Genomic DNA, 115,343 nt, shown 5'->3' with positions numbered 1-115,343 from the left:
TTTAAACTTCCTTGTGATTTTGGAAATACATATCCCAAAATTATAGCTACTAATGATAACGACAACGCTGTAATTAGTTGAGCTAACTCCCCAAATCCCCAAAAACAAAGTAGTAACAATGGCATTGCCAACATTATCACTAGCAATAGTTGACTCAACCATTCATTTCTAATTTTTATTCTCAATAAATCATATTGTTTTCTGAAATCAGCAGTAATATCTCCATAGCTTAATAATAAAACGCCTGAAAAGGCCATAACAGTTGTCAAAATGAATAACATTGTTCTTAAACCACTTTGGAAAAAAATAACCAACATAACAACTGTAGTAAAACTAATAAAATACCAATTCGCTTTATAACGAAATATAACTTTATTTAAGAATGGAATGTATATATATTTTGAATGTTGAGACATTTGATTTTCAAGAATACTAATTAGTCTTAATAGGCCTATACTAATAAGCATTAAACATACCACTATTAGAAAAAAAGTGATAGGAATCATATAGGAGATACTCCACAATTGGTTTGCTAGAAATAATTCTAAACCATAACGAAAATCAAAAAAATAAAAAGTAGCAAAAATCATTAATAAACTATCACCTATCACTTTGAGACTATTAATTTGTTTCACTCTTCGTTTCAAAAAGAATGTAAACAAACAATGTATAAACTCAATCACCCCAATTACCACTAGATAAAAAAGATGCTGAACAATAAAAAAAATGACATATTCAATAGGAACAGTCGTCACAAGTTTAATAGCTGGCGTAGAAATGATCATAACTAATTCATAAAGCAATATCATAATTACAAATTTGAATAGCATAAAAGATAAGCTGATGTCTTTCTTTCTAAAAGGCAATGTTTTCACAAAAAATAAGGAGTTTTTATCTAATGCAACAGTATTATCAACTAAAATATATGCTATTATACCTAAAACAAATGTATTACTAAAATAACTATAAAAAGTTATTTTTCGACCTTGTTCTATCAAAATATGACTAATTTTTTCTGAATCTGGTACAATTCTAGCTAGTTCACTCATATTAAAAAAAAAGTATGCAAAATAGATAAAAAATACACACACACCTATTACGATGCGAGTACTCTTTTTTGACAAAATAGAGTGCTTGAGCAAACCTCGTAAAGCATTATCAATAAATAACTCGATTAATAGGATGATATCCTTTGATGTATTTAATTTTTTCATGAATTTTCTCCGTACTTATCACTTCTTTTTCTAAATTCTCTGACGCCCCTAAAAATGGAGTTAAATTGCCATTGGACATCAATAAAATATTCTCTGAAAACCTTTCAATAATTAATTTATTATGAGAAATAATCACTATCCCTACTTCTCTAGATAAATTTTCAAACAGCTCTAACGTAAGCAATGTTGTCTCAAAGTCAAGTCCATTAAATATTTCATCACCTAATATATAATCAGTGTTAGCTAGTGCTGCTGCAACTATTTGTATTTTTTTCTTCATACCAAATGAGTACGATTCTATTAAATTAGTTCCAGCAAATTTTAAATCAAATAGTTCTAAAAAATCATCTATCCGTTCTATATCACTACAGCGATATCTTGATAAAACAAAGTTTAAGTACTCTTTACCCGTCATATAATTAGGTAGATAAAATTCCGATGGTATATAGAATATACATTCTTTAAACTTTTCAGAATCATTAGAATAGCTCTCAATAAATACCTTTCCAGACGTTGCATCTTTCAATCCTACAATACAATCTAATAAAGTAGTTTTCCCACTTCCATTTATACCTACAATCACACTAACTCGGTTTTTAGGCAATGAGATAGTTATATTATCTAAAACTTTCCTATCAAATTTTTTTGTTAAATTTTCAATTCTTATCATAAGTTTCTTAACAAGAAGCCTCCATAAAATAGAGGCTCCTTCCTCCTTAAATATCAACGTTTACAATTGAAGGTAACGTGTACCAAGTCGGGAACACCAATTTTAATACTCCCAGCAAATGTTCCACCTACCCAACTACAGTAAACTGCATAACCAATACAGCCAATCACTGAAAGTAATATTACAACTGCCCAAACCCATTTTACAGTTATTTCTTGTGAATATTTTGATTGCAATGCAAGCAAATAATTCTCCATATAAAGTGGCATATCCATTCACTCCTTTCTTTAAATATAAGTTTTAGTTATAAACAATACCAAACACACCTTCAAAAACTAACTAAAACTTAATCTAATTGTAACTTATCGTTCTTTATACGTAAAGGGAGTATTATATATATAATAAAAAAAATAACATTTCATAACAAACATGTAGATATACACACTAAATAAAATAAAAAAAACAGAACCTCCCATCAAAAACCATACTGCATAAAAAACAATTCATCTATAACAAAAAAAATAACGCATACATATAAATTGTAATTGCTTGAAGTAACAAAAATTTTCACATAAAATAAGATGGCCTAAGAAACTATCCTATCCAAAAAAACAGATTCTAGAAGAGCTTTATGTCTTCTAGAATCTGTTTTTTTATTTCCGTGAGTCTGCTGTGACACCCACCGTTGCCCATGGATTATCTTTCGTATCAACTGCCCAAGTAAAGTCAACTACACGGTCGTTGACAGGCAAGACTTCATTTCTGTAAAGCGTTGGGATTACAAACGCTTCATCAATGGCATACTCTTGCCAATCGTAGAAGGCTTTTTTACGTTTTTCTTCATCAAATGATGCTTTTGAATCAATCGCGTCAAGTAATTTAGTATTTTCTTCTGACTCAAAACGTGTGTAGTTAAAGGCTGAGTTTGGACCATATAAGCCGGTTGGTGAAGGATCTGAACCTGTGCCCCACGCGCCTTGATAGATATCTACTTCTGGGTCATCATTTTTCAATTTATCATAGAATGCTTGGAAATCAATTAAGCGTCCTGTTGTATACGTTACGTTTAAGCCAATTTCTTTCCATTGTTGGACATAGTAATCAGCAAGTGGTTGTGCAGTTTCGCCGCCTGACATTGAAGCAAACTTGATTTCTAGTGGTTTGCCTTCTTTGTCTTCGCGAATGCCATCGCCGTCTACGTCTTTATAGCCAGCATCATCTAATAATTTTTTCGCTTTGTCTAAATCAAGCGTATAGCCTTTCGCTTCGCTATCATGCAAGCTCTTGAAGACTGGTGGAATTAACGTTGTTGCCCCTGTTCGTAAGCCGTTGTAGAATTTTTGGCCGACTGCATCATTGTCAATTGCATAGCCCATGGCTTGACGTAAGCTTTTATCTGCCATTTTAGCTTTTGGATTGTATTTCACTGTATTGGTTTCTTTGTCAAACGTACCCATTTTAAAGCCAATATACGTGTAGGCTTGTTCGGGACGTCCTAAGATTTGATACCCTTCAGTATCTTTGTAGGTTGGATACGTATCTGTTGGCATTGATAATGCAATATCGTATTGTTTCGCTTTCATCGCTTCTACAATGCTCGCAGAAGGAACAGATTTGAACACTAATTTATCTAATTTAGGTTTGCCACCGTAGTAATGCTCATTTGGTAGGTATTCAACAGATTCACCTGTCACAATATTACTCATGTAGTATGGTCCAATAGTCACAGGATTTTTACGAACTGCATCGCTTGATTCCATGTCTTTAACAGCAATTCCTTCAAAGGCATGTTTTGGTAAAACTGAACCCCAAACACCGCCACCTAATTGTTGCATTCCTGGGTGAACTTCTTTATAAGTGATTTTAACTTCTTTATCATTGACTTTTTCTATGCCAGAAATGGTTGGCGATTTACCAGCATGGTAGTCTTCCATGCCAACAATATTCGTAAAGTTATCATCATAACGAATCCCTGTATAGTCTTTATGACCAATGACTTCATAAGAGAAAATCACGTCATCGGCTGTCACATCTTTACCGTCAGACCATTTCAAATTGTCACGTAATTTAATGGTCGCTGTATTGGCATCTTCATCTAATTTCAGATCCGCAGGACCCCCATCGACAATCTTAAAGTCTGCATCATTGTTAAATAATGGCTGTACCGTTGGAAGCATGTATTGTGCATCATAGTTGTCTTGATAAAATTCTTGCTGGAAAAGTCCTTGGAATTGTGTATCCATAACTACAGCGACATCTAATGTCCCGCCATCAATTGCTTTTTTATCATTTTTAACAGCGATTGGCATTTTTGAAATGTCTTCTGTTTCCGTTGCTTTATTGCCCCCGCCTTTATTGCCGCCACCACATGCAGCTAACCCGAATACTAACACAGAAGCTAACGTGATTGCACCTAAAATCCGTTTCTTGTTCATCTCTTTTCCTCCCTCATTTTTTGGCTAATTAGCCTAATCGTTGTCGTGCATCTGCTGAGCGCTTAAATGCTTGTCCAACATAGTTTATACTTAACATCAAGACTAAAATTAGAATTGATGCAGGTAACCAAACCCATTGTTTATTGACTAATACATCCCCACTGCTGGCGTAGCCAATTAAGGTTCCTAAACTTGGGACACTTTGTGGTAACCCGAAGCCTAAGAAAGTTAACGTTGTTTCGATCCCGATATTGGCCGCGAAATTAATCGTTAAGTTCGTAATAATTAATGAACTTAAATTCGGCATAATTTCTCGAAACATAATTTTAAAATCGCTTGTTCCCATTGTCTTAGAGGCACTAACGTAATCTCGGCGCCCTTCAGATAACGTTTTACTGCGGAACAACCGCGCTTTTCCAACCCAATAAAACGCACACATAATCCAAATAAAGGACCAGATACTATATTTAGGAATCACGGAAACGAACACAATAATAATTAACATAATTGGCAAAATCATAATAAAATCCACGATACGCATCAAAATATTATCAATCATACCTCCATAATAACCGGAAATAATCCCTAAACCGACCCCGATAATAGACGTAATAATCGTAATGGCAAAACCGATTAAAATCGAGTTCCTAGCCCCGATAATCAATTGTCCTAAAACATCACGACCCCCTTCATCGGCACCTAAAATGAACTTGGTGCCATTCATTGTAACGGTACCTGGTTCCGCATATTTATCTAAAATACTTACATGCATAACGGCACTTTGGTCTAACACTAACGAACCGATAAAAACGGCTAATAAGATAATGACCAAAAGGATTAAAGAAAACATCGCCATTTTTTCTTTGACGAATTCTCGTGCAATCATCCGAAAGCCCATTGGCGGAATACTTTCTTGTAAGACTTCTTCTCTTTTTTCTTCTGTCAATTCCATTTTTATCACCCTTTCTTCGTGTTTTTTCTACTGAATTCGAATTCTTGGATCAACAATACTCATTACAATATCAGAAATTAAGGTTCCGATAAGGGTTGCCAATCCCAAAATCAACACGAGAGCGGTAATAACGGAATAGTCACGTTGAATGATACTATCAATAAATAATTTTCCAATTCCTGGGAAAGCAAAAATCTTTTCAATAACGACTGATCCGGCAATCAAAGCAGTAATTTCATAACCTAATTGAGAGGCAATTGGTAATGCTGCATTTCTAAAAATGTGTCGATTAAAAATTTTATTCGTTGGCACTCCTTTTGAACGAGCAGTACGAACAAAGTCCATGTTTTTAACATCAATCACTTCACTGCGCAAATATTGAATAGTGACCGCTGTCCCTAGCAACGCTTGAGTGACTCCTGGTAAAATTAAATGCTTCAGTTTATCTAAATAATACGGCCACGTTCCCTCAGCCAAACCAACAGTCACGGTTCCACTCGTTGGGAACCAGTCTAAGCGATACCCAAAAATAAAGAGCATAATCAAGGCAAAGATGAATAATGGCACGGCAAAACTGAAGAAGTTGTAGATAACCACCATTTTGTCAAACCATGAATTTTGGTAACGGCCAGCAATTAAACCGAAAGGAATGGCGATTAAATACGTGATTATAACTGACACAGCGGCCAATGCAATCGTATTCCCCACCCGACCAGCAATGAGCGTGGACACAGGTAATTTAAAGATAAAACTATGCCCAAAATCCCCATGTAAGGCATTGCCAATCCAACGGAAATATTGTTCGTACCAAGGATCATTTAACCCGGCAGCTTCACGCATGGCTTCAATCACTTTCGGGTCTTGGTTCGGATTAATCAATCCTGTAAACGGATCACCTGGCATCATTTTAGCCAACAGGAAAATCAAGACACTTAAAATAATCACTTGCGGAATCATCAATAACAAACGGCGTAAAATTGTTTTCCACATTATTCAGCACCTCCATTTTTTAACGCTACTTGGTGGGTCGGACTAATCGCATGTAAGTTATAAACCCGCCCATTTTCATCATAATAGTCTTTATGATTTTCCCGATACTCTTGCTCAACTCTTCTTCGTTCTTCTTTGTGAGCTTCTCGGTTCGCTACGTCAATTTTAGGAATTGCTGAAAGTAAGCGTTTGGTATAAATGTGTTGTGGATTAGTGTAAATATCTTGGCGTGTACCGATTTCTACAAAACGGCCTTTGTACATAATGGCAATGTTGTCACACATATGTTTAACTACGCCCAAATCATGGGAAATAAATAAGTAACTTAACCCATATTCCTGTTGAATGTTTTTCATAAAATTCAATACCTGTGCTTGCACAGATAAGTCCAGTGCTGAAACAGGTTCATCTGCAATAATTAATTTGGGGCTGGTAGCCACCGCTCGGGCGACGCCTAAACGTTGGCGTTGTCCACCAGAAAATTCATGAGGATATTTGTACAACGCATCTTCTGGCATCCCCACAATGTCCAACAAACTTTTGACTTTTTTCTTTTCTTCTTGGTCACTTAACCGTTCAAAATTTCGAATTGGTTCGGCGATAATATCTAGTACTCGTTTTTTAGGGTTTAAACTTGACATCGAATCTTGGAAAATCATTTGGACATCTTTGTTGTATCCAATCGCTTTTCGACTTCGCGGCTTGGTTACATCTTGTCCTTGATAAATAATTTCACCATTTGTAATTTTTTCTAAACCAATAATTGCTTTTCCTGTCGTTGATTTTCCAGAACCCGATTCACCAACTAACCCATACGTTTTACCTTGTTCAATCATGAAGTCCACACCATCAACCGCCAAAACATGATCAGTGATTCGATTGAAGAAGCCGCTGCGAATTGGATAATGAACTTTTAAATCTTTAATTTGAATAATTTCTGTCATTACGCTTCCCCTTCCCCGTCTCTAAAATGAAAATGTTTATAACATGTACAACGAACATAATGATTCGGTGCAACTTCATGTAATGTTGGATTTTCTTCATGTTCCGATGCATCAATCCAAGGAATTCGTGGGGCAAACCGACAACCTTTTCTAGGTAATTTGGTTAACGAAGGAACAATCCCTTCAATCACATGAAGTTCTTCTTCATCTGAATTCTCTTGGGGAATGGACTGAAGTAAGGAACGTGTATATGGATGTTTCGGATGACTAAACAATTCTTCAGCAGTGGCTACTTCTACAAACTGACCCGCATACATAACCGCTACACGATCAGCCATTTCCGCAACTACACCTAAGTCATGGGTAATTAAAATAATGCCGCTCCCTGTTTCTTCTTGTAAATCTTTTAACAAATCGAGAATTTGTGCCTGAATGGTAACGTCTAAGGCCGTTGTTGGTTCATCTGCAATTAAAATCGGTGGTTTACACGCGATTGCAATGGCAATAATCACCCGTTGGCGCATGCCGCCAGACAATTCATGAGGATACTGTTTCCCGACACGCTCTGGGTTGGGAATCCCCACTTGATCTAACAGTTCAATGGCCCGTGCTTGTTTTTGTTGTGCAGTCATTTTGGTATGATACGTGAGACTTTCTTTAATTTGGTCTTCAATTCGCATGAGCGGATTCAGTGCAGACAACGGATCTTGGAAAATCATCCCAATATCGTTTCCTCTGACTTTGTTGTACAATGTTTCATTAAACGTAGTTAAGTTTAAATTGTTGTATAAAATTTCCCCAGTAATTTTGGTATGATTGGGATCATGTAAGCCCATAATCGTTGTTGCTAAGGTACTTTTTCCACAACCAGATTCTCCGACGATTGCCAGAATCTCATTTTTCTTCAATTCAAATGAAACATCATCGACGGCATTATAATAATCATCTTTGATTCTAAATGCTGTTTCTAATCCTGAAACCTCTAGTAATTGTTCATTTCCTTGCATCCATACGCACCCCTTACGTCCTTTCAAAAACATTATATAAATTAACTAATATTTAATGATAGCACTTTCTAATTTTTATCAATGTTAATTTACAGCTCATTGTTTTTTCATAATTTTATAGAATTATTCCATAAAAAGCAAGATAAAATAACTTTTTTCGCAGTTATTTTTTTACATGTATGATTTTTTTTACAAAAATATGTGTAAAAATAGCCTTATTGCTTAATAAAATAACCATTATGTACGCAGTAAATATCCACCCGCATAGCGGGTGGCTTTTTAATAGCCCTAGAAGGGCTCGCTACCTGCTGCTCCCTTTAAGGGAGCTTTTTTTAGAGACCGCCAACCGCTACCATTCTATTCTTATCTAGTTGTTACTTCCTAAATGGATCTTTATACTCTCTTTTGTTTATACTATCCCTTACTCGATCTTCTGCTTCTTGTTCTCGTATATACTTAGCTATCGTTTTTTGGTTCAATCCTACAGTGCTCACATAATAGCCTTTTGACCAAAAGGATCGATTTCCATAATTGTATTTTAAATTCGCATGACGTTCATGAATGATTACTGCACTTCTTCCTTTTAAGAAACCCATAAAACCTGATACACTCAACTTCGGCGGAATTCTTACCAACATATGGATATGGTCGGGCATTGCATGCGCTTCAATGATTTCGACTTCTTTCATTTCACACAATTTCCTTAGTATTTTCCCTATATCTCGCCTCAATTTACCATAGATTACTTTTCTTCTATATTTTGGTGTAAACACAAGATGATACTTACAATTCCAACGAGTATGTGCTAAACTTTTATCGTCGTTCGACATTCAAAAACTCCTTTCGATTTGATAACGGTTGGTAGCCTTTATCTATTATATCGAAAGGAGTTTTTATCGCTAAAGCTCTGGCCTCCACGCGCAGTACGCGTGGTTTTTTTGTCGAAATCTCTTTAGAGATTTCAACTGACTAAAGTCATTAAAAAAAGTCGATTAACAGGAATGTTAATCGACTTTGTCTTATTATTTTTTATGAATTACTCACAATATAATCTACAGCGGCACCAACTGTTTCAATTTTTTCTGCATCTTCATCTGAAATCTCTGTTCCAAATTCATCTTCAAGTTCTAAAACAAACTCCATTACGCTAATTGAGTCAGCGTTCAAATCATCTTTAATGTTTAATTGATCTGTTACTTGATCCGCTTCAATATCAAAGTGGTTTGAGATAATCTTCGCTACTTTTTGAAGTACTTCTTCACGAGTCAACTGTATTCACCTCCACTGCTTTTGAAAAAAGGTTCTTTCTTTTACTAAAACGCTAAGATACATTGTACTCACAATTTGGGTATTTGTCCATCTTTTTTTCATTTGAGTAACAAACTGATGTCAAGACAATTGCAAATTACTCTACTTTGCCTTCATAATATTCCACTAATTGTGGGACAACTTGGGTTTCTAACATTGTATGAATTTGACGAATGGTGTAGCGGACGGCATCAGGACCCGTGGCCCCATGCGTTTTAATGACTGGCGCTTTTAAGCCAAATAAAACCGCCCCCCCATGTTTTGAGTAGTCCATTTCGTCTTTCATGCCACGCAACGCATTCTTTAATAATAAGGCGCCCATTTTTCCTTTGACACCTTCAGAAAGAATCGCTGTTTTCAGCAAGCTCATCATGTTCATAGCTGTGCCTTCGATGGATTTTAAAACGGCATTCCCTGTGAAGCCATCTGTCACCACCACGTCAGCTACGCCATTTAATAATTCTCGTGCTTCAACGTTTCCGACAAAATTAATCGTTTCATCTGCTGCTAACAATTCGAAGGCTTTTTTCGTTAATTCACTGCCCTTTGTTTCCTCAGTTCCGTTATTTAATAGACCAACACGAGGATTCTGAACGTTCCGAACTTTTTCAGCATAGAATGAACCTAAAACGGCATACTGAACCAAATGTTCTGGTTTATTGTCTGCATTGGCTCCTAAATCTAACATGTCAAACCCTTTGTCTGGTTCTCCCATGACAGGTAAAGTTGACATCAAACCGGGACGTTCCACATTTTTGATGCGGCCGACAATGAACAGACCCGCTGCTAATAGCGCTCCGGTGTTGCCTGCAGAAAAAATCGCATCGGCTTCCCCATTTTTAACTGCTTGCGCTGCTAAAACCATGGAAGCAGTTTTCTTACGACGGATTGCTTTAACTGGCTCATCGTCACTAGCAATTTTTTCATCGGTATGAATAATCGTAATGTTTTTTTCATCGGTGATGTATTTTTTTATTTCGGCTTCTTTTCCATATAATTGAAATTCAATGTCTGGGAAGTCTTGTTTGGCTAGCATAACCCCTTCAACAATTGCTTGTGGGGCGTTATCTCCACCCATTGCATCTACAGCAATTTTCATGAGTGATTCCCTCCTACTTTTTTGTTTCCTAACAAGTATAACATATTTTTTTCAAAGAAATACGCATTGGCTTTTACTTTCTGGCTTCAAAAATTACCTCTTCTAATCGAAAAATTGGGCTGCCTCATCTTGGGGTTTCACTCGATTGGCTAAGCCTTGATAAGCAGGATATTGCCACCATTCTTTCACTTGCCATAGGGCACTTGCTTCTTGGCGCGCAACTTCTAAAATGTTAAAGTCCGTCACGATATCTCCTACCGCAAATTGAGGCACTCCTGATTGCCGTGCACCGAACACTTCCCCAGGTCCGCGAAGTTCCAAATCACGCTCACTCAAGACAAAACCATTGGTGGTTTCTGTCATGATTTTCATACGCTCAACGCCCATTTCATTTTTCGGATTGGCCACTAAAATACAATAAGATGCACTGGAGCCACGCCCCACACGGCCCCGTAACTGATGTAACTGTGCTAACCCAAACCGGTCCGCATCCATAATTAACATCACTGTGGCATTTGGTACATTCACGCCAACTTCAATAACGGTGGTAGAAACCAATAATTGCAGCTGATTGTCTTTGAACTCCTGCATAATGTCATCTTTTTCTTGGTTTTTCATTTTACCATGTAGTAATCCCACTTGATATCTTGGGGAATAAAAGCTTTGCATATGTTCAAAAATTTCTGTTGCGTTTTTCACATCTAAGGCTTCTGATTCTTCAATCAATGGACAAATAATATAGGCTTGATGTCCTCGAGCCAGTTCTTTTTCCATCCATTCTAAAACAGTATCTAACTGCGGCGGCCGAATCCAACGTGTTTCGATTGGAATCCGTCCAGCTGGCATTTCATCAATGATTGATACATCCATTTCGCCATAGGCTGTAATGGCCAGCGTTCGAGGAATCGGAGTGGCCGTCATAAATAGAACATCTGGTTTTAAGCCTTTTTCTCTTAATATTTTTCTCTGATTCACACCAAAACGATGTTGCTCATCGGTGATTACCAAACCTAATTGATGGAAACTGACATCTTGTTGTATCAAAGCATGGGTCCCTACCACAATGTCAATCTCGCCATTGGCCAGTTCTTCGAGAATTAGACGACGTTCTTTCGTTTTGGTGGAACCTGTTAATAAGGCCGTTCGCACTTCTAATGGATCAAACAACTGCTGTAAGCTTTCCATGTGTTGCTGCGCTAAAATTTCAGTCGGAACCATTAACGCCCCTTGAAAGCCAGCGGTCATGGTGGCGTATAGCGCAATCGCAGCCACTACCGTTTTCCCACTCCCCACGTCACCTTGAAGCAATCGTTGCATATGCTTCGGACTTCGCAAGTCTCGACAAATTTCATTGGTCACTTTTTTTTGGGCGCCTGTCAATTCAAAAGGCAGTCCTTGGGTGAACGTTTTTAAGCGATCCACGTCATATTGAATAGCTAAACCATTTTTTTCCGCTTTTTCTTGTTTCTTCAATCCTTGCATTTTAAGTTGGAAAAGGAAAAACTCTTCAAAGACTACTCGCCGTTTAGCTTGATGGCTTTCTTCTGGATTACTGGGAAAATGCATCGCCCACATTGCTTCTTTTCTAGGCATCAAGCGGTACTTTTCTAATAAATCATTCGGTAAAATCTCTTCAACCAGTGAACCATACTCTTCAAAAGCAGTGCGGATTAACTGAACCAACGTGCTTTGGCGGACTTTTTTATTCACATGATAAATGGGGGCGAAATCTTCATTGTCTCCTTTAGAAGCTAAGATTTTCATGCCATTTAATGATTTTCTCTTGGCGTCCCACTTGCCATAAACAGCAATCTCTTCGGAAAGAACTACTTTGTCTTTTAAAAAAGGTTGATTGAAGAAGGAAACATTAATGACCGCATGTTCTTGCATCATTCGAAACGTTAACCGGCTCTTCTTATAACCGTACCGACTAACGACTGCTTCCGAAACCACTAGCCCTTTTAGCGTAACTTTTTCCTGATCCTGAATCTCGCTTAAATCCTTTTCTTGGATATCATCGTAGCGGAAGGGATAATACGTCAATAAGTCTTCAATTGTAGCAATCCCCAGTTCTTGTAAATTTTCAGCACGTTTTGGGCCAACACCGGGCAATACGCTGACTAAATCTGTGATGTCCATAAAATCCCCTCCTCATTAATATACGCAAAAAAATGGATCATTCATTAAATAGGCTGGTTCATTAGCCCTAACTAATGAACCAGCCTATTCGTTTTTATTTTTTCATCACGAAAACCTATTCTGCTGAGAATAAGTATGGATACACAGGTTGTCCACCTTCATGAAGTTCTGTTTCTAGTTCATCGTTTTCAGAAACTAAAATAGCGATTAGCTTTTCAGCTTCTTCAACAGAACCATCTTCGCCGACAATAATTGTCACGATTTCAGTGTCTTCATCAATCATGCGGTTCAACGTGTCTAATGATGCATTAAAACGATCTGCTTCAGAAACGACGATTTTACCATCAATCATTCCTAAGAAGTCATCTTTTTTAATTTCAACGTCATCAATGGTTGTGTCACGAACAGCTGTGGTTACTTGACCACTCACAACGCTGTCTAACATTTCCGTCATACTTGCTTTGTTTTCTTCTAATGATTGTTGATCATTGAAAGCTAACATTGCTGTCATTCCTTGAGAAATGGTTTTAGATGGAACAACCGCTACTGGTACATCGGCAACTTCTGCTGCTTGATCAGCCGCCATAAAGATGTTTTTGTTGTTTGGTAAAATAATGACTTGCTCTGCATTCACTTCTTTGACTGCTTTTAAAATATCTTCCGTACTTGGGTTCATTGTTTGGCCACCACTAATAATGTAGCTTGCACCTAAACTTCGGAATAATTCTTGAACGCCTTCACCGGCTGCAATAGCAATCACAGCAAACGGTACGCGAACTTTTTCAGTCAACGCTTCTTGCTGAGCATCGCGTTCAACTAACGTTTCATGTTGTAAACGCATATTGTCTACTTTTATTTTTACTAACGAACCAAATTTTTGGCCGTAGTTCATCACTTCACCTGGATGCTCAGTGTGCACGTGAACTTTGATAATTTCGTCATCGTTAACGACTAATAGAGAATCGCCTAGTTCATTTAAGTAGTTTCTGAATGTTTCATAATCAAAAGCGCTGTCCACGGTTGGGCCTTCGCCGATACGAACCATAATTTCTGTACAATAGCCAAATTTAATGTCTTCTGTCGCAACGTGGCCACTAACACCACGGTGATGTTCAGCATTAACCATTTCGTCCATTTCGGCAGGACTTGGTTCATACGTTTCAGTTGGTAAAAATTCACCACTAAGCGCTTCTAAAAATCCTTCATAGATAAATAGTAGTCCTTGACCCCCGCTATCTACAACGCCGACTTCTTTTAGGACAGGTAATAAATCAGGTGTTTTCGCTAAGGCACGTTTAGCACCTGCTACAACAGCTGTCATAACTTCGATACAGTCATCTGTTTCTTTCGCTTTACGTTCACCAGAACGCGCCGCTTCACGAGAAACAGTTAAGATTGTTCCTTCAACGGGTTTCATCACTGCTTTATACGCTGTTTCTACACCATGTGTAAATGCAGCGGCCAAGTCTTTGGCATTTAATGTTGTAACCTCAGGAATTTGTTTTGAGAAGCCGCGGAATAATTGAGATAAAATAACCCCAGAGTTTCCACGAGCACCCATTAATAACCCTTTGGATAACGCACCTGCCAATTCTCCTACTTTTTCAGAGCGAGAATCGGCCACAGCCTTTGCACCACTGGTCATTGATAAGTTCATATTTGTTCCTGTATCACCATCGGGTACAGGGAAAACGTTTAATGAGTTGACATATTCTGCATTTGTGTGCAGACGAGTCGCACCTGCCTGGACCATTTCCTGGAACTGACCTGCGCTGATTTCTGTTACATTCACCTAAAAAATCCTCCTTCAGATTTACCGCTAACGGCAACACACGACTTCCTTGTGCAATTGCATCGTTGACAGTACACTACCTCTAATCCGGTAATACACGAACTCCTTGAACAAAAACGTTAACTGAATTCGCAGTGACACCTAATAATGTTTCAAGATTATATTTTACTTTTTCTTGGACGTTACGAGAAACTTCAGAAATTTTTGTACCATAACTAACAATCGTGTAGACATCCACTGCGATTCCGTTGTCTTCTTGACGAACAACGACACCACGTGAGTAATTCTCACGACGTAAAATATCGTTTAAGTTATCTTTAATTTGATTTTTGCTTGCCATTCCGACAATTCCGTAAATATCTGTCGCAGCTCCGCCAACTACTGTAGCGATCACATCATTGGTAATCTCAATGGTACCTGCGGGTGTTTGAATTTTTACAGCCATTGATGAAAGCCTCCTTATAAGAGCACATTCGCCCTATTTTCTTCCATAACATTTTATCATATCCAGCCTTTAATTAAAAGGAAGTTCGTCAGATATTTTCATTCTTCCACTTCTAAGTGAACATTCTAGCAAGATTTCAATTTACTCTTTTTGATTGCTAAAGTCAAATCATAGAAAAAAATCTTCTTGCAAATCAGTGCCTAATATGATAAATTAAGTTAGTATGAGCTGAATATTATCGCTCCAAGATCAAGGCAAAGGAGGAAACTTAAAATGGCAAAAGTATGTTACTTCACTGGTCGTAAGACTTCAAGTGGTAATAACCGTTCACATGCGATGAACTCAACAAAACGCACTGTGAAACCTAACTTACAAAAAGTTCGCGTATTAATCGATGGTAAACCTAAAAAAGTTTGGGTGTCAACTCGTGCTTTGAAATCTGGTAAAATCGAACGTGTTTAATAAACTTAAATAAGCAAAGCTGGACGTTCGTTGTTCGGCTTTTTTTATTGCAAAAAAAAAAGAAGTTGGACCTTCATCACTTTGATGAAGGCCCAACCTCTTTTTACTTATCTTTACTTTGAATAACCGCAATCATCCCTGCATCGAAGGAAAAAGCAGCGGCTTCTTCGATAAATTCATTACTTGCATACGATGTTGGGTAAGGAACATCTTGATTGGTTAATAAATATTTACTGCGTCGTAGCGTCAAGTTTTCTACAGGCGTCAAACAGCAGTAGGCCAGATATTCTTTATCTGGCTCTTTTGGTACGATATACGAACCAGGGGCGTAATACTGGATGCTATTTTGACGATCGCATAGACGGATTTGACGAAGTACGCCTTGAAATCGTGGTTCAAAGGGTAACCAAAGATTGGCTAACAGGTGGTCAATTCTGCCCCCTGTCGCACCGATAATCGTCATCTCTGCTTGTGGAAATCGTTGTAAAGCTTCTTGAAGCGCTAATTGTGTATCTGTATCATCTTTTTCAGCAGGTGCTTGAATGAGTGTTTCGGTAGTTTCTTGGACAAAATGGTATTCTTCTCGTGATAATGAATCAAAATCGCCCACCGCTAATTGTAACGGTAAATCGGCCTCTAATAAATGGAGACAGCCGCGATCAATACCTACGAAATAATCATACGTAGCTGGTTCAATGGTTGGCCAATCACTTGGATTGCCGCCAGCTACCAGTAAGACACGACTCATTTGTCTAGCACTGCTCTCAGTGCATCGATTCGTTCTTGAGGATTTTCAGCATTATAAATGTAGGAGCCTGCAACGAACACTTCCGCACCGGCTTCTTTGCAGCGTGCGGCAGTTTCAGGAACAATCCCGCCATCGACTTCAATTTCATAGGTGTATCCTTTTGTTTCTTTCCATTCTTTTAATTGAGCAATTTTTTCTAGTGAGTTTTCAATAAATGATTGTCCGCCAAAGCCTGGATTGACAGTCATTACCAAGACTTGGTCTGCTAAATCTAATACATTTTCGATCATCGAAAGTGGTGTCCCAGGATTGATGGTTACGCCAGCTTTCACACCCGCATTTTTAATCATTTGTAAGGCACGATGAATATGGGGTGTTGCTTCTTGATGGACGGTAATAATATCCGCACCGGCTTCCGCAAAAGCATTGATATAATTTTCAGGTTGTACAATCATCAAATGAACATCCAATGGTAGTTTTGTCACTGGACGAATCGCTGAAACGATATTCGGTCCTAAGGTAATGTTGGGCACAAATTGACCGTCCATGACATCAACATGAATATAATCTGCTCCTAATTCTTCTACTAAACGGATATCTCTTTCTAAATTGGCAAAATCGGCACTTAAAATGGATGGTGCTAGTTTCATTTGGCTCGCTCCCTTTATATTTGCTATGATTTTTTCTTATAAACAGGTCGTCGATTCTCGATTTCCATTAAAAACTGTAAATAATTTTCGTAACGACTCGTCGCAATGGTTCCCGCTTCCACTTGACGTTTCACTTCACAACCAGGTTCTTTGTGGTGCATACATTCACGAAACTTACAGTGAGAGGCCGCGGCAACAAATTCAGGAAATTGCTTTGGTAATTCCACTGCTTCCATCTCCAAGAAATCGATGGCACTAAATCCTGGTGTATCAGCGACCAAACCGTCGTATAACGGAATCAATTCCACGTGACGGGTCGTATGTTTGCCCCGTCCTAAAGATTGGGAAATTTCCGCAGTTGCTAGTTGTAATTCTGGTGAAATTTGATTCAACAATGTTGATTTTCCAGCGCCTGATTGTCCCATAAAAACAGTCAACCGTTCTGGGAAAAAGCGTTCTAATTCTTTGGTGGCTTCTACGTCTTCCGAAGCGATTACCGCATAACCTAACGCTTCATAAATCTGTTTAATTTCAGTGACTTGTTGACGTTGCGGCTCATCTAATAGATCAACTTTCGTTAAATAAATAACTGGTTCTATATCCTTATACTCTAAGCTGACTAAGAAACGATCCAACAAATTAAACGAAAAATTTGGCGAAACCATACTCATGACAACCACACCTAGATCCACATTTGCAACAGGCGGGCGCACTAATTCATTTCGTCTTGGTAAAATTTCCAACACATAACCATCTGTTAAATTATCGCTTTCAAAAAGTACTTCATCTCCCACGAGTGGCGTAATTTTTCGATTACGAAAATTCCCTCGCGCTCTTGTTTGATATGTTTCTCCATCTGCGTATACATAATAAAAACCGCTTAACGCTTTTCTGATTTGACCTTTCAGATAAACCACTCCTAACTACTTTCGAATATACAGGATAGTGGCAGAGAAATCAAGGGAGCCTCTCGATTCTATTAATTAAAAAGAGCCTAGGACATAAGTCGAAATGACTTACCTTCCTAGACCTAAATCTTAAGATAAATGGCGAGACAGGAGCAGCTTCTTCTTATTGCTGAGAAACACTATTTGAAAAGCAAATAGATGTTAAACAGTACCTACTTGGTTCTTGAAGCTAAACCCTCCTGTCCCAACCTCTTGTCTTAATTACTCGTACTACTTTCACTAGTGGTGCTTTTTGAATCATTTGCTTTTGAATAATAAACTGTAACAGAGTCGCCTTTTTTGACTTTGCTGCCAGCGGATGGGCTAGTTCGTTCAACGACTTGGCCATCGCCAGAGCCAGATAATCCTTGTTCATTGATTTTAAGGCCAGCGTTATTGATGCTGTCTTCTGCAGCTTTTGGCGAATAACCTGAAATATCGGGAACAGTTACTGAGTCGCTGCCTTTGCTGACATGTAAAGTAATCGTGTCATTTTTCGGATCAACAGCGGTACCAGAAGCTGGTTCTTGACTAATCACGGTATCTTTTTCAACTTTGTCGCTTTCTTCGTCCACTCGTTTAATTTGAGATTCTGGGATACCTAAAGCAATTAAGCGACTTACCGCATTATCGTAAGAAATTCCGCTATAATCAGAAAGTGTCACTTTGTCGCTACCTTTACTTACATATAACGTCACTTGGCCATTTTTAGGTGTCACGGTGCCACCTGGTGCGGGGTCTTGCGTAATGACTAAACCTGGTTCTACCGTATCGCTTGCTTGGTCGACACGCGTAATTTGAGATTCAGAAATGCCTAACTGTGCCAGTGCATTTACTGCATTTGTGTAAGAATAACCGGCGTAACTAGGCAAAGTAACCGCTTCTGGTCCTTCACTGACCGTTAAAGTGACTTTGTCTTTTTTCGGATCAACTTTTTTACCTGCAGCTGGTTTTTGTTTAATAATGTTATCTGTAGACACAGAATCACTGTATTCTTTTTTCGTTGTAATTTGGTCTTCTGAAAACCCTAGTTTTTTCAAGGCTTCGACAGCAGATTCATACGATTCGTTTGTATAATCGGCCATCTCAATTTTTTCTGTTCCAGAGCTGATGTACAAAGTAACAGATCGGCCTTTTTTCACAGATGATTTTGCTTCGGGGTCTGTTTTGACCACCTTGCCTTCTTCAATCTTATCGTCGGGAATTTTTTTGGTTTCACTATCGACTTTCAGCCCAGCACTTTGTAGCGCTTGTGAAGCGGCCGCTTTCGTTTCATTTGTAACATCAGGAACTTCAACGTCTTTACCACCCGACATTGCAAAGGCTAAGCCACCTATTGCTAAAGCAATTAATGCCGCAATTGCTAAGCCAATCCACAATTTTTTACGGTTTTTCTTCGGTGGTTGTTCAGCTAAAATGTCATCTGCGATATCTTCTGGGACTTCGACAGGCGTTGTCTCTTCCGGTTCAGCGATGTCTTCGGGAATCGGAGTTAATACTTTCGTTTCTCCTAATAAAGCCGTTGGTTCCCACGCAGGTTCGTTTAAACGACTGGCTGACAAGGACGTGTATAAGTCTTCTGCCATCTCATTCGCTGTTTTGTAGCGATCGCTTGGGTCTTTTGCGGTTGCGTGACGAACCACATTTTCCAATGATTGAGGAATTCCTGGATCAAACATTTTGACAGAGGGAATTTCTTCTTGAAAATGTTTTAAGGCAATCGTTACGGCTGATTCACCATCAAAAGGTACATTCCCTGTTAGCATTTCATAGAGAATAATTCCCACAGCGTAAATATCTGATTGGTTGGTCGCCATGCTTCCGCGCGCTTGTTCTGGCGATAAGTAATGCACCGAACCTAACATTGTGTTCGTTTGCGTAATTGACGTTTCTGACAAGGCAATCGCAATCCCAAAGTCAGTAATTTTGACTGTGCCGTGTTCGTCAATCAGAATGTTTTGCGGTTTTAAATCCCGGTGAATAATTCTATGTTCATGTGCCATTGCAACAGCAGATAAAATTTGTTGCGTAATGTCCACAACTGTGGAATAAGGAATTGGGAAATGCGTTTGGATGTACCGTTTTAAGTCCATTCCTTTCACATATTCCATGACTAAATATTGTAGTCCATCTTCTTCGCCTACATCGTACACACTGACGATATTCGGGTGAACCAGCTCAGTTGCGGCTAGTGCTTCACGCTGAAAACGTCGGATGGCGGCTTGATCGTTTTGGAAGTCAAAGCGCAAGACTTTTACTGCAACGTCTCGGTCTAAAATTAAATCGTGTGCTAAATAGACGTTGGCCATACCGCCGCTTCCGATGCTGCCAATAATGTGATATCGACCATTCAGCTTCTTGCCGATTTCTATCATTGGTTTTCCTCCTTCTGTTCGTCAAAGTGTATCACTAACACGGTAATGTTATCTAAACCACCTGCTTCATTTGCTTGGGCAACGAGTTGGCTTAATTTGGATTCTAAGGGATCTGACGTCTCTAAAATTTCTAAAATTTTTGTCTCAGAAACCATATTGGTTAAGCCGTCCGAACATAACAGTAAATAGTCATTAGGCAGCCATTCATGATTGGTTACATCGACTTCGACAGTACCAGGCATTCCCAAAGAACGTGTTAGGACATTTTTTCGTGGATGATTTGCAGCCATCTCACGAGTAATCTCCCCTGATTTTACTAGTTCATTCACTAAAGAATGATCTTCTGTTAATTGTAACATGTGTTGGTCACGAACTAAATAAGCACGACTGTCCCCCACATTTGCTAAGACAAATGAATCCGGTAAAAGGATGGCACCAACCACGGTTGTCCCCATTCCTAAATACTCTGGTTTCGATTGTCCGCGTTCATAAATTTTTTCATTTTCCTTTTGAATTGCTTGAATTAACCACTGTGCAGATTTTTCAGCTGAGTCGACAGACGCATTGGACCAACTCTCACCTAAATTATTGACTGCCATTTGGCTAGCGACATCACCTGCTTGGTGACCACCCATGCCATCTGCTAAAACAGCAAAGGTTATGTGTTGTTGGTTCTCAAAAACGTTGGCATAATCTTGGTTCGTATTTCTTTTGCGACCGACATCTGATTGAACGTTGATTTCCAAATTATTTCACCTCATTTGAACTAACTTTCCGCATACAGCAAATAAAGAAGCCATCTGTCATGTATTGATGGGGATACAGAACCAGTTCTTGCTCTTTTACTACTGCTTGGACGTTTTCATTTGCAACAATTTCAATTTTTTCAAATTCAGGGTGTTTGGCTAAAAAGGCTGCCACCACTTCCTGATTTTCTTCTGGCGTAATAGTACAAGTGCTATAGACCATTATACCCCATTGTTTTAGTGTTGGGGCAACACTTTCTAAGATTTCTAACTGAATTTTAGGTAAATTTTGAAAATCATTGGCCGTTTTATGGTATTTAATGTCTGGTTTACGGCGCATTAGCCCTAAGCCTGAACATGGCGCATCAACTAAAATCCGATCAAAGGTTTCTGCGGGAAATTCTTCGGCCACTTGTCGCGCATCAAGCTTTTCTGCTTGGACGACATCCGCCACGTGGAGGCGTTGCGCATTTTCATTAATTAGCTTAATTTTGTGCGCATGAATATCTAAAGAAGTCACACGACCACCTGCTTCAGCCTCTAAAAAAGTTGCGATATGAGTCGTTTTGCCACCAGGAGCCGCACAAGCATCCAAGACACGATGATGCGGTTCAATTTGCATCGCTGGAGCCACGAGCATAGAGCTTTCATCTTGAATGGTTAAACAACCGTTAATAAACAGTTCACTACCAGCTAAGTAGCCTTTTTCAGCGACAACACCATAAGGGGAAAGTTGACTTTCCTTCGCGGCAATCCCTGTTTCTTGTAATTCTTCCAGCGCTTCTTCTCGTGAAATAAACCGTGTGTTTACTCGACCACTCGCATGGCTTTTTTCAAATAATGACAAACCTAACTGCCGTGTTTCTTCTTCGCCTAATTGGGCAAGTAATTTTTCTGTTAACCAACGTGGCATGCTAATTTCCGTTGCTAAACGATCAACTGGATCGCTAATTGCGGCCAAACTAGGTGCTCCATTTCGTTGGAACGCCCGCAGCACGCCATTCACGAATTTACCAATCCCAGGATTGCCACGACGTTTGCCAATTTCAACCGCTTCATTAATGACTGCATGATCGGGCACTTTATCTAAATAAAGTAATTGATATAACGATAAAATCAATAAATTTTTCACCCAATTATCGACTTTTTGCGGTTTCTTAACAAATGGTGTTAAGTAGTATTCCAACAATAATTTGCGACTAATTGTGCCGTAGACAAGTTCTGTAAACAAGCGGCCATCTTTCTCGCTTAGTTCTGATTTTGTCATCATTTCATTAAGTAAAAGATTGGAGTACGCCCCACCTTTATCCACACGTTCGATGGTTTCTAAAGCAACGTATCGAACAGAACGTTTTAATTTCTTGGGGATTTTTTCAGCCATTTTTGTTAGTCCACCTTATCTTTTTCTGCGACATTTTGACCAACGCCATTTAAAAATTCTTGAATCGTTAATTGACCTTTACCTGCTGGTTGCAGGCGATCAATTTGAAGAACTGTCCCTTCGCCACAAGCAATCCATAGCGCTTTTTTACTACGTTGGATAATCGTTCCTGGGGCGCTGGTTGTTGTTTCAGTCAGTGGTGTCACTGCCCAAATTTTCCAGTTGGTCCCTTGATAGGTTGTGAACGCTGTTGGCCAAGGACGCATACCACGCACTTGGTTATCAATTGCCTCAGCAGTTTTTTGCCAGTCAATTCGTTCTTGTTCTCGGGTAATATTGGGTGAAAAAGTAGCCTCTTCTTCCACTTGTGGAATAGGCGTAATTTCGCCAGCAATTAGCTTAGGTAACGTTTCTAATAAAAGTTCTTTTCCTAGAATGCTTAATTTTTCAAACATGGTGCCTACATCATCTTGTTTCGTAATCGGAATTGCACGTTGCGATAAAATCGCGCCAGCATCCATTTTTTTCACCATTTCCATAATCGTGACGCCTGTTTCTTTTTCTCCTTCAATAATCGAGTAATGTACAGGTGCGCCGCCACGATATTTTGGTAAAAGTGAGGCATGGACATTAATCGCACCTAGTTTGGGCGCTTTTAAGATTTTCTCTGGTAAAAATTGACCAAAGGCTGCTGTCACAATTAAATCTGGTGCTAAGTCAATCACTTTTTCCATTTCAGGAGAACCTGAAATTTTCTCTGGTTGTAAGACTAATAAGTTATGTTTTAAAGCTGCTTCTTTGACAGGCGTTGGGGTAATCACTTTTTTTCGGCCAACTGGTCGATCTGGTTGCGTGACAACCGCTTGAACGTCATAGCCTGCCTCGATTAAACTTTCTAAAATCGGAACAGAAAAGGCTGGTGTGCCCATAAATACAATTTTAGTCATCAAAATGTTCCTCCATATACGCTTCTAAATCTTCTGGTGCAATTTTCTCAATCATTTTGTCGATAAATAACTCGCCATTCAAATGATCAATTTCGTGTTGAAAAGCTCGAGCTAAATAGCCGTAAGCCGTAACTTCCATTTCTTCACCTTCACGGTCAAAATAACGGACAGTCACTTCATCTGCTCGTTCAACGGTTCCATATGTTTCTGGAATACTTAAACAGCCTTCCACATCAATACTGGTTCCCTTTTTTTCAATAATCACTGGATTAATTAGTTCAAAACGACCAGATTCTTCATCAATTTCAATTACTGCCATTTGCAAATTTTTGCCAATTTGCGGGGCTGCTAAGCCAATCCCATCATGGGCCAGCATTGTTTCATACATATCCTCTAGTAACTGCACAATTTCATCGGTAATAATCGTCACAGGTTGAGCCTTCATTTTTAAGTGTTCGTTCGGGTGAATCACAACTGGATAGCGCATAAGTGCTCCTTTCAAAGCTGTATTTTTTAAATAAAATTCATGGGTTCTGCATCAATGGAAAGCTTTAAACCACGAGCCGTTGCTCGTTGTGTATCGGTTAAAATTTCTTTCAATAATGGTTGAAGCATTGGTTCTTGTTTATACTTGATAATCACTTGATAAAAGTATCGATTATTGACACGCATAATTGCGTTAGGCGTTGGTCCCAACAAAATAGCTTGCGGCGATAAGCCTTGTTTTAATTTCGTCGCAATTTGAAACATTTGTTTCGCTGCTTCATTTTCTTCAGGATGGCTAGCCGTAATTTGGACCGTAAAATAGTACGGCGGATAATCCCCACGATGACGGATATACATTTCTTTTGTATAAAAATCTTCATAATCTTGGGCTTTTGCCAATTGTATCGCATAATGCTCGGGGTTAAAAGATTGAATGATGACTTCCCCCGGTTTTTCAGCGCGACCAGCGCGACCGCTGACCTGTGTCAATAACTGGAAGGTCCGTTCACTGGAACGAAAATCGGGTAAATTCAAGGCGGTATCAGCATTTAAGACACCGACTAACGTCACATTTGGAAAGTCCAGTCCTTTGGCAATCATTTGTGTGCCTAATAAGATATCCGCTTGTCCTTCACCAAATGTTCGCAAAATCTTTTCATGTGCACCTTTGCGACGGGTCGTATCAACATCCATTCGGAGAATACGACTGTCTGGTAACAACGTTTGTAATTCTTCTTCTACTTTTTGTGTGCCTGTTCCGTAGTAGCGAATTTTATCTTGGCCACAGTTAGGACAGCGATAAGGAATCCGTTCTTCATGTCCACAATAATGACATTTCATTGTTTTACTATCCATATGCAAAGTTAAGGAAATATCACAATTCGGACACGGCAACACATAGCCACAATCGCGACACATCACAAATGACGAATAGCCACGGCGATTAAGTAGGAGAACACTTTGTTCGTTTTTCTCTAAGCGTTCTTGGAGTTTTTCTTGCAACGACATGGAAAAAGAAGAGACATTGCCATTTTCTACTTCTTGCCGCATATCCACTACATCAATCGTAGGCAAGGTTGCCGCTTGATTGGCACGCTGTGTTAATCGTAACCGCTGATAAACATTTTTTTGTGCGCGAGCGCGTGATTCCAAGGACGGCGTGGCACTACCTAAAACAACAGGGCAATGATGGTACTCCGAACGCCAAATCGCTAAATCTCTCGCGTGGTAGCGGGGGGTTTCTTCTTGTTTATAACTTGCCTCGTGTTCTTCATCAACAATGATCACGCCGATGTTTTCGATTGGCGCAAAAATGGCTGAACGCGCGCCAACCACCACTTCCGCTTCTCCTCGTTCAATCTTCCGCCACTCATCGTATTTTTCACCTTGCGACAAGCCACTGTGCATTACAGCAACATGTTCGCCAAAGCGACTTTTAAAGCGTTGCACCATTTGCGGAGTTAAAGAAATTTCAGGGACAAGCATAATGGCTGTTTTGCCTTGGTTAAGAACTTCTGCAATGACCTGTAGATAAACTTCTGTTTTCCCGCTTCCTGTAATACCTTCCAATAAGTAGGTTTGGCTTTGCTGTTCTTGGACCGATTGTAAGATTGTTTCCACAGCCACCTGTTGTTCTGCATTCAAAGATAACGCAGTCGTTTTTTCAAACGTCTGATTAGCAAACGGATCACGATACGCTTCTTTTTCAATGAACGTTAACCAACCATTTTTGGCCGCTTCATTTAAAAGCGCGGTACTGAAACCTAATTCTTTCATTTCCTTCACAGCGGTGACTTTTTCAGTGCCCAAGCGTTGTAAATAGTAAAGAAGTTGCTCTTTCTTCTTAGCTCCCTTGCGTAACCCCAAACGAATTTCCTCTAGTTGTTCAAATTCCTTAGCGGCTTGAATGAAGCGGACCATTTTGACTTTATTTCTCGTCGTAACTTCGTAGCGAATATCGACTTTTTGCTGTTTACGCAACGCCATTAGTTGAGGCAAAAGCCCACGTTCTTGCGCTTGGTCCCACGAAATTTCCTCTAAACCATAAAATAACTGATCTTGTAATTCTTCAGAAAGCTCATCCGTTAAATAAATATATTTTTGGTAATCGGCACGCATTACGCTAGGCAACATGGTTTGCAAACAAGTGATTTTAAAAGCAAACGTTTTTTCCTTCATATAATCAGCTAAAGCCAACATTTCTGTATTTAAGACAGGTTTTAAATCCAACACCGCCACTAGTTCTTTCAACTGAACATTGGTTTCGTCAAGAACCGTTGCAGCCATTGGTTCAATGGCTAAAACAAACCCTTGAACATGCCGATTACCGTTACCAAAAGGCACTTCTACACGCATGCCGACAGCCAATTGCTCATTTAAATTTTCAGGAACTAAATAAGTGAATGGTTGATCGGTTTGCATCGTTGGTACATCCACAATAACTTTGGCTACTTTTTGCATGGTGCATCCTCCTTTTTATGTAAATTCTCTTTGCCTATTGTACTAAAGATTGACTGATTTGTCTTGTGTGTCTCGTTGGCACCTTTCAGAATAAACGAAGAGAAAGCCTCTGAAATAGACAGACGGCTTTCTCCATTCGTTGACAATCATTCAATTAATTTTTTTCGTCACGTAAACGGTTTTCTAATTCTTTTTGTTCTTGTTCACGTTGGCGTTTGCGTTCTTCACGTTCAATGCGTAGACGTTCGCGTTTTTCTTCAGGATTTGGATCACTGATCACTGTTCCTGCTTCGATTTCTTCTAACGCACGACCCACACTTTTTACAGAATCAAAGGATTCAACGGTTGGTTGAACGCCTTCATCTAATTCATGCGCACGTTTGCTTGCTAAAATAACCAAAGAATATTTTGAAGGGACTTCTTTTAACAATGAGTCAATTGACGGTTTTAACATCATAAGGCTACATCTCCTCTAACATTTTAATATATTTTCCAATTACACGGTCAACACGGAAGTGCTCACTCGCGATAATGTCTTTAATTCGTTGCACGGCTAAAGGAACTTCATCATTCACTACCGCATAATCATACAGCGCCATCATTTCGATTTCTTCTCTGGCCACAGCCATTCGTTCTTCAATCACAGACATTTCGTCTGTTCCGCGGCCAATAATTCTTGATTTTAATTCCGCTAAATCGGGAGGTGTCAAAAAGATAAATACGCCATCAGGCACTTTGTCTTTGACTTGTTTAGCCCCTTGGACTTCGATTTCTAAAAAGACGTCTTTGCCTTCATCTAGCGTCTGGTTAACATACGTTAATGGTGTCCCATAATAGTTACCAACATATTCCGCATATTCCAACATTTCTCCAGCTTCAATCATCGCTTCAAATTCTTCTCTTGAACGGAAATAGTAATCTACTCCATCCACTTCGCCTTCTCGCTGTTTCCGAGTGGTCATTGAGATTGAATATTGAAAATCATTTTCTTCACTGTCGAAAATAGCCTTTCTTACAGTCCCTTTCCCCACTCCTGAAGGACCTGACAATACGATTAATAACCCGCGCTCTGACATAACGACTTCCTTTCAAAACATAATTTCACAGTATTAGTTCTATTTTGCACTTTTTTTCTGCAATTTTCAAGACTTTCTTGGAGATTCACTGAAAAAATAACATTTCTTCTTTAATTTGGCTTTCATAACTTGTTCTTTTTTTAAACAAATTACCTAGAATTCCTATACAGGCAGCCATTTTTTAAGTAAAATGAAGTGATGACTCCTTTAGGATGAAAAAACGTGAATAAGAAAGGACTGAGAAACATCGCACGAATTAAACCATTTACATTGTTTCTGCTAGGCTTAGTTGTCAGTTGTGGGGCCTTTTTTGCCCAACCTACTGTGACTCACGCAGAAGAAGATATTACCGCAATTGCTAAAAAAATGGGGACGACCCTGAAAGCGGATGGCATTCCCAAAGCAGCCATCGTTGTTGATGCTGATTCTGGAGAAATTCTCTGGTCGCAGCAACCAGATTTAGCGTGGAATCCTGCCAGTATTGCCAAAGTGATGACCATGTACTTGGCCTTTGAAGCAATGGAGCAAGGAAAATTTACAATGGATACGACTGTGACTGCTACGCAAAAAGATGTCGATATTTCTAAAATATATGCCATTAGTAATAACAAAATTACGTTAGGTGTTGCTTATCCAGTCCGTGAACTGTTAAAAATGATTGCTGTCCCCTCTTCTAATGTGGCGACTCTCATGTTGGCAAACTTAATTTCAGGGAACCAGCCTACTGACTTTGTTCATTTAATGAATCAAAAAGCGGCTGAATTAGGGATGACAAATACTACCTATTACAACTGCAGTGGAGCGCAAGCAAGTGCCTTTAACGGCCTGTATCAAATGCAAGGAATTGACCCAAATGGCGATAACGTCTCTACAGCTAGAGATTTAGCTTCACTAACCTATCATTTTCTGAAAAATTATCCAGAAATTTTAGAAATCACCAATAAACCAGTGGTGAAAACAATGGTCGGCACGCCTTACGAGGAAACGTTTGAAGCGTACAATTATTCTTTACCAGGCGCTAAGTATGGTTATCAAGGCGTGGATGGTTTAAAAACAGGCTCTAGTCCAACAGGCGGCTTTAACTATATTGCGACTGTCAAACAAGGAGATTTTCGTTTAATTGAAGTCATTTTAGGCGTTGGTAATTGGCAAAACCAAGATGGTGAATACGAACGGCATGTGGCTGGGAATGCTTTGCTGGACTATGCCTATACGACATACGAACGCAAAAAACTTTTAGACAAAGGACCACAAACCATTGATCACAAAAAAGTCACTTTGGCTAACGATTTATACGGTGTCATTCCCAAAGGCAGTCAGCCTACTTTTAAATTAGTAGCAGGGCAGGTGCAAGTCGACACGCCTTTGACATTGTTAAATAGTACTGTTCAAGCGCCGAAAGTGGCTTACCAAGAAGTTAAGCCAAAACAAACAACAGCTGAAGCTGCGGAAGAATCAAACGAACATTCTGGGGATACCACCGTTGCAGAACCAAATCATTTTATTCCCAAATCGATTGCCACAAGTGTTTTAGTCCTTTTCGGGCTAATCTTCTCAGTAATTACCCGTCAGCTTCAAAAACGTTTAGAACGTCAGAAAAAACACGGCAAAGAAAGCAGTAAAACTGCATCCATGCGGACAATCTTTTTAAGTGCCGCAGTTCTTTCTTTCCTATGCGCCGTTGGCTTGTTTCTTTTATTCTAATTAAAAAAAATACCACCAAGCGTGAAATGCTTGGTGGTATTTTTTATAAGCCCATATTAGAAAGTGTATTGACCACGTTCATCAATTCATCGCGACGACGAACTTGTTTGTCGACAGGGCCGTCAACTTCTTTCACGTCAATGCGAACAACAAAGTGACGATTCAAAGTAACAAACGTGTCTTCGTTAATTTGGATATTTAATTCTGTTTCAGAATAGCTTGCACAAGCATCTTGCCAGACGTCAAATGGTTCTCTGTCTGAAGCGACTTCTGTTTTTACCACAGAACGACCACTTAATTCTTGAAAGGTTACATCATAAAATTTAGTCATTGCTTTCACCTCTGTCATTTATTCGTTACTTCTATATTATAGCGTTTTCTGGAAAAACACGAAACCATTTTCTCTATTCGACATTTTGAATTTGTTCACGAATCTTTTCTAAGGTTGTTTTCATTTGAACGACACTATTTTTTATTTCAATTGGACTTGATTTCGAACCAATCGTATTGACTTCACGGTTCATTTCTTGAATTAAGAAATCTAGTTCTCGGCCCACTGGTTCTGTTTCGTCAAGCAACTGATGCAACTTATCAATATGGATATCCAAACGATCCAATTCTTCATGAATATCGCCTTTTTCCAATAAAATGGCCATTTCTGTTAATAAGCGTGTTTCATCCACTTGGCTACCTAACCATTCGTTTAATTTCGCTTCAAAACGTTGACGGTATTCTTGTTCAAAAACGCCCACAAACGCTTGCAGCTCTTGAATTGATTGGGTCAACACTGCTACGTAGTCAAGCAGGACTTGTTTAATTTGCGTTCCTTCTTGCACACGGCTTTGGTCAAGACTAGCGATGGCTGCTTCAAATGCTTGAACAAGAAATGGTTCAAATGTCTGATCAACGATTTCTGCTTCCACTATTTCGACAAAATCATTTTGCTTTAATAAATGGTTGACCGTGTCCCCTGCATCAAACGTTGCTTCCGGATAGTTTTCCTTTAAATGTTGATCTACCGAAGTTAATAATTGATCAATTAAGTCCCACTGCACGCGCACTTCTTTTTGATTGTTGCCGATTTTTTGGAGATTTACATAGACTTCCACACGTCCACGTTTTAACGTGCGTTTGATTACTTGCCGAATCACCAGTTCATAGGCATTCAGTTCCTTTGGCATACGCAATTGAATATCTAAAAACCGCTGGTTGACACTTTTGACTTCGATATCCAATTGATAATTTTCATTTTGAATGGTCTTTTTTCCAAATCCAGTCATACTTTTCATTGACAGGGTGCTCCTTTTACATGGATTTAATTGTTTTGCTTAATTCAGCAAATTCTTCGTTAGTTAAGGTGATGCCTTTACCCATTTTTTCGTGATCAGGGGCCCACTCACGCAAATCAAATTTTGGTGGACGACCATTCCAACTAATTAAATTCAATTCTTTACGCCAGCCACGAGCATTCTCAGATAACACAGCGACTTCTTCTAAAATTTCATATGAAAATTCTTCTTTCATAACATTCACTCCTTGTTAGTATTCTCCTTAGGTTATTGTACCATCTTTTCCTCGACACTTAAAATACACATCTCTTTTCTATCACCCTGTCTATATAAACATACGCAACTTTTTCAAAAAATCAGTAAAAAAAGCGACAACTGCTCGTTTCAATCGTGTCAGTCACCGCTTCTCTGTTTATTCTTTTTCTGTATAAAGATCCACCACTTCAAAACTTTGGCAAACTAACAACATGTCGGGATAAAATTGTAGCTGATAGGGGGCCAGTTCTTCTTTAAAGAACCGCGCATGCTCTTCATACCAATAATCCAACGTCAAATCTCCTTCACCTTCCGCTTGCGCAAAAGATTCTGAGACCTTGTTCATGGGCATAATTTCAACTTTGGTTGTTCGAATAATAGCCAGCGGTTGAGACTGACCATCTAAAATTATGTCGTATTGACCAGCTTTAGGGAGTTGTTCTTCTTCCATCTTATAAATATCTAAAGAAGAACATGTCGCTGTCTTACGACCAGAAACAACCAATTGACCCAAACGATTACCCATCTCAGAAGAGCCATCACCAAACATCCACACATCGGGCATCAACATATCTAATTCATGTTTATCTAAAAAGTTTTGCCAGAACACTTCTACATTTTTTAACATCCTTTGCTCTCCTTTTTATTTTTACTTCACGCAACCTTCTTTCACTAATTATACATAACTGATTGCTTTTCTCCTATACTATTTTTACAAAATGAAAACTAAAATAATGTCAGTAGTATTTGGACAGAAAAAAAAAGAGGACTAAGTAACAAAACTTAGCCCATCTTTTTATTTTGCTTGTCGTTCTTTGATTTTCGTGAGTAAAGATTGAACATGCTGGCGTGCCGAAGCTTCATCTTCTTGAAGCATCTTTTCTGATAAAATAAAGGAGCCGCCCACTGCTAATACTTCTTTGGCTTCCACATACTCTATAAAGTTTGTTTCATCAATCCCACCAGTTGGTAAAAATTGAACATCATAAAACGGGCCACTTAAACTTTTGATGGCTTTTAACCCGCCGTAAATATCGGCTGGGAAAAATTTAACCACTCGTAAGCCATACGCCAGCGCTCGCTGAATCTCCCCAGGCGTAGCTGTTCCTGGAAAAATAGGCACCTCATTTGCCAGACAAAAATCAATGACTTCTGGAACAATCGCTGGGGAAACAATGAACTGTGCACCGTTCGCTACTGCCTCTTGTGCTTCTTTCAAGGTTCGAACAGTTCCTGCGCCCACTATTAAATTCCCTGAAGCAGCAAGTTGTTTGATGGCAGGCAAGGCCAGCTGACTCCGAAAAGTGACTTCAATAAACGGTAATTCGTTTTCTACTAAGACTGATTCTACTTGTGGCAAATAGCGTAAATCTGTTGCAGTGTATAGTGGTAAAAGTTTACATGTCGCTAATTGTTGATACAGTTGATTTTTTTCAACTTTTGTTTCCATTCTGTCACTTCCTATTTTGTTTGGCTTTGGTTGCTTCGTACAGTCCTTGAATATAGGTCAACCCCATTGCTCGATCGTATAAACCATAACCAGGCATCGCTTTTTCATCCCAAATTGCCCGCCCATGGTCAGGGCGAATAACGCCTTCATACCCTACATCTACCAGTGCTTGCATTAATTCCGCCATATCTAACGAACCAGCGACACTCGGATGCGCCGTTTCTTCAAAACGATGCTCGCCTAAATACTTCACATTGCGGAAATGAACAAAATTAATTCTGTGACCTATTTCACGAATCATAGTAGGTAAATCATTCGTCGGGTCCGCACCGAGGGAACCTGTACAAAATGTAATCCCATTTGCTGGTGAGTCCACCAAGGAAAGGATCCGTTTTAAATCCGCTAAATTTTTAGTGATTCTTGGCAAACCAAAAATTTCCCAAGGTGGATCATCGGGGTGAATCCCCATTTTGATATTTTCTTCTTCGCAGACAGGAATCACACGTTCTAAAAAGTAGCGCAAATTTTCGACCAAATCTTCTTCCGTTACGCCGGCATACATGGCTTTCAATTCTTGAAATTGTTGCAAACGCTCCTCTTCCCAACCTGGTAACCGGAATCCTTTTGACTGACTGTGAATCAATTGATACATGTCTTCTGGCTGCATGTTCTCTACCACAGCTTGATCAAATAACAACGATAAGCTGCCATCTTCATTCTCATACGCCAAGTCCGTTTTAGCCCAACCAAAAATAGGCTTGAAACTGTAGCACACTAAGGAAATTCCGCATTTCCCCAAGTTACGCAACGTCTGGCGATAATTATCAATATAGTGGTCTCGTTGATCCGTCCCCGCTTTAATGGCATCATGAATAGCAACACTTTCAATTCCTAAAAGTGCTAATCCTTCTTGTTCCACCGATTGTTTAAGTGCCTGAATTTCGGCTACTGTCCAAACATCACCTGGTAGTTTATTTAACAAGGTACCGACAACACCAGTAATTCCTGGAATCTGTCGAATATGTTTTAACGGAATGGCATCGCCTGCCGCTCCGTACCATCTAAATCCCCATTTCATTGCTTTCACCCTTTACTACATTCTTAAAAATCATCGTCCTCATCCTCTTCATCCTCAAAGGAAGTCATAGAAATATCCCATGCTTGCACACTTTCTTTGCCTTGCGCAACAATCGCTTGCGCCGCTTCAGCAATCGGTGTGCCCAATAATTGATGGTTTATCGCTTCTAAGACCATTGGTAGGTTGGTACCACTCACCACAAAGATTTTCTTTTGTAGTGCTGGTTCTAGTTCGTTAATCACCAAAACTGCCTGATTGTAAGGACTCGCACTTAATAAGTCAACCATGACCACCACGCCATCCCCTTGTTGGACGTTCTCAATCGCTGTTTTAATTTGCCCGCCTAGTGCTTGGACATCGTCTCCACTATTTAGATTAACGGTTTCGATATTTTCGGTTGCGCCCATAATCACGGTAGCTGCGTCTTTCGCACCGTCACTTAGTGCACCATGTGTAGCAATCACAATCCCTAACATAAAAGTTCCTCCTTCAGTTCAGTGGCTTGAGTCATTACTTCAAACAGTCATGCAATGACTCAAGCGACTGGCCTTTTTTATAAATTAAATTTGCCTAAAACCTCTTTTAAACTAGTTTTTGGTGCAGAAGGCGTTGCTTGGAAATAAATATCTTCTACGCCATACACCTCATGTAGCTCTTTTAATTTTTCGGCATCTTCTTTGTTTAAATAAACAGATTTGGTTACTAATAAATCTTTTTCTGGATTTTTCTGTGCAATACCGCCGATGTTTAACTCCTTCATAGGGACTCCGTGTTTTACTAAGTCATAAATTACAGAGACGGTTTTAGCGATTAAAATACAGTTGTACTCTTTGAATTGGTATTCATCCCAATAAAATTTGGCTTTTTCCGGCGTAATGACAATGGTTTTTTGTCCTGTCCGACTGCCTGCACTTTTGTATAAATCACGCATAAATTTATCCTTTGCCACCACTTCATCGACAACGAAAATGGAATTAACGCCACTTTTTTGGGACAAGGTCACCATCACTTGTCCATGAATTAATCGTTCATCTACTCTTGCTAAATTTACTACGCCCATCTGATTCACGTCCTTTTCTTTTTATAAAATACCGACTGTTGCTAAGACAATTAAAATACCTGTTAACCACAATAATGCTTGCGTAACTTTCAAACCTTTTTTCGTATAGAACCAATACACGCCCATTACGACAGCTAGCGGTAAGAGTCCTGGGACAATCTGATCAAGAATATCTTGGACCACAAACTCACGGCCAGAAAGTTTAAATTGAAGGGTTGAAGAAACTTTGACATAATTACCAGCTAAAATTCCCATCATGAACAACCCTAAAACAGATAACATTTCAATGGCTTTTTGAATCCCAGCACTTTGCATTAAGCCTGTGGCATTCCGCCCCATTTTAAAGGATTGTCTCGCAAAAAACACGCCTAACAGTACTTGATAAAGGGCAAACGCGACAAAGGGGAAAATCGCACCTAATGCGCTACCTTGTTGCGCCCACGGCACCGCAATCGCAATAAAAATATATTGAACCGTGCCTGAGTCAATCGCATCACCAATCCCAGCTAACGCGCCCATCAATCCAGCTTTGGTGTTATACATTAAATCATCTTGCATCATGATTTCGCGGCCTTCATGTTCTTCTTTGGCCCGCTCTTGTTCCATGGAAGCCATCAACCCAGTAATGACCCCGCCGCCCCAACTTAATTGCGTATTGAAAAACAGCAGTTGACGCATATAAGCGGCTTTTAATTGTTCATCGTCTTTATATAATTTCTTTAAAAGTGGCATCATTGCGTACAATAACGAAGGCGCCAAGTAACGTTCAAAGGAATGGGGAATTTCATTGGCAAAATGCCAACGGAGATAGGCTTTTGTAACATCTTTATTGGTAATTTCTTCTGGTGCTAAATTCGTTGTTTTCGGCACGACTTTTTCTGTTGTTTCCGTCATTTCAGTTCCTCCTTTTTCTTTTAAAACCCGTCATCGTAATCGTCATCATCATCAAAATCAGTGGTGGCACTGGCGGAACCAGCACTTTCTGCTACAGGTTTGCCTTTTTGGACTTGCACAAAAATTAACGCAATAATTACGCCAAAGATGGCATACGTTACCATGGTAATTTCCAATGACTTAAAGACGATACTCATGAAGTATGCAAGGAAAAAGAAAACCAAGAAATCTTTTCGACCAATGACATAGACCGTTGTCGCAATCCCAATTGCGGCTAAACCACCACCGACTACTTCTAACACGTGAATCACAACGGTTCCTTCTAATGCTTTAATAATATCGGCAATGACTGGTGCCCCTAAATAAAGAGCAAAAAAGACTAATGGAACGAATAAAATAAATGAGGCAATCGTTGGATACCAGATAATTGAGCGGGCAATTTTTTTAGAATTTAGTTCAGCCACCGCACGATCGGTATACTTCCCTAAAAACGTGTTAATAAAGAAACGGAATTGATATAAATAACTCCCTAAAAGACCGACAGGAACCGCTACGGCGATAGCCGCTTCCGGCTTCAAATTCCCTAGCAACGCAACTGGCACAGCAATCGCTGCCGCAATTGATGGTTCTGCTGGCATAGAGCCACCTGGTGAAAAAACACCCATGTAAATCATTTGTAATGCTGCGGTGACAATCATCGCTTTCGGGACATCGCCCATCACTAAACCTGCTACTAACCCTGTCATTAAGGGCGAGAAACGCAACGTTAACGTTGCTCCTCCTCCAAGCCATCTGGACATAATTGCTGCCACCCAAAGCGCCATTATCAAACTTTGTAAAACACTTAACGTTTCCATAGTTCCTCCTTCTTATCCTTGGTTTTGGATATACTTTTCTAGCTCTTCAATCCCTTGACGTAAACGTTCTTCCGAAATCTCAATAGGAATTAAATGAACCTTTTCTTTTGAATCAATAAATTGAACCATTGCATCGAGTACTGCTTCTTCTTCTGGGTAAAGGCCCATTTGTCGTAACGACATGGGCAAGTTTAGCTCTTGATAAAAAGGGATTAATGCGTCTATGATGGCCCACCTTTTTTCCAATGCTAATTGATAGAAGATGCCGTAAGCTACTTTTTCGCCATGTAAATAGTCATGACTTTTTGGTAAAAATTTACTCATAGCATCATGCATGGCGTGTGCTGCTGCATTGCGGGCGTATTTGTCGCCGAAGCCGCCGACTAATCCAGAAACAGCGAAAACAATTTCTGAAAGATGGACAAATTCAGGCGTGAGTTTGCCCTCGTCCATCGCTGCTAAGGCTGATTTTGAGTCCCGCATAATCGCTTCTTGCGAAAGCTTGGCGGTCGCTCCCGCTAATTGTAAAAAGGGTTCCCCTTGCAAATGGGCTTGGCGTAAAATGGTCTCTGATTCATACCATTTCGCTAACGTATCAGCTAAACCAGCGACAAAATAATCACGGGGCGCATCAAGAAGCAACTTAGGATCAGTGATTAAAAACGCAGCTTGGCGAAAGAAATGTTCCGTTTTGCCTTCGGCCGCGCCATTTTCTTGATACATCACAGCTAATGGTGTCCACGGCGCACAGTTACTAGCCAAAGTAGGGACCAAGCCAAAATTCAGATTGTTTAAATGGGCGCTGTAGCCCACTAAATCGGCTAGCTTACCGCCGCCGACTCCCAGAAGAAAGTCAATCTGGTGTTCCTTTATTTGCTGTGAAATTTGTTCGGCGCCAAAATAACTACATTCTCCTGTGTAAGTGTGATAGAAGAATTGATACTCTGAATCTGCCAAGAATGGTAAAAATGGCTGAGCTTTTTCAAAGGATACGGTGCCATGCACCACCAAAATTCGTTGGGCGTGATATTCCTTGAAAAGTGACGGCACCGAAGCTAAGGCGCCTTCATGGTAACGATAAAATTGCGGTCCAACTTTCACTTTTAAATCAGTTAACATGCTCCTCCTCCTTCTTAACTAACGTAACGACTGACTTCTTGCACTGCCCGTTGAGGTAAAATACCTTGCACCACGTCTTCCACATCTTGCACGCATTTTTCTCCCATCGCTTGCAGGCATTCCCTGGTATAAGCGGAGGTGTGCGGCGTCATTACTACATTTTCAAACGCAAGATAAGGATGATTTTTCCGACCTGGTTCCTCTTCTAAAACATCTGTCCCAAGCCCAGCAATTTTGCCCGATTCTAAGCCGGCAATCATGGCTTCTTCATCAATCAAGGCACCTCGTGCGCTATTGGAAAGATAGACGCCGTCTTTCATCTTGGCAATTTCCGCCGAGCCAATCATGTGATAACTTTCTTCAGTTAAATTGGCACATAAACAAATGATGTCAGCTGAAGCTAGCAACGTATCTAAGTCTACTTTTTTGGCTCCATAACTTTGCAGATAAGTAGCGGATTTATAGGGATCATACGCTAACACGTCACAGCGAAATCCGTTTCGTAACGTCTCAACGACACAACTTCCTGTGTTCCCAACACCAATGACACCCACAGTTTTGTTAAATAATGTCCGACCGACAAAATTCGCTCGTTTTTCCCATTGATCTGCTTTAACGCTGGCATCTGCAGCCACGGTTTGCCGTAAAACAGCTAGTAAATTTGTGACATTGTTTTCCGCCACGGCATCTCGTTCTACTAAAGCTGGGATGATGGAAACAATTGTGTCATGCTGTTTTGCAGCGTCTAAATCGATGTTGTTATACCCAATGCCATGGCGAGAAATCAGCAATAATTCATCTTTATGTTCAAAAAATTCTTTGGTGAAAAATGGCGTCACGCTAGCAATAATAATCGTATATCCTTGTAAACGTTCCGCTAACTCTTTGCCACCAATTTCACTGTCGACTGTAAAATGCTTCACGGTGCCTATTTTTTCTAAGCGCGTCAAGTGTTCAGGAAAAATTTGACCAAAACTACTGGAATTCACTATGGCAATTTTTTGTTTTTTTAACATGACTAAACTCCTTTACTGACTTTTTACGACTTCATGCCCGCCAAATCCTTGTCGCAAAGAAGCGACCACTTTGTTTGAAAAATGATTTGCTAGCATACTTTCATTTCGAGTAAATAAGGACAACGCCGTAGTTGGGACGGGCATCTCCAAACGCAATGCTTCTTCAATCATCCATTTGGCTTCGCCATTTGCTGCAACTTTCCCTTCTAGATTGGCTAACGTAGGATTTTCCGCAAAAACCTCTTTCGCTAAGCCCATCAAGCGAGCTTCAATAATCGAGCCGTGATTCCACACATCGGCTACTTTCTCCAACGCAAAATCATATTCGGCAGCTTCTAATAAATTGAATCCTTCGCCCATGGCTTGCATCATGACGTACTCAATCCCGTTATGCACCATTTTCAAATAGTGACCAGCTCCTGATTTCCCAGCATAAAGATACCCTTGTTCACAAGCTAAATCTTCAAAAAATGGGGTTAACACTTTGACAGCTTCAGGCGCACCGCCAACCATTAAACACGCTCCTTCCCGCGCTCCTTTGATGCCACCAGAAGTACCACAATCAATAAAATAAATTCCTTTTTCCTTGGCAAGTTGAGCATTCGCGACACTATCATGAAAATTTGAATTGCCACTATCCACAATGATATCCTCTGGTGCTAATTGCTCTACCAATTCTGCCACTAATTGATTGGTAATCTGACCAGCGGGGGTACTTAAAAAAATCACCTTCCTTTTATTAAGCGCTTTCAATAATTCTGACAACGAATCTACAACGGAAAGACCCTGTTCTCTAGCAGTCGCTCTTGCTTCCTTTGTTACATCAAAGCCAATAATGGGCCAGCCTTGTTCGTGAACATTTAATGCCATGTTCAAACCCATTTTCCCAAGTCCAATAAAGCCAATGTCCATTTTTCTTTCACCTGCCTCTTTTGATACTTCAATCATAAAGGATAAAAAAAATAATGTAAACGATTACACTAATTAAAAAATATTTTTTATTTTTTTAGCAAAAATCTTGCCTACTCAAAAGGTAAAACGTTTTTATTTTTAAGGAGCTTTCATACAAAAAACACAAGTAAATCTCTTGGTATCACGTTCTTTTTACTGGCTACTTTCTTTAGTTGAGAGAAGTCTTTTCAAGACCCCTTCATTTTTCAGAAAAAAGATTATTTATTTTTTTTTTGGCTTTTTTAAAGAATTTCTTTTTTGTGGAGAAAAAGAGAAATTGTATTTGTCCTCTTTTTCCACTATAATCAGTCTATACCAACAATGAAAAGGCATTCATTTTATTTTAAAAAAATAAGATTGGAGGAACGTGTTAATGAAAAACCACTATTTGGATCAACGGATTCGGATCAAAAAACCGAATTTGAGCCTCACAGAAAAGAAAATTTCCGATTACTTTGTTCATTCTGAATCATTATTGACACAAATGACGTTAGAAAGTCTTGCCAACGAAATTGGCGTCTCCCAATCTTCCGTGTATCAATTTGTAAAAAAGATTGGCTATTCTGGGTTCCAAGAATTTAAAATTGATATCGCCAGGAATTCTAATTATCAGCCGACTTTTCAAAACGTCAATAGCGTGAATGGCGCCGATGATATTTCACCAGATGATGATAGTATTACCATTGCTAAAAAAGTCTTACAAGCCAATATTTATTCCCTCAGTAACGCCACACAGTTCTTAACAAAAGAGCTGTTAGATAACGTGTTGGCTTTGATGTACTCTGCCAAAACGCTTCACTTTTTTGGGCAAGGCGGCTCCTCGATTGTGGCTTTTGATAGTTTCCATAAATTCATTCGGACCAACTATCGGTGCAACTACATTTTTGATTACCACATGCAGTTAAGCTTTGTCACAAAATTAACCAGTGAAGATTGCGTGTTTATTTTTTCCCATTCAGGCAAAACCAAAGAATCAATCAACCTAGCACGACAAGTTAAAAAAACCAACGCAAAAATGATTACGTTAACCGGTAACAGCGGTTCAGAGTTGGCAGGCTTGTCCGATGAAGCAATTATTGTCGTCACCGAAGAAGGCTTGTTTCGTGCGGAATCCTTGGCTTCACGGATTAGTTACTTAACGGTAATGGATATTTTATATACAAATACGATGTATCACAATTTTGATCAAAATGCCGATTCCTTGAAAAAAATCCGTGATAACATTAGCACGACTAAGACCGATCCGCATTATTTGTCGTAAAGATCTGAATGGTGCTTATTTTTGTAATATCGGTCCTCGCGAATTGGCTTTATACCGTGACTCTACATTTTATGAAGCAAGTGAACTACCATGGAGGTATTTAAAGAGGTCGGGACAGAAGTGTTTAACTCCGAGAAATAAGAAGGAATTTCCGAAAATTGTTCTTTAATTTTTGGAGAATTTCGGCTTATTTCCGAAGGAGTTGCTTCTGTTCCCGCCGTTTATTAGTTTTTGAGCGTAGAGCAAAAATCCAAAGTGATTTTTGTCCCACGCTTTTTATCTTGTGGGTAAAAATAAGTTATAAAAAAGAACTTGGGGGTTATGTCCAAGTTCTTTCTAAATCTTAAGACAATTAGTTAAATGCATGTGTTGTCTTAGCTTCATTTTAAGTTTGCTTATTTCGTTCATTCCGTTACTTTAAATTGTTCGGATACATATTTAGCGTAAGTTTTATGTTTACTTACTAGCTCATCATGTTTTCCTGAACCAGTTACTTTCCCTTTTTCAACAAAGTAAATGCTATCCGCATCAACAATTGTCGACAATCTATGGGCAATAACCAATGTCGTTCGGCCCTTCATTAAATTAGACAATGCCTCTTGGACCTTCATCTCAGATTCTGAATCTAGGCTAGCAGTAGCTTCATCTAACATTAAAATCTTGGGATTCCGCAAGAATGCACGAGCAATTGCAATACGCTGTCTTTGTCCTCCAGAAATTTTAACGCCACGTTCACCGACTTCCGTATTCAATTTATCCGGCATTTCTTCTACAAATTTTCGCGCATATGCTAGTTCCAAGACATCCCATAGTTGTTCATCTGAGAAGTTTTCTGCTAAGCCATACGTTAGATTATCTCTGATTGTCCCTGCCATAATCGCAGAATCCTGTGATACAAAGCCGATTTGACGACGATAATCTGATAATTTGATATCTTTTATGTCAATATCTCCAAATTTAATTTGTCCTTCTGTAGGTTCATAAAACCTTTCAATTAAACTAAAAATCGTCGATTTCCCGCCACCTGATGGGCCAGCAAAAGCAATTACTTGGTTTGGCTGAGCAGTAAAAGAAATGTCTGTTAAGATAGGTTCCTCTGGTGCATCTTCATAAGAAAATTTTACATTTTTAACTGATAAAGTCTTTTCCGATAAATCAATATCTTGTCCACTTTCAAAGTCTTCAGGTTCTCTAGATAACAATTCTTGCACTCGTCGCGTTGATCCTGCTGCTTTAGCTACTTCAGAAAATAACGTCGCAATGATTGGCATGGCGCCAATAAGATTAAATAGATACATTAAGAAACTCATCAATGTTCCGATTGTCATCACACCAATGGCAATTCGATGCATCCCATATGCTAATAGCCCAAATACCATACTCATAAAGACCATCATCATAATTGGTTGCATAGATGCATCAAATATTGCTTCTTTTTTCCCTACATTAAATAACCGATCCACTTCATTTGCAGCACGAACCTGCGCCTGAGATTCAGCATTAGAAGTTTTGACTAAACGAATTTCACTCAACGTTTCAGTAGCAAGTCCGTTAAATTGACTCATAGCATCTTGGCGAATGTGACTAACTTTTGAACCAAATGCCATTACTGGAATCATACAAAGGATTACAACAGGAACAGCAATTACCATAGCAAGCGACATATGCCAATCCATTTTAATCATCATATATACCGTACCAATAACTGTAATCACACTGGCAACTGTTTGAGGAAAAGTAACGGCCAACAATTGCTTAACTTGATTAGTATCATTTACGACCCGGCTGGATATTTCACCCGCTTTAACAGAGTCAAAATAAGAAACTTTTAGAATAGTTAATTTATTCCATAAGCGTTTACGCATATTTTGGATGACATTTTCACCAAAAATACCTAAAATTGTCCCTCCTAATGCAGAAACGAGTGCTGAAAATATAAATAATCCAACAACTTTACCTAATAAACTATAATCTACTCCCTTTTGAAAATTATTGACTAAACTTGAAGCAAGTTTTGGAACGTACACTTGGATACTAGAAGAAATCACAAGAAATATCATCCCAATGCCAAGCAGTAAATAGTTAGGCTCTGTCATCTTGATTAAGCCTAAAAATTCTTTAAACGAAAATTTTGTTTTATCTGCTCGGATAGAATCATGACTATTTTTGCCACCTCCACCTACTGCCATTATCTTCTCCGACCTCTCTTCCATCCTTCAAAGCCACCGTATTCACCATTGAATTCACCAAATCTACCAAAGCCATCATGTCCCATCATCTGTTCTCTAGCTCTACCATATCTAGCTGATATTTTTCTGAAATGTTCCCAATTTTTATCGTCGCCAAAAATTGTTTCAATTTTATCTAAAAATTCTTCACTAGAAATATTCTTTTCTATACGTTCTAAATAATTATTTAAAGACTCTAGTTCCTCCTCTGAAAAGCCCTTAAACATTTCTTCATTAAATCCATTGGAAATATTTCCTTGAGTACTTAAACTTTCTCGTCCCTTATCGGTCAATACAACGAATGTGACCCGAGCATCTGATTCATTTTTGACTCGTTTAACTGCTTTAACAGACTCTAATTTTTTTATGATTTGTGTCACACTAGAAGGTTTTATATCTAAATATTCAGCGATTCTTCCAGCTGTTACATTTTCTTCAGAAGCAAGCAATTTTAACGTTTCAAAAGTGTTATCTGGTTTCTCCTCTATGCTAGAAGCAAAGATTAAGTAAGGTTGTTGAGCAATTTTTAATAGTTTATTTAAAATATCTGTTTTTTTCATAATTTCCTCCAAAAAATTTATTTAGTTTATATATAAGCTAACGAACTAAATAGTAATCTATTTAGTTTACTTTGTCAACAACAAACTAATTATTTATATGTAGATATAACCAAAATGAAAAATAGCATACAGAAATTGCCGATTTGTTTTATCGATTCATCTGTTCCTCTACTTAAAAATCTATTTGCCGATTCAATCATGAATACTAAAAAAACGCTTGGCACAAGCCAAGCGTTTTGATTCTCTCTTTACATCGAACCTTTAAAAACATCTTTATTCTTAGCAAAATAATCAACACCAGAGTAAATGGTGAAAATCAAGCAGGCATATAGCATGATTTGATCTAGTGGTAGATGGAGTGCTGAAAATGGAATGTTGTTAATGAATAGTAAAATAATTGCAACCATTTGGGTAGCTGTTTTTACTTTTCCTGGCCAAGCTGCTGCCATTACTTCGCCATGTTCGACTAATAACAACCGTAAACCAGTTACTGCCAATTCACGACAAACAATAATTGCTACAATCCAAGCGGGTACTTTGCCTTGACCAACTAAGACGATAAAAGCGGTCATCACTAGCATTTTGTCCGCTAATGGGTCCGCAAATTTTCCGAAGTTCGTCACCAAGCCTTGTGCACGGGCAATTTTGCCATCCAACCAGTCTGTAAAACTAGCAACTGCAAAAATAATCGCGCCCACTAATTGGGTAACGGCTAACGTTGTGTCGCCAAAACTAATCGTTCCCCAGTCCATCGGCACCGACACAATAATAATAAAAATCGGAATCATAAATATTCTTAAAACTGTTAATTTATTTGGTAAATTCACTTCAATTGCCCCTTCCTTCTCCTGTTCTATTTTACGTTATCTTGCTGGCAGTGTCACGAAAAAAAGAAAAGAATCTGGAATAATTGCCGTTTGACAGTTTATCCAGATTCTTCTTACACCATTTCTAACGATACGTAATCCCTAATGTAACATCCTTACGAATTAAAACTGGCGTTTTTTCCAGTGTTAAATCGGCGCCATCGACTTGAATGGCGACGTTATTTGAGGCGCCTAAAATCAGTGTCGCATTGGCGGCATTCGCAGGTAAAGCTGTTGTTTGGGTCTCTCCTGCTTGCAGGGTGTGTTGGTACGTATAGTTGCCATCGACCATCACGCCAATCCAGCAAGAGCCTTCAGTCCCTTTAAAGGTAATGTTGATTGGGCTATTCGCATCTTTAACCGTTGCAGTTACTTGATTGTTGGCATCGCTCACCACAGCCACAGCTGTTTTCTTCTCTGGTTCGCTTGAAGAAGACGGCGGTGTACTACTTTGTGTGCTACTTTCTGGGGCTTGACTTGATTCTTTGGGTTTTTCCACACTGGCACTAGTTGCCGGTGTTTGAATAATCGGTTCGGCTTTTTGATCTTGCCACATAATGTACAGCACTACGACCGCAATGGCTAAACCAATTAACGAAAAGGCAATGGCTGGTAAGTTCCGCAGTAACCAACTGGATTGCTTTTCTTCGTCATGCAATTGCTTACGTGATCCTTCAAGCTCTTCATACACTGGCTTGGGTTCTTCGACAATTTCAGGCTCTTTGCCATCATAGATATCTACCAATTGATTGCCATCTAAGCCGACCGCACTTGCATATTGGCGGATAAACGCCCGCACATAAAAGGTGCCTGGTAAGGACTCAAAATCGTTTTGTTCAATAATTTCTAAATATCTTTTTTGAATTTTTGTCATTTGTTGCAGTTCATCAATTGAGATGTTCTTCTGCAATCTTGCTTCTTTTAGTGTTTCTCCAATATTTACGCTGGCCACTCGTCCATCTTCTCCAGTCTATTTTGTTAATTTATCGATTGTCTCATCAGTCTTTTTCAATTGCCAAGGAAAACATTCCCGTCCTTTAAGAATACCACAAAAGAAGCCAACTGAGGATAACAAAATTGAAAGATTTCAAAGATTTTTCTTTTTCTTAAACAGTTGGTTTATTGCTCGGTTTCTCCTTTAGGATACATGTAGAAACGGCTCAATCCTTCTTTACGAATAAAGGTCTCTGCTACTTGGCGGACGTCGGCTAATTGAATGCTTTCAATGACTTCAATCTTATCAAACAGCGTGGTTTCCCCAAACAATGATTGTGAAAATTGGTTGGCGATATACTCTAAAGAGTTTAAGGATTGGAAATATTTACCAATCATTTTTTTCTTCAATAAGGACAAATTTTCTTCCGTTAATTCTGGACTTGTTGTGGCAGATAATAAAATAGCTTCAATTCGTTCTGCTAAGACTTCTGGTTGCTCACTATCGCCGCCAATATCCGCAAAATGGAAACTGCGATCTAAATTAAAGTCATAACTAAAACTATCATCTAACAAGCCTTCATCATAAAGAGCCAAATAGTTTTGAGAGGTATTACCAAACAATAATTGTAACAACAAGTTCACGGTGACTTGATATTTCATTAAGTCACGACCCGTTGTTGGCACTTCATCTAAGCCTTTCAAGCCAACAAGCACTTTTGCCCGTGTGACTGCCATTTCAATGGCGCTCTCTTTGACAATGTCAGCAGCTGTTTCTTCAGGAAAATGCCGACGAATAGGTTGGGCGGCAGGAAACTCTTTCGCCGCTTGGTTTTCACGAATGAAGGCCATTAACGCTTCGGGGTCCATTTTCCCTACCACGAATAAGGTCATATTACTTGGATGATAAAACGTATTGTAGCATGTATACAAATCTTCTGCGGTAATCTCCGCAATACTTGCCACTGTACCGGCAATATCAATGTGCAATGGATGTTTCGGATAAAGGTTGCCTAAAATCCCAAAGAACAAGCGCCAGTTAGGATCATCTAAATACATTTGAATTTCTTGTCCGATGATGCCTTTTTCTTTTTCGACCGTTTCCTTCGTGAAATACGGCGATTGCACAAAATCAAGCAACGTTTCTAGATTTTGTGTCACTTGATCCGTCGTTGAAAACAAATAACTCGTTTTCGTAAAACTGGTAAAGGCATTCGCTGAAGCCCCTTGTTGCCCAAATTTTTGGAAAACATCGCCATCTTCTTTTTCAAACATTTTATGTTCTAAAAAGTGGGCGATTCCGTCAGGTACTTCAATCATTTCCTCTTGACCAATTGGCACGAACGTATTGTCAATGGAACCATAATCGGTCGTAAACAAGCCATACGTTTTTTGGAAATCATTTTTCGGTAATAGGTAAACCTTTAAACCATTTTCCAGTGTTTCTGTATACAATGTTTCTTTAATTTGTGCATAGTCTTTTTTAATCATTTTCCGTTTCTCCTTCCAAAAAGAAGATCGCTTGAAGTTCCAAACGTTTGGCTACTTCTTGGATTTCTGGAATAGTCACGGCATTGATCCGCGCAATCCATTCCTCCGCCGTCAGCATCGTCTGCGGCATTAATTCGTTCAAGTATTCTTTTTCCAGCCACGCGCCTGCATTATCTAACGCTAAGATATACTGATTTTTTAACATTGCTTTCGTTTGTTCAATTTCTAATTCGCTAATCTTACCTAAGCGAATATTTTCCAATTCTGTCGAAATCAAACGCAAGACCTGATTCCGATTTTTGCCATCGATCCCTGTTTGAACCGTCATGAAGCCACGGAAAGTGTCGATACTACTAGAAGCATAATACGCTAAATGCTCTTTCTCACGGACATTCATAAATAATTTAGAATGCGGGAAACCGCCAAAAATTCCATTAAACACTTGCAACGCAAAATAATAGCTATCGCCATAATAAATATCCGTGTTGTAAGCCAAGTTTAATTTCGATTGGGCTAGCACCTCACGCTCGGTCCGCTCTTCAATCACGTTGCGAATCGGTTGATTGTAGAAAATCGCGGCTTTGCCTTCTTCACGAGGTGTAAACGGTAATTGCTTGAATAATGGCACTAACTCCGCCTCATTGACATCGCCTAAAACAAAAATATCCACTTGATCTTCCGCCAGCATTTTTTGATAATATGCTGCTAATGACGCCGCTGTTTCCTCAGCTAACGCCGCAACGGTCCCGAAACTAGGGATTTTTTGATCCTCCGATTGATTAAAATAGACACTTTGAAGCGCCAAAGAAGCATAGGTTTGCTTGTCCTCCACAATACTTTCCAAGTACGCTTTCAAGTTCTCTTTCTCCCGTTGGAAGGTTTCCGCCTCAAATTGGCCCGCTTGAATATTGGGGGCAAAAATAATTTCCTTCAAAAAGTCCACCGCTTCGGCGAGAACCTGACTATCCTGTAAATAATGATCATTGACAATGTTCATAGAAATATTAAACCAATGTTGATTGCCTTTTTTGGAAACGCCAATCCCAAAGCTGGCGCCGTAAAGCTCCGCCAAACGCTCACTTAACTTGACTTGATTCGGGTAATTCAAGCTGTTGGTTTCCATCAAACTGGACAACAGCGTTCTTTTTGTAATAGTTTCATGATTTAATCGTGTGTTAAAGCGGACTAAAAGACGCACCGTTTTATATTTTTCTGTAGGAATGACGTGTAAATTCACGCCTTTAACTAATTGAACAGACATTGCCGCATCGCTCCTTCATTTGCTTCATCTTACCTAAAGAATGCTGTGAAATATATGTATCGCGTAAATTCTAAAGCATTTTTTAATGTTTTTTCCAATAGCTCCATTATAACACAGCTTCAGGTGCTTTCTGAATGATAAGAGTTTTTCAGTTCAAATTTTCAAGAAGATTCGGTATACTGTTTTTAAAGTGAGGAGGGAAAAAAGAATGATTAAAGAATTTAAAGAGTTTATCATGCGCGGGAGTGTCTTAGACCTAGCCGTCGGTGTTGTCATTGGTAGTGCGTTTACAGCGATTGTGACACAAGTGGTGGAAGGCTTGATTACCCCGTTAATTAGTCTGATTTTTGTCTTGACGACTGGGAAAAAGAGTGCCGACGATGCATTGGGTGCCCTTGTCTATAAAGTCGAAGGCGTTGAATTCAATATTGGTAGCGTGATTAGTGCACTTATTACATTTTTAATTACGGCCTTCGTCCTCTTCTTGATTGTCAAAGCGGCCAACAAAATGAAAAACCGCGGCAAAAAAGAAGAAGCGGCAGAAGAAGAAGTGGTACCAACGAGCGAAGATTACTTAAAAGAAATTCGCGACTTATTAGCGGCGCAAACACCGCCTGCTGAAACTGTCAAAACAGACAGCACTTTCACAGAGAAATAAGCAAAAAGTCATCCTAAGGGGATGACTTTTTTGTTTGGACTTACACAGATGGTCCTGCGACGAGGTTCCATGTGATACTGCCTGTGTAGGCCCCTGCTTTAATATTGTTGGCTGGTGTTGTGATGTTTAAAGCTGTATTAAACAGTGAAAATTGCCATAATCCTTGGCCTTGACCAGCTGCTGCGTTAGCCATTAATTGGGCTTCCCCGCCTAAATCAAGGGTCCAATTTTGCGGAGCAGCCAGTTGTGGTCTGACTTCTGGCGTAGAGACTGCTGTCGTCAGAGCTACATAACTATTGCTGGTTGCCTCGTATTCCAAATCAAGTTGAGTAATCAGCGCCACTTTAATGTTGCCTTGTAAGCTTTCAGTGCCTAATTTTAGGCCATTAGATTGGGCCGTTAAATGCCAGCCTTCTTTGCCGCCGCGTACGTCACCGACACCAATCATTTCTGTATGGCCGTTGGTGGCTTCGGGGTCTCTTTGGTTAAGAATTGGTTTCGTTAAATCATCAGAAATTGATAATTTCCCAAAATTAAATTCGCGAGGAATAAATAGTAAATCAAAGTTACTGTTTGAGCCATTCGGGTCTGGATCAACGGTATTGGCATCGCCGTTGCCGTCTGGCAACGTGCCGCCTTCAAATGTTGCTGTGACTGGTGTATTCCCAGTGGTCACCGCTTGTGCTGAAAGAGGTGCTAAACTTGCGCCAACCACTGCGCTACCAACTAATAAACTTGCTATCATTTTCTTTTTCATTTGTGTACGTCTCCTTTACGATTGAATGATTATTAGAGGGCAGACCAGCAGCAGTTATCCGCTGATGGTCCGTCCTCTGTTTTTTTGTTGTTTGTGCTTAGATAGATGGTCCTGCGACAAGGTTCCATGTGATAGTTCCTGTGTAGTTCCCTGCTTTGATATCATATGCTGAGGTAGTGATATTTAAATAATTATCACGCATTGCAAAATGCCATAATCCTTGTCCTTTTCCAGAAGTAGCATTAGCAACTAGCGTGGCATCTCCTCCTAAACTAAGTGTCCAATCACTAGCAGCAGCAAGACTTGGTCTAATTTCAGGTGCTGAAATTGGGGTTACCATATATTCATACTGATTAGTTGTTTCATTAAACTCCAAATCATACAGAACTGTAATACCTGAGGTAATATTCCCATCTAAGCGTTCGTTACCTAACGTAAGTCCACTGGATTGAGCAGTTACATGCCAACCCTCTTTAGTCCCACGTATATCACCTACACCTAAGGCTTCTCTACGTCCACTCACACCTTCATCAACTTTATTCGGAATTGGTTGTGTCAAATCATCTGAAATTGACAATTTTCCAAAATCATACTCCCTTGGAATGTACAATAAATCAAAATCGCTATTCGTAGCGTTCGGGTCAGGCCTTTCTGTATTCGGACTAGGACCATCACCATCTGGCAGTTTTCCTCCACCAAACTCCACCTGAACTGGCGTATTCCCTGTCGTAGTCGCCTGTGCCGAAAGTGGTGCTAAACTTGCGCCAACGACTGCGCTACCAACTAATAAACTTGCCATCATTTTCTTTTTCATCATAATATGTACGTCTCCTTTAACTGTTCTGAATTTCCAGAGCGCGCGGTGCCTTTTTTCTGCGCTTCCGAAGCTATGTTCTTATTATACAAAATTCCTCCTTGTTTGTGATTTCAAATATTTAACAGCGCTTCGTAAAATCTGACGGTTCCTTTAAAACCAAGTATTTATCGTGGTTTCAAGTCCCAATTTCAGCACTTTTTGATATTTATAAATGTTATTTAATGACTTTTTCGTCAAATTCGTTTAAAAAACAAGGAGAAAACGTCAAAAAGTAAGAGTTAGACCTCTACTTTTTGACGTTTTCTCCTAAAATCTTATACATTTACCGGCGGTTCTTGCGAAAAAACCGTCAATTTTCATTTAATGACAGCCGTTTTTGTATTTGTTCGTCACGAAGACTTACAATTTACGGCGACGGGCGAATTCCACAAACTTAAATTTGTTTAAGCGGTGACGAGATTCCGTATAGCCAAAACAGCGGGTATCTTCCAAGTTCATAATACTACGGACCACGACGACATGATTGCCTTCGACTTCACCAATCAGCTGCTTGTCCATCTCTGTGAGCGGTTCCACGGTAATCTCTTTCTGGGCATAACTAATCGCCAAGCCAAGGTCGTTTTCCAGATAATCGAAAATCGAATCTTCGGCACGGTGCTTCGGCAGTTCTGGGACAATCTCTTTAATCAAGTAATCAATATCTAAAATATCGACTTCCCCTTCAATCTCCCGTTGCCGAACTAAGCGCCACACAGGGGCCCCTTCCGTCCAGCCAGTCAACTGAGCCAAGTTGCGCTCCACAGGAATTTCTTCTAAGGAAACCACATGAGTATGACTTTCAATATGCTGCGTTTGTTGTAACTCCTTGTAACTGGTCACCCCTGAAATAGGAAAATTAAACTTTTTAAAGTTGAGCACAATCGAGCCTTTGCCTTGTTTTTTCTGAATGTAGCCAGCGTTAATCAGTAAATTCAAGGCTTTCCGAATTGTTTCACGGGAAACATTGTAAGTTTCCACTAATTGATTTTCACTAGGTAATAAATCGCCTGGCTGATAGTCGCCTTGGACAATTTGTTGTTCTAATTCTAAAAATATGTCATGAAACTTGTTCATGCCGATCCTCCTCTACCAACAATTTCTTTTCTAAAAGCATAGCATATTCCCTCCGAAAAACCTAGAGCTGGTCAGAAAAATCCCCCGCACTTTCTGCCTTGCTTACGCCACTGACTCCCCCAGCCAAACCACTGCTTGACCGCCTTTTTTTCGGACCCAGCGCAGTCTGTTGCTGCCCCCTTCTGGAAAAGTTTTCCCAAGAATCTAGGGAAAATCCTTGTAATTCTGATTCGTTCATACTATACTGTAGTCAAACGAAACATGTCTATACAAGTTCACAAGGAGGCGCCAAACATGACCATTTTAGAATTAACATTCGCAACGAACCAACTAACGACGACTTTTTTTAACCATAAATTGGAACCGCTTCACCAAAAAACGTTCCCTTTTGAAGCCTTGACTATCGAAGAAACGGTTCCTGAACTGTGCCAATTGATTTTGGCAGAGGCTGCGCCGATTCTGGGGGGGATTGTGGCTGATTTCCCAGCGGATTTCTTTTCGCCAGAGGAAACGTTGGCGCTAGTTCCGCAAGCGGTGATTCAAGCGTTCGCGGAACAGTTGAACACGCCACTTTTAACGGCAGTCGAACAAGCGGCGGCACCGAATCTGCTGGCAGCATTTGAAGAAAAACGGCAGTATTTGGCTTGGCATTTGGACTATTATGGCTACGTGCCTGGGAAAAATGAATATGCGGTGGAGTCCCTGTTAACTGTCGGCAATGGCTTTTTAGGCTTGCGCGGCACAACACCTGAGATGACGATTTCTGATGATCATTATCCAGCAACCTATATTGCGGGGCTTTATAATACAGCGGCTTCGGAAGTTGCGGGTCAAGTAGTGGAAAATGAAGATTTCGTCAATGCTCCTGACAACCAACACATCGCTTTAAAAATTGGCGATGCCACTGACTGGTTAACGATTTCCCCAGACACGCTACAACAATTACATCGTCAATTGAACTTGAAAACGGGGTTGTTTGTCGCAGAAATGATTTTGAAAGATGCGGACAATCAGCAAATTAAATTAACGACGAAAAAAATCGCCAATATGGCACAGCCGAATGACTATCATCTGCAATATACGTTTGAGCCGTTAAACTTTTCGGCCCCGATTACTTTGAAAACCGTCACGGATGGCAGTGTCTACAACTATAACGTGGCGCGGTATCGCAACTTAACAGCGAAACATTTTCAGGTGACAGCATTAAGCGCGCAGGAAAACAAAACCGTGATTGAGGTTTGTACCAATCAATCCAACTTAAGCGTCCGAGAAACGGCCTTGATAACCGGTGATTTTTTTGAAAAAGAGGCCATTATGATTCAAGAAGAAGCGGAAAAAATCGCCCAAGTGGTGACCGTGATGGCGCACCAAGGAACGCGCTATACGCTAGAAAAGCAAGTCTTTGTGCAAGCCAGCCACGCCGAACAAAGTTGGCAGGTGCCGTTTACGCCGAAGGACTCTTTTGCGGCCGCCGCTCAGGAAAGCGCCCGCGCTTGGCAAAACCTTTGGCAACAAGCCAACATTACCGTGACAGGCGATTTGATGTCTCAAAAACTTTTACGGATTCACAGTTATCACTTGCTGGCTTCGGCTTCGCCTTTTAGTAACCAAGCCCAAGCATTAGACGTCTCGATTACCGCCCGAGGCTTGCATGGTGAAGCGTATCGTGGACATATTTTCTGGGATGAAATTTTTATTTTACCTTTTTATATTCAACATTATCCTGACACAGCGAAACAATTGTTGCTGTATCGCTACCACCGATTAGAGAAGGCGAAGGAAAATGCGGCGGCCAGCCAGTATCGTGGCGCAATGTATCCGTGGCAATCAGGGCGTGATGGGCGTGAAACCACGCAAAAACTTCACTTAAATCCGTTGAATGGACATTGGGGCGAGGATCATAGTATTCTGCAACGGCATGTTTCCTTAGCGATTGCTTACAATGCTTGGTTGTATTGGCATAGTACACAGGATCATGAATTTATGAAACAATATGGCGGCGAAATGTTGTTAGAAATCGCTCAATTTTGGAACAGCGCTGCGACGTTAGATGACGCAACAGGACGGTTCTTTATTGATAAAGTGATGGGACCTGATGAGTTTCACGAGGGCTATCCAGACCAAGCGGAAAGCGGCTTGAAAAACAACGCCTATACGAATTTGATGGTGGTTTGGCTATTCGAAGAATTAACCAACATTTTGGCACTTTTCTCTGAGGAAGAACAGGCACAACTTTTTGCCAAAACTCAGACCTCTTCGGCTGATCTAGCCCGCATGCAGCAAATTCAAAATTCACTGGAAATTGAAGTTAATTCTGACGGTATTATTGCGCAATATGAAGGGTATTTCGGCTTAAAAGAGATTGGCTGGGCGGCGATGAAAGAGAAATACGGCAATATTTACCGCATGGATCGAATTTTAAAAGCCGAAGGGGAATCCCCCGATGATTACAAAGTGGCGAAACAAGCCGACACGTTAATGTTGTTCTACAACTTAGACAAAACTCGGGTGGATCAAATTTTAGAAGATTTAGGGTATCAATTGCCTGCGGATTATTTGGAAAAAAATCTTTTGTATTATCTAAAACGGACGTCTCATGGTTCGACTTTGTCACGAATTGTTCATGCCCAATTGGCAGAAATGGCGCAATTCCATGAGCTATCTTGGCAACTTTATCAAGAAGCGTTGTATTCCGATTATCGTGACATTCAAGGTGGCACGACCGCTGAAGGGATTCATACAGGGGTCATGGCTGCGACGATCCACGTTACTTTAGCGACGTATGCAGGCGTTGACACGCGCCAGAACGAGTTATCAATTTGTCCAAACTTACCTGAACATTGGCAATCGCTGGCGTTCCAGTTTATTCATCAAGGCGTGACGTATCAATTTTCATTAACACAAACCAGTGTCACGATTACAGCAGATAAAGACACACAATTATTGGTTCAGGGCGCGTTAATTCGGTTAACCGCCGAACGACCAAAAGAAGTACATTATCAATAAAGGAGCGAACCACAATGACGATTGGATTTATTTTTGATTTGGATGGTGTCATTACTGACACCGCCAAATTTCATTATCAAGCTTGGAAAGCGTTGGCCGATTCGCTAGGTATCCCCATTGACGAAACCTTCAACGAAACATTAAAAGGCATTAGTCGGATGGATTCCTTGGACCGCATTTTAGCCCATGGCCACCGTGAAAATGCGTTTACTCCAGCAGAAAAAGAAGCCTTAGCTCAGCAAAAAAATGATCACTACGTTCAATTATTAGAACATTTAACAACAGAAGATGTTTTACCTGGTGTCGTGCCATTGCTACAGCAAGCCCAAGCACGTCACATTCCCTGTGCCGTGGCTTCGGCTTCAAAAAACGCGCCCCTGATTTTGGAAAAATTAGGCGTGCGCGCGTACTTCGCCACAATTGTCGATCCCGACTCGTTAAGCAAAGGCAAACCCGATCCTGAAATCTTTTTAGCCGCCGCTGACAGTATTGGCGTGCTACCGCAAAACGCCATTGGCTTTGAAGATGCACAATCAGGCATTGACGGCTTGAAAGCCGCGGGCATCTATGCCGTCGGCTTGTCGGCCAACCAACCCTTAATCGGAGCCGACATGCAAGTTTCTGAAATGACTGAACTAAGCGTTGATGCACTGCTCAATCGCTAAAGAATGACAAGAACCTTTAGCAGCAGGCACCTCTTTTCATCTACATTGTATCTATGCTAGAATGTAGATGAAAAGAGAGATATGCGTCAACATACCTCTCTAGTGTAGAGCCGTTTGAGACGGTGACCGATTTTTTATTGTCATTTTTAACAGCTTTTAGGATTTCACGGATTAACGCTAAATTTATTCGTGCTTTTCGGGAAAATGTGCTATAATGAAAATGAAAAGAGAGATATGCGTCAACATACCTCTCTGATGTAGAGCCGTTTAAGACGGTGACCGATTTTGTTACAAAAAATAACCGTACTCGATCAAAGTAAACGGTTATTTTTTATTGTCATTTTTAAGCAATTTCACAATCAGCGCAATCAAAGCAATGGTAAACATACCAAACCCTAGGATCGTCTGAATTGTTTCATATGCTGACAACAGGCCTCTCCTTTCTGTAAATTTTGGAAGTACGCTCATACGCACCACCTCACTTTCAGATTAGATAGCCACCGTGTTAACTTCTCTACACTTAGATTATACCATGCAAAACTAAAAAATAATTAGTTTCAAATATATTTTTTTAGGGAAATGTGCTATAATGAAAACGAAAAGAGAGATATGCTTCAACATACCTCTCTGATGTAGAGCCGTTTAAGACGGTGACCGATTGTATTATTTAAAAATAACCGTACTGGTCAAAGTAGACGGTTATTTTTTATTGTCATTTTTAAGCAATTTCACAATCAGTGCAATCAAAGCAATGGTAAACATACCAAACCCTAGGATCGTCTGAATTGTTTCATATGCTGACAAAAGGCCTCTCCTTTCTGTAAATTTTGGAAGTACGCTCATACGCACCACCTCACCGAAAGGGGAAAGTCTCTGCTCCTACGCTTCTCACTTTGTTGCGATGCTCGTCGCAAAGCGCATGTTCCTTTGCGCTTGCCTCCGCCTTAACTTCTCTACACTTATCGTATATCTTGAACACCTAATAAACATTCAGGTTACAATATATTTTTAGATAAAATGATTTAGAGAAAAAACCGCCCACATCAGAAAAATGATGTGGGCGGTTTTTTGTAATTATTTATTTTTTGTTTCAAATAACGGACTAACTGGTTTGTTTTCGTGGATACGTTTAATCGCATCTCCGATTAATTCACCAACGCTGACTTCGTCAATTTTAGCAATTTTACGATCATCAGATAGGTAAATAGAGTCTGTTACAACTAAGCGTTCAATTGCTGAATCTTCAATACGTTGTAAGGCTGGTCCTGATAAAACGGGATGTGTACAAGAAGCGTAAACGTCTTTTGCTCCGGCTTCTTTCAATGCGTTTGCAGCAAGAGAAATTGTCCCCGCTGTGTCAATCATGTCATCAATTAAGACACATGTTTTGCCTTCCACATGACCAATGATATTCATTACTTCTGCTACGTTCGCTTTTGGACGACGTTTGTCAATGATCGCAATTGGTGCTTTTAAGAATTCTGCCAATTTACGCGCACGCGTTACACCACCATGGTCAGGGGAAACAACAACGACGTCATCGCCTTGAATGCCGTGTTCGATGAAGTAATCGGCAATTAATGGTGCACCCATCAAATGATCCACTGGAATATCAAAGAATCCTTGAATTTGGACCGCATGTAAGTCCAATGTCAACATTCTTGTTGCACCAGCTTTTTCAATCATGTTTGCAACAAGTTTAGCAGTGATTGGTTCCCGGGCACGTGCTTTACGGTCTTGACGTGCATACCCATAATAAGGCATAACCACGTTAATTGTTTTAGCACTCGCACGTTTTAACGCATCAATCATGATTAATAGTTCCATTAAGTTATCGTTAACAGGGCTACTTGTTGATTGAATGACGTAAACATGTGCACCACGAATACTTTCTTCAATATTCACTTGAATTTCGCCATCACTAAATTGTGTTACAGAGCACTTTCCTAGCTCCACACCCACAGCATCCGCAATTTTTTCTGCTAAGGGACGATTAGAGTTCAAAGAAAAGATTTTCAATCTTGGATCAAAATAATGTTTCGACATTAGAACCTCCACTTTCTATTTCAGCCAATTCGTTAAAACTGAACAATACTTTCCTTCTAAAATAATAGTAGTCCTAGCCAAATAAATCAAGAGATTTTCTGTATTTCATACAAGATATTCATCAAAAGTCGCTTTCTTCTAACTATTTTATCGTATTTGTCTAAAAAATGAGGATTATTTGAATAAAGAAAGGTACTCACCATAGCCTTCTTTTTCTAAATCTGCCACTGGCACAAATCTCAAAGCTGCCGCATTAATGCAATAACGTAAGCCACCTTCTTGGAGTGGGCCATCAGTGAAAACATGCCCTAAATGTGAATCTGCTTCTTGACTGCGAACTTCTACTCGGTGCATGCCGTGACTAAAATCAGCTTTTTCTTTGACGCCACGTTTTTCAATTGGTTTGGTAAAGGATGGCCAGCCGCAACCAGCATCGTATTTGTCTAGGGAGCTAAACAACGGTTCGCCACTAACAATGTCTACATAGATTCCGTCTTGGTAAAAGTCATCATATTCTCCTGAAAAAGGGCGTTCTGTTGCGTTTTCTTGTGTGACGGCATATTGAAGATCCGTCAAGGTTTGTTTTAATTCTTCTTCTGTTGGTTTTGTCATTCTGTCCACTCCTTTTCTTCTGTTCAATTTATTGGGTTCAATGATACCACGTTTGCCAAACAGGCACCTAATAGTTTGCATAGTAAAAGACAGTCCTTTCTCTTTTTGACGAATGAAAAGGACTGTCTTTTATTAGTTGAATTCTTTTAGTAGTCGGGCTACTTTGGCAATTGGTAAACCCATAATGGCGTAATAATCGCCAGCGATTGCTTCAATTAGTAATGCTCCTTGTCCTTGGATACCATAAGCGCCTGCTTTGTCGGCATACTCTGCGGTATCTAAGTAAGCATGGATTTCCGTGTCTGTCAGTGGATAAAACGTCACGGTTGAATGAACTGTCGCGGAGCGCTCTTTTTCCCCTTGTTTCAACGTCACACTTGTATACACGTCATGTGTTTTGCCACTTAGGAGGCGCAACATGCGATAACCGTCTTCCCGAGAAGTGGGTTTGCCGAGGATCTCTCCCGCCAATGCCACAATTGTATCGCAGCCAATGACTAGTGCTTCGGGGGATTGCTCTGCTATAGCCGCTGCTTTTTGGGCAGCCATTTGCGCCACATATTCTGCTGGTAAGCCGTCTTTGCCAACAGTTTCATCGATATCGGCTGGTGCAATCGTAAAAGTTGGGACCACACGCTTTAATAACTCCTGACGGCGAGGAGATTGGGATGCTAAAATAATTTGCATAAAATGATGACGCCTCGTTTCTTTTTAATGGGGGTCTTGAATGCGTTTAAACATTCGTTCCATATCTGAATTCGTAAAATGAATCAGCACCGGACGTCCATGCGGACAATTAAACGGATTTTCGCACAAGGCTAAATCTTTTAATAGCACGCGTGCTTGTTGCTCATTGAGGTAATGATTGGCTTTGATGGATCGCTTACAGCTCATCATAATGGCAGTTGCTTCACGGAATTTTTTCACGCTGACCGAGCCAGTTGTTAGCAACATGTCAATCATCTCGCGAACAATGCTTTCCTCTTCGCCTGCAGGATACCAAGTTGGGTGCGCCCGCACAATGAAACTATTTTGTCCAAAGTCTTCCAAATGGATGCCGACTTCCGCAAGGGTTTCTTTCTGCTCTTTAATTTTCAAGGCATCGCTATTTGGATAATCAATAACGATTGGTACCAATAGTTCTTGTAAATCATCACTGACTTCGCCAATTTTTTCACGGAAGTACTCGTATTTAATTCGTTCTTGGGCAGCGTGTTGGTCGATAATAAACAGGCCATCTTTGCTTTGTGCGAATAAATAAGTTCCGTGCATTTGACCGAAGTATTCTAGCTCAGGAAAACGTTCTGTCGGTCGTTCTTCTTCCAACTTGTTCAGGGCTTGTTTCAGTTCTCTTTGACTCGCAGCGCTATTGGCATCGAATTCTGGGTGAAGTTTCATTTCTTCTTGGAAAACCTCGTCAGCAGCCTCTGATGAAGGCAGAGAAGGTTCTGAATCAGGCACTTCAGTTATTTTCGTTTCTTCGGCTATTACCTGTTGCTCATTACTAGCTGTTTCCCAATGATTTGCGGAATCAGCAGCTGCCGAAGAGGTTTCGTAAGCTGACGTTTCTTCCGCTACACTCGTTGATTCTGGCACTGGCGGCGCAAATGGGTCGTCCATTGGGTCCACTGCTCTTTCTGTCTGGATGACAGCTTCAGGGGCGCTTGAGGCTGGTGTTTCGTCTATCGCATGTTCCGCATAGAAGCGACCTGTTGCGGGATTATAGCTTAAGCTGCCCGGTCGTTGTTTTACCGCAGGTTGTTCAGTCGATAAAGGAATTTCCATTTGTTCGGCTTTAGGTTCTGGCGGTAGTTTCTTTTTAAAACGCAAATTGTCTGCCGCATTGGGAATTAACTGTTCTTGGCTCAACACTTCTTGAATCGCCTGTTCAATTAATGCCATTAAATCTTTTTCTTTACTTAAACGAACTTCTTGCTTAGTGGGATGGACATTGACATCGACTAACAGCGGATCCATTTCAATTTCTAACACAGCAATTGGAAAACGCCCCACCATTAGTTTCGAACCATAGCCGGCTACAATTGCTTTATTTAACGCGAAATTTTTAATATAACGACCATTGATAATCGTTGATAAATAGTTGCGGCTGGCCCGTGTGACTTCTGGCAATGAGACATACCCTGTCAAAGTAAAATCAAGGTCTTTTCCTTCAATTTTCAACATTTTCTTTGCGGTGCTAATGCCATAAATCCCCGCAATCGTTTGTTTTAAATCGCCATTGCCTGTTGTACTCATCATTTTGTGGCCGTCATGAACTAAGCGAAAAGCGACTTTAGGGTGACTTAACGCCAGACGATTGACAATGTCACCGATATTGGCCAATTCCGTTTGGATCGTTTTGACGTATTTCAAACGAGCGGGCGTATTATAAAATAAATTGGAAACGGTCATTTTTGTGCCTTTACGGAGGGCTGCTGGTCGGTTTTCTTCGACCTTGCCCCCTTTTAGAATCACATAGCTGCCTTCTTCTTCCTCAGCTGTGGCAGTTTCGACAATCATTTCAGAAACTGAGGCAATACTTGGTAAGGCTTCGCCTCGGAACCCCAAGCTGCGAATTCGGAACAAATCATCTCTTGTATGAATTTTGCTTGTGGCATGGCGTTTGAAGGCATTCAGTACATCTTCTTTGGCAATTCCTTCACCATTATCAATAATTTGAATGGTTTTCAAGCCAGCTTCTTCAATAAAAATATCAATTTGGGTGCTTCCTGCATCCAGTGCATTTTCCACCAATTCTTTGACGACAGAAGCGGGACGTTCAACAACTTCACCAGCAGCAATCTGGTTGGCTAGTTGTTCGGATAGTTCTTGAATTTTCCCCATTTCACGACCTCCTAACCGGTTCGGTTCCTAATTAGATACGTTTTTGCAATTGATGAAGCATGTTTAACGCATCTAGTGGTGTCATTTCTAATAGATTCATTTTCTTCAATGTGTCAATGACACTTAATTCTTCTGTTGAAACTTCTTTAAATAATGAAAGTTGCTCGGTTTCTTCATGTACTTCTGAAACTTCTTCATGATGAACTGAAATTGGAATCGTTGTTTCTTCCGCTTCTAAAGCGGATAAAATGGTGGCTGCTCGTTCTAAAAGCGGGCTTGGTAAACCAGCGATTTTAGCAACATGTATCCCATAGCTCTTATCAGCAGGTCCTTCCATCATTTTATGAAGAAAGACCACTTCGCCATCTTTTTCGACAGCGCCCACGTGAATATTCTTCAAGCCTTTTAAGGTTTCATCTAGAACAGTTAGTTCATGATAATGTGTAGAGAATAGCGTTTTGGCTTGTACTTCACGATGGATATATTCAATGATGGCTTGCGCTAGCGCCATCCCATCATAGGTTGCCGTGCCGCGTCCTAATTCATCAAATAAAATTAGGCTGTTAGGCGTGGCGTGTCGCAGTGCTTGGTTAGCCTCCATCATTTCTACCATAAAGGTACTTTGCCCTGCAATTAGATCATCAGAGGCCCCAATCCGTGTAAAAATTTGATCGAAAATTGGCATTTCAGCACTTTCCGCTGGTACAAAACAGCCAATTTGCGCCATGACCACCGTCAAAGCCAATTGACGCATGTAGGTACTTTTCCCTGACATGTTTGGTCCAGTAATCAAGAGAATATCTGTTTCTGGGTTCATGCGGATACTGTTTGGAATGTATTCTTGATGCCCTAAAACTTTTTCCACGACTGGGTGTCGTCCTTCGACAATCGCCAAATTTTTCGTGTTACTTCTTAACGTTGGTCGAACGTATTGATACCGTTCACTAATTGTTGCAAAAGATTGTAAAACATCAACCGCACTAATGGTTTTAGCCAATGTTTGCAACCGATCAATGTTCGTTTTCACTTGTTCTCTCACGGCCAAGAACAATTGATATTCTAGTTCAACTGATTTTTCTTCGGCTTCTAAGATTAAACGTTCTAGTTCTTTTAGTTCTGGCGTAATAAAGCGCTCCGCATTAGCTAATGTTTGCTTCCGCTCGTATTTTCCTTCTTCTAAATTCGCTAAATTTGACTTAGTGATTTCAATGAAATAACCAAAGACACGATTGTAGCCAATCTTCAAGTTTTTAATCCCTGTTTCTTGGCGTTCTTTCGCTTCTAACTCCGCTAACCATTGCTTACCATTGCGCATGGCATCACGGTATTCATCTAATTGGTCGTTATAGCCGTCTTTAATGACATTTCCTTCAGTAATTTGTAAAGGGGCTTCTTCATTAATCGCCGTCGCAATCAATGCCACTAAATCTTCAACAGGGTTTAAGTCGACTAACAAATCATCCCATTCCCCTTGATTGATCCCGACAATTAACTGTCGAATCGTTGGTACTTGTTCTAAAGAGGTCCGTAATTGAATTAAATCACGCCCATTCACACTGCCGAATGCCACGCGTCCTGCTAACCGCTCTAAATCATAAACGTTCGTCAATGCTGCTTGCAAATCCAAGCGTTCAAAATAGGCATTTAATAAGGATTGCACCATTTCTTGACGCGTCTTAATTTGACGTTCCTGAATTAGCGGACGATCCAACCATTGTTTTAATAAACGGCCGCCCATAGCTGTTTTCGTTTCATCTAATAACCACAAAAGAGTCCCTTTTTTCTGTCCTGTTCGAATCGACTGACTCAATTCTAAATTGAATTTAGAATAATGATCCATTTTCAAGAAATGATCTGGCTGATATTCCACAGCTTTCTGAATATGGGACAAGCTCCGCTTTTGGGTAACGGATAAATAAGATAATAATTTGCCTGTAATTTCAATTTCTAATGGATTAATCAGTTCATTGGTTAAAAAACTAAACTCGGCATTTTCTTCCACCGTTTCTTGTGTCGAAAAGATGATGTTTAAACGTAAACTTAAGTTCTCTTTTAACGATTCAGGAATCCCTGAACCTAGGACCATTTCTTTTGTTTGCAACGCAGAAGCTTCGTTCAAAACGCCCTCTTCATCAGCCAAGACTGCTGTTTTTAATTCGCCTGTACTCAAATCTACATAGGCAAAACCGAACTGATTACCATCTGTTAGCACAGCGGTTAAGTAATTATTGTCTTTGGCTTCCAAGCCTTTACTATTCATCACCGTTCCTGGCGTTACCAACTGCACCACTTCTCGTTTGACCATGCCCTTGGTAGTCTTTGGATCTTCCACTTGCTCACAAATCGCTACTTTATAGCCTTGCTCAATCAACGTATCAATGTAGCCTTGCGCGGCATGATAAGGAACGCCACACATAGGAATCGGATCATCCGCATTGCGGTTACGACTGGTTAACGTCAATTCTAAGATTTGCGCTGCATTGATAGCATCTTCATAAAATAATTCATAAAAATCACCTAAGCGATAAAATAAAAACGCATCCTTGTATTGGGCCTTAATGGATAAATATTGTTCCATCATGGGTGTATTTTTTGTCTTTTGTGGCATTTAATTCCCTTCCTTCTCTAGCTCTTCGTTCACGCGGTATTGAATGAGCGCCGTGACATGTTGGACTAAGTCATTGGCTTCGATCAGTTGTTCGCGGTAGGATACAACGAGTGGGTGCTCATCAAACTCTTTTGTTTTCGCATCAGCTCGTTGAATGGCTTCTTTTTCAGCAGTTGGTTTGCCATAGTGAGCAAATTGAACCGCATCTTTTTGCGCAGCTTTAATTTCTTCCACTAATTCTGTCAGCTTTTTGTTTTTCTTTACCTTTTCTTCAATCGCTTGGTAGCGCTGAATGACTTCATCTTGTCCAATTAAATGTAACAATTTTTCTAATTCTTTATTACTTTGTGCATCTAAATTCAACGGCTCCATTTTTTTCACCTTCATCTTTCACCGGCACTTTTTCTATAAGAGCAGAAAAAGTTAACCTCTTAATGATCCGAGATTAACTTTTCTTCTATTATTCTTGAAACGGGCGATCTTCGCTAATCTGAATCGGCTCAATCATCTTCGCTTGGCCCGTTTGGTCATCAATCTCTAAAATACAGGCAGATAAAATTGTCCGCCCTGTTTCGACTACCTCAAAGCGCTTCGGCAATGCTGTCATAAACTTCTCAATAATCGGTTCACGCTTCATTCCTAAAATCCCATCATAAGGACCGGTCATACCGACATCACTTAAGAAGGCTGTCCCTTTCGGTAAAATCCGAGCGTCATTTGTTTGAACATGCGTATGTGTTCCAACAACGGCTGAAACTTGGCCATCTAAAAACCAGCTCATGGCTTGTTTTTCGCTTGTCGTTTCGCCATGAAAATCCACAAAAATGAGCGGTGTCCGTTTGCGAGCGATAGCCACTAGCTCGGCGGCTTTCTTGAAAGGATCTTCCAATGGCACCATAAATGTGCGGGCCTGTAAATTAATCACCGCTAGTTCCAATTGATTGACTTTCACAAAAACCATTCCTTGACCAGGCACATCTTCTGGAAAGTTCGCTGGACGAACCATTTTCTTCGCATCATCAATGAATTCAAAGATATCCTTGTTGTCCCACGTATGGTTGCCCATCGTGACAACATCGACACCATCTTGCAAAAATTTCTTATAAATCTTGCCAGTAATTCCCCGACCAGATGCCGCATTTTCACCATTGGCAATGGTCACTTGTGGACGATATTTCTTCTTTAATTTAGGGACATACGTTGCTAGGGCTTCTCTTCCTAAAGAACCGACAACATCTCCTATAAATAATATACGCAAAAAGGTTCCTCTTCTCTTTTTAACATCTCTTGTTTATTATAGTTGTTTTCGCTTTGAAAAGAAAGTTTTGGTTTTAAAAGATTAAAAAAAGTGTCTCAACGAACAATCCTTGCAATTGTTCGTTGAGACACTACACGCGATACTTATTCGCTTTTTATTTTATTTCGCATAGTCAACGGCACGTGTTTCACGGATAACCGTTACTTTGATATGTCCTGGATAATCCAAGTCATCTTCAATTTTCTTCCGAATGTCTCGAACTAAACGAACAGATTCTAAATCAGAAATTTCTTCTGGTTTCACCATGACACGAACTTCACGTCCTGCTTGAACAGCAAAACTTGAATCAACGCCTTCAAAACTATTAGAAATATTTTCTAAGTTTTCTAAGCGGCGAATGTAGTTTTCTAACGATTCACTACGTGCACCTGGACGGGCTGCAGATAACGCATCTGCGGCTGCCACTAAAACAGAAATAACTGAGGTTGCTTCCACATCACCATGATGCGAGGCAATGGCATTAATAACTACTGAATTTTCTTTATATTTCGCAGCTAATTCTGCGCCAATCTCAACGTGAGAACCTTCAATTTCATGATCTAATGCTTTCCCAATATCATGTAGTAAACCTGCACGTTTGGCTAATTGAACATCTTCGCCTAATTCGGCGGCTAAAACGCCAGCCAGTTTTGCTACTTCGATTGAATGGTTCAAGACATTTTGACCATAACTTGTTCTGAAACGTAAACGGCCTAAAATTTTAATTAAATCAGGATGTAACGTATGAGCACCTACTTCAAAGGCTGCTTGTTCTCCGTATTCACGAATCCGTTCATCCATTTCTTTACGTGATTTTTCTACCATTTCTTCGATACGAGCGGGATGAATCCGACCATCTTGGATTAATTTTTCCAAGGTCATTCGAGCGATTTCTCGTCTGATTGGATCAAATCCGGATAACACAACCGCTTCTGGCGTATCATCAATGATTAAGTCAATCCCTGTTAATGTTTCCAATGTACGAATATTACGTCCTTCACGACCAATAATGCGACCTTTCATCTCATCATTTGGTAAAGTGACCACGGAAACAGTTGTTTCAGAAACAGAATCGGCGGCGCAACGTTGAATTGCTAGGGAAAGCAAGTTCTTCGCTTTGCGATCAGATTCTTCTTTGGCACGTTGTTCTGACTCCTTGACCATCAAGGTTAGTTCATGATTCAACTCTTCTTCTGTTGACTTCATAATAATCGATTTTGCTTCTTCTTTTGAAAGGGAAGCAATTCGTTCTAATTCTTGATGTTGCTGATTAATTAAGTTTTCTACTTCTTTTTCTCGCTCATCAATTAATTGCTGTCTAGCACCAAGTTTCTCTTCTTTTTCTTCCAGTGAGCCTTCACGTTTTTCAAGAGAGTCATCTTTACGATCCAACGTTTGTTCCCGTTGAATTAAACGATTTTCTTGAGATTTAAGTTCTAATCTGCTTTCTTTCAACTCACTTTCAATTTCTGAACGATACTTCTGGTTCTCTTCCTTAGCTTCTAGCAATGCTTCTTTTTTCAGTGTTTCTGATTCTTTCCGAGCGTTCTCGAGAATACTCGACGCTGAAATTTTTGCACCATTTATTGCTTTATCATGACGTGACTTTGCAATAACAAATCCTAAACCAAGACCGACAATCAAACCGACGATAGCGAGGAGAATATTTAAAACCATATTTCCACCTCCATACTATCTTTTTGTTAATTCATATCTTGTAGTTTTTTGATAAACTAAAATCAATTATCAATATGCCTACTTGCATATTTGTGCATACACACAATTTTATTCTAATGTTTGTCGCGAAAGGTGTCAACTTAAAAAAGCCCTTTCTTTTGGAAAGGGCAGCAAATATTAGACAACGTCACATTTTTAGGTTTCCGCCGTCACGAATTGTTTAAATTTTAGAACAAACGCCGCATAGTCTGCCGTTTGACTAAGCTGCTTGATGTGGATGGGTTCGGACATGGACAACAGTCTCTTTAACAATTTAGTTCTAAACAAAAAAAGACAACACCTGTCCTGTTCAGTAAGTGTTGTCCTTCTTCTTAACGAGTCGTATTCACTCGTTATCTATTCATCTAAGGGTAATTCTTCTTGACCTTCTGCTTCTTCTGTAATGGTTGAACCGTCACCGATGCCGTATGCATCACGGACCAATTTAGACACTTCTGCCATCATTTCAGGATGATCCGCCATGTATTGTTTGGCATTTTCACGGCCTTGGCCAATTCGTTCTTCTTTGTAGCCATACCAAGCACCACTTTTACTGATAAGGTCTTTTTCCACAGCCATATCTAGTAATTCGCCTTCTTGGGAAATCCCTTGGCCATACATGATATCAACTTCTGCCACTTTAAATGGTGGCGCCACTTTGTTTTTAACGACTTTAATTTTTGTGCGGTTACCGACGATGTCTGTTCCTTGTTTTAACTGTTCTGCACGACGGACTTCTAGACGAACCGTTGCGTAGAATTTCAATGCACGTCCACCAGGAGTTGTTTCAGGATTTCCGAACATCACGCCAACTTTTTCACGAATTTGGTTAATGAAAATAGCAATTGTTTTTGTCTTATTAATTGAGCCTGATAATTTACGTAGTGCTTGAGACATTAGTCGAGCTTGTAAGCCGACATGGCTCGCTCCCATCTCACCATCAATCTCTGCACGAGGAACTAACGCAGCAACCGAGTCGATAACAACGATGTCAATCGCACCACTTGAAACTAAGGCATCGGCAATCTCTAAGCCTTGCTCGCCCGTATCTGGTTGAGATAAAAGTAATTCATCGATGTTAACGCCTAGTTTCTCCGCATATTGAGGATCCAATGCATGCTCAGCATCGATAAAAGCGGCTGTTCCACCATTTCGTTGCACTTCTGCAATTGCGTGTAAAGAAACAGTTGTTTTACCTGAACTCTCAGGACCATATACTTCAATAATTCGGCCACGTGGATACCCACCTACGCCCAATGCAACATCTAACGCTAAAGAACCACTAGGGATAGTTGAAATTTTTTGATCAGCTTTTTCGCCTAATTTCATAATAGAACCTTTCCCAAAGTTCTTTTCAATTTTTTTCAGTGCGGCATCTAAAGCCACTTTACGATCATCTGCCAATGGATAATCCTCCTTTAATTTATATAAACTTATTTTTCATTTCCTGTTAGTAGGTCTATCATATCTCTTTTGTACCAAAAAAGCAAGAAAAAACCGAACAAACATTCGCATATTTATTTTTTATTAATGATTCGTCGCCGCAAAAGATCTAACCCTCGCATAACCGCACTCTGTCTAATATAATTTCGATCACGGTTAAAATGGAAACATTCTACAACAGTTGGTTGGCCTTCTTCCGCCAGCCCAATCCAAACAGTGCCTGTCGGTTGACCTTCGATTGGGTCACCAGCGACCCCAGTAAATGATAAACCATAGTTAGATTTAGCTAACTGACGCGCTTTCTCTGCCATTTCTTTGGCACACGCTTCACTTACCGTGCCATGTTCTTCTAAAAGTTCATGAGAAATTCCTAAAAAGTTCTCTTTTGTTTCTTGCGAATACGTCACGAAGCCTCCCTTAAAAATCTTCGAAGCACCCGCAATTTCCCCCAGTGTACTTTGGAATAGGCCAGCAGTGAGGCTCTCAGCAGCCGTGACGGTTTGTCCGTTTTGTAATAACAAATCCACTGTTACCTTGGCTAAACTATTGTCATCCCCATACCCATAAAAATAGTCTCCCACTTTAGCTAAAACCTTTTCTTCCGTCGCTGTTAATAATTCTTCGCCAGCTACTAAGTCTTTTGTTTTAACTGTTAAACGAAGTGTCACTTCATTAGGCTTAGCATAAGGCGCAATGGTTGGATTCGTTTGGTGCGCAATCAACGATTGAATCTCGGTCACCAGCTGTGATTCACCAATCCCATAAAAACGCAAGACTCTTGAAATCAATTGTTCTTCTTGTGGAAACGCATCAATCAATAAAGGTCGTGCCGCTTGTTGGAACATCGGAATTAATTCATTGGGTGGTCCTGGTAAGAGCAAATAGCTTGTTGTGCCTTCTGTTACGAAAGAACCAACCGCTAATCCTGTCGGGTTTTGAAGAACTTGTCCACCTTCAATAGCTAACACTTGTCGTAGATTATTTTCCGTCATTGGCCGCTTAGACTGTTGGAAAAACTGGTGCAAGCGGTTCAATCCTTCTTGATCTTCTACTAATGATTTATGGAGATGTTGTGCGACAACTTGCTTGGTTAAATCGTCTTCTGTAGGTCCTAGCCCTCCACAAAGGACAATTAAATCACTTCTTTGTTCTGCTTCTGTTAGTAGCGTTTCTAAGCGGCCGCCGTTATCACCAACAACGGTCTGATAGTAAACATCGATGCCTAGCGCAGCTAACTCTTCTGATAAAAAGGTGGCGTTGGTATTCACTACTTGTCCCAGTAATAACTCTGTTCCGACTGCAATGATTTCTGCTTTCATTGATTTCCCCTTCTCTAATAACATACGTAGTTAAACTCACTTTCCATTTTAGCACAACAAAATTTTTACAAAAGAATTTGAGCTTCAGGAAATAATTTTTTTATCAGGAAATTTATTAATTATTACGAAAAAAATGTTCATTTTCTCACAATACATTGTATAATAACGTTATATCGAAAGGAGAGAAATGAATGAGTGTAGTAGTAGGACTTTTGGGTCTATTAGGGTTACTTGTCAGCGGGGGACTGACTATCAAAGCATTAATCAAGAAACAACCGAAAAAACAATATGGCTATGCCGCATTAGCAAGTGCCGCTCTATTTATTGGTGGGGTTGCCACGACAGATTCTTCCCCAACGCTTTCACTTGATGCAGAGAGTGTTGAAACCGATGCCAATGGCTCAGCCACCATCAAAGGCGAATACGACGGCAACAGCAAACTAACGGCCAATGGCAAGGAAGTAAAAACGAAAGACAAAACATTTGCTTACAAAGTAAAACTGTCCGATGAAAAAACGCAAAAAATCACCTTTGTGGCTGAGAAGAAAGATACCAAAGTTGAAAAATCAGTCGAAGTCACACCATCAAAAGAATTTATTGCGAGCATCACAGATTCTGAGCAAGAATTGGCCAAAACAGAAAAAGCCTTAGCTTACGCTGAAAAACAACCTTCTCAGAAAAACTATGATGAAGCCGCAACCTTAGTATCTTCATTAAGTCAAGAATACGAGGAATACAATGATCGCCTTGAAAAAATCAAAGAAGCAGTACCTGTTGATGAAGCAGTTACAACTGCTGAAAAATCTAAAAGTAAAAGCGATTATCAAGCAGCTGAAAAATTAGTAGCTGCTGCCCCAGTTGGCAAAGAAGGATTTCAACAACGATTAACGACTGTTCAAACCGCTATCGCTGAAAAAGAAAAAAATGAACAATTAGTCGCCAGTGCAACTGCCGCTGTTGAAAAAGCTGAACAAGAACCAACTAATGAAGCTTACTATAATGAAGCGATCAAACAAATTGACGCTTTAAACTCCCCAAATCAAGCTTTAACAAAACGGGTAGCCGTTGTTAAAACTCAATTAGATGCCCACAAAGAAAAACAACGAAAAGAAGCAGAAGCTCAGAAACTAGCCGCTGAAAAAGCGCAAAAAGAACAAGCCGAAGCGGCAACAAAAGCGCAAGCTGAAGCAGAGGCGCAACAAGCCGCACAGGCACCAGCGGAAGTCGAGACGGCTGCTGCGGAAGCACCAAGCGGTAACGCCTTAATTAAAGGGTCACGTAATGGAATTTATCATGTGCCTGGAAGTAGATATTATAATAGAACCACTAATCCAGTGGCTTGGTTCTCTACTGTTGAAGAAGCAGAAGCAGCAGGATACCGAGCACCCAAACAGTAAATACATTAGCAATAATTAATCAAACAAGAAAATGGGGCCTCCGTTGTTTTAACGGAGGCCCCATTTTTCTTGTTTCTTTTATTGATACACACTAATTCGTTGATTTGGGTGTGCATTACTTTCCACTTCATCTAACATGGCAACGGCGTAGTCTGCGTAACTAATGTAGCTGTCACCTTGACTATTGGTTGTCAATTCTTCGCCAGCGACTTCATAATGGCCTGTCGCAGGACCATCAGCATCAAACATGGCTGCAGGACTAATATAGGTCCAGTGGATGTTTTGAGCTTCTTTCAATAAGTTTAAAGCTTCGCCCATCGCCGAAGCTAATGGCTGAATTTCTGCTGGGAATGATGGTGTATCTTTTAATTGAGTTGTGTGTTCTGGGTCCACATACAAGGTTCCAGCGCCCCCAACGACAAACAAGCGCGTTTTTTGATTGGTTAAAATCTCAATCAAATGCTGGGTAGATTTGGGGAAATCTTGCACATCAGGGAATCCTAAGGCACTAATTAATACATCAAACGCTTGGATATCTTCTGTTGTTAATTGATAAACATCTTTTTCAATGGTCGGTGTGCCATCTGTTATTTTTGAAGCATTACGAACGATGGCTGTCACGTCCATCCCGCGACGTTTAGCTTCTGCTAAAAGTAATTGTCCTTCTTTTCCTGTTGCTCCTAATACTGCTACTTTCATGTAAATCATCCTTTCATTTTTAAATAGAACTAAAATAGTTACATTTAATACTTTAAAAGTAGAGAGATTACTTATCTCTCTTAACTTCTATTTCATGAATCACATCTGCTAAGGTGATGCTTTTCAATTCTTCTTCCATTTTTTGTTGCACTTTAGTAAATTCAGTTTCTAGTACCGATTGGATATTTGCCCCAACGGAACAGTTTGGATTAGGATTTTGATGGATATTGAAAATCTCTCGTTCCAATTCAACCGCTGTATAAATTTCATACAGTGAGATCTCTTCTGGTTTCTTTAATAAGGTATTTTTATTGGCTCCACGCATGGAATGAATCAAGCCGGCTTTTTTTAACTGGCTCATTAGTCGTCGAACAACGACTGGATTCGTATTCACGCTCGAAGCAATGTATTCAGAAGTCACTTGTTCTTGAGGACCTGTTTCAATCAAACTTAAAATATGAATCGCAACACTTAATTTCGTTGACATGGCCATGTCTAATCACTCCAAACTAAATGTAACGTTATTTGTTACATTTATAGAATACGCTGTTTCGTTTTATTTGTCAATGAGAAACCTCTGACTATTCAAAATAAAAATCATTTGTTGAAACAACACGGGCCCCAAACGGCATTAACGCTAATTTCGCCAATTTAAAGGATTGTTGCCCAAACGGAATACCGATGATTGTCAGACAAAGCAACAAGCCACTAATACAATGCCCAATTGCTAATGGTAGTCCACTGATAATCAGCCAAATAATGTTTACCACCAAAGATACGCCGCTATCACTATACACGACTCGCTTTTTAAACGGCCAAAAGCTCAACCCCGCTAATTTAAAACATTGTAAACCAATCGGAATACCGATAATTGTAATACACCAAATCACGCCTGCGAATAGCCAAGATAAGCCACCAAAAAAGCCGCCAAAGATGAACCATAAAATATTGCCAAGTGTTTTCATTCTTGTTCCTCTACTTTCCTCATTAAAAATTATGTATGTGAGTAAGTATACCACGAAAGCTTCTTTTTGTTTCAAACAATATTGTAAGGTCGCTGACTCGTTAAAAGACGAAGACGCTATTTCATGATACAATGAAGAAACTAACGATAAAGGAGCAGACTTCATGGACTTACATTTAACCGTTGATCTAAAAAAAACAAAGACACTCATTGATTTAGCCGATCAGGCCCACTTAATCATTGAACAAACAACTAAATTACCGAAAAAAGAGGCAGCGATTCTTTTCTTGCTAAGAGATAACCAACTAGTTGCTTTAGGACTTGCTGAAGAAAAAGCTACATATAAAGAAGTTTCTTTTGATCACTCGATTTTGTTGAAACCGACTTGGGACACAGAACTTGCCTATTTAGCGCAAGCTTTCCTAGATGATGCGAAAGAAAGTGGTTTAACATTGGAAGCAACCCCAACGACAGTCAAAATTCCGAAAAGTGCGGTAGCGACAGTGACTAACTATAAAGAAACAGTCACCTTTATCTTGGAACGTTTTGGCTACTCTCTGTTTAAAAAACCGGCGCCGAAGAAAGCCAGACCAGCCAAAGCACGCCACAAATGGACAAAAGAAGTCAGCCAAATTCCTTTTTATATTGATACTCGACAAAGCAAAGCAACTGTTTTTTGGCAAAAGCGCAATGAAATGCTTATTAAAGCTGGCGCGACAATGATGCCCGAAGCCCCTTTAAATAAAGACGGGTCTGTCGGTTTCTCCGCTAGATTTGGTGAAAAACTTCGTGATGAACGCAAGAGCCAATTTAAAGACTTTGTCACAACGGAAGATATCGTCTTAAAAAGCGTTAATGAAGTCGGCTTGTTTCTCTATTTTGCTGGAACAAACAGCTGGTTAGAGCTAGTTGATGAGAACGGCAAAACCTTAAATGAATGGACTGTGGTGGAATAAACCTTATAAAAAATGTCGCACCTGATTTTTATGATTCAGGCGCGACATTTTTTTAATTTAAATAACTTTTTGCTATCGCTTGATACTTATCAATCATATCTAAATAATTATCAATTTCGACATATTCGTCGACTTGGTGTGCAGTAGTGGTCACACCTGGTCCAAAGACAACGCAATCAAATGTATTGTCTGATTTAGTAAATTCAGCTAAGTCTGTGGTCCCAGCGCTTGTCACTAATGGTAATGGTTGATCAAATTGGGCTTGAATGGCTTGAATTAACGCAGAATCTTTCTCAGCTTTTACAGGAATTTTATTGTAATCAATCGTTAATTCTAACTGATGTTTTTCTTTTTTGTTCAATTCATCGACAATTTTTTGTAATAATGCAATGACTTGGTCGTTGCTGAATTCTGGAATTGAACGGATATTCCCTTGCAAGGCTGCTTGACCTGGAATACTGTTCACTTGTGTGCCACCTTTAATGACGGTTACATTGTGAATCGTTCGACCTAATTCAGGATTTTCATAGTTTGCTGTGACTTCCGCCATTTGTTGGTTTGCTTCTGTAATAAATTCGTTCAAATTATTAATCGCGTTAATGCCTTCTTCTGGCATCGAACTGTGGGCTTCTTTTCCGTGTGACACAACAGAATAGTTAATTGAACCCATGTGCGCATACATCAAGTTATAATTGGTTGGTTCTCCAATGACTAAGGCACTTAAATCATCCGCATAGCCTTTTTCAGTTAATTGGCCAGCACCTAGCTCACCGACTTCTTCACCAACTGTACCTAAAAATTTAACCGCTCCATTTAATGGAACTTCCTTTTCTTTTAATTCAATCATTGCTAAAACCATTGCGACTAAGCCGCTTTTCATGTCCGTTGCGCCACGGCCATACAATTTATTTCCTTCAATATGGGCCGCAAATGGCGGGAAAGTCCATTGACTTTCGTCCCCTTCAGAAACCACGTCCATGTGGCCACTAAACCCTAAGACTTTTTCTCGGTTTTCACCTAAATAAGCAACCAAACTACTACGATTTGGTGCATAAGAAACAAGTTCAGAAGGAATCTCATATTTCTTCAAAAGATTTTGTAAATAGATTGCCACTTCTTCTTCGTTTCCATTTACAGATTTAATTTTAACCACATCTTGTAAAATACTAATTTTTTCTGATTTTTCCATTGCCATTCGCCCTTTCTTGTTATGCTTAATTCTAGTGTACGCTTCTCTCAGTAAAACCGCAACTGACTTGGTTAGGTCAGCAAAAAACACGCGACAGTTTTAAGAAATGTCGCGTGTTTTTTACTGAGTTTATTTTAAATAATTAGGCGCTGCCAATTCATTTTCAATGACTTGATCAGGAATCACAAATTCAGGAGTGCCCATATAGTAAGGCGCAATCTCTCCTTGGGGAAACACAATCACTAATTGGTGTTTTTCATTGATATAGAAAGGTTGGTCCTTTTTAATTTTTTTGAAGGGTTGAACATCACTGGGGGCATCCTCTTTTTCGGACCAGTATATTTTATTGCTATCGTTCTTCATTTGGTCTGCTATTTGTTGTTTAATTTCACTACTAATGACATCAATGTAAAAATCATTTTTAAAAATTAAGGGGAGTGAAACGACAACATTGGCTCGTTTGTCGATGGTGTCATATTTCGTTGTCGTCGCAGAACTGCCTTTAATTTCTGTGAAGGTTCGTTTGACCACTAGGAAGCGACGGTCGTCCACGACTTTTTCATAATCTCCAGTGACTGAAACACGAGAACCATCAAACAATTGCCCTTTGACTTGTTGAAATTCTGTTTGGGCTTCTTTCAAGTATTTTTTGTTGAGCGTGTCGGCTACTGAAGATTCTTGGGATGTTTGGATTTTAGGGACATCGATGTTTACTTCACTTTCCTGTTTTTTCGCTGTCAACGTTTTGATGGTGACTAATTGAACAATTTTATCTAACACAGGAATGTTGCGGGCTGCTTCACTAAAACCTGGAAACAAATTGACTGATAAGACAAAGCCACAAGCCACTACTAGACTACTTTGCAGTGAGCGGTTTCTAAAACGAAGCCAGGTGTACCGCTTTTTCTCTTTATGAAAACGTGCTTTGACTTCCGCTTGTAGATCCGTTGGCAACGGTTGTTGGCGGTATTCTTTTGAAAAGTTTTTAACAACACTTTTTACAAAATCTTCCATTATTTTTTCGCTTCCTTTCTTTTACTAATTCAATAGACTTCGGAGTTCATTCAAACTGCGGTACATCTTCGTTTTAATCGTGTTTTCGTTAATATCCAGGATCAAGGCGATTTCTTTTAGCGTAAATCCTTCAAAAAATTTTAATAGAATAATTTCACGATTGGGACTATCTAATTGATTAATAATTTCTTCAATTTCTAAAAAACTGCGTTGGGGATTATTTAAAAGGGCTAACACATGTTCATCTTTTTCAATATGAACAGCTTCTCGTTTCTTTTTACGCCAATAATCTGTCGCTACAGAAAGCAGAATTCGAAAGAACCACGCGTCAAAATCATTAATATCGGGTCCTTTTTGGATGGCCTTCAGTGCCTTTTCAAAGCTTTCTTGAATCACATCCAAGGCATCTTCTTTCGAATGTGTATAGTTAAAGGCAATGCGATACATTTTTTCATATTTGGTATCCACAAGCGTTTCTAACGCGCGAATTTGTTTTTTTCTTTTCCAACCATCGAAAACCATCGATTTCTGGAACCTCCTTTCCTGTACACTTATATAGACGAATCACAAGCATAAAAAGTTTCAACTTTTTTATTATTTTTAATTTTTATATTCTAAAAGAAAAAGCGCGGTACAAAAATCACTTTGGATTTTTGCTCCACGCTCAAAATCTGATAAACGGCGGGAACAGAACCAGCTCCTTCGGAAATAAGCCGAAATTATCCAAAAATTAAAGAACAATTTCCGGAAATTTCTTCTTATTTCTCGGAGCTAAGCGGTGCTGTCCCGACCTTGTTTTCTTCTCCCGAGTGCGGTCTTAGTGCACTCAGCGTTTTAATAAAATGCGACCAATCAACAGGACGTGGTGGCGCTAGCCAAATAATTTGAGTAATCTCAGGCCAATCGACAAAATGAATATCCGATAAAATTAATTGTACACTTTCATCTACATGTGCTTTGAAAATGATATTCCATTCCGTAATTTTTTCAATATTTTTTTGTATCATACGATTATAGGCTTCACCAAAGGAAAAGTCGACACACAATGTAATCGGAGCCAAAACTTTTTTCAATGGTAACGCATCCACCATTAACAACAGATACCGATAAAATAAAAACTGTCTGGCATCCCAAACAGCGGGATTCGTTTTTTGTTCTTGAATAAATTGTCGACTAGCAGAAAAATACTCTGTATACGTTTCTGCAAAGTAGGTTATATCCATTTTGCGATAACTATAGTTTGCTTCTATTGGAAAATGGAACAATTTAAAATGAACGATTGTTACTTTTTGTTCAAAACCTTGCAGGACTTCCTCGGAAAGCTGAAATTGTATTTTTAAATAGCTTAACAAGTCACGATTCAATTGTTGAATTTCTGCAAATCTTTGGCAAAGTGCTGCTGAAGCTACTTGAAGCCACTCTTCAGCAATTAAAAATAAGAGTAAATAATTGCCTTCGTTTGTTCGTTGTGGTTCTGGGATTTGAAGACTCTCTAACCAATTGAAAACATTCTGCTGATTGTCACCGGCTAATTGTTTTAACACTTGCGAATCTACTTTTTTCTCTACATAAAACTGTTGCTGCGTTCGTACTAAAGAAACCGCCAAAAAATGAAAACATTTAGCTTGTGCATAGCCTGCACGCTGATTAAGATGAACCTTCTCAGAAAAAAATAGCTCAAAGTTCCGAATCTGCTCTAAAACTTTTTTACCGTACAATGAAAAATCACGTTGGTATAATTGTAAAAAAACCAGTGTTGTTACTTCGCGTAAATTGGTTTCATTTCCCACTAAGTGAAATTCTTTATTAATTGTAATTTGATAATTTTCCAGCATTTTCTTTAATTCCTTGAACTCCTTATAAGCCAATGTGTGACTAACAAAGTGTTCTAACGCAAACTCATTCACAGAATCAAAACGCTGAAAAAAGAAATCTTGAAACATAGCAAAACGTAACGACTCTTTAATATAGCAATCAATCAAAGTATCAGAAGTTTCCGTTCCTGATTCATTAAGAGTTAAGAAAATACCATCGCTCACAATTTGAAAATCCTCTGATAAACCAAATTCAATAAAATCGGCATTTAATTCAGCGACCGTTTTGTTCACGATAAATTCAGATAATTCTAACTCCTGCATTACGGTTTCTTTTGCCTCTGTTAACATCGGTGCATTTTCCAGTAACTGAAATAAGGCGATTTTTCTTTTATCCACTTTATTTAAAAACATCATCAATATCATAGACTTCTCTCACATCCATTTTTTTCCCATACAATCCATTTCCTGAAAGAAAGTACCCAACCGCTGCTAAATAGCTTTCAGATTCTTCATCGCCGCCTGCACCAAGTCCGTTAGGAAAGACAAAATCTTTATTCACTTGTAGGGGATGAGCCGTTGTTTCTTTTGTTTGTTTCTTTTTTTCTTTTGACATTGCCGGTTTCTCCACAGGTTTGTCTTTTTTCTTGGGTGAAGGCTTTTTTTCTTCAGAAGGAACCGTAGTTTTTTGATCTTCCGGAGGGGTTGGCGCAGGTTGTTCCGGTTCTGACTTTTCCTGAGGGGTGATTGATTCTGGTTTTGGTTGAATTTCTTCCGTTGGTTCTAAGGGATTATAAATAGGTGTCGCCAATGTTTGAATTGGTTCTATTTCGACAGCCGTAAAAATTAGCAAAGAACTAAATAAAAAAAGATACTTTTTTCTCATGGCTTCTCACTCTCTCTACCTCTACTTTATGGGAAGCAATTCCTTGTAAAAGTACCTTTACTTTTACAAGGAAAACCCTTTTTGTCAATAGATAGCCCTTTTTATTACTCAGATTGTTGTTCTTCCTCTTTTTTCTTTTTACGATACAAGAAGAAAATCAATAAGAGCAGCGCTAGAATGATGAATGCAATCAGTAGATACAACCACCAATTGGTTTCTTTAATGGTTACGTCTTTTTCATTTAATTCTTTAGCGACGTCCCCAGAAATAGTAAATTCTTTTGTAAATTCCCATTTGTACAGGTACCGTTCTTCACCATTGGCGCCTTTGACTTGATAGGTGCCCTTTTCATCTTTTACACCATAGGCCGTTGATTTCAAGACATATTTCCCTGGCGTTAATCGTTCCCCTTTTAAAGAAATTGGGTAACTAAAGTTAGAGTTTGGCGCCACTTGCATATCCTCAGTATCGGATTGGTAAAGCGTTTCGCCTCCTTTTGAAACAGTGTTGATTAAATGTAATTGGTTTAAATAGGCCGCTTGTGGGTTTTGTAAAGAAACATTGATGACGTTTCGCGCGTTGACTTGGCCTGGTTTAACCCCCAGTAATTTTAAATCTGGTTGAACCTTTGTCTCATTTTGCTGAAGAATAATGGCCACAACATAGGAGTATTCATTATTAATAGCTAACCCTTTTGATTGATCCGCAGAAGTCGTGGTTTCTTTCTTTTTCTCTTTGAGTGTTATGCCGCCAGCCATCACGCCATCAAAAGAATCTTTAGGCATCGTGATGGTTAAAGGTAAGGTCTTTTGGGAATGCTTCGGCAAGATGATTTCTTTCGGTGCTTCCACATAATCTTTTAAGTTAAAGCGTAAAGTTTTGTCAGGTTTGATCCCGTTTTGGCCATATTCTACTACGCCATTTAAATTCGTTGTCGCTGAGTTCACCGTATTTTCAATGGTAATGTCTTCATCTGTATCATTGCGTAACTGAATTTCTACGGTTTGTTTGGCACCAGGCGCCATTTTTAAGTCAAAGTAGGTTTTTGATTTATCCACTTGATTTTCGGGAATTGTTGGTGTGACCGCAAAATTAAATTCAGAAGCGTGCGCCTTCACGCCAATCCAGCCAAATAACATACAAGCGATTACCGTTGCATATACTTTCCATCTGTTCATATTCATTCTCCTATATCTTTCATTCTTTGTTGTATTATAAGCACCAAAAGACCGAAAGATAAGCCAAAAAATTTTTGACTTATATCCCGATCTTGCGTGTATGCTGTCGTTCTTAGTTTCCTGTGTTAGCAGGTGTATCTGTCAAAGTCCAAGTAAAAGTTGTCGTGTATTTTTTCGCATATTTTGTGGTTGAACCAGGTACTTCTAATGAAATACTTGTTTTAGCGGTATCTACACTATCGCCCCAGCTCATTAAGTACGTACCCGCACCTTCTTTATCGCCAGCAGCCATGACCACTGATTCAGCCCCAGTTGGGTTTAATTCAATCGTAGCTGGCGCTGTCGTTGGTTTTGCAGATTGTGAAGCTGAAACCACGCGTCCGTTGCTTAAAGTTACTTTGGCCGCTGTTAGTTCTTGGTTGGCTTCAGTTTTGAATTGACCATTTTGTTTTACTTTTAACGTCCAACCTGTTTCAGTCCCACGATTATCTGAGACTTGAACAAAGTTCGGGCCTTCTTGGTCGGCACCAGCATTATCTTTGTATTTTTGTGTTTCTGCATAGTAGGTCATATTTTTTGAGGTAATCGTTTGTTCCCCAAAAGATAAACTAGATGCATAGTCAATGGATAACGGACCTGCTGTCCCTGGCTTAGGTCCTGTCGGATCAGTTGGATCAACTGGCGTAATTGGTTTATCCGGATCTGGATTCGTCGGATCAACTGGATTCGTTGGGTTCGTATTTGGTGCAAATTGAATCGCTCCGTTTGTTTGGTATTCACCACCGTCGACCGCTAATGCACTCATTGGTACAAGTGCCAATGCGCCTAAAGTTGTGGTTGCCATCAATGTCATTACTTTTGTCTTTTTCATTTATTTCCCTCCATTATTTACTGGTACATCTGAAAGTAGCCAAGTCAATGTTGTTTTATATTGTACTGCATCCTTAGGGGTTTTCCCGGGAACAGTTAGTGAGATTGCCCGTGTGATTGTGGCATTTACTTGCTGTCCTTGTTGATTTTTTTCGGTCACTTTTTCTGCTTGCCCCCACAGCGTGATCCACGTTCCGGCGCCGGTCTTTTCTGGGGCTTGCATGACAACAGTTTCTGCGCCCGCAGCATCTAATTGAATGTTTGCGGTAGCAGTTGGCGGCAATACGTCCGTCGCATTTGAGCGAACACTGGGCTCAGTAAAGGCGACGGTGGCGCCTGTTAATTCTTTGTGTAATGTTTCTGCATTACGAAATTGACCATTTTGTTTCACTTTTAAAACCCAGCCAGCATTGGTTCCCCGTAAATCACTTACTTGTACATAATTAGCAGTTGCCAATTCACTTGCTGAACCATCTGGGTTTTTATAGGTTTGCGCTCTGGCAAAATACGTTTGATCCTTATTCGATATCTCATTACTCCCAAAATCCAAACTTGAGGCATAATCGATGGAAAGTGGCCCAGGGGTACCTGGATTAGGTCCATCAGGATTCGTTGGATCGACTGGTCGAACTGGTTTTTCTGGATCGGGATTTTCTGGATTTACTGGATCCGTCCCATCTGTGCTTGGGGTAAAAACAATCGACTGTTCGCTATCAAAAACGACCGTCGCCGCTTCAGCAGGAACAGTGGCGCCAAGCAACATTGTTCCGAATAACAAGGAGTAGACGACTGTTTTTTTCATTTACTTAGCCTCCAACATTCGTTGGTACAGATTTCAATGTCCATGTTAAGGTCGTACGATATTCTTTTGCTAATTTAATCGCTTTACCTGGGACATTTAATTTCACGGCAGTAGCACCTTCTGTCGCATCTTTCCCAAAACGATAGACCCAAGTCCCCATCCCTTTGCCATCTTCTGCTTTGACTAATTCTACTTCTGTTCCAGGAACAAAGGTATGTGCTGCTGTTGGTGTTGGCGCGTATGTGGCATCAACAATCGATGTCACACCTGCATTGGCAATCGATAAAGCGGCCCCCACTAATTCTTCATTTTGGGCTGTTTTGAATTGCGCATTTTGTACAGCGCTTAACGTCCAGCCTTCTTGTGTCCCACGTTTATCCGTTACCTGAACATAGTTGGGACCTGTTGTTCCATCTTTAAATGTTTGAATTTGTGCGTAATAATCTTTCGTATCGGAAGTGATTTTTTGGGCGCCAAATTGAAAGCTTGAAGCATAGTCAATTGATAAGGGGCCTGCAGTCCCTGGTTTTGGTCCAGTTGGGTCAGTTGGATCTTCTGGTTCAACTTTTTCATCTGGATTGGTTGGGTTAACTGGCTTCGTTGGATCTGTATCTGGTTCAAATGTAATGGCGCCATTACTTGTATAGTTCACGTTAATGTCTTCCGCAAATGCTTGTTGTGTCGCTAGGACACCGCTAAATCCTACAATCCCTACTACTGCTAATACTGTTTTTTTCATCTTCTCTTCTCCTTTTAATAAATAATATGCCTATAGTGATAAGGCTGATTCCCAAATAAATAAATGGTGCTTGATTGGTGGTACCTGTCGCTGGTAATCTTCCTTGTCGCGACCCATATACGCCAGAAGAAAGGACGGATGAAGCGCCTCCGTCAGCTGGCTTGGTGGGTTCGGTCGTTGTGGAAGAATTACTAGTCGCTGTTGTCGACTCTTCTGTGGGATATTCATACGTTCCATAAAAGGAGACAACACCACTATTTTCATAAGCTGCTTCCCCAAACGCAGTGTCTGAATGACAGAAGCTGAAAAGACCTAAAAAACAACTAAGCAAAAGGTATTTTTTCATCTCACTTCTCTCCTCCTTGTTATGGTGCCATGACTAATGACCATGACAATGTCCCTTTAAATTCACCGACTTTTTGTTTTTCGACTGGCACAGATAGTTTAAGTCCCCGTTGGTTTGCCGCACCCCAACCTTGGTTAATTGTATAACTACCTGAACCTGAGCCTTCATTTTCTGTAACAACCGTATCTCCTTTATTGAGTAAAAATTCTCCTTTGTCTGTAACCAATGACAAATCTTCCAATTGATCTGTGCCGTTCGTTAAGGGATTAGTTACCTGAACATTCAGTTTCCAAGGCGTACTTTCTGACCCGCGTGTGTCTTGAACGACTAAATCATCTGAAAGAGTTGGCCAGTAAACTTCTGGCTTGGCAGAAATTTTTTGTTTGCCAAAATCAATTGTTTTAGGTACTTTTTCTAACGTTAATTCGCCTGAAATAGACACATTGACTTTTTTATTTAATGTTTCACCAGCTTCTGTAAATTGATAATTGGCTGGCACCGTTTTGGCTAATTCTTCTGGTTTCGCTTGCTGAATGGCTTGGAAGGTTGCGGCATCAAGACTTGGTGTTTGATTGGCCCGACCATCTGCGAAAATCACCGTTGCTTGTGTCCATTGTGCCAACTCGTCTGAATTCGTTAAGCCATTTGCTTCTTTTAATTTCAAATGCGCACTTGTCGCATACAAAGCAAACGAACGATCTTTGGCAAGGACACTTTCATTTTTCACAACAACTAAATGAACCGTTTTGTTTTGCAAATTATCTCCTGACGTCCCTGCTTCTAATTGAATATCATGTGTCCGCGATACAGTTTTTTCTGCTAACGGCGCTTGAATTTGTGGTAAATCCGTCTCTTTTAATGAGGTCTTGAAAAACGGCCGACCTTTTGCGCCAAGCATTTCTATTACTTTATCAACAGTCGTTAGTTGCGCTGCCTCATCTTCTGTGACAATCACCGATTGCCCCGAAAGTTCCACTTTATTTGAAAATTGAACTTTCACCTGATAACTGTAGTTCATATTCGTCGCTTTCCATGAAAGCGGGGTGGTATCTTTTTGCTCTGGAATTTGCTCTATCGCGCTCCCAACTTCACTAGACTTAACCGTTCCTTGGTGCAACCAAGAACCTGTTACTTCGTCAGGAAGGAAGCTTAGGGTTGGTGTTAAAGCACTTGAGGTCGGAATCATCAAACGTCCTTTTTGAACTTTTTGTCCAGCTACTTCTGTGCCCCACGCTTGTAAGGTTAACGGCGCATTGCCAGCTTTGACCTCTTTTACATCATGAGAAATAGTACCTGCACCTGCCACAATTCCAGGCGTTTCCACTTCATAATCGATGATAGAGCCAGGAATTGCTATTCCATAGCCATTGGCGCCCTTGGTCACATCGTTATCGCCAATAAATGTTTTTCCAGTCGCTTTTTCAATCCCATGAAACGTTGTTGGCGTAAGTTTTGTAGCATTATTGACCGTTGGATTAATCGTCAAGACCTGATAGGCTTTGACATTTCCAAACCAAGTCCCTGTGCTATCCACCAAAGCAGTTGTATCTGTCGTTGGTTTAATCCATAAAAGTTCATCTTTTGTTGGATCGACAGCTTCAAAATCCGCAATGTTTACTTTACCTGTACCAGGAATTGTTTCTAATGTTGCATGATCCTGAACCGTTAGTTTGCTAGCTGAAATTAAATTGGCAGTGTTGGTGATCCCAATTCCAGCGTTTTTAGATAGATGAATTGATCCGAATTCATTGTAAGTCGTACTATGGTTCGCGGCAGTAGCAGAAACGCCATTTTTGATGTTCCCACCATTAGCCATTAATTTAATGCCATTGGTGACATTTAATTCCGTAAAGTTGACAACGCCTAAGCCTGTCGCATTTAGTGGTTCTGTTTGATAGTTATTGGTGCCGTCAACGTTAGTCCCAAAGTTAAAGGCCACTTTATTTGAACTAGCATTCACAATTGCATTAGTGAAATTATCTGTTGATGAACCACCGGATAAACCGTTAATACTAACTGCACCTTGAACATTTGCGGTAACATCACGTAAGATTTTTCCGCCACTGATATTGGAATACTGTGTCGCATATAAATTTCCAATACTAGAACCCGCTGCTTGAATATTCATTGTAATCTTGCCGTTCTTGGTATACGCAGCATTGGTTCCACCATCACCGTAAATGCTGGCCCCATTTAGAGATTCCACACCTGTTTTAGTGAAAATATTTAAAGTAATTGTGTTTGATTCATCCGTTCCGAGTGTCGTATTTTGACCATAGGGCCGACCACCAGTAATGTAGGTATTACCAGGCAACTTAAACTCTCCGTTGTAATTTCTTAAATCAATTAAGAGTTTGGCATTTCCAAGAAGTGAGCCCGCATTGGTAATCCCACCTGAAAAACCGTTCGCGCCTGTCCGAGGAGTTCCTGAGAAATTTCCTCCGTAGATGCGGTTGTCTGAATTACCAGTAATTGTATGGCCACCGCTTGCTCCATAAGAAGCGCCCATCGAAGCATTAATTACTCCTTCATAAACCGTTACACCGACATTCCCAACATTTTTGGCATCATTCCAGCCACCGCCTGAAAGAAACCAATCGACTTGACCATTATTAACGATTGTTTGACCGTTTCCATAAACTCGAGCTGCTTGATAGCCTGTTCCTTCTAATGTGTCAGCAATCCCGCCATTCAATGTGTTAGAAGTATTGCCTTCAACGACACCTGAAAAAGAGCCACCATATGTCCAGCGAGCAATGGTATTATTTAAAACAGTCTTAGTATCTCCTTTTATATAGATATCCCAAGTATCATTACTAGCAGGATAGCCGCCGCCACCAACAATATCCCAACCTGAACTATACCCACGACTTTTATCGGTCGTTGAATAATCTAAACTCGTCGGTTTTGCGCCTGAATAAGCCATACCATCGCCACCTAAGGACCCATCACCATTCGCTGTTCCCACTTCAATTGTTGTATTTCCTTCGATATAACCGCCGCGGCCAGCTGCAGTTGAGTAAATTGCACCATTATTAAACGAACCGCTGACTAATTTAGAAGAAATATTTCCAAAAACTTTAAAAGCTGCTGCTGATTTGGCTAATTCTGCTCTTTGTTGTGGTGTATAAGCATCATACGTTGCTTCATTTGAGGCCCCAATTTGACTCTTGTTAAATTTCGAAACATTGTTACCAGCACCGCCGTTAAAATCATTAATACCACCAGCGGAATTCGTTCCTGCTGTAACCACATTCGTAATATCTCCGATGATCGTTCCAGAATATTGGTTGCCTCCTTCAAAATCTGCACGACCCGCACTATACAACTGTGTATTTAAATTTGTAGTAATTCCATCAGTCGCACGATTCGTTCCTATATCGCCGCGGGAAGAGCCACCAATAAAACGTTGACCCGCTGTATACCAACGGCCATATCCAGAAATATCGTTTGTTACTTTTCCACCAATATTTCCGTATTGAACACCGCCATAATACGTACTTAATTGGAAACCTGTAGCAGCATTCGTAATCGCAACCTTTGTTGAGACGTTACCAGTAACATTCGCTGTGTTGGTTGCGTTGGTCCCATAACCACCCCCATAAATTGAAGCAATTCTGCCACCAGAATCATTGACAACCAATGAAGTATTCCCAGTCACTGTCCCAATATTGGCGCCCCCACTTAATGTATTTAGTCCGCTCCGTGTATTGTTAATAACAATCGTAGGATTTCCAGCTAAATTACCACCATTTTGGTTTCCGCCATAGAAATTCCATGTCCCTGTACCTGTACTATTTACTGTTAAAGTTGGGTTTCCTGAAACATCTCCTGTATCCGTTCCACCGTATACGGTCAGACCGTTTCCATTAGAACCGCCATTCAAGTTCAAACTGTAACCATTTAAATACATATTCGTACCTGTATAGTTTAGATTTCTCAAAGTGATGTTTGAGCCAAAAAAGATATTTTGATTAAATCCTAACGTCTTAGAACCCGTTGGCGCCGTTTGATCCATACTAATCGGATCCGCGCTGTTTCCAGTAATCACTAAATGATTGACCTTGCCTTGCAAGGCGTAAAAGGTCATATTACTTGCCGTAACGGTGTCAGGAATCACTTTAGCGGTGGTCGCCGCACTCGTCGTAATATTGTTTCCTATATAAAGAGTGAAATCGCCATTGTTCCCCTGTTGATACAAATCAAACAAGGCTTCTTTCAAACCAGCCTCTGTCGATGCATATTCTTTGTACGCTGCTCCATCTACTGCAGGACTTGGCACAACAATCACTTTTGTTTTATCTGCAGGGGCAATTGTGTCCGCAATGGACTGATCAACTGAAACAGCTCTGGCCATGCGTGTCAGTTTCTGTTTAAAGACAGCCGTAAGTTGTGTATCTTCTGAAAACTCTAATTGAAGAAGTTCTTCATTTGTATATGTTTTTCCTTGGTAAGACCAGCCAACGAAAGTCGTATTTTCCTCACTATTCGCCCATTTTGGTAATTCTTCTGTCCGAAGTGGCTGATTTTTTTCTTTTACCACTTGATAACTTTTGGCATCATTTAGAAACAAAGCTTGACCCGTTGTTTCAAAGGTCAACGTGATTTGCTTCTGCTCTTCGCTTGGTTTTGTTTCTGTGGAAGAGGTGGTTACTTTTTCTGTGATAGCACTAGATTCCGTCATTGATGACTGTTCTATAGAATGTGCGCTGCTTTCTTTTGTTGCTTCACTTGTACTGGTTTCTGCTGTTTTTGGCTGTGTCTGCGTACGTTCTGTTTGTTGCTCCCCTTCAATCGCCCACGCTGAAACAGATAAAAATGGTTGTACAAGTAAACAAGTTGCCAATAAAACAGCGATTTTCTTTTTCATTAACTTCATCACTCCTCCCTCGAAGTAAACTTTCCACAACCAACCTATGGCTCAAGTATACGAAGTTTTCTTCTGATTTTTTTAAAGATATTTTCTTAATTTCAAAAAAAAAATTTATTTTTTAATTTTCTTTTTGTTAACTAAACGAATTTTTTGCTGTTTTTGTAAGATAAAAATGTTAATTTGTTCACAAAAATAACAAAAACGTTGTTTTTAACATTAAAATTAACAAACGAGTTCGTAGTATAGCACGGATTTTTTCTCATGTAAACATCATTAAATAAACATTTTTGTTTAATTTATACATATTTCCCAGCTAAAAAAATGACAAAAATAAATAAACAGAGGCCTTAGAAATATTTCTAAGGCCTCTGTTTATTTATACGTATTCACAAACTGGACTGTTTCTTGGTAACATTGTTTAGCTTCTTTTGTTTGATAGTCGAATTGATATTCATGGGTGATCGTTGCTTTCTTATCTTTGAAAAAGAGAGCTGAAACTGGAACATTTAAAGTTTTTAACCGCTGAACCAAGGCTAGTCCTTGCTCTTGGAATGAAAAACTATTGCCATCTGTTAGATACGTCGGGGGAAATTCTTTGGTGACTTTATCCACTAAACTCACTTCTTGCAGTTCTGCACTCGTCTGCCAGTCTTTAGTGCCGAGCAAGGACCAAGCCACTGTTTTAACGAAAAATTTCATAAAACGATTATCACTTTGTTGGTTGGCCATTTGTTTCAAATCCACCGGACCACAATACGAGAGTGTGCCTTTTAAATGGCTAGCCGGCAACGCTGCAGTCATCCCTAGTTCTTTGGCATAGTTGGCATTGGTTTGAACTGTTGCATATTGTAGAGCAATCTGTGCACCCGCACTGTCCCCGCCAATAAAAAGCTTAGATAAATCTAACATGGGATACGCTTGTTTCTTTTCTAATAAAAATTGAACAAGTTCATTGACCTGCTGGAGCTGGCTTGGATAAGGTGCATCTGGTGCTAATTCATAATTCATTGAAATAAAGGCAACTGAGGAATCAGCCACTAAACGTGTCGCAAACTCTTTCATCCCAGACTTATCTCCTCCCACATAGCCACCACCATGGACCCATAAAACGACTGGTACCGCTTGTTTTGACGTTTGGGGATAATACAAATCAAAGGTATTCTTTTTTCTTGAAGAAGGGTATGTTTGATTTTCTTGCAATTGGACATTGGGTAATGCTTTATCATAGGAAGCTGAATCTTTTATTTCAACTTCGCCTGCGAATAACTGGTTGATGACCCAAGCGCCTGGCTTAGGGGATAATTGAAAGGCGAGAAACACACCTAAGCAAATAACCACAATGATTCCTAACAACCAAAGGATAAAACGTACGATTTTTCTTTTCACTCTATTCACCTGCTTTAATTTGTAGCAAAATTATAGCATGTTTTTTAGCCAAAGCGTTTATTTTGAAACAGCTTTTTTAGAATTTGATGTACTTTTATCATTTGAAATGCCCTCTTAAAAGCTGTAAAATGAACAAAATGACTTTAACCTTTAGGAGGTTGCCAAATGAAAGCTCTGATTTCCATTGATTATACGAATGATTTTGTCGCCACAGACGGAAAACTAACCACTGGTGCCGCTGGACAAGCCATTGAAACGGCCCTTGTTCAACAAACAAAGCACTATTTTGACAATGGCGATTTTGTGGTTTTTGCCATTGATGGGCATGACCCTCTAGATCGCTATCATCCTGAAAATAAACTTTTCCCGCCCCACAATGTCTTAGGAACTGACGGGCGTAATCTGTTTGGCTCGCTAGATGATTTTTATCAAGCTCACAAAAATGAGGCAACCGTTTATTGGATGGACAAACGGCACTATTCTGCTTTTAGTGGCACGGATTTGGACATTCGGTTACGAGAACGAGGAATTACAGAGCTTTGTTTAACTGGTGTTTGTACAGATATTTGCGTGTTGCATACGGCTGTTGATGCCTATAATTTAGGCTATCAATTAATGATTCCTGAACGCGCCGTTGCTAGTTTTGATGAACAAGGACACGAATGGGCATTACGCCACTTTAAACAAACTTTAGGAGCAACCATTCTATAAAAAGACTGGTCAATCCTTCCATGCGCCCTATCTATACTCAAAAAATCGTGTAAACAACATAAAAGAGCCTGGGACAAAAATCACTTTGGATTTTTGTCCCAGGCTTAAAAATTGATAAACGGCGGGAACAGAATAAGCAGAGACTGCTAGCTGATAGAAATTAGCTACTCATAAAAGAGTGAGGAATCCCACTTTTTTATAGACCAATGACCGTTGCAAAGAAAGGAACTACTAAAACAGTAACTACGCCAACCACTACGACAGAAATACTAGCCATAGCAGCCTCTGTTTCGCCCATTTCCATGCCAACTGCCACACCTAGGGCATGTCCGGCCGCACCTAAAGCTAAACCTTTGGCGATTGGATTGTTAATTTTAAACCATTTCAATGCAATTCGGCCCAAGGCATAGGTTAGTACACCATTGAAGATTACAGTAAACGCCGTAATGGAAGCAATGCCGCCAACAGTTTGAGAAATAGGTACGGCAATCGCTGTTGTAGCTGCTTGTGGTAAGATTGAGGCCACTAAATGATTATCCATGCCAATCACTTTTCCTGCAAAATAAACAGCCACTAGCGAACCAAAAGAACCAATTGTTAACGCCGTTAAAATTTCTAACCAATATTTTTTCAACACGTCTCTCTTTTTATATAAAGGAATCGCAAACGCTACTGTCGCAGGCTCTAGAAAGAAGCTGATATATTTGCCACCTTCATTGTATTGCTCGTAACTAATTCCTGTTACTTTTAAAACGACAACGCCTAAAATCATCGCAACGAATAATGGCGTAAATAAGAAGAAACCTTTACTTTTTTTAAACAACCAAGTACCTATGCCAAATACAGCTAATGAAATAATAATGCCAACATACGGATTCATGCGCGAACCTCTCCTTTCGCTTTCTTCGTTGCTGCGGGTTCTTTTTCTTTTCGAGCATCTTTCATATGCAATAAAAAGGCGCCCGTCCAACCAGTTGTTGCTAGTAACGCTAATGTTGCTACTAAAATAACAAAAACAATTTGAACGCCAAATTGTTGCATAATCCCTAAAGAATTAACTAAGGAAATCCCTGAAGGAACAAATAAAAATGTAATAACCGTTGATAAGCTGTTACCTAGCCCTTCCACTTGCTCCAATTTAACAACTTTTGTACATAAACCAATGAACAATAACACCATGCCAATTACTGAAGCAGGCATTGGTATTGGGGAAATGAACGCCAAGCCGTTGGCGATTAACATAATAATGGCAAAAACTGCTGCTTGTTGTAAAAATGAATATACTTTCTTTTCCATTCTTCTTCGCTCCCTTTTGTCTGTTTTCTATGGGTTAAGTATATAAAGAAAACGTTTTTTTAAGGGCTTTTTTTCATGAAATGCCAGAATTTCTTCACCAAATGCAAAAATCACCACTTGAAATGCATTCGACATTTCAAGTGGTGATTTTTTAACTTAAGCCAAGTTTTTCTTTAAATTCTTTGACGTATGAACGGCTAACAGGTACTTTTGAGCCATTGGTTAAAATTACTTGCAACGTGTTATTAAACCACGGCTGGATTTCTTGAATTTTTGTTCGATTCAAGATGAAACTTCGATGCGTTTTAATAAAGAGCGTGGCAGGTAATTTTTGTTCGATACTGTTGAGGGTCCCTGTCATCTTGTAGACCTGTTGATCCACAAAAATGCTCAGTTGCCGTTCTTCGACAGAAACGAGGTAAATATCTTCTGGCGCCACAAGATAAATGCGGTCTTCCCCTTGAATAGGTATTGCTTCAGATTTTGGTCCTTTTTCGGCAGTGTTTTCTGGGACAGCTTGAGCCATTTCTTTCGATGCTTTTTCAATGACTTGTGTTATTTTTTCTTCTTCAAAAGGTTTCAAAATATAATCTTTTGCATTCACTTGAAAGGCCTTTAACGCATATTGATCATAGGCGGTTGCAAAGACCAAGTAGGGCGCTTTTTTAAGATGGGTTAATTTTTCCGCTAAATCAAACCCGCTTTCATCGGTCAAATGAATATCTAAAAATAACAAATCTGGCTTTTGATCCATCATCTCTTCCATTGCCTCCGCCACAGAATCCGCTTCTGCAACGCTCGTCACTTGCGGATGTTGGGAAACAAGATAGCTCAATTCTTCTCGTGCTAAGGGCTCATCATCAACGATTAATACGTGCATCTAATTCCTCCTGTTCCATCGGGATTTCTAAATGAACATGGCTCCCGCCTGTTTCTAAATTTTCAATTAAAAAACAACCTTCTGATCCATAAAGGTTCGCCATTCTGCGGGACAAGTTTTCCAGTGCCGTGCCGGTGCCTTTTTCCGAAGTCACTGTTGTCTTTCCTAATAGCAAGCGGCGTTCTTCAGGAATCCCTTGCCCATTGTCATACACATCCACATGTAATTTGTGTTGTTTTGCTTTGACCACTACCCGGACTTGATTGTTCTCTTTACGGCTGCCAAATGCATGCTTGATGGTATTTTCCACTAACACCTGAATCGCATACGGCGGTACTTTTTCTGAAGCAACCGCTTCTTCTACGTCAAATGTTACTTGATAACGATTCGGAAACCGTGCTTGTTCTAATGACAAATAGGCTTTTACTTGTTCTAGTTCTTGTGAAACTGGGATCGTCGTTTGCACGGCTCCCTGCAAGTTGCCTCGAAAGTATTTGCTTAATTGGAGCAATAGTTTCCGCGCTTTTTCACTGTCTTTCCGCATTAATGCGGAAATAGTATTGATGGCATTAAAGAAGAAATGCGGGTTCACTTGCGCTTGCAAGGATTTAATTTCAGCTTCTTTAAGTAATTTTGATTGTACTTCCGCTTCCCCTAATTCAATTTGTGAAGAAAAAATTGTCCCAAGACCTTCTGCTAACTGTTCCTCGACATGCGTTAACTGCGCTGGATCCGTAAAGTACATTTTTAAGGTGCCAACAATTTGCTGATGGGAAAATAATGGAATCACAATCGCCGCTTGCAACGGACAATTAGGGTCCGAACAACCAACTTCTTCTTTGGCATGCGCGATGGTCATTTGGCCCGTCCGTAACACTTCCCGAGAAAGCTCCGTGATGACTTCTAGCTCTGGAATATGATGGTCGCTTCCTGCGCCAACATGAGCTAAAATTTGATGACTGTTTGTCATGCTAATCGCACTGACTTTTGTATAATGCTTAATAATCTCCGCAACTTTTTTGCTGGAATTTTTATTGAGTCCTTCTCGAAAATATGGCAGTGTTTCCGCTGCTAATTCCAAAACATCGTGCGTCTGAACCGCTTTGGCCTGCTCTTCTTGTTTCAATGTCGTCGTTAGAATCGACATAAAAATGAACGTTCCTACGCTATTTAACAAAATCATCGGCAGCGCAATAAAACGAACCAACGTGGCCCCATCCGCTAGATCACCGCTGAAAAAGAAAATAAAAATCATCTGAATCATTTCCATGCACGCTCCGACAATGGCAGAAAAGCCGGCAGACGGAAAAACGGTTTGCTTTGCCATGCGGCTCCCTAAAAAACCGGCAATTAAGCCAACAATTAAAGAAGCAGGCACATAAAAGAAACTATGCCCCCCGCCTTGAATAACCCGATGAAAGCCAGCAATTAAACCAACCGTACTGCCGACAATCGGACCACCCACTAATCCAGAAACGCCAATTACTAACGTACGCGTATTCGCAATGGAAGCATTGCTGCTTAAATAGGTTAGTAAATTATTGGGGACAATCTGATTCTTAGCGATTTCGATACCTGTAAAATTAGAAATAATAGCAAATAAACCAAAAATCAAAATCAACTGAACTTTTGAAGACATTTTTTCACGACTTAATAAAACACGCTTAAAATAAGGCACATTCACTAAAAGAAAGGCCAGTAAAATAATTAAGCCCACCCGTTCCATCATTAAAATAAATAATTCGACCACACCGGTACCTCCTTCCTATTAACTATACTATAAATCAAGGAAAAGAAAAAAATGAAGCTTCTCAAAAAAGAGGCTTCATTTTTTCTATTCATTAAAACGCAGGAATATTAGCGCCTTTAGAATTTTTCTTGATGTATTCAGCAACTTCTTTTGTTGTCATCGCTTCTTTTAAAACCTTGATCTTTTCGCTATCTTTTTCGCCTTTACGTGTCGCAACTTGCAATGCGTAATGTTTACTTGCTTCTTCATCTTCTAACAAAATCGCATCTTTCGTTGTTAAACCAGCAGGTTCTAAGTAGGCTGGGTAGCAGAACACCATAGCGATGTCTTTTTCATCATAGGCTTTAGCTAAATTCAGTAAATCAATGCTTTCAAAAGTGATGTTTTTAGGATTTTCCACGACATCTGCCACCGTGCCGTTAAAGCCGACACCTTCTTTTAATTTAATCACGCCGTTTGCATTTAAAATTGCTAAAGCACGACCTTCATTGGTTGGATCGCTAGGAATCCCCACTTTGGCATTTTCAGGTAAATCTTTCGCATCTTGGTATTCTTTTGAATAGAAACCACCAGCAAAATAATAAATCGGTTGCACAGCCACTAAATCAGCTTTTTTCTCTTTGTTAAACATTTCCATGAAGGGTTGATGTTGCGCAAAATTAGCATCCGCTTCGTCATGTTGCACGGCATCGTTGTAGGCAACATTGTCGCTCACTTCCATAATGTTAATTTTGTACCCTTTTTTCTCAGCTTCTTTCTTGGCAATTTCCAAGATATCTTTTGAAGATTCCAATTGCACGGCAACGGTAATCTCCTTGTCTTCTTTCTGGTCTGCTTGTTTATTTCCCCCACAGGCAGCTAAAATAACTGTTGCAATAACAGCGAATGTTGCTAAATAAAACTTCTTCATTCTTTTGTCCTCCTACTTTCTTTTGTCTAGTTTTTGGGCAATGAAGTTCCCAAGCATTTGTAAAATGAAGACCAGTGCAATCATAATCACAATGGCAACATACATAATACCGTATTCATACCGTTGATACCCGACACGAACTGCAAAATCGCCAATCCCGCCGCCACCAACAACACCCATCACCGTGGAATATGAAACCATACTCACTGTCGTGGTTGTGTAAGCAAGGACCAATCCGCTACGTGCTTCCACCAATAAAAAGTGCCAAATGTATTGGACTTTCGAGGTACCTAACGAATTAGCTAAAAAATAAATTTCTTCTGGAACATCCAACAGCACTTGTTCAACCAAGCGAGCAAAAATCGCGATCGCAACAATACTCAATGGCACAGATGAAGGAATTGGGCCAAACGCCTTTCCTAAAACAGAACGAGTGACTGGAATCAACGCAATCACAAATAATAAATAAGGAAACGAGCGAATAACAGTTACAATGAAATTTAAAACCCAGTACAGCCAAGGTTGATGCCCTTTGACTTTCGGATTAGCCAAAAATAGTCCTAAGCCTAAAGGTAAGCCGACAAGCAAACAGATAGCCATCGAAATCGACATCATAATCCCTGTTTCTTTTAAACCAATCAGCATAGATGGCCAATATTCGGCAAAGGTTTCTGAAAAAGTCATGGACGCAAACTCCTTTCCACTTTTTCTAAATAGGAAAGCGGTTCTTCCTCATATTGCTGAGGATTATTCAGAAATTCGCCAATTAACTGACCTTTTTCCATCACTAAGATACGATTACATAAGCGCTTCACGGTTTCTAATTCGTGACTAACAAAGAAAATAGTCGGTCGGAATTCCTGATGCGTCTTATGTAATAGTCGAACGACACTTTCTGTATTTTCTTCATCTAATGAACTCGTTGCCTCGTCACATAATAACCATTTTGGATTACGGCTCAACGCTCGAGCAATAGAGACACGCTGTTTTTCCCCACCAGAAAGCTGAGCAGGATACGCTTCTGCCTTATGGGCCATATCAACAAACGTTAATAAACGCTCAATTTTTTCAGGCTGTTTCTCTTTTAAAAGTTTCAAAGGCAACGCAACATTATCATAAATTTTCAAATTTTCTAACAAATTGTAATGCTGAAACACCATCCCCATTTGTTGTTGCTGCTGGCGAACTTCTTTTTTAGAGAAGGTTTGAACATTTCTGCCATCAATACGAATCTCCCCTTCACTCGGTTGTTCCATTAAATTCAACAAACGTAACAACGTGGACTTGCCAGAGCCACTTTTCCCAACAATCCCAACGATTTCTCCTGGTTGGACAGAAAAGTGAATATTTTTTAACGCGTGTGTCTCTTGATAGACTTTCGACACATTCACTAACTCAATCATGATTACCTCCTAAAGGCCGAAAAACAAACTATAACAACTAAAAAAACTGTATAACAATTAAAGTAATTCTGTGAAACGATTTAAAAAAACTATTACGAATCAAAAAATAACACACGTTTCGAAAAACAGCGTTATATCAGAGATGTAACTACTTACATCATCTACTAAAACAGAAAAAAAAGCAACCTTTTTATTTGTGAAAAAAGCACTATCTGTTTTTTTTCTGTATTATTTTGTACAAATGAATTAAAAATTTCCTGTTTCTACAGCTATTTCCCCACGCTCCTCTAAAAAAAGACATTCTCAGAAACGAGGCATCCAAAAAGGGAAAAGCGCTCGTAACGATAATGTCTCTAATGGTTTACTTTTTAAATACAACTGTTTCTTCGACAGTAATTCTTTCAGCCAATGATTGAATCACTGGACAGTTTGGGGGGACAAGCTTCAAACACCTTGTCGCCCGTGCTTGAAAGGCTTCTGGAACAGTCACATAAAAGAGAATCGTTACCTGTTTTAATGGTTGTGCGCGTCTCTCTACTTCTCTTGAATACGTGACTTCTATTTTTTCAAACTCAAAGGGAATGTGCGAATTTTCCAAAACGGATTGATACACGTACCCCCCACAAGCGCCAATTGCCGAAACGAGCATTTGAACTGGCGAATAGCCCTCTTCTTTTGCTAACACCCAGCGCGCTGTTTTCGTTTGTAATTCAAATTTTTCCACACCACGAATAATCGTCAAACGTTCTACCATTGCCATCTTCACTCCTTTTTACTCTTTCTTAAAAGATACTACAAAACAGCGCTAAAACAAACATTTCTAACTTCTCAACTTAGCAAGTCCTAAAAAAAACAAAATTCTCACTTGACAAACAACGTAACACCTGATAATATACTTCCGTTCAAATCGTAACCATTACGATTTAGATTTTATAAATCCAAAAAGAAAGGAAGTGCCTTATGGCTAAAAAATCAAAAATTGCTAAAGCAAAAAAACAACAAGCAATGATTGCAAAATATGCGCCTATTCGCCAAGCCTTAAAAGAAGCTGGCGATTATGAAGGTCTTAGCAAATTGCCAAAAGATGCTCATCCAAGTCGCTTAAAACTCCGCGATCAAACAGATGGGCGCCCACGTGGCTACATGCGTAAATTTGGCATGTCTCGGATTCGTTTCCGTGAATTGGCTCACCAAGGCTTGATTCCTGGCGTCAAAAAAGCAAGCTGGTAACTCATTATTTCGATAAAGACAACTAGCGAGGACAGTCGCCTTTGGGCTGACCTCGCAGCCCCCTTTATCTTTTATACGCAATTAAAAAAATCAAATTGGAGGACGGCACTATGCGCCAAACCATTACGTTAGCTTGCGCTGAAACTGGCGAGCGCCTTTACTTAACAAGTAAAAACAAACGAAATACACCAGAAAAATTACAGCTGAAAAAATATTCACCAAAACTACGGCGCCGCGCACTTTTCACTGAAGTCAAATAACAGGAGGAAAACTTGATGGGCATTCCAATCACCATTGTTTCTGGCTTTTTAGGCGCAGGAAAAACAACCTTAATTAACCATGCGCTTGCGCAATCACCGTTTCCTAAAGAAGAAATTATTATTATTGAAAATGAATTTGGTCAAACAGGCGTTGACCACGCATTACTTTTACAAACCACGGAACGAATTATTCAATTAAATAACGGTTGCATGTGTTGCAGCTTACGAGGAGATCTTCTTGCCTCTTTATCAGCAATCTTAGAAGTGTACCCAGAAGAACAACAACCCATTGCCCAAGTCATTTTAGAAACAACAGGCATTGCTGATCCGCAACCAATCATTCAAACAATTTTAACGACCCCGCACATCAAAAATCATTTCTATATAGACAGTCTCTTAACGGTCGTTGATGGGCATCATTGGCAACAGCAGCTTCAAGAAGCCGAAGCCATCAAACAACTGGCCTTAGCAGATCGCCTCTTTTTTTCTGTCAAGGAACCAGCAGACAGCACTCAGCTACCAACGTTCCAAGAAACCCTTCGTACCATTAATCCTTTTGCTGATATTTTATCCTTTCAAGCCAACGAGCCTCTTTTGGCTAGTGACTTTTTTCAATTAAATAAGTTTACAGCAACACTTACAGAACACGAAATGACTCATTCCCCGCATGAGCACGCCCACGAGCATCATCACCATACCTTTCACTCCCTAACGCTAACGGCGTCCTCAGCCCTCAACGAACCTCTTTTCACTCGTTGGCTTGATTGGTTAATGTATACGCATCAGGAAAAGTTATACCGTTTCAAAGGGATTCTCGCCTTACAGGAGCATGACTTGGCCATTGCCATGCAAGGCGTCAACCAGCAAGTGGCCTTTCAAATGACGAATCAACCCCCTCAAGAAACGACAATTGTTCTGATTGGCAAAGAATTAGAGACAAAAAAAATCCAAGAAACCTTTCAAACCCTCAACAAAATAGCTACTCCGTAAATTATTTTTTACGAAATGGAGGTCCTATATATAATGGAAAAAACTGACTTATCTAGCGCTTATCGTCGACTGAAAAGTCCCAACATCAAAACACGAAAACGCGCACTTAAAATCATTAAAGAACATAAGCGCAATAAACAAAAGAAAATTGCGTAATTCACTAAAGGAGCACACCTATGAAAAAATTTACTCTTCCCCTGTTAGCCGCCTTATCGCTAATCCTTTTCGGCGCTTGCGGCAAAACAAACACCTCTGATAAAACCGCTGACGGTAAAGAAAAACTATCCATTGTCACGACTTTTTATCCTATGTACGATTTCACTAAAAATATTGTAGGCGATGAAGGAGACGTCAAATTGTTAATCCCTGCTGGTTCTGAACCCCACGATTATGAACCATCCGCCAAAGATATGGCTACCATCCATGATGCGGATGTTTTCGTTTACCACAATGAAAATATGGAATCTTGGGTACCCAAAGCTGCTAAAGGTTGGAAAAAAGGAGCCCCGAACGTCATTAAAGGTACCGAAAACATGGTCTTACTTCCTGGCAGTGACGAAGACGGACACGACCATGACCACGAACATGGCGAAGAAGGCCACCACCATGAATTAGATCCGCATACTTGGGTTTCACCCCATCGTGCCATCCAAGAAGTTACAAACATCAAAGAACAATTAGTCAAACTTTACCCTAAAAAAGCCAAAACATTTGAAACAAACGCAGAAAAATACTTAACAAAATTAACAGCCTTAGACAAAGAGTTCCAAACAGCTTTGAAAGACGCTAAGCAAAAAAGTTTTGTTACCCAACATGCTGCATTTGGTTATCTTGCCTTAGATTACGGCTTAAAACAAGTGCCAATAGCTGGTTTAACACCTGAACAAGAGCCAACTGCAGGGCGCTTGGCAGAGTTGAAAAAATATGTCACAGACAATCAAATTCGCTATATTTATTTTGAAAAAAATGCCAACGATAAAATTGCTAAAACGTTAGCTGACGAAGCGAATGTTCAATTGGAAGTCCTAAACCCGCTAGAAAGTTTGACACAAAAACAAATGGACAATGGCGAAGATTATCTTTCTGTAATGAAAGAAAACTTAACTGCTTTGAAAAAAACAACAGATACAGCTGGGAAAGAGGTTCAGCCAGAAACCTCTGAAAAAACAGAAAAAACCGTGGCTAACGGCTATTTCAAAGACAGTGAGGTGGCTGAGAGAACACTGACAGATTACGCTGGAAATTGGCAATCCGTCTATCCTTTATTAAAAGATGGCACATTAGACCAAGTCTTCGATTACAAAGCGAAACTGAAAAAAGATAAAACACCAGCCGAATACAAAACCTACTATGATGCCGGCTATCAAACCGATGTCGACCACATCAACATCACTGATTCCACCATCGAGTTTCTGGTCGATGGCAAACCACAAAAATTCACCTATAAAGCAGCCGGTTATAAAATTTTAAACTATGCAAAAGGCAACCGTGGCGTCCGTTTCCTTTTTGAAACAGACGATGCCAATGCTGGGCGGTTTAAATACGTCCAATTTAGCGACCACAACATCGCACCAACGAAAGCCGCTCATTTCCACATCTTCTTCGGCGGCGATAGCCAAGAAAGTCTGTTCAATGAAATGGACAACTGGCCAACGTATTATCCAAGCGACTTAAGCAAACAAGAAATTGCCCAAGAAATGATTGCGCATTAAGCATTCAAAAGAGAGGAGATAGCATTAGCTAAAATGCTACCTCCTCTCTTTTTTTATTTAGTCAAGCACACCATGTTCTGCTTCAAACGTCGCTAACAACTGGCGCACTTCATCCGTTGATTTTGTATTCATTAATTGTGCTCTTAAATCACTGGCACCTGGAAAGCCTTTGACATAAATTTTGAAGAAGCGATGCAACCCAACAATGGAGCGAGGCACCAATTCCGCATATTTGTCTTGCAAATCCAATTGTAAACGTAGCAAGCCCAGCAATTCTTGTGGTGTATGTGTTTTGGGTTCTTTTTCAAAGGCATAAGGATTTTTAAAAATCCCCCGACCAATCATGATGCCATCTACACCATATTGTTCTGCTAATTCTAGGCCCTTTTGACGATCGGGAATATCCCCATTAATCGTAATTGTCGTTTGCGGTGCGACACGGTCCCGAATAGCCATAATTTGCGGAATGACCTCCCAATGGGCATCCACTTTACTCATCTCTTTTCGTGTTCGCAAATGAATGGATAGATTCGCAATGTCTTGCTCTAATAAATGCGTAATCCACGCATCCATTTCCGCCATTTCAGTAAACCCAATGCGTGTTTTGACACTAACAGGTAAGCCACCTGCTTTGGCGGCGTCAATCAATTCAGCCGCGACTTCTGGGCGCAAAATCAGCCCGCTGCCTTTTCCACGCTCAGCCACGTTAGGCACAGGACAGCCCATATTTATATCTAATCCTTGAAAGCCCATCTCCGCTACGCCGATACTCATTTCACGGAAAAATTCCGGTTTATCCCCCCAAATATGTGCCACCATCGGCTGTTCATCTTCTGTAAAAACGAGGCGCCCGCGCACACTGTCTTTCCCTTCAGGATGACAATAACTATCTGAATTAGTAAACTCTGTAAAAAACACATCTGGCGCCCCAGCTTCTTTCACGACATGACGAAAGACCACATCAGTGACATCTTCCATTGGTGCTAAAACAAAAAAGGGCTTTGGCAATGTTGCCCAAAAATTCTTGCTCATCTTCATATACTCCGTTTCTGATTTTTTCTTTATTTTCAACGACAATTGTCGACATATTCTGGTGCGAAACATTGCTATTATACAGGGAAATGCACGAAGAATCAAAAAAGGCATACTTAGAAACAAGAAAACTGTCTGAATCTGCTCGCTAGAATGAGTGATTCAGACAGTTTAATCTTTTTACGGCTTAACTACGTAAGCCACGCCCTGTTTCTACAAGGTACCAACAAATGCCATATAAAACGACAATAAATAAGATTAAAATGGTCATAGAAATACCAATTGGCACATCTTGAACCCCTAGGAAACCGTAGCGGAACCCAGAAATCATGTAAACAATCGGATTAACTTTTGAGACAGCTTGCCAAAATGGCGGCAACATGGAAATGGCATAGAAAACCCCACCCAAATAGGTTAAAGGCTGTAACACAAAGGTCGGCACAATCGATACATCATCATAGGATTGCGCAAAAATACCATTTAACAAACCAGCTAAAGAAAAGAGAATCGCTGTCATCAATAAAGTCATGATGACCATCAGCCAAGAAACAACGTGCAATGGCACAAAAAATAGAGAAATGATGGTGACTAACGCACCGACCAAAATACTACGACCAACGCCACCAATCACAAATCCCCAAATAATCACATGAGTTGGAACTGGCGCCACGAGAATTTCTTCGATATTTTTCTGGAATTTTTGTGAGAAAAAGGAAGATGAAACATTGGCGTACGAGCTTGTAATGGCTGACATCATAATTAAACCTGGCACGATAAATTCCATATAAGAAAAACCGCCCATGTCGCCAATTCGCCCGCCAATCATTTTCCCAAAAATCACAAAATATAAGGACGTCGTAATCACTGGCGGTACCAGTGTTTGGACCCAAATCCGTAAATAACGGTTGGTTTCCTTCACAGCTAAACTTTTTAAAGCAGTAAAATACAGACTAAACATGTTGATCCTCCCTTTGGTACGTATCCTCAGTAATCTTCAAGAAGAGCTCTTCCAAACGGTTGGACTTATTCCGCATTGACAATACTTTGATTCCTTGTTGACTTAGCTGTTCAAACAAGTGATTGACTCCTTGGTTTCGTTCCACTTCCACCGCTAACGTTAACTCGTCCTCAAACACACTTTGATAGCCTTCAATAACTGGCGCCTGCGTATAAGGTGCTAAATCAAAAATAAACGTTTCAAATTGTAATTTTGCTAACAAGTGCTTCATGCTGGTGTTTTCAATCAATTCACCAGACTGAATAATCCCAATGTTGCGACACAACATCTCAGCTTCTTCTAAGTAATGGGTCGTCAAAATAATCGTGGTTCCCTGCGCATTTAACTCTTGTAAAAAGGCCCACATTTCACGGCGCAATTCAATATCGACACCCGCAGTTGGTTCATCTAAAATCAATAACTTCGGCTCATGCATCAGCGCACGAGCAATCATCAAGCGACGTTTCATTCCGCCAGAAAGCATTCGAGCCCGTTCGTTCCGTTTTTCCCATAAATTGGATTGTTTTAAATACTTTTCACTCCGTTTCATGGCTTCTTTACGAGACACCCCATAATAGCCCGCTTGATTGACCACAATCTGCTGGACCGTTTCAAACGGATTGAAGTTAAACTCCTGCGGCACTAACCCAATCTGTTGCTTCGCCCGCACCATCTCCGTATCTAAATCATACCCAAAAATTTTGACTTTCCCCGAAGTCTTATTAACTAACGAGGTCACAATCCCAATCGTCGTTGATTTTCCTGCGCCATTCGGTCCCAAAAGAGCATAAAAATCGCCTTCTTCGACTGTTAAATCAATCCCTCGCAACGCTTCAACACCTGAAGCGTACACTTTGCGTAAATCTTGTATCACAAGAGCATCAGTCATTCGTAACTCTCCTTAATGTATAAATATTCATGAGTATTATTGTAACACTTCTCGATAAAAACGGGGGTTATTTTGATTAAATTTCACAGTTTTGCTTAGCTATTTTTCAACAACAAACTAGCCAACGAATAACGTGTTTATTTTGACTTGAAACTGTTTAAACAGTTTCAAGAGCGTTAAAACCCTTTCAAATCAAGGATTTAGAGTTCTCTTTTGTTGGCACAGAACTTGCTTTATATAAAAGTGAGGTGAAAAGAATGAAAAGAAAATTTTTAATTGCTAGTCACGGAAACTTAGCGAAAGGCTTCCAAAGTTCCTTGGATATTCTCGCAGACAAAGGAAAAGAGCTGGCGGTCATCAATGCCTATGTGACTCCTGAGGACTACACGCCAATTATTCAAACGTTTCTTCAGTCCCTTGGCGCAGAAGAACAAGCTATTATTTTAACAGATTTATATGGTGGTAGTGTCAATCAAAAAATTGTTCAAGAAGTCATGACGACAAAACCAGACAATGTTTTTATCATTTCCAATGCCAACTTAGCCATTGCCTTGTCGCTGATTTTCTTAAAAGAAGGCGAAAAGCTAACCAAAGAAGATATTCAAGCAGCAATTGCTGAAGCACAAATTCAATTCGTTGAATTAAACCCATCAAATGAAGAAGAAAACTTTTTTTAGGAGGAAATTAAAATGATTACACAAGTACGAGTAGACGACAGATTAATTCACGGCCAAGTAGCCGTAGTTTGGACCAAAGAATTGAATGCCCCCTTATTAGTTGTAGCGAATGATGAAGCAGCCAAAAACGAAGTAATGCAAATGACGTTAAAAATGGCGGTCCCTAATGGCATGAAACTATTAATTCGCTCAGTTGATGATGCGATTGATGTCTTTAATGATCCTCGGGGCAAAGACAAACGAATTTTTGTAATTGTGAACAGTGTAGCGGATGCTACTAAAATTGCGAAAAACGTGACAGATATTGAAAGTGTGAATGTTGCCAATGCTGGCCGCTTTGATAAATCAGATCCAGCTACCAAAACAATGGTTTTCCCAAGTGTCCAATTAAACCCTGAAGAGTTAGAAGCTGCCAAAGAATTAGCCAGTTTGACTCACGTGGAAAGCTATAACCAAGTACTGCCAACCAACTCAAAATTAAGTCTAAAACAAGCCGTCAATTAAAAGGAGGAAATGAACAATGCTTATGCATGCAACAATGGCAGCCTTAGCTGTATTTATCTGTTTTGCTGGGAATTATTTAACTGGTCAAAGTATGATGGAACGTCCCTTAGTCGTTGGATTAGTCACAGGAATTTTAATGGGCGACATGAAAACAGGGGTTCTAATGGGGGCCTCTCTGGAAGCAATTTTCTTAGGAAATGTTAATATCGGTGGTGTTATCGCAGCGGAACCTGTAACTGCGACTACTTTAGCCACAACGTTTGCAATTATTTCAAATGTCGAACAAAAAGCCGCCATGACGTTAGCCGTACCAATTGGGATGTTAGCCGCTTTCGTGGTGATGTTTTTAAAAAATGTCTTTATGAATATCTTTGCTCCTTCTCTTGACAAAGCAGCACGTGAAGGCAACCAAAAAATGGTTGTGACACTGCATTACGGAACGTGGATTATTTATTATTTAATCATCGCTTCGATTTCATTTATCGGAATTTTAGCAGGAAGCGGGCCAGTAAATCTGTTTGTTGAAAGCATTCCACAAAATTTGATGAACGGCTTAAGCGCAGCTGGCGGACTTTTACCTGCCGTTGGGTTTGCTATGTTAATGAAACTATTATGGGATAATAAATTGGCCGTCTTTTACATTTTAGGCTTTGTTTTAACCGCGTACCTACAATTACCAGCCGTTGCGGTAGCGGTCATCGGGACAGTAATTTGTGTCGTGAGTGCCCAACGGGATGTAGAATTTCGCGACATTCTAAAAAGAAAACCTGCGGCGTCTTCTGCGGTTGAAGGCAGCGCGAAAGAAATCGAAGAGGAGGACTTTTTCGCATGAAGTTAAAAGAGAATTTATCTAAAGAAGAGAAAAAAATGATGCGCTCTGTTTTCTGGCGTTCTTGGACGATGAATGCTAGCCGGACAGGAGCTACACAATACCACGCAGTGGGTGTCATGTACACTTTACTCCCAGTCATCAATCGTTTTTATAAAACCAAGGAAGAACGGGCCGAGGCATTGGTGCGTCACACCACTTGGTTCAATGCAACCATGCATATCAATAACTTCATTATGGGGCTCGTTGCTTCGATGGAAAAACAAAACAGTGAAGACGAAAATTTTGATGCTAGCTCTATTACAGCAGTTAAAGCCTCACTAATGGGGCCACTTTCAGGCATCGGTGATTCCTTCTTCTGGGGCATCTTGCGTGTCATTGCTGCTGGGATTGGGATTTCATTAGCCAGCACCGGTTCGCCATTAGGGGCGATTGTCTTCTTACTTTTATACAACGTCCCTGCGTTCTTAATTCACTATTATGCGTTGTATAGCGGCTACTCAATCGGTGAAAGTTTTATCCAAAAAATGTACGAATCAGGCGGAATGAAGATACTCACAAAAGTATCAAGTATGCTAGGCTTAATGATGATGGGCAGTATGACTGCTTCAAATGTAAAATTCAAAACGATTCTTGAAGTTTCCGTTAAAGGAAGCGAAGACGTAGTTAAAATCCAAGACTATTTGGATCAACTATTCGTCGGTATCGTACCATTAGCCGTGACGTTACTTGCTTTCTGGTTATTACGCAAAAAAGTCAATGTTAACGTGGTGATGTTTGGTATCATGTTCTTAGGCATCTTGCTAGGATTACTAGGCATCTGTTAAAATTGAAACAATAAACATTTAATTATTAAACACTTAGAGCCTGAGACAAAAATCCAAAGTGATTTTTATCTCAGGCTTAAAAGCTGATAAACGGCGGGAACAGAAGCAACCCCTGTCCCGACCTCTCTTTTGGAAGGACGATGAATCATGCGCTTGGAGACCTACCAACACTTAGTTGACATTTTAGAAACCAGCAACAACCCGATGAGCACACAAGAAATTGCCACAAAAATTCAATTAAGCCGCTCGGTAACCAGCTTATACTTAAATAAATTATTGGAAAAAGGTGAAGTCCAACAAACGGGAAAAAAACCCGTTTATTGGCAATTAACCCGTGCAACAACCCCCACGACCGATGTGTTTCGACAATACATCGGTAGCCAAGGCAGCGCCAAAAAAGCCATTGAACAATGCAAAGCCGCTATGTTGTATCCCCCATTGGGTATGCCTTTATTAATCCATGGAGCCAGTGGCGTCGGCAAAAGCTTTTTGGCAAAACTGATTTATGAGTATCTAAAAAACGAACAAATCATTGGCCTGGAAAAATTCTACACCTTTAACTGTGCCGATTATGCCAACAATCCCGAATTGCTATCATCCATTCTCTTCGGCCATACCAAAGGCGCATTCACTGGGGCTGAATCAGAAAAGCAAGGACTCTTGGCCCAAGCTAATAATTCCGTACTCTTTTTAGATGAAGTACATCGATTATCCAACGAAAACCAAGAAAAACTCTTTCAGTTTATGGATACAGGGACCTTCCGCCCTATTGGTGAAGAAGGAAAAATGGTCCATTCCAAGGTCCGGCTACTATTTGCGACCACCGAAAACCCGAAAAAAGTCTTATTACCAACCTTTTATCGCCGAATTTCCGTAATCGTCTCACTTCCGAACTTCAAAGAGCGCCCCATTCGAGAACGGATTGCGATTTTGAAAAACTTATTCCACCGAGAAGCAAAACGAATGACCAAAGACATCAACGTGGACGAAGAAATCTTTACGGCATTATTAGAAAATGACGAACCTGGTAACGTGGGAAGTTTATCCAACAAAGTGCAGCTCCTTTGCGCGTCGCAATTACGAAAAACTTTGCCCAATCAACCTGTCGTCATTGGCGATGCGACTCAACCAATGATTGCGATTCCTTTAGACAAAGAAGTGTTGGAAGAAGACACACTTTCTTCCGATATTTTCGCAACATTTGAAGCCTTATTTACAAAAGAAAAAACACTGGCCCACTTAAAAACTGAACTGACACAATTCATTAAATATTGTTTAGACGATGAAATAACCTTAGAAAATGATTACTTTTTACAAAACCTAGTCACGGAAGTCCAAACCAAAAACAAACTAATTATTAACCAACCTGAGCAAACTGAAAAACCGATGAAAGATGTTGCCAAATTGCTGAAAATTTTACCGCCAACATTTAACGAAACAATGCTCCTTCCAGTCCAAGCACAGTTAAAAGAACACTATCCGCGAACGGTTTCCCTCGTCAAAAACTTAGTCAGTCCGCTGCCAGAAGAATACCGTTACTTGACAGAGGTACTCTTATCTGTATTACTCAGCGGGGAAATTTCTGAAACGATTCCTTACCAAGCGCTCCTCGTGGCGCATGGTGAATCGACTGCCACAAGTATTCAAGCCGTTGCCAACAAATTATGTGGTACCTATATTTTCGATGCGATTAACATGCCCTTAACCTCCTCCGTCCGAGATATCGTCGCCGAAGTTAAAGACTGGCTTTCTCAGCGGGACACATCACAAGGCGTCATTATGCTCGTCGATATGGGTTCCCTGACACAACTTTATAAAAGTTTGAAACCGCAAATTCTTGGAGAACTTTTGGTGATCAATAACCTGACCACTGCCTATGCGTTGGAAATTGGCCATCAATTAATGAACGAACAACTTTTCTATGGTATTGCTAAAACCGCTGAAAAAAAATTTAAAACCGATGTACAGTACTTTGAAGGCTTTTCAGTGGAAAAAAATATCATTGTCTCTAGTATTTCAGGTCTGGATATTGCCAAGCAAATCAAACAAATCTGTCAAAAATACCTGTATACTGACATTAAAGTCATTACCCTAAAATACAAAGATTTGGTGAACACGTTAGACATTGCCAACGCCGAAGAAAATTATTTAAAAGAAACCTCGCTCATTTTGACGACGTCCTACTTAGACAATCATACGAATGTTGCTAGCGTGAATCTCTTAGACATGTTAGACGAAGATGCCGGAACCCAGTTGATGGAACCTTTCCAAAACTTGATGCATCCCAATAACATCGATAGCATGATTAACGAATTTGTTCACTTCTTCTCGAAAGAAGGCTTGTCAGAAAAACTAGAATTTCTAAATCCTGACGTCATTATTAAACAAGTCGAAAACGTTACAAAAAACATTGAAAAACGCTTCGACCTCACACTCAGCGGCAAAATGAAATTTAACTTAATGATGCACAACGCGCTCATGGTAGAGCGGACAATGCTCGGCGTTGAAGACTATGAAATCCCTGCTAACCTAGAGGAACTAACCATTAACCAAAAACCATTTTTCCAAAATGCTAAGAACATTTTCTATACTCTAGAACAGTTTTATCGAATAGAGATTTCCAACTGGGAACTCTATGTGATTTATGAAATTTTGTCTTCTCGGTGAGGGGGGATGGGAAAGAGCTTGGGCCGTAAGTTATTGCGACTTATGGCCCAAGCTCTTTTTACTAAAGGATCTCAATAGATGCCCTTTTTATTTTTCTTCACTAACAGCAAATCACCGATTCAAACTTTCTCCATTTGTAGAAATAACCTCTTTATACCAATGAAATGAATCTTTTTTACTTCTTTCAAGCGTTCCATTCCCTGCATCATCACTATCCACGTAAATAACACCATACCGTTTAGACATTTCAATGGTTCCACATGAAATGATATCGATGATTCCCCACATAGTATAGCCTAAAAGCTCTACACCATCAGCAATTGCTTCACTCATTTGTTGTAAATGCTTTTCTAAATAGTCAATCCGATAAGGATCATGAATTGCGCCATCCTCTTCTACTTGATCATAAGCACCTAACCCATTTTCAGCAATAAACAGCGGCAATTGATAGCGATCATACATCTCGTTTAGAGAAATTCTCAAACCAATTGGATCAATTTGCCATCCCCAGTCACTTGTTTCTAAGTAAGGATTTTTCATTCCACTTAGTAAGTTTCCGCTGGTAATTTCATAATCAGGACTGACACTAGTTATCATTGACATATAGTACGAAAATGATAGGAAGTTTACTTTATTCTCTGCTAATAATTCTAAATCTCCAGGAGCGACTTCTATCGTAATTCCTAACTCATCAAACATTCGCTTTGTATAGCTAGGATATTTTCCTCTTGCCAAAACATCCGTATAAAAATAATTCTTATAGTTCTCATCCAAAATGCTTTGCATTACATCTTCTGGCTTACAGGTCGCAGGATATGTTGTAAATCGTGCAATCATTCCACCAATCATTGGTTCGCCTAGTATTTCTTTTGCAGCTTTAATTGCTCTTGCATTTGCCACGAACTGATTATGTCCTGCTTGAAAAATACTTTGGTTATAGTTTTCTTCTTGATCTTCAATAACGGCACACCCATTGTATGGATTAAATCTATTACAGTTAATTTCATTAAAAGGTAACCAATAGTCCACTAAATCACCTAAACGCTCAAACAATGTACGTGCATAGACTTCAAAAAAATCAATTGTCTTTCTACTTTTCCAACCACCATATTTGGTCACTAAATTAACTGGAATCCCATAGTGAAGCATTGTAGCAAAGACTTTCATTCCTCTTTTTTTGCATTCAGTAAATAGATCAATATAAAATTGTATTCCTGCTTCATTAGGTCTCTCGTCATCTCCATTTGGATAAATGCGCGACCAATCAATGGATGTTCGGAAAATATTCATCCCCATTTCTTCAAACAACGCTAAATCCTCTTTATATCTATGATAAAAATCAATCCCTCTTCTAAAGGGATAATTGCGATCGCCTTCTGCAACTAGCGCTTGCTCGAAACGCTCACTGGTCATATTAATATCTCTGTTTCGATTCCGTTCTTCACGGTTCCAGTTAGGGTCAAAGTAACGCATCGATTGTGTATCCACACCTTTGCCATCTTCTAAATAACCACCATCTGCTTGACCACTCGAAATAGCCCCGCCCCATAAAAAATCCTTTGAAAATGTGTAAGTCATTTTACTTTTCCTCCAATTCATTACGTAAATACTGGTCCTTATAAACCAGACCGCTCGTTATAATAAAAGCTAAAATAAAACTAGCCACTGCACAGACAATTGCAAAAATAAAATTCCATTGATTCGTTGGATCAATAAAAATAGGCAATGTCGTAATTCCTGTTGGCGCAAAAGTCATTCGCTTAACATTCAGGAAGCCCGCAAGTAAACCACTCATTGCACCAGCAATAATCACTGCTAAAAACGGTTTTTTATATTTTAAATTCACGCCATACAAAGCTGGTTCGGTAATTCCTAACAGTGCAGTAAATCCTGAAGAAAAAGCCAACCCTCGTACTTTCTGACTCTTTGCAAAGCGACCTACAGCAATTGCTGCGCCTGCTTGAGCGAAATTAGAAACTAAAAACCCAATCCCTAACATATCAAATCCATTGGAACTGATAGATTGTAAAACGAGAGGAATTGTTACCGCATAATGCATCCCAGTCATAATGAAGACTGGCGATAACGCACCAAAAATAAATGGTAGCACCCAAACAGCATAATTTTGAACTAAATTTAAGACAATTCCTAATCCTTGTCCAACCCAACTTCCTAATGGACCAATAATTCCCAAAGCTAAAGGAATCATAATAAAAAATGTCACTAATGGCCGCAAGAAAAACTTTACTGACTCAGGACAAAAACGTTCGACATAACGATCCACATAGGAAGCTACCCATATAATTAAGATAATTGGAATCACAGTTGAACTATAATTAGCTAACGTAATTGGTAAAAAGCCAAACATCTTTAATGGTTTACCTTCACTTACCAATGAAACAAAGGTCGGATGTAGCAGTAGCATGCCAATAATTGTTCCTAAATAAGGATTCAAACGAAACTTTATTGAGGCAGAATAAGCAACTAAAACAGGCATAAAATAAAAAGCAGTATCGCCAGCAAATGTCAAAATTTGATAAGTACCACCTGCAGGATCAATTAAATGGAACAAATCTAAAAGCACCAGTACTGTTTTTATCATTGCTGCAGCGGTGATTGCAGGTAACAGCGGTGTAAAAATACCTGTAATTGTATCTAATACTTGTGGAATAATCCCTTTTTTTGATGGTTCACTTGGCTCGGCCATTTCTTGATGACTCAGATCACTTTCAGACTCAGTTGACAGCAACTGAGTAAAGTGTGCATAAACAGTTCCGACACTTTGACCAATAATTATTTGATATTGTCCTCCGGTAACAATACTGCCCATTACGCCGTCTAAATCATTTATAGACTCTTGCTGTATTTTCTCTTCATCATTTAACGTTAAACGCAAGCGAGTTGCACAATGAGTAACACTTTTCACATTTTTGGCTCCGCCTATGTTTGACAAAATGCTTTGACATAATTTTTGAACATCCATCAATAACCCTCCTATTCAACTTGTATTTCAATACTTGTACAAATATCAATCACTAGTTATACTTGAATTATACAATTATAAAAAACGCTTTCAATAATCGTTTTCCAGAACATTGATAACAAAAGGTAAGGTGATAAAATTGTTAAATCAACTCCCATCAGACTTATTTCTGTTAACCCACAGCGAACACCATTATTTAGAGGATCCCAATTATCATAGCCCTATTTATGAACAACTAGACAAAATTCTGTTACATGATCAAGAAGTCTATCAGTTTCAATTACCAAATTTAAAACAAAACCTTATTGAAATTAGAAGAGATTCGCGATTCACAGATGTACCATTACATGTACATACTAATTTAAATCTTAATTATGTCTATTCTGGAAGCTGTCATTATCAAGTAAACGGAACCGAGGTATTACTAAAAGAAGGAGATTTATGCATTGTTGATCGGCATGTTCTTCGCTCAAAAGGCAGACTAAGTGAAAAAGATATTGTCTTTAATATTAGTCTAAGCAATGACTTTTTTTCACGAGCATTTATTATGGGCTTAGGTGAAACAAGCATTTTAAGTACTTTTTTATTTTCAGCAATTACTGAAAATAACCACCATGACGGCTATATGATTTTTCAGAATAACCATAAGAATACAATTGCTTTTCTCAATCAACTAATTTGTGAATATTTCCAAAATGATACTTTTAGTAAACATGCGATAGAAGCACTCTTTTCATTAATTTTTATTCAGCTTATCCGTGATTATCAGAAGAATTCCACAAAGAAAGTTGCCCCTATTAGCAATAAAACCAGCCATATGTTAGAAATTATCGATTATATAGAAAAAAATGCTCGCACCTGTACATTAAAGGAAACCGCATTATTATTTAATTACCATCCAAAATATTTATCTCAGTTAATCAAACAGACTTTCAATAAAACCTTTAAAGAAATTCAAACAGAACAAAGGATGAAAAATGCGATACAATTATTGCGTTATTCAGAATTATCAATCGCTGAAATCTCTCAAAATGTTGGTATTTCAAACGTAAGCCAATTTTATAAAAATTTTTCAGCTCTCTATACACTCTCTCCTAATGAATATAGAAAAACATTGACGAAACACTGAAATACTCACTTACTCCATTAATGGTATAAAAAAACACTTTCTATCAACAGAAAGTGTTTCAATAAATATTTCGTTTAGGCAGCGCTGTTTCCTGTAGTGTAAACGAACAAGAAAGTGAACAAAATGGACACGCCAACCATTATTAATTTTTTCGTTTTGTCGGGGTCCTCTTGAAGTAGCCATTTAATCAACAGACTGCCTCTAATCCGTTGACTTGCCTTCTCTTTTTCAGTCGCTGACTTTGTATACCGCCAACCACAAAAGTGCCAACGAAGTAAATTGGCGTACCAAGCCCGATAGTTTTTAGATAGAAAGCCACCACAGATAAACAACGCTCCTAATAAAATATCTAAATACAACCAAACAACAAATGTTAACGGAATATCGATTAATGAATAATTCTTCACTTCAATCACTTGATCTTTCAAACCAAATTGATGAATAATCCGTTCTTGGTATTCAGAATCCGTCTCCGCTTCTTCTTTTCCCCCAACAACTTTTATGGCTGACTCGACGCCCATACCTTTTATAAAAGCTTGCTTGGAATGACAATACTTACATTCCACCACTTGATCAGCGGTATCGTACCATCTAAACGCATTCGCCCCACAACTTTGACAAACCACACTACTCATTTTCTGCCTCCGATATTCGTTATTTTTTATGGTTATGTTTCATTACTTAATGATACCATTTATTGGAGAGGGTTGGGTTAGAGAGATTGATAAAAAAGACACTTTCTCATTGCGAGAAAGTGTCTTGAAACATTGTAATTGATTGGTAAGCGAACATGTTCGCAACGACTCCAAATAATTAACGTTTTGAGAATTGAGAAGCTTTACGAGCTTTCTTAAGACCTGGTTTTTTACGTTCAACCATACGTGCGTCACGAGTAAGTAACCCAGCGCGTTTTAAAGCAGAACGGAAGTCAGGATCTACTTGTAACAATGCACGAGCGATTCCGTGACGGATAGCTCCTGATTGTCCAGCATAGCCACCACCGTTTACGTTTACGATTACATCGTAAGCGCCTTTTGTTTCAGTTACGCCAAATGGTTGGTTGATAACTTCACGCAAGTCAGCATGTGGAATATATTCTTCTACGTCTTTTTTGTTTACAGTAATTTTACCAGTACCTGGTACTAAGCGTACGCGGGCAACTGCATTTTTACGACGGCCTGTGCCGCTATATTGTACTTGTGCCAATGAATTTCCCTCCTTAAATTAAGTTCGTGATATCTAATACTTCTGGTTGTTGTGCAGCATGTGGATGCTCAGCTCCACCGTATACGTTCAATTTAGTAAATTGTTTACGTCCTAAAGTGTTTTTAGGTAGCATACCTTTTACAGAAGTTTCGATAAGACGGCGAGAGTTTTTGTCGCGTAATTCACCAGCAGTCACTGATTTTAATCCTCCAGGATACATTGAGTGACGGTAGTAAATTTTGTCTGTAGCTTTTTTACCTGTTAATTTTACTTTATCAGCGTTAATTACGATTACGAAATCTCCAGTATCCACATGTGGTGTGAATGTTGGTTTATTTTTACCACGTAGTACAGAAGCAACAACTGCTGATAGACGTCCTAAAGGAACATCTGTTGCATCTACTACGTACCATTTACGTTCTACTTCGCCAGCTTTGGCCATATATGTTGTACGCACGTTTCTTTCCTCCAATTTTGTTTTCGATGTTTGACATACACTTGAGTTTCCGGGGCTCATTGTGGGGCAAACAATACCATTTAATATTTTACCTTCAATCACTGATAAAGTCAATGTTTTTCTGCGCTTTCAGAAAATAGATTTTTACTTATTTTTTTGTGCCTTTTAAACAGAAAAAACCGCCAACGTCAACGTCAGCGGCTTTGGGAGTTGTTTTAAATTATGCGTCAATACCAGGCGCTTTGCCAAGTTTGGCTTGTAACATCCAAATATTTTTTTCGATGTCTGTTTTGTTTGCGATGAAAATGTCTTGTGTGCAGTCGTCGCCTTCTTCACCAGAAACTTCGATTCCTTTTGCGTAAAGGTCTGCTAAGTAACGGTAGCCTGCTACTAATTTTTCCATACGTTCTGGAATGGTGCGGTCCCAGTTACCAATTTCATCTTCAATTTTTGTATTTTCTGCGAATTCACGCAATGTTGAGAATGGAGAGCCGTCCAATGTGATTAAACGTTCTGAAACAACATCTAATTGCTCATTGATTTGATCCATGTATTCATCCATTTGTGGGTGAAGTGTTAAAAATTCAGGTCCACGCATATACCAATGTGTTTGATGAATTACCACGGAAAATTGGCTTAAATCTGCAACGAGTTGGTTCAAAATTTCTTTTGTTTTTTCAAATTTCATTCTTTGTCATCCTCCTAAATATTATTTCTACACTCTTAGTGTAATATGAATTGTGAAAAAAGTACACTGAAAACCTTTCTTTTTTAAAATTGTTATCAAATTATAATAATTACAATTAAGAATCTAATTAATTTCCTGAAATCGCTGTTTTTTCATCCGCAGTGACGACTTTTTGTTCCGCTTGAGTGAGGATCGTGTCGAGTGCCTCCGTCAACTGGTCAGTATCTTCTTTTCCTGTGACGAAAGCTAAAAAAAACTGATTCAGTCTCAGTTGCTCCGCTGCCGGCAAGTACCATTGCCCTTCTACTTGCTTAACCGTTAATGGCAGTTCAACTGGCTCATGGCTGACATTGATTTGTTGGATTTCTTTTTTTAAAACGGCTAACGTGTGCTGCATGTCTAGCGCTTGTGTTGCCTGTTGCGTTTGCTGAAGAAGAGCAGTGGTTGTATCTTCAATCGCCGTTACAAAATCTAAGCCCTTAATCTGAAAAGTGATTGTCGCTTGCCCTTTCAATTCTTTCGTGGCTACTAGTTGATATGACGCTTTTTTCTTCACTTGAGCCAGTAATTCTGCGCTAAGCTTCTGGGCTTCGGTCTCGGTGACTTCAGCGTTCATTTCTTTTAAGCTATTGAAAAACTGCTTCTGGAACTGTTGACGGCTCGTCTGCAAATGCTCCGCCAAGACTTTCGGTTCACGAAAAGTTTGAGAGAATGTCGCTGTCTTTTCTTGATAAATAAAGTAATCTACCAACTGTTGCGCTGCTTTTTCGCCGGAACGAGACGGTGCACTGCAGCTTGCTAACGCCCCAATGAATAACAGAAATAGTGGTAGTAGCTGTTTCTTCATTCCTCATCCTCATTTCCTCAAGTCTTCGTCTCTCTTCTAGTTAAGCAACTTCTCAGCCATTTGTCAAAGCTATTTACTATCGATTATTTGCGGAATTCTGCTAATTTTTGATAACTTTGTGCTAAAACTTGTTGGGTTTCTTGAAAAACAGGATACAGTTCTTGATAAACTAGCAATTGATCCGCTCGTGGCGTGACCGTTTCATGAATCAGCACCTGTTGCGCCGCTGCTTGCAAATTTGGTAACTGCCCTAAGCCTTGCCAGCCTAGCAAAACAGCGCCTAATGCCGAAGCTTCGGTACTATCAGTGAACGATAACGTTTCTCCCAGAACATCAGCCATGATTTGACGGAACACAGGGGAATCAGCAAAGCCGCCTGTCGCTCGAATCTCCTGAACGGGTCCACCGAGTTGTTTCAAATCTTCTAAAATGGTTTTTAAATTGAAACAGATTCCTTCCACCACCGCTCGAGCTAAATGTCCGGCATGGTGATTTTTGCGCAAGCCAATAAAACTTGCGCTCGCCTCTGCATTCCACAGTGGTGCTCGTTCACCTAGCAAATAAGGATGAAACAGTAAGCCATTTGCCCCAGCTGGCACGGTTGCAATTTTGGCCATAATTGGGTCATAGATATTGGTCCCGTTTTGAATAGCTTGCTGACGTTCTTCTGCAAAAATCGTTTGGCTCGCCCAATCTAATGCAACTGCACCATTACTACTTGCGCCACCAATCACCCAGTGCTGTTCATCTAGAGCAAAACAAAACGTTTCACCTTGCGGATGCAAAAAAGGTTCCTCGACAATATACCGAAGTGCGCCGCTCGTACCAACGGTCAAAGTCGCTACACCCGTTCCTAGCGCTCCCAAACCTAAATTAGACAACGGGCCATCCGCGCCACCAAGAACTAAA

Annotated in this window: 113 protein-coding genes (2 of these 113 only partly in view); 20 read left to right on the top strand and 93 right to left on the bottom strand. The window is 39.8% G+C overall.

The features are described 5' to 3' along the window. The 14 genes from IGI97_RS01885 to IGI97_RS01820 all read right to left on the bottom strand — a co-directional run. A protein-coding gene (locus IGI97_RS01885) for a hypothetical protein (RefSeq protein ID WP_002378962.1) crosses the window boundary here: on the bottom strand, positions 1 to 1,214 show its 5' portion. Its footprint begins 145 nt before the window's first position; only the first 1,214 of its 1,359 coding nucleotides appear in the window; it begins with the start codon at positions 1,212 to 1,214; the stop codon falls past the left edge of the window. Then, positions 1,159 to 1,941: an ATP-binding cassette domain-containing protein gene (locus IGI97_RS01880; RefSeq protein ID WP_002378963.1), complete on the bottom strand. Its 783-nt coding sequence runs from the start codon at positions 1,939 to 1,941 to the stop codon at positions 1,159 to 1,161. The genes IGI97_RS01885 and IGI97_RS01880 overlap by 56 nt, the downstream gene beginning before the upstream one ends. Further along, on the bottom strand, positions 1,938 to 2,159 hold the full coding sequence (locus IGI97_RS01875) for a hypothetical protein (RefSeq protein WP_002368444.1): 222 nt from the start codon (positions 2,157 to 2,159) through the stop codon (positions 1,938 to 1,940). Before IGI97_RS01875 ends, IGI97_RS01880 begins: the two co-directional genes overlap by 4 nt. A 378-nt stretch (positions 2,160 to 2,537) precedes the next feature. Next, complete coding sequence (gene opp2A, locus IGI97_RS01870; RefSeq protein ID WP_033786643.1) at positions 2,538 to 4,319, bottom strand: oligopeptide ABC transporter substrate-binding protein Opp2A; 1,782 nt, start codon at positions 4,317 to 4,319, stop codon at positions 2,538 to 2,540. 28 nt (positions 4,320 to 4,347) lie between these two features. Next, positions 4,348 to 5,271, bottom strand: a complete 924-nt coding sequence (gene opp2C, locus IGI97_RS01865) for an oligopeptide ABC transporter permease Opp2C (RefSeq protein ID WP_002365358.1) — start codon at positions 5,269 to 5,271, stop codon at positions 4,348 to 4,350. A 27-nt stretch (positions 5,272 to 5,298) separates the two neighbouring features. After that, positions 5,299 to 6,261 carry an oligopeptide ABC transporter permease Opp2B gene (gene opp2B / locus IGI97_RS01860; protein ID WP_002354943.1) on the bottom strand — a complete coding sequence of 321 codons (963 nt, stop codon included), beginning with the start codon at positions 6,259 to 6,261 and terminating at the stop codon, positions 5,299 to 5,301. Continuing rightward, positions 6,261 to 7,205 (bottom strand): oligopeptide ABC transporter ATP-binding protein Opp2F, encoded by a 945-nt coding sequence (gene opp2F / locus IGI97_RS01855; RefSeq protein WP_002354942.1) that lies wholly within the window; start codon positions 7,203 to 7,205, stop codon positions 6,261 to 6,263. The genes opp2B and opp2F overlap by 1 nt, the downstream gene beginning before the upstream one ends. Continuing rightward, on the bottom strand, positions 7,205 to 8,245 hold the full coding sequence (opp2D, locus tag IGI97_RS01850) for an oligopeptide ABC transporter ATP-binding protein Opp2D (RefSeq protein WP_002367425.1): 1,041 nt from the start codon (positions 8,243 to 8,245) through the stop codon (positions 7,205 to 7,207). The genes opp2F and opp2D overlap by 1 nt, the downstream gene beginning before the upstream one ends. A gap of 341 nt (positions 8,246 to 8,586) precedes the next feature. Further along, positions 8,587 to 9,042 carry an IS200/IS605 family transposase gene (gene tnpA / locus IGI97_RS01845; protein ID WP_010712524.1) on the bottom strand — a complete coding sequence of 152 codons (456 nt, stop codon included), beginning with the start codon at positions 9,040 to 9,042 and terminating at the stop codon, positions 8,587 to 8,589. A 199-nt stretch (positions 9,043 to 9,241) separates the two neighbouring features. After that, the gene (gene acpP / locus IGI97_RS01840) at positions 9,242 to 9,481 is read right to left on the bottom strand and encodes an acyl carrier protein (RefSeq protein WP_002354939.1); all 240 of its coding nucleotides are present in this window, start codon (positions 9,479 to 9,481) and stop codon (positions 9,242 to 9,244) included. Between the two features lie 136 nt (positions 9,482 to 9,617). Beyond that, positions 9,618 to 10,619 (bottom strand): phosphate acyltransferase PlsX, encoded by a 1,002-nt coding sequence (gene plsX / locus IGI97_RS01835; RefSeq protein ID WP_002395966.1) that lies wholly within the window; start codon positions 10,617 to 10,619, stop codon positions 9,618 to 9,620. A gap of 102 nt (positions 10,620 to 10,721) precedes the next feature. Next, the gene (gene recG, locus IGI97_RS01830; protein WP_002359051.1) at positions 10,722 to 12,758 is read right to left on the bottom strand and encodes an ATP-dependent DNA helicase RecG; all 2,037 of its coding nucleotides are present in this window, start codon (positions 12,756 to 12,758) and stop codon (positions 10,722 to 10,724) included. 115 nt (positions 12,759 to 12,873) lie between these two features. Beyond that, entirely contained in the window at positions 12,874 to 14,550 is a 1,677-nt protein-coding gene (locus IGI97_RS01825) for a DAK2 domain-containing protein (RefSeq protein WP_002354936.1), read from the bottom strand. Positions 14,551 to 14,632: 82 nt separating this feature from the next. After that, positions 14,633 to 14,995, bottom strand: a complete 363-nt coding sequence (locus IGI97_RS01820) for an Asp23/Gls24 family envelope stress response protein (protein ID WP_002354933.1) — start codon at positions 14,993 to 14,995, stop codon at positions 14,633 to 14,635. 273 nt (positions 14,996 to 15,268) lie between these two features. On the opposite strand from IGI97_RS01820, the gene rpmB reads away from it, so the two are divergent. Further along, positions 15,269 to 15,457, top strand: a complete 189-nt coding sequence (gene rpmB, locus IGI97_RS01815; protein WP_002354928.1) for a 50S ribosomal protein L28 — start codon at positions 15,269 to 15,271, stop codon at positions 15,455 to 15,457. A gap of 103 nt (positions 15,458 to 15,560) precedes the next feature. On the opposite strand, the gene IGI97_RS01810 is transcribed toward rpmB, so the two are convergent. The 11 genes from IGI97_RS01810 to gmk all read right to left on the bottom strand — a co-directional run bounded on the left by IGI97_RS01810 (position 15,561) and on the right by gmk (position 27,273). Next, positions 15,561 to 16,205 carry a thiamine diphosphokinase gene (locus IGI97_RS01810; protein ID WP_002378967.1) on the bottom strand — a complete coding sequence of 215 codons (645 nt, stop codon included), beginning with the start codon at positions 16,203 to 16,205 and terminating at the stop codon, positions 15,561 to 15,563. Continuing rightward, positions 16,202 to 16,855: a ribulose-phosphate 3-epimerase gene (gene rpe, locus IGI97_RS01805; RefSeq protein WP_002354925.1), complete on the bottom strand. Its 654-nt coding sequence runs from the start codon at positions 16,853 to 16,855 to the stop codon at positions 16,202 to 16,204. The genes IGI97_RS01810 and rpe overlap by 4 nt, the downstream gene beginning before the upstream one ends. Before the next feature lie 23 nt (positions 16,856 to 16,878). Continuing rightward, entirely contained in the window at positions 16,879 to 17,772 is an 894-nt protein-coding gene (gene rsgA, locus IGI97_RS01800) for a ribosome small subunit-dependent GTPase A (protein ID WP_002378814.1), read from the bottom strand. Positions 17,773 to 18,020: 248 nt separating this feature from the next. Continuing rightward, entirely contained in the window at positions 18,021 to 20,177 is a 2,157-nt protein-coding gene (gene ireK, locus IGI97_RS01795; protein WP_002404016.1) for a serine/threonine protein kinase IreK, read from the bottom strand. Continuing rightward, complete coding sequence (locus tag IGI97_RS01790) at positions 20,174 to 20,923, bottom strand: Stp1/IreP family PP2C-type Ser/Thr phosphatase (protein WP_002375547.1); 750 nt, start codon at positions 20,921 to 20,923, stop codon at positions 20,174 to 20,176. The genes ireK and IGI97_RS01790 overlap by 4 nt, the downstream gene beginning before the upstream one ends. A gap of 1 nt (position 20,924) precedes the next feature. After that, positions 20,925 to 22,304, bottom strand: a complete 1,380-nt coding sequence (gene rsmB, locus IGI97_RS01785) for a 16S rRNA (cytosine(967)-C(5))-methyltransferase RsmB (protein ID WP_002354921.1) — start codon at positions 22,302 to 22,304, stop codon at positions 20,925 to 20,927. Positions 22,305 to 22,309: 5 nt separating this feature from the next. Beyond that, the gene (gene fmt / locus IGI97_RS01780) at positions 22,310 to 23,251 is read right to left on the bottom strand and encodes a methionyl-tRNA formyltransferase (RefSeq protein ID WP_002365369.1); all 942 of its coding nucleotides are present in this window, start codon (positions 23,249 to 23,251) and stop codon (positions 22,310 to 22,312) included. Then, positions 23,244 to 23,738: a peptide deformylase gene (gene def, locus IGI97_RS01775; RefSeq protein WP_002371656.1), complete on the bottom strand. Its 495-nt coding sequence runs from the start codon at positions 23,736 to 23,738 to the stop codon at positions 23,244 to 23,246. Before def ends, fmt begins: the two co-directional genes overlap by 8 nt. A 26-nt stretch (positions 23,739 to 23,764) precedes the next feature. Next, complete coding sequence (gene priA, locus IGI97_RS01770; RefSeq protein WP_002378816.1) at positions 23,765 to 26,197, bottom strand: primosomal protein N'; 2,433 nt, start codon at positions 26,195 to 26,197, stop codon at positions 23,765 to 23,767. A 154-nt stretch (positions 26,198 to 26,351) separates the two neighbouring features. Beyond that, on the bottom strand, positions 26,352 to 26,654 hold the full coding sequence (gene rpoZ / locus IGI97_RS01765; RefSeq protein WP_002354916.1) for a DNA-directed RNA polymerase subunit omega: 303 nt from the start codon (positions 26,652 to 26,654) through the stop codon (positions 26,352 to 26,354). A gap of 4 nt (positions 26,655 to 26,658) precedes the next feature. After that, entirely contained in the window at positions 26,659 to 27,273 is a 615-nt protein-coding gene (gene gmk, locus IGI97_RS01760) for a guanylate kinase (RefSeq protein WP_002354915.1), read from the bottom strand. A gap of 222 nt (positions 27,274 to 27,495) precedes the next feature. Between gmk and IGI97_RS01755 the strand changes: the two genes are divergently transcribed. After that, a complete protein-coding gene (locus IGI97_RS01755) occupies positions 27,496 to 28,977 on the top strand; it encodes a DUF1958 domain-containing protein (protein ID WP_002403258.1) in 1,482 nt (493 codons plus the stop codon). Positions 28,978 to 29,020: 43 nt separating this feature from the next. Here IGI97_RS01755 and IGI97_RS01750 read toward each other — a convergent pair whose 3' ends face one another. The 13 genes from IGI97_RS01750 to gnd all read right to left on the bottom strand — a co-directional run bounded on the left by IGI97_RS01750 (position 29,021) and on the right by gnd (position 38,943). After that, complete coding sequence (locus IGI97_RS01750) at positions 29,021 to 29,326, bottom strand: hypothetical protein (protein ID WP_002383233.1); 306 nt, start codon at positions 29,324 to 29,326, stop codon at positions 29,021 to 29,023. 55 nt (positions 29,327 to 29,381) lie between these two features. Further along, positions 29,382 to 30,266, bottom strand: a complete 885-nt coding sequence (locus IGI97_RS01745; RefSeq protein ID WP_002365374.1) for a YicC/YloC family endoribonuclease — start codon at positions 30,264 to 30,266, stop codon at positions 29,382 to 29,384. Positions 30,267 to 30,282: 16 nt separating this feature from the next. After that, a complete protein-coding gene (locus tag IGI97_RS01740) occupies positions 30,283 to 30,501 on the bottom strand; it encodes a YdbC family protein (protein ID WP_002381076.1) in 219 nt (72 codons plus the stop codon). A 177-nt stretch (positions 30,502 to 30,678) separates the two neighbouring features. Further along, positions 30,679 to 31,149 carry an ASCH domain-containing protein gene (locus IGI97_RS01735; protein WP_002354908.1) on the bottom strand — a complete coding sequence of 157 codons (471 nt, stop codon included), beginning with the start codon at positions 31,147 to 31,149 and terminating at the stop codon, positions 30,679 to 30,681. Positions 31,150 to 31,317: 168 nt separating this feature from the next. Continuing rightward, the gene (locus tag IGI97_RS01730; protein WP_002354907.1) at positions 31,318 to 31,971 is read right to left on the bottom strand and encodes a bifunctional 4-hydroxy-2-oxoglutarate aldolase/2-dehydro-3-deoxy-phosphogluconate aldolase; all 654 of its coding nucleotides are present in this window, start codon (positions 31,969 to 31,971) and stop codon (positions 31,318 to 31,320) included. 4 nt (positions 31,972 to 31,975) lie between these two features. Beyond that, positions 31,976 to 33,049, bottom strand: coding sequence for a mannonate dehydratase (uxuA, locus tag IGI97_RS01725; RefSeq protein WP_002388613.1), 1,074 nt, complete (start codon positions 33,047 to 33,049; stop codon positions 31,976 to 31,978). A gap of 23 nt (positions 33,050 to 33,072) precedes the next feature. Further along, positions 33,073 to 33,525, bottom strand: a complete 453-nt coding sequence (locus IGI97_RS01720) for a PTS sugar transporter subunit IIA (protein WP_002398171.1) — start codon at positions 33,523 to 33,525, stop codon at positions 33,073 to 33,075. A 77-nt stretch (positions 33,526 to 33,602) separates the two neighbouring features. Next, the gene (locus tag IGI97_RS01715; RefSeq protein ID WP_002354904.1) at positions 33,603 to 34,109 is read right to left on the bottom strand and encodes a PTS system mannose/fructose/N-acetylgalactosamine-transporter subunit IIB; all 507 of its coding nucleotides are present in this window, start codon (positions 34,107 to 34,109) and stop codon (positions 33,603 to 33,605) included. A 21-nt stretch (positions 34,110 to 34,130) separates the two neighbouring features. After that, complete coding sequence (locus IGI97_RS01710; protein WP_002354903.1) at positions 34,131 to 35,003, bottom strand: PTS system mannose/fructose/sorbose family transporter subunit IID; 873 nt, start codon at positions 35,001 to 35,003, stop codon at positions 34,131 to 34,133. Between the two features lie 20 nt (positions 35,004 to 35,023). Further along, entirely contained in the window at positions 35,024 to 35,860 is an 837-nt protein-coding gene (locus tag IGI97_RS01705) for a PTS mannose/fructose/sorbose/N-acetylgalactosamine transporter subunit IIC (RefSeq protein WP_002354902.1), read from the bottom strand. Positions 35,861 to 35,872: 12 nt separating this feature from the next. Next, positions 35,873 to 36,979, bottom strand: coding sequence for an iron-containing alcohol dehydrogenase family protein (locus IGI97_RS01700; RefSeq protein WP_002354901.1), 1,107 nt, complete (start codon positions 36,977 to 36,979; stop codon positions 35,873 to 35,875). A 14-nt stretch (positions 36,980 to 36,993) separates the two neighbouring features. Then, on the bottom strand, positions 36,994 to 37,995 hold the full coding sequence (locus IGI97_RS01695) for a D-isomer specific 2-hydroxyacid dehydrogenase family protein (RefSeq protein WP_002370111.1): 1,002 nt from the start codon (positions 37,993 to 37,995) through the stop codon (positions 36,994 to 36,996). 12 nt (positions 37,996 to 38,007) lie between these two features. Next, entirely contained in the window at positions 38,008 to 38,943 is a 936-nt protein-coding gene (gene gnd, locus IGI97_RS01690) for a phosphogluconate dehydrogenase (NAD(+)-dependent, decarboxylating) (protein ID WP_002378821.1), read from the bottom strand. Positions 38,944 to 39,319: 376 nt separating this feature from the next. On the opposite strand from gnd, the gene IGI97_RS01685 reads away from it, so the two are divergent. Then, positions 39,320 to 40,207 carry a MurR/RpiR family transcriptional regulator gene (locus IGI97_RS01685; RefSeq protein ID WP_002383224.1) on the top strand — a complete coding sequence of 296 codons (888 nt, stop codon included), beginning with the start codon at positions 39,320 to 39,322 and terminating at the stop codon, positions 40,205 to 40,207. A gap of 404 nt (positions 40,208 to 40,611) precedes the next feature. Here IGI97_RS01685 and IGI97_RS01680 read toward each other — a convergent pair whose 3' ends face one another. The 6 genes from IGI97_RS01680 to yfmF form a co-directional block, all read right to left on the bottom strand. Continuing rightward, positions 40,612 to 42,396, bottom strand: coding sequence for an ABC transporter ATP-binding protein (locus IGI97_RS01680; RefSeq protein ID WP_002370114.1), 1,785 nt, complete (start codon positions 42,394 to 42,396; stop codon positions 40,612 to 40,614). Beyond that, complete coding sequence (locus IGI97_RS01675; protein ID WP_002359022.1) at positions 42,396 to 42,995, bottom strand: MarR family winged helix-turn-helix transcriptional regulator; 600 nt, start codon at positions 42,993 to 42,995, stop codon at positions 42,396 to 42,398. Before IGI97_RS01675 ends, IGI97_RS01680 begins: the two co-directional genes overlap by 1 nt. Positions 42,996 to 43,243: 248 nt before the next feature. Further along, the gene (pgsA, locus tag IGI97_RS01670) at positions 43,244 to 43,822 is read right to left on the bottom strand and encodes a CDP-diacylglycerol--glycerol-3-phosphate 3-phosphatidyltransferase (RefSeq protein ID WP_002365382.1); all 579 of its coding nucleotides are present in this window, start codon (positions 43,820 to 43,822) and stop codon (positions 43,244 to 43,246) included. 124 nt (positions 43,823 to 43,946) lie between these two features. Continuing rightward, entirely contained in the window at positions 43,947 to 44,813 is an 867-nt protein-coding gene (locus tag IGI97_RS01665) for a helix-turn-helix domain-containing protein (RefSeq protein WP_010778005.1), read from the bottom strand. A gap of 167 nt (positions 44,814 to 44,980) precedes the next feature. After that, positions 44,981 to 46,285: an EF-P 5-aminopentanol modification-associated protein YfmH gene (gene yfmH / locus IGI97_RS01660; RefSeq protein ID WP_131750311.1), complete on the bottom strand. Its 1,305-nt coding sequence runs from the start codon at positions 46,283 to 46,285 to the stop codon at positions 44,981 to 44,983. Beyond that, complete coding sequence (gene yfmF, locus IGI97_RS01655; protein WP_002398177.1) at positions 46,278 to 47,546, bottom strand: EF-P 5-aminopentanol modification-associated protein YfmF; 1,269 nt, start codon at positions 47,544 to 47,546, stop codon at positions 46,278 to 46,280. The genes yfmH and yfmF overlap by 8 nt, the downstream gene beginning before the upstream one ends. Before the next feature lie 208 nt (positions 47,547 to 47,754). On the opposite strand from yfmF, the gene mscL reads away from it, so the two are divergent. After that, positions 47,755 to 48,204: a large conductance mechanosensitive channel protein MscL gene (mscL, locus tag IGI97_RS01650; protein ID WP_002354883.1), complete on the top strand. Its 450-nt coding sequence runs from the start codon at positions 47,755 to 47,757 to the stop codon at positions 48,202 to 48,204. Between the two features lie 40 nt (positions 48,205 to 48,244). Here mscL and IGI97_RS01645 read toward each other — a convergent pair whose 3' ends face one another. The 3 genes from IGI97_RS01645 to treR form a co-directional block, all read right to left on the bottom strand. Continuing rightward, on the bottom strand, positions 48,245 to 48,961 hold the full coding sequence (locus IGI97_RS01645; RefSeq protein WP_438737860.1) for a WxL domain-containing protein: 717 nt from the start codon (positions 48,959 to 48,961) through the stop codon (positions 48,245 to 48,247). Positions 48,962 to 49,058: 97 nt separating this feature from the next. Then, positions 49,059 to 49,775 (bottom strand): WxL domain-containing protein, encoded by a 717-nt coding sequence (locus IGI97_RS01640; protein ID WP_438738773.1) that lies wholly within the window; start codon positions 49,773 to 49,775, stop codon positions 49,059 to 49,061. Positions 49,776 to 50,177: 402 nt separating this feature from the next. Beyond that, the gene (gene treR / locus IGI97_RS01635; protein ID WP_002354877.1) at positions 50,178 to 50,891 is read right to left on the bottom strand and encodes a trehalose operon repressor; all 714 of its coding nucleotides are present in this window, start codon (positions 50,889 to 50,891) and stop codon (positions 50,178 to 50,180) included. A gap of 261 nt (positions 50,892 to 51,152) precedes the next feature. Between treR and IGI97_RS01630 the strand changes: the two genes are divergently transcribed. Continuing rightward, positions 51,153 to 53,897, top strand: coding sequence for a glycoside hydrolase family 65 protein (locus IGI97_RS01630; RefSeq protein WP_438737856.1), 2,745 nt, complete (start codon positions 51,153 to 51,155; stop codon positions 53,895 to 53,897). 14 nt (positions 53,898 to 53,911) lie between these two features. Further along, positions 53,912 to 54,562, top strand: coding sequence for a beta-phosphoglucomutase (gene pgmB / locus IGI97_RS01625; protein ID WP_010713706.1), 651 nt, complete (start codon positions 53,912 to 53,914; stop codon positions 54,560 to 54,562). A gap of 324 nt (positions 54,563 to 54,886) precedes the next feature. On the opposite strand, the gene pepG1 (IGI97_RS01620) is transcribed toward pgmB, so the two are convergent. From pepG1 (IGI97_RS01620) to IGI97_RS01565, 12 genes are all read right to left on the bottom strand, one after another. Then, positions 54,887 to 55,030: a type I toxin-antitoxin system toxin PepG1 gene (gene pepG1 / locus IGI97_RS01620; protein WP_002392696.1), complete on the bottom strand. Its 144-nt coding sequence runs from the start codon at positions 55,028 to 55,030 to the stop codon at positions 54,887 to 54,889. Positions 55,031 to 55,261: 231 nt separating this feature from the next. After that, the gene (pepG1, locus tag IGI97_RS01615) at positions 55,262 to 55,405 is read right to left on the bottom strand and encodes a type I toxin-antitoxin system toxin PepG1 (protein ID WP_002392696.1); all 144 of its coding nucleotides are present in this window, start codon (positions 55,403 to 55,405) and stop codon (positions 55,262 to 55,264) included. A 231-nt stretch (positions 55,406 to 55,636) separates the two neighbouring features. Then, the gene (locus IGI97_RS01610; protein ID WP_002381060.1) at positions 55,637 to 56,608 is read right to left on the bottom strand and encodes a ribose-phosphate diphosphokinase; all 972 of its coding nucleotides are present in this window, start codon (positions 56,606 to 56,608) and stop codon (positions 55,637 to 55,639) included. 174 nt (positions 56,609 to 56,782) lie between these two features. Then, entirely contained in the window at positions 56,783 to 57,220 is a 438-nt protein-coding gene (gene msrB, locus IGI97_RS01605) for a peptide-methionine (R)-S-oxide reductase MsrB (protein WP_002354871.1), read from the bottom strand. A gap of 132 nt (positions 57,221 to 57,352) precedes the next feature. Further along, positions 57,353 to 57,907: a Maf family protein gene (locus IGI97_RS01600; protein WP_002354869.1), complete on the bottom strand. Its 555-nt coding sequence runs from the start codon at positions 57,905 to 57,907 to the stop codon at positions 57,353 to 57,355. A gap of 24 nt (positions 57,908 to 57,931) precedes the next feature. Further along, the gene (mutL, locus tag IGI97_RS01595; RefSeq protein ID WP_438737854.1) at positions 57,932 to 60,064 is read right to left on the bottom strand and encodes a DNA mismatch repair endonuclease MutL; all 2,133 of its coding nucleotides are present in this window, start codon (positions 60,062 to 60,064) and stop codon (positions 57,932 to 57,934) included. 31 nt (positions 60,065 to 60,095) lie between these two features. Beyond that, entirely contained in the window at positions 60,096 to 62,672 is a 2,577-nt protein-coding gene (gene mutS / locus IGI97_RS01590; RefSeq protein ID WP_425151580.1) for a DNA mismatch repair protein MutS, read from the bottom strand. Beyond that, positions 62,673 to 63,059, bottom strand: coding sequence for a RicAFT regulatory complex protein RicA family protein (locus IGI97_RS01585; protein WP_002368471.1), 387 nt, complete (start codon positions 63,057 to 63,059; stop codon positions 62,673 to 62,675). 73 nt (positions 63,060 to 63,132) lie between these two features. Then, a complete protein-coding gene (locus IGI97_RS01580) occupies positions 63,133 to 63,930 on the bottom strand; it encodes a TIGR00282 family metallophosphoesterase (protein ID WP_002354864.1) in 798 nt (265 codons plus the stop codon). A 159-nt stretch (positions 63,931 to 64,089) separates the two neighbouring features. Continuing rightward, positions 64,090 to 65,646 (bottom strand): ribonuclease Y, encoded by a 1,557-nt coding sequence (rny, locus tag IGI97_RS01575; RefSeq protein WP_002354863.1) that lies wholly within the window; start codon positions 65,644 to 65,646, stop codon positions 64,090 to 64,092. 396 nt (positions 65,647 to 66,042) lie between these two features. Beyond that, positions 66,043 to 67,089 (bottom strand): recombinase RecA, encoded by a 1,047-nt coding sequence (recA, locus tag IGI97_RS01570; RefSeq protein ID WP_002354860.1) that lies wholly within the window; start codon positions 67,087 to 67,089, stop codon positions 66,043 to 66,045. Between the two features lie 113 nt (positions 67,090 to 67,202). Further along, complete coding sequence (locus IGI97_RS01565) at positions 67,203 to 68,447, bottom strand: competence/damage-inducible protein A (RefSeq protein ID WP_010820333.1); 1,245 nt, start codon at positions 68,445 to 68,447, stop codon at positions 67,203 to 67,205. 191 nt (positions 68,448 to 68,638) lie between these two features. Between IGI97_RS01565 and IGI97_RS01560 the strand changes: the two genes are divergently transcribed. Then, positions 68,639 to 69,844 carry a sunset domain-containing protein gene (locus IGI97_RS01560; protein WP_438737852.1) on the top strand — a complete coding sequence of 402 codons (1,206 nt, stop codon included), beginning with the start codon at positions 68,639 to 68,641 and terminating at the stop codon, positions 69,842 to 69,844. Between the two features lie 78 nt (positions 69,845 to 69,922). Here IGI97_RS01560 and IGI97_RS01555 read toward each other — a convergent pair whose 3' ends face one another. From IGI97_RS01555 to IGI97_RS01545, 3 genes are all read right to left on the bottom strand, one after another. Further along, the gene (locus IGI97_RS01555; protein WP_002365397.1) at positions 69,923 to 70,552 is read right to left on the bottom strand and encodes an NAD(P)-dependent oxidoreductase; all 630 of its coding nucleotides are present in this window, start codon (positions 70,550 to 70,552) and stop codon (positions 69,923 to 69,925) included. Positions 70,553 to 70,610: 58 nt separating this feature from the next. Then, positions 70,611 to 71,036, bottom strand: a complete 426-nt coding sequence (locus IGI97_RS01550) for an Rrf2 family transcriptional regulator (protein ID WP_002383201.1) — start codon at positions 71,034 to 71,036, stop codon at positions 70,611 to 70,613. Between the two features lie 88 nt (positions 71,037 to 71,124). Then, complete coding sequence (locus IGI97_RS01545; RefSeq protein WP_002358999.1) at positions 71,125 to 71,508, bottom strand: YccF domain-containing protein; 384 nt, start codon at positions 71,506 to 71,508, stop codon at positions 71,125 to 71,127. Between the two features lie 163 nt (positions 71,509 to 71,671). Between IGI97_RS01545 and IGI97_RS01540 the strand changes: the two genes are divergently transcribed. Further along, the gene (locus IGI97_RS01540; RefSeq protein WP_033594254.1) at positions 71,672 to 72,463 is read left to right on the top strand and encodes a hypothetical protein; all 792 of its coding nucleotides are present in this window, start codon (positions 71,672 to 71,674) and stop codon (positions 72,461 to 72,463) included. A gap of 52 nt (positions 72,464 to 72,515) precedes the next feature. Here IGI97_RS01540 and IGI97_RS01535 read toward each other — a convergent pair whose 3' ends face one another. The 12 genes from IGI97_RS01535 to IGI97_RS01480 all read right to left on the bottom strand — a co-directional run bounded on the left by IGI97_RS01535 (position 72,516) and on the right by IGI97_RS01480 (position 87,560). Further along, the gene (locus IGI97_RS01535) at positions 72,516 to 73,652 is read right to left on the bottom strand and encodes an ArgE/DapE family deacylase (RefSeq protein WP_002367472.1); all 1,137 of its coding nucleotides are present in this window, start codon (positions 73,650 to 73,652) and stop codon (positions 72,516 to 72,518) included. A gap of 129 nt (positions 73,653 to 73,781) precedes the next feature. Continuing rightward, complete coding sequence (locus tag IGI97_RS01530) at positions 73,782 to 74,666, bottom strand: RsiV family protein (RefSeq protein ID WP_002387401.1); 885 nt, start codon at positions 74,664 to 74,666, stop codon at positions 73,782 to 73,784. 24 nt (positions 74,667 to 74,690) lie between these two features. After that, entirely contained in the window at positions 74,691 to 75,188 is a 498-nt protein-coding gene (locus IGI97_RS01525) for an RNA polymerase sigma factor (RefSeq protein WP_002372752.1), read from the bottom strand. Between the two features lie 236 nt (positions 75,189 to 75,424). Further along, a complete protein-coding gene (locus tag IGI97_RS01520) occupies positions 75,425 to 76,906 on the bottom strand; it encodes a helix-turn-helix domain-containing protein (RefSeq protein ID WP_438737849.1) in 1,482 nt (493 codons plus the stop codon). Beyond that, positions 76,881 to 77,366: a hypothetical protein gene (locus tag IGI97_RS01515; protein ID WP_002354843.1), complete on the bottom strand. Its 486-nt coding sequence runs from the start codon at positions 77,364 to 77,366 to the stop codon at positions 76,881 to 76,883. Before IGI97_RS01515 ends, IGI97_RS01520 begins: the two co-directional genes overlap by 26 nt. A gap of 104 nt (positions 77,367 to 77,470) precedes the next feature. Further along, positions 77,471 to 78,550, bottom strand: a complete 1,080-nt coding sequence (locus IGI97_RS01510) for a DUF916 and DUF3324 domain-containing protein (protein ID WP_016633547.1) — start codon at positions 78,548 to 78,550, stop codon at positions 77,471 to 77,473. 106 nt (positions 78,551 to 78,656) lie between these two features. Beyond that, the gene (locus IGI97_RS01505; RefSeq protein WP_002385163.1) at positions 78,657 to 79,415 is read right to left on the bottom strand and encodes a WxL domain-containing protein; all 759 of its coding nucleotides are present in this window, start codon (positions 79,413 to 79,415) and stop codon (positions 78,657 to 78,659) included. Continuing rightward, positions 79,416 to 80,216: a WxL domain-containing protein gene (locus tag IGI97_RS01500; protein WP_002385162.1), complete on the bottom strand. Its 801-nt coding sequence runs from the start codon at positions 80,214 to 80,216 to the stop codon at positions 79,416 to 79,418. 4 nt (positions 80,217 to 80,220) lie between these two features. After that, the gene (locus IGI97_RS01495; RefSeq protein WP_016633546.1) at positions 80,221 to 80,955 is read right to left on the bottom strand and encodes a WxL domain-containing protein; all 735 of its coding nucleotides are present in this window, start codon (positions 80,953 to 80,955) and stop codon (positions 80,221 to 80,223) included. Continuing rightward, entirely contained in the window at positions 80,912 to 81,301 is a 390-nt protein-coding gene (locus tag IGI97_RS01490) for an LPXTG cell wall anchor domain-containing protein (RefSeq protein WP_002354835.1), read from the bottom strand. The genes IGI97_RS01495 and IGI97_RS01490 overlap by 44 nt, the downstream gene beginning before the upstream one ends. 19 nt (positions 81,302 to 81,320) lie before the next feature. Further along, positions 81,321 to 86,180 (bottom strand): hypothetical protein, encoded by a 4,860-nt coding sequence (locus IGI97_RS01485; RefSeq protein ID WP_029681561.1) that lies wholly within the window; start codon positions 86,178 to 86,180, stop codon positions 81,321 to 81,323. A 366-nt stretch (positions 86,181 to 86,546) separates the two neighbouring features. Then, positions 86,547 to 87,560, bottom strand: a complete 1,014-nt coding sequence (locus tag IGI97_RS01480; RefSeq protein WP_002367479.1) for an alpha/beta hydrolase — start codon at positions 87,558 to 87,560, stop codon at positions 86,547 to 86,549. 165 nt (positions 87,561 to 87,725) lie between these two features. On the opposite strand from IGI97_RS01480, the gene IGI97_RS01475 reads away from it, so the two are divergent. After that, the gene (locus tag IGI97_RS01475; RefSeq protein WP_010820339.1) at positions 87,726 to 88,271 is read left to right on the top strand and encodes a cysteine hydrolase family protein; all 546 of its coding nucleotides are present in this window, start codon (positions 87,726 to 87,728) and stop codon (positions 88,269 to 88,271) included. Positions 88,272 to 88,467: 196 nt separating this feature from the next. Here the strand turns inward: IGI97_RS01475 and lrgB are convergent, their stop codons facing one another. From lrgB to IGI97_RS01435, 8 genes are all read right to left on the bottom strand, one after another. Beyond that, entirely contained in the window at positions 88,468 to 89,151 is a 684-nt protein-coding gene (gene lrgB / locus IGI97_RS01470) for an antiholin-like protein LrgB (RefSeq protein WP_002354830.1), read from the bottom strand. After that, positions 89,148 to 89,567, bottom strand: coding sequence for an antiholin-like murein hydrolase modulator LrgA (gene lrgA / locus IGI97_RS01465; protein WP_002354829.1), 420 nt, complete (start codon positions 89,565 to 89,567; stop codon positions 89,148 to 89,150). Before lrgA ends, lrgB begins: the two co-directional genes overlap by 4 nt. 151 nt (positions 89,568 to 89,718) lie before the next feature. After that, on the bottom strand, positions 89,719 to 90,447 hold the full coding sequence (locus tag IGI97_RS01460; protein ID WP_002354828.1) for a LytR/AlgR family response regulator transcription factor: 729 nt from the start codon (positions 90,445 to 90,447) through the stop codon (positions 89,719 to 89,721). Beyond that, positions 90,428 to 92,197: a sensor histidine kinase gene (locus IGI97_RS01455; protein WP_002367484.1), complete on the bottom strand. Its 1,770-nt coding sequence runs from the start codon at positions 92,195 to 92,197 to the stop codon at positions 90,428 to 90,430. The genes IGI97_RS01460 and IGI97_RS01455 overlap by 20 nt, the downstream gene beginning before the upstream one ends. Positions 92,198 to 92,288: 91 nt before the next feature. Further along, positions 92,289 to 93,107: a MetQ/NlpA family ABC transporter substrate-binding protein gene (locus IGI97_RS01450; protein WP_438737846.1), complete on the bottom strand. Its 819-nt coding sequence runs from the start codon at positions 93,105 to 93,107 to the stop codon at positions 92,289 to 92,291. Between the two features lie 12 nt (positions 93,108 to 93,119). Next, a complete protein-coding gene (locus IGI97_RS01445) occupies positions 93,120 to 93,791 on the bottom strand; it encodes a methionine ABC transporter permease (RefSeq protein ID WP_002354825.1) in 672 nt (223 codons plus the stop codon). Next, on the bottom strand, positions 93,788 to 94,510 hold the full coding sequence (locus IGI97_RS01440; protein ID WP_002354824.1) for a methionine ABC transporter ATP-binding protein: 723 nt from the start codon (positions 94,508 to 94,510) through the stop codon (positions 93,788 to 93,790). Before IGI97_RS01440 ends, IGI97_RS01445 begins: the two co-directional genes overlap by 4 nt. A 361-nt stretch (positions 94,511 to 94,871) precedes the next feature. After that, complete coding sequence (locus tag IGI97_RS01435; RefSeq protein ID WP_438737844.1) at positions 94,872 to 95,270, bottom strand: OsmC family protein; 399 nt, start codon at positions 95,268 to 95,270, stop codon at positions 94,872 to 94,874. Positions 95,271 to 95,470: 200 nt separating this feature from the next. On the opposite strand from IGI97_RS01435, the gene rpsN reads away from it, so the two are divergent. From rpsN to IGI97_RS01410, 5 genes are all read left to right on the top strand, one after another. Further along, positions 95,471 to 95,740: a 30S ribosomal protein S14 gene (gene rpsN, locus IGI97_RS01430; RefSeq protein WP_002354822.1), complete on the top strand. Its 270-nt coding sequence runs from the start codon at positions 95,471 to 95,473 to the stop codon at positions 95,738 to 95,740. A gap of 110 nt (positions 95,741 to 95,850) precedes the next feature. Further along, positions 95,851 to 96,000 carry a 50S ribosomal protein L33 gene (rpmG, locus tag IGI97_RS01425; RefSeq protein ID WP_002354818.1) on the top strand — a complete coding sequence of 50 codons (150 nt, stop codon included), beginning with the start codon at positions 95,851 to 95,853 and terminating at the stop codon, positions 95,998 to 96,000. A 15-nt stretch (positions 96,001 to 96,015) separates the two neighbouring features. Then, positions 96,016 to 96,990 (top strand): CobW family GTP-binding protein, encoded by a 975-nt coding sequence (locus IGI97_RS01420; RefSeq protein WP_016633543.1) that lies wholly within the window; start codon positions 96,016 to 96,018, stop codon positions 96,988 to 96,990. 33 nt (positions 96,991 to 97,023) lie between these two features. After that, positions 97,024 to 97,146, top strand: a complete 123-nt coding sequence (locus IGI97_RS01415; protein WP_002383181.1) for a putative metal homeostasis protein — start codon at positions 97,024 to 97,026, stop codon at positions 97,144 to 97,146. A gap of 20 nt (positions 97,147 to 97,166) precedes the next feature. After that, positions 97,167 to 98,702 carry a zinc ABC transporter substrate-binding protein AdcA gene (locus IGI97_RS01410; protein WP_016616437.1) on the top strand — a complete coding sequence of 512 codons (1,536 nt, stop codon included), beginning with the start codon at positions 97,167 to 97,169 and terminating at the stop codon, positions 98,700 to 98,702. Between the two features lie 57 nt (positions 98,703 to 98,759). Here IGI97_RS01410 and IGI97_RS01405 read toward each other — a convergent pair whose 3' ends face one another. The 3 genes from IGI97_RS01405 to IGI97_RS01395 form a co-directional block, all read right to left on the bottom strand. Further along, positions 98,760 to 99,734 carry a tRNA dihydrouridine synthase gene (locus IGI97_RS01405; RefSeq protein WP_010710860.1) on the bottom strand — a complete coding sequence of 325 codons (975 nt, stop codon included), beginning with the start codon at positions 99,732 to 99,734 and terminating at the stop codon, positions 98,760 to 98,762. A 187-nt stretch (positions 99,735 to 99,921) separates the two neighbouring features. Further along, on the bottom strand, positions 99,922 to 100,692 hold the full coding sequence (locus IGI97_RS01400) for an ABC transporter permease (protein ID WP_002354811.1): 771 nt from the start codon (positions 100,690 to 100,692) through the stop codon (positions 99,922 to 99,924). Further along, positions 100,685 to 101,620, bottom strand: coding sequence for an ABC transporter ATP-binding protein (locus IGI97_RS01395; RefSeq protein WP_002354809.1), 936 nt, complete (start codon positions 101,618 to 101,620; stop codon positions 100,685 to 100,687). The genes IGI97_RS01400 and IGI97_RS01395 overlap by 8 nt, the downstream gene beginning before the upstream one ends. A 257-nt stretch (positions 101,621 to 101,877) precedes the next feature. On the opposite strand from IGI97_RS01395, the gene IGI97_RS01390 reads away from it, so the two are divergent. From IGI97_RS01390 to IGI97_RS01370, 5 genes are all read left to right on the top strand, one after another. Continuing rightward, complete coding sequence (locus tag IGI97_RS01390) at positions 101,878 to 102,297, top strand: PTS sugar transporter subunit IIA (RefSeq protein ID WP_002354802.1); 420 nt, start codon at positions 101,878 to 101,880, stop codon at positions 102,295 to 102,297. Positions 102,298 to 102,309: 12 nt separating this feature from the next. Next, a complete protein-coding gene (locus IGI97_RS01385; RefSeq protein ID WP_002354800.1) occupies positions 102,310 to 102,801 on the top strand; it encodes a PTS system mannose/fructose/N-acetylgalactosamine-transporter subunit IIB in 492 nt (163 codons plus the stop codon). A 16-nt stretch (positions 102,802 to 102,817) separates the two neighbouring features. Then, positions 102,818 to 103,633 carry a PTS mannose/fructose/sorbose/N-acetylgalactosamine transporter subunit IIC gene (locus IGI97_RS01380; RefSeq protein ID WP_002365419.1) on the top strand — a complete coding sequence of 272 codons (816 nt, stop codon included), beginning with the start codon at positions 102,818 to 102,820 and terminating at the stop codon, positions 103,631 to 103,633. Then, positions 103,630 to 104,457, top strand: coding sequence for a PTS system mannose/fructose/sorbose family transporter subunit IID (locus IGI97_RS01375; protein WP_002360964.1), 828 nt, complete (start codon positions 103,630 to 103,632; stop codon positions 104,455 to 104,457). The genes IGI97_RS01380 and IGI97_RS01375 overlap by 4 nt, the downstream gene beginning before the upstream one ends. Positions 104,458 to 104,604: 147 nt before the next feature. Continuing rightward, positions 104,605 to 107,124 (top strand): sigma 54-interacting transcriptional regulator, encoded by a 2,520-nt coding sequence (locus IGI97_RS01370; protein ID WP_438737842.1) that lies wholly within the window; start codon positions 104,605 to 104,607, stop codon positions 107,122 to 107,124. 111 nt (positions 107,125 to 107,235) lie between these two features. Here the strand turns inward: IGI97_RS01370 and IGI97_RS01365 are convergent, their stop codons facing one another. Both IGI97_RS01365 and IGI97_RS01360 read right to left on the bottom strand, forming a co-directional pair. Beyond that, positions 107,236 to 108,702, bottom strand: coding sequence for a glycoside hydrolase family 1 protein (locus tag IGI97_RS01365; RefSeq protein ID WP_438737840.1), 1,467 nt, complete (start codon positions 108,700 to 108,702; stop codon positions 107,236 to 107,238). A gap of 1 nt (position 108,703) precedes the next feature. Continuing rightward, positions 108,704 to 110,107 (bottom strand): PTS transporter subunit EIIC, encoded by a 1,404-nt coding sequence (locus IGI97_RS01360; RefSeq protein WP_104859534.1) that lies wholly within the window; start codon positions 110,105 to 110,107, stop codon positions 108,704 to 108,706. Between the two features lie 130 nt (positions 110,108 to 110,237). Here IGI97_RS01360 and IGI97_RS01355 point away from each other — a divergent pair, with 130 nt between their 5' ends. Continuing rightward, a complete protein-coding gene (locus IGI97_RS01355; protein WP_002396794.1) occupies positions 110,238 to 111,236 on the top strand; it encodes an AraC family transcriptional regulator in 999 nt (332 codons plus the stop codon). 74 nt (positions 111,237 to 111,310) lie between these two features. Here the strand turns inward: IGI97_RS01355 and IGI97_RS01350 are convergent, their stop codons facing one another. From IGI97_RS01350 to IGI97_RS01325, 6 genes are all read right to left on the bottom strand, one after another. Continuing rightward, entirely contained in the window at positions 111,311 to 111,871 is a 561-nt protein-coding gene (locus IGI97_RS01350) for a hypothetical protein (RefSeq protein ID WP_010817722.1), read from the bottom strand. Between the two features lie 178 nt (positions 111,872 to 112,049). Continuing rightward, positions 112,050 to 112,442 (bottom strand): 30S ribosomal protein S9, encoded by a 393-nt coding sequence (rpsI, locus tag IGI97_RS01345; RefSeq protein WP_002354786.1) that lies wholly within the window; start codon positions 112,440 to 112,442, stop codon positions 112,050 to 112,052. 13 nt (positions 112,443 to 112,455) lie between these two features. Further along, positions 112,456 to 112,884 carry a 50S ribosomal protein L13 gene (gene rplM, locus IGI97_RS01340; protein WP_048670019.1) on the bottom strand — a complete coding sequence of 143 codons (429 nt, stop codon included), beginning with the start codon at positions 112,882 to 112,884 and terminating at the stop codon, positions 112,456 to 112,458. A gap of 235 nt (positions 112,885 to 113,119) precedes the next feature. Further along, positions 113,120 to 113,587, bottom strand: coding sequence for a Dps family protein (locus tag IGI97_RS01335; RefSeq protein WP_002354782.1), 468 nt, complete (start codon positions 113,585 to 113,587; stop codon positions 113,120 to 113,122). A gap of 127 nt (positions 113,588 to 113,714) precedes the next feature. Beyond that, positions 113,715 to 114,434, bottom strand: a complete 720-nt coding sequence (locus IGI97_RS01330; protein WP_263306261.1) for a DUF5105 domain-containing protein — start codon at positions 114,432 to 114,434, stop codon at positions 113,715 to 113,717. Positions 114,435 to 114,517: 83 nt separating this feature from the next. Continuing rightward, positions 114,518 to 115,343: the 3' portion of a gluconokinase gene (locus IGI97_RS01325; protein ID WP_438737837.1), read on the bottom strand. 695 nt of this gene lie beyond the right edge of the window; the window shows 826 of its 1,521 coding nt (coding positions 696-1,521); its start codon lies beyond the right edge, outside the window; it ends in the stop codon at positions 114,518 to 114,520.

It is taken from the genome of Enterococcus sp. DIV2419 (genome assembly GCF_051711865.1).
GTDB classification, from domain to species: domain Bacteria; phylum Bacillota; class Bacilli; order Lactobacillales; family Enterococcaceae; genus Enterococcus; species Enterococcus faecalis.
The sequence above is the reverse complement of the archived record's forward strand: the minus strand, read 5'-3'. Positions and strand labels throughout refer to the sequence as shown.

Coding starts and splice junctions, on each gene's coding strand:
- IGI97_RS01875 (WP_002368444.1), bottom strand. CDS start 2,159: ATGGATATGCCACTTTATATGGAGAATTATTTGCTTGCATTGCAATCA.
- opp2A (WP_033786643.1), bottom strand. CDS start 4,319: ATGAACAAGAAACGGATTTTAGGTGCAATCACGTTAGCTTCTGTGTTA.
- opp2C (WP_002365358.1), bottom strand. CDS start 5,271: ATGGAATTGACAGAAGAAAAAAGAGAAGAAGTCTTACAAGAAAGTATT.
- opp2B (WP_002354943.1), bottom strand. CDS start 6,261: ATGTGGAAAACAATTTTACGCCGTTTGTTATTGATGATTCCGCAAGTG.
- opp2F (WP_002354942.1), bottom strand. CDS start 7,205: ATGACAGAAATTATTCAAATTAAAGATTTAAAAGTTCATTATCCAATT.
- opp2D (WP_002367425.1), bottom strand. CDS start 8,245: ATGTTTTTGAAAGGACGTAAGGGGTGCGTATGGATGCAAGGAAATGAA.
- tnpA (WP_010712524.1), bottom strand. CDS start 9,042: ATGTCGAACGACGATAAAAGTTTAGCACATACTCGTTGGAATTGTAAG.
- plsX (WP_002395966.1), bottom strand. CDS start 10,619: ATGAAAATTGCTGTAGATGCAATGGGTGGAGATAACGCCCCACAAGCA.
- recG (WP_002359051.1), bottom strand. CDS start 12,758: ATGGACATCACAGATTTAGTCAGCGTATTGCCCGGTGTTGGCCCAAAA.
- IGI97_RS01820 (WP_002354933.1), bottom strand. CDS start 14,995: ATGGCTGTAAAAATTCAAACACCCGCAGGTACCATTGAGATTACCAAT.
- rpmB (WP_002354928.1), top strand. CDS start 15,269: ATGGCAAAAGTATGTTACTTCACTGGTCGTAAGACTTCAAGTGGTAAT.
- IGI97_RS01810 (WP_002378967.1), bottom strand. CDS start 16,205: ATGAGTCGTGTCTTACTGGTAGCTGGCGGCAATCCAAGTGATTGGCCA.
- rpe (WP_002354925.1), bottom strand. CDS start 16,855: ATGAAACTAGCACCATCCATTTTAAGTGCCGATTTTGCCAATTTAGAA.
- ireK (WP_002404016.1), bottom strand. CDS start 20,177: ATGATAGAAATCGGCAAGAAGCTGAATGGTCGATATCACATTATTGGC.
- rsmB (WP_002354921.1), bottom strand. CDS start 22,304: ATGGCTGAAAAAATCCCCAAGAAATTAAAACGTTCTGTTCGATACGTT.
- fmt (WP_002365369.1), bottom strand. CDS start 23,251: ATGACTAAAATTGTATTTATGGGCACACCAGCCTTTTCTGTTCCGATT.
- def (WP_002371656.1), bottom strand. CDS start 23,738: ATGCGCTATCCAGTTGTGATTCACCCGAACGAACACTTAAAAATGAAG.
- priA (WP_002378816.1), bottom strand. CDS start 26,197: ATGCAAAAAGTAGCCAAAGTTATTGTGGATGTACCAACGATGCAAACC.
- rpoZ (WP_002354916.1), bottom strand. CDS start 26,654: ATGATGTTAAAACCGTCAATTGACTCATTGTTAAAAGAAGTCCCTTCA.
- gmk (WP_002354915.1), bottom strand. CDS start 27,273: ATGTCAGAGCGCGGGTTATTAATCGTATTGTCAGGTCCTTCAGGAGTG.
- IGI97_RS01750 (WP_002383233.1), bottom strand. CDS start 29,326: ATGACAGAGGTGAAAGCAATGACTAAATTTTATGATGTAACCTTTCAA.
- IGI97_RS01745 (WP_002365374.1), bottom strand. CDS start 30,266: ATGAAAAGTATGACTGGATTTGGAAAAAAGACCATTCAAAATGAAAAT.
- IGI97_RS01740 (WP_002381076.1), bottom strand. CDS start 30,501: ATGAAAGAAGAATTTTCATATGAAATTTTAGAAGAAGTCGCTGTGTTA.
- IGI97_RS01735 (WP_002354908.1), bottom strand. CDS start 31,149: ATGTTAAAAAATGTAGAAGTGTTCTGGCAAAACTTTTTAGATAAACAT.
- IGI97_RS01730 (WP_002354907.1), bottom strand. CDS start 31,971: ATGGAAACAAAAGTTGAAAAAAATCAACTGTATCAACAATTAGCGACA.
- uxuA (WP_002388613.1), bottom strand. CDS start 33,049: ATGAAATGGGGATTTAGATGGTACGGAGCGGCAGGCGATGCCATTCCG.
- IGI97_RS01720 (WP_002398171.1), bottom strand. CDS start 33,525: ATGTTAGGGATTGTGATTGCTACACATGGTGCACTAAGTGACGGTGCG.
- IGI97_RS01715 (WP_002354904.1), bottom strand. CDS start 34,109: ATGGGCGTAGTAAATTTAGCAAGAGTAGATGAACGATTAATTCATGGA.
- IGI97_RS01710 (WP_002354903.1), bottom strand. CDS start 35,003: ATGACGGAAACAACAGAAAAAGTCGTGCCGAAAACAACGAATTTAGCA.
- IGI97_RS01705 (WP_002354902.1), bottom strand. CDS start 35,860: ATGGAAACGTTAAGTGTTTTACAAAGTTTGATAATGGCGCTTTGGGTG.
- IGI97_RS01700 (WP_002354901.1), bottom strand. CDS start 36,979: ATGTTAACTGATTTAAAAGTGAAAGTTGGACCGCAATTTTATCGTTAC.
- IGI97_RS01695 (WP_002370111.1), bottom strand. CDS start 37,995: ATGTTAAAAAAACAAAAAATTGCCATAGTGAATTCCAGTAGTTTTGGT.
- gnd (WP_002378821.1), bottom strand. CDS start 38,943: ATGATTGAAGTATCAAAAGAGGCAGGTGAAAGAAAAATGGACATTGGC.
- IGI97_RS01685 (WP_002383224.1), top strand. CDS start 39,320: ATGAAAAACCACTATTTGGATCAACGGATTCGGATCAAAAAACCGAAT.
- IGI97_RS01680 (WP_002370114.1), bottom strand. CDS start 42,396: ATGGCAGTAGGTGGAGGTGGCAAAAATAGTCATGATTCTATCCGAGCA.
- IGI97_RS01675 (WP_002359022.1), bottom strand. CDS start 42,995: ATGAAAAAAACAGATATTTTAAATAAACTATTAAAAATTGCTCAACAA.
- yfmH (WP_131750311.1), bottom strand. CDS start 46,285: ATGATTAAAAAAGACTATGCACAAATTAAAGAAACATTGTATACAGAA.
- yfmF (WP_002398177.1), bottom strand. CDS start 47,546: ATGTCTGTTCAATTAGTTAAAGGCGTGAATTTACACGTCATTCCTACA.
- mscL (WP_002354883.1), top strand. CDS start 47,755: ATGATTAAAGAATTTAAAGAGTTTATCATGCGCGGGAGTGTCTTAGAC.
- IGI97_RS01645 (WP_438737860.1), bottom strand. CDS start 48,961: ATGAAAAAGAAAATGATAGCAAGTTTATTAGTTGGTAGCGCAGTGGTT.
- IGI97_RS01640 (WP_438738773.1), bottom strand. CDS start 49,775: ATGAAAAAGAAAATGATGGCAAGTTTATTAGTTGGTAGCGCAGTCGTT.
- treR (WP_002354877.1), bottom strand. CDS start 50,891: ATGAACAAGTTTCATGACATATTTTTAGAATTAGAACAACAAATTGTC.
- IGI97_RS01630 (WP_438737856.1), top strand. CDS start 51,153: ATGTCTATACAAGTTCACAAGGAGGCGCCAAACATGACCATTTTAGAA.
- pgmB (WP_010713706.1), top strand. CDS start 53,912: ATGACGATTGGATTTATTTTTGATTTGGATGGTGTCATTACTGACACC.
- pepG1 (WP_002392696.1), bottom strand. CDS start 55,030: ATGAGCGTACTTCCAAAATTTACAGAAAGGAGAGGCCTGTTGTCAGCA.
- pepG1 (WP_002392696.1), bottom strand. CDS start 55,405: ATGAGCGTACTTCCAAAATTTACAGAAAGGAGAGGCCTTTTGTCAGCA.
- IGI97_RS01610 (WP_002381060.1), bottom strand. CDS start 56,608: ATGTCGAAACATTATTTTGATCCAAGATTGAAAATCTTTTCTTTGAAC.
- msrB (WP_002354871.1), bottom strand. CDS start 57,220: ATGACAAAACCAACAGAAGAAGAATTAAAACAAACCTTGACGGATCTT.
- IGI97_RS01600 (WP_002354869.1), bottom strand. CDS start 57,907: ATGCAAATTATTTTAGCATCCCAATCTCCTCGCCGTCAGGAGTTATTA.
- mutL (WP_438737854.1), bottom strand. CDS start 60,064: ATGGGGAAAATTCAAGAACTATCCGAACAACTAGCCAACCAGATTGCT.
- mutS (WP_425151580.1), bottom strand. CDS start 62,672: ATGCCACAAAAGACAAAAAATACACCCATGATGGAACAATATTTATCC.
- IGI97_RS01585 (WP_002368471.1), bottom strand. CDS start 63,059: ATGAAGGTGAAAAAAATGGAGCCGTTGAATTTAGATGCACAAAGTAAT.
- rny (WP_002354863.1), bottom strand. CDS start 65,646: ATGGTTTTAAATATTCTCCTCGCTATCGTCGGTTTGATTGTCGGTCTT.
- IGI97_RS01565 (WP_010820333.1), bottom strand. CDS start 68,447: ATGAAAGCAGAAATCATTGCAGTCGGAACAGAGTTATTACTGGGACAA.
- IGI97_RS01560 (WP_438737852.1), top strand. CDS start 68,639: ATGAGTGTAGTAGTAGGACTTTTGGGTCTATTAGGGTTACTTGTCAGC.
- IGI97_RS01555 (WP_002365397.1), bottom strand. CDS start 70,552: ATGATTTACATGAAAGTAGCAGTATTAGGAGCAACAGGAAAAGAAGGA.
- IGI97_RS01550 (WP_002383201.1), bottom strand. CDS start 71,036: ATGGCCATGTCAACGAAATTAAGTGTTGCGATTCATATTTTAAGTTTG.
- IGI97_RS01545 (WP_002358999.1), bottom strand. CDS start 71,508: ATGAAAACACTTGGCAATATTTTATGGTTCATCTTTGGCGGCTTTTTT.
- IGI97_RS01540 (WP_033594254.1), top strand. CDS start 71,672: ATGGACTTACATTTAACCGTTGATCTAAAAAAAACAAAGACACTCATT.
- IGI97_RS01535 (WP_002367472.1), bottom strand. CDS start 73,652: ATGGAAAAATCAGAAAAAATTAGTATTTTACAAGATGTGGTTAAAATT.
- IGI97_RS01530 (WP_002387401.1), bottom strand. CDS start 74,666: ATGGAAGATTTTGTAAAAAGTGTTGTTAAAAACTTTTCAAAAGAATAC.
- IGI97_RS01525 (WP_002372752.1), bottom strand. CDS start 75,188: ATGGTTTTCGATGGTTGGAAAAGAAAAAAACAAATTCGCGCGTTAGAA.
- IGI97_RS01520 (WP_438737849.1), bottom strand. CDS start 76,906: ATGATATTGATGATGTTTTTAAATAAAGTGGATAAAAGAAAAATCGCC.
- IGI97_RS01515 (WP_002354843.1), bottom strand. CDS start 77,366: ATGAGAAAAAAGTATCTTTTTTTATTTAGTTCTTTGCTAATTTTTACG.
- IGI97_RS01510 (WP_016633547.1), bottom strand. CDS start 78,550: ATGAATATGAACAGATGGAAAGTATATGCAACGGTAATCGCTTGTATG.
- IGI97_RS01505 (WP_002385163.1), bottom strand. CDS start 79,415: ATGAAAAAGACAAAAGTAATGACATTGATGGCAACCACAACTTTAGGC.
- IGI97_RS01500 (WP_002385162.1), bottom strand. CDS start 80,216: ATGAAAAAAACAGTCGTCTACTCCTTGTTATTCGGAACAATGTTGCTT.
- IGI97_RS01495 (WP_016633546.1), bottom strand. CDS start 80,955: ATGAAAAAAACAGTATTAGCAGTAGTAGGGATTGTAGGATTTAGCGGT.
- IGI97_RS01490 (WP_002354835.1), bottom strand. CDS start 81,301: ATGAAAAAATACCTTTTGCTTAGTTGTTTTTTAGGTCTTTTCAGCTTC.
- IGI97_RS01485 (WP_029681561.1), bottom strand. CDS start 86,180: ATGAAGTTAATGAAAAAGAAAATCGCTGTTTTATTGGCAACTTGTTTA.
- IGI97_RS01475 (WP_010820339.1), top strand. CDS start 87,726: ATGAAAGCTCTGATTTCCATTGATTATACGAATGATTTTGTCGCCACA.
- lrgB (WP_002354830.1), bottom strand. CDS start 89,151: ATGAATCCGTATGTTGGCATTATTATTTCATTAGCTGTATTTGGCATA.
- lrgA (WP_002354829.1), bottom strand. CDS start 89,567: ATGGAAAAGAAAGTATATTCATTTTTACAACAAGCAGCAGTTTTTGCC.
- IGI97_RS01460 (WP_002354828.1), bottom strand. CDS start 90,447: ATGCACGTATTAATCGTTGATGATGAGCCCTTAGCACGAGAAGAATTG.
- IGI97_RS01450 (WP_438737846.1), bottom strand. CDS start 93,107: ATGAAGAAGTTTTATTTAGCAACATTCGCTGTTATTGCAACAGTTATT.
- IGI97_RS01445 (WP_002354825.1), bottom strand. CDS start 93,791: ATGACTTTTTCAGAAACCTTTGCCGAATATTGGCCATCTATGCTGATT.
- IGI97_RS01440 (WP_002354824.1), bottom strand. CDS start 94,510: ATGATTGAGTTAGTGAATGTGTCGAAAGTCTATCAAGAGACACACGCG.
- IGI97_RS01435 (WP_438737844.1), bottom strand. CDS start 95,270: ATGGCAATGGTAGAACGTTTGACGATTATTCGTGGTGTGGAAAAATTT.
- rpsN (WP_002354822.1), top strand. CDS start 95,471: ATGGCTAAAAAATCAAAAATTGCTAAAGCAAAAAAACAACAAGCAATG.
- rpmG (WP_002354818.1), top strand. CDS start 95,851: ATGCGCCAAACCATTACGTTAGCTTGCGCTGAAACTGGCGAGCGCCTT.
- IGI97_RS01420 (WP_016633543.1), top strand. CDS start 96,016: ATGGGCATTCCAATCACCATTGTTTCTGGCTTTTTAGGCGCAGGAAAA.
- IGI97_RS01415 (WP_002383181.1), top strand. CDS start 97,024: ATGGAAAAAACTGACTTATCTAGCGCTTATCGTCGACTGAAAAGTCCC.
- IGI97_RS01410 (WP_016616437.1), top strand. CDS start 97,167: ATGAAAAAATTTACTCTTCCCCTGTTAGCCGCCTTATCGCTAATCCTT.
- IGI97_RS01405 (WP_010710860.1), bottom strand. CDS start 99,734: ATGAGCAAGAATTTTTGGGCAACATTGCCAAAGCCCTTTTTTGTTTTA.
- IGI97_RS01400 (WP_002354811.1), bottom strand. CDS start 100,692: ATGTTTAGTCTGTATTTTACTGCTTTAAAAAGTTTAGCTGTGAAGGAA.
- IGI97_RS01395 (WP_002354809.1), bottom strand. CDS start 101,620: ATGACTGATGCTCTTGTGATACAAGATTTACGCAAAGTGTACGCTTCA.
- IGI97_RS01390 (WP_002354802.1), top strand. CDS start 101,878: ATGAAAAGAAAATTTTTAATTGCTAGTCACGGAAACTTAGCGAAAGGC.
- IGI97_RS01385 (WP_002354800.1), top strand. CDS start 102,310: ATGATTACACAAGTACGAGTAGACGACAGATTAATTCACGGCCAAGTA.
- IGI97_RS01380 (WP_002365419.1), top strand. CDS start 102,818: ATGCTTATGCATGCAACAATGGCAGCCTTAGCTGTATTTATCTGTTTT.
- IGI97_RS01375 (WP_002360964.1), top strand. CDS start 103,630: ATGAAGTTAAAAGAGAATTTATCTAAAGAAGAGAAAAAAATGATGCGC.
- IGI97_RS01370 (WP_438737842.1), top strand. CDS start 104,605: ATGCGCTTGGAGACCTACCAACACTTAGTTGACATTTTAGAAACCAGC.
- IGI97_RS01365 (WP_438737840.1), bottom strand. CDS start 108,702: ATGACTTACACATTTTCAAAGGATTTTTTATGGGGCGGGGCTATTTCG.
- IGI97_RS01360 (WP_104859534.1), bottom strand. CDS start 110,107: ATGGATGTTCAAAAATTATGTCAAAGCATTTTGTCAAACATAGGCGGA.
- IGI97_RS01350 (WP_010817722.1), bottom strand. CDS start 111,871: ATGAGTAGTGTGGTTTGTCAAAGTTGTGGGGCGAATGCGTTTAGATGG.
- rplM (WP_048670019.1), bottom strand. CDS start 112,884: ATGGCCAAAGCTGGCGAAGTAGAACGTAAATGGTACGTAGTAGATGCA.
- IGI97_RS01335 (WP_002354782.1), bottom strand. CDS start 113,587: ATGAAATTTGAAAAAACAAAAGAAATTTTGAACCAACTCGTTGCAGAT.
- IGI97_RS01330 (WP_263306261.1), bottom strand. CDS start 114,434: ATGAAGAAACAGCTACTACCACTATTTCTGTTATTCATTGGGGCGTTA.